Source organism: Streptomyces sp. NPDC033180 (assembly GCF_055577645.1).
Window position 1 is genome coordinate 57,131 of record NZ_JBVIPU010000002.1, and the last position, 111,618, is coordinate 168,748.

The 111,618-nt window shown below is 68.9% G+C and carries 106 protein-coding genes and 9 pseudogenes (1 of these 115 running past the window's edge); 56 read left to right on the forward strand and 59 right to left on the reverse strand.

The annotated features are described in order from the left end of the window. Positions 1-326 precede the first annotated feature (326 nt). Both ACZ5WE_RS06835 and ACZ5WE_RS06840 read right to left on the reverse strand, forming a co-directional pair. Positions 327-2,744 carry an ABC transporter permease gene (locus ACZ5WE_RS06835; RefSeq protein ID WP_467685050.1) on the reverse strand — a complete coding sequence of 806 codons (2,418 nt, stop codon included), beginning with the start codon at positions 2,742-2,744 and terminating at the stop codon, positions 327-329. Beyond that, positions 2,741-3,433: an ABC transporter ATP-binding protein gene (locus ACZ5WE_RS06840; protein WP_467685048.1), complete on the reverse strand. Its 693-nt coding sequence runs from the start codon at positions 3,431-3,433 to the stop codon at positions 2,741-2,743. Before ACZ5WE_RS06840 ends, ACZ5WE_RS06835 begins: the two co-directional genes overlap by 4 nt. A 220-nt stretch (positions 3,434-3,653) precedes the next feature. Between ACZ5WE_RS06840 and ACZ5WE_RS06845 the strand changes: the two genes are divergently transcribed. The 5 genes and pseudogenes from ACZ5WE_RS06845 (at position 3,654) to ACZ5WE_RS06865 (ending at position 8,645) form a co-directional block, all read left to right on the forward strand. Beyond that, entirely contained in the window at positions 3,654-4,949 is a 1,296-nt protein-coding gene (locus ACZ5WE_RS06845) for a sensor histidine kinase (protein ID WP_467685046.1), read from the forward strand. Continuing rightward, entirely contained in the window at positions 4,946-5,647 is a 702-nt protein-coding gene (locus ACZ5WE_RS06850; protein ID WP_467685044.1) for a response regulator, read from the forward strand. The genes ACZ5WE_RS06845 and ACZ5WE_RS06850 overlap by 4 nt, the downstream gene beginning before the upstream one ends. 71 nt (positions 5,648-5,718) lie before the next feature. Next, positions 5,719-5,888, forward strand: a pseudogene (locus ACZ5WE_RS06855) (transposase family protein); the annotation flags it as partial. Between the two features lie 858 nt (positions 5,889-6,746). Continuing rightward, positions 6,747-7,655 (forward strand): zinc-binding dehydrogenase, encoded by a 909-nt coding sequence (locus ACZ5WE_RS06860; protein ID WP_467685043.1) that lies wholly within the window; start codon positions 6,747-6,749, stop codon positions 7,653-7,655. Positions 7,656-7,727: 72 nt separating this feature from the next. Continuing rightward, positions 7,728-8,645 carry an AraC family transcriptional regulator gene (locus ACZ5WE_RS06865; RefSeq protein WP_467685042.1) on the forward strand — a complete coding sequence of 306 codons (918 nt, stop codon included), beginning with the start codon at positions 7,728-7,730 and terminating at the stop codon, positions 8,643-8,645. Positions 8,646-9,192: 547 nt separating this feature from the next. Here the strand turns inward: ACZ5WE_RS06865 and ACZ5WE_RS06870 are convergent. Continuing rightward, positions 9,193-9,810, reverse strand: coding sequence for a TetR/AcrR family transcriptional regulator (locus ACZ5WE_RS06870; protein WP_467685040.1), 618 nt, complete (start codon positions 9,808-9,810; stop codon positions 9,193-9,195). Between the two features lie 84 nt (positions 9,811-9,894). Here ACZ5WE_RS06870 and ACZ5WE_RS06875 point away from each other — a divergent pair, with 84 nt between their 5' ends. Beyond that, complete coding sequence (locus ACZ5WE_RS06875; protein WP_467685038.1) at positions 9,895-10,626, forward strand: SDR family oxidoreductase; 732 nt, start codon at positions 9,895-9,897, stop codon at positions 10,624-10,626. Positions 10,627-10,731: 105 nt separating this feature from the next. On the opposite strand, the pseudogene ACZ5WE_RS06880 reads toward ACZ5WE_RS06875, so the two are convergent. The 4 genes and pseudogenes from ACZ5WE_RS06880 to ACZ5WE_RS06895 all read right to left on the reverse strand — a co-directional run. Continuing rightward, positions 10,732-11,061 (reverse strand): annotated as a pseudogene (locus ACZ5WE_RS06880) (transposase family protein); the annotation flags it as partial. Positions 11,062-11,246: 185 nt separating this feature from the next. Continuing rightward, positions 11,247-11,756: a DUF5956 family protein gene (locus tag ACZ5WE_RS06885; protein WP_467685036.1), complete on the reverse strand. Its 510-nt coding sequence runs from the start codon at positions 11,754-11,756 to the stop codon at positions 11,247-11,249. Positions 11,757-11,840: 84 nt separating this feature from the next. Beyond that, positions 11,841-12,590: a hypothetical protein gene (locus ACZ5WE_RS06890; protein ID WP_467685034.1), complete on the reverse strand. Its 750-nt coding sequence runs from the start codon at positions 12,588-12,590 to the stop codon at positions 11,841-11,843. A gap of 1,170 nt (positions 12,591-13,760) precedes the next feature. After that, entirely contained in the window at positions 13,761-14,567 is an 807-nt protein-coding gene (locus ACZ5WE_RS06895; RefSeq protein ID WP_467685032.1) for an alpha/beta fold hydrolase, read from the reverse strand. A gap of 99 nt (positions 14,568-14,666) precedes the next feature. On the opposite strand from ACZ5WE_RS06895, the gene ACZ5WE_RS06900 reads away from it, so the two are divergent. The 4 genes and pseudogenes from ACZ5WE_RS06900 (at position 14,667) to ACZ5WE_RS06915 (ending at position 18,329) form a co-directional block, all read left to right on the forward strand. Next, positions 14,667-15,617 carry a LysR family transcriptional regulator gene (locus ACZ5WE_RS06900; protein ID WP_467685030.1) on the forward strand — a complete coding sequence of 317 codons (951 nt, stop codon included), beginning with the start codon at positions 14,667-14,669 and terminating at the stop codon, positions 15,615-15,617. A gap of 825 nt (positions 15,618-16,442) precedes the next feature. Continuing rightward, a complete protein-coding gene (locus ACZ5WE_RS06905) occupies positions 16,443-16,634 on the forward strand; it encodes a hypothetical protein (RefSeq protein ID WP_467685028.1) in 192 nt (63 codons plus the stop codon). Positions 16,635-16,665: 31 nt separating this feature from the next. Then, a pseudogene (locus tag ACZ5WE_RS06910) lies at positions 16,666-17,181 on the forward strand (IS5 family transposase); the annotation flags it as partial. Between the two features lie 161 nt (positions 17,182-17,342). Next, positions 17,343-18,329: a hypothetical protein gene (locus tag ACZ5WE_RS06915; RefSeq protein WP_469157281.1), complete on the forward strand. Its 987-nt coding sequence runs from the start codon at positions 17,343-17,345 to the stop codon at positions 18,327-18,329. A 162-nt stretch (positions 18,330-18,491) separates the two neighbouring features. Here ACZ5WE_RS06915 and ACZ5WE_RS06920 read toward each other — a convergent pair whose 3' ends face one another. After that, positions 18,492-19,514, reverse strand: coding sequence for a GNAT family N-acetyltransferase (locus tag ACZ5WE_RS06920; protein WP_467685204.1), 1,023 nt, complete (start codon positions 19,512-19,514; stop codon positions 18,492-18,494). A 319-nt stretch (positions 19,515-19,833) separates the two neighbouring features. Between ACZ5WE_RS06920 and ACZ5WE_RS06925 the strand changes: the two genes are divergently transcribed. Next, the gene (locus tag ACZ5WE_RS06925; protein ID WP_467685026.1) at positions 19,834-20,859 is read left to right on the forward strand and encodes a GntR family transcriptional regulator; all 1,026 of its coding nucleotides are present in this window, start codon (positions 19,834-19,836) and stop codon (positions 20,857-20,859) included. A 1,057-nt stretch (positions 20,860-21,916) separates the two neighbouring features. After that, the gene (locus ACZ5WE_RS06930; RefSeq protein ID WP_467685024.1) at positions 21,917-22,321 is read left to right on the forward strand and encodes a YunG family protein; all 405 of its coding nucleotides are present in this window, start codon (positions 21,917-21,919) and stop codon (positions 22,319-22,321) included. 168 nt (positions 22,322-22,489) lie between these two features. On the opposite strand, the gene ACZ5WE_RS06935 is transcribed toward ACZ5WE_RS06930, so the two are convergent. From ACZ5WE_RS06935 to ACZ5WE_RS06945, 3 genes are all read right to left on the reverse strand, one after another. Beyond that, positions 22,490-23,569 (reverse strand): helix-turn-helix transcriptional regulator, encoded by a 1,080-nt coding sequence (locus tag ACZ5WE_RS06935; protein WP_467685022.1) that lies wholly within the window; start codon positions 23,567-23,569, stop codon positions 22,490-22,492. Further along, positions 23,527-23,877 (reverse strand): hypothetical protein, encoded by a 351-nt coding sequence (locus ACZ5WE_RS06940; protein WP_467685210.1) that lies wholly within the window; start codon positions 23,875-23,877, stop codon positions 23,527-23,529. Before ACZ5WE_RS06940 ends, ACZ5WE_RS06935 begins: the two co-directional genes overlap by 43 nt. A 67-nt stretch (positions 23,878-23,944) precedes the next feature. After that, positions 23,945-24,394, reverse strand: coding sequence for a MarR family winged helix-turn-helix transcriptional regulator (locus ACZ5WE_RS06945; protein ID WP_467685020.1), 450 nt, complete (start codon positions 24,392-24,394; stop codon positions 23,945-23,947). 374 nt (positions 24,395-24,768) lie between these two features. Between ACZ5WE_RS06945 and ACZ5WE_RS06950 the strand changes: the two genes are divergently transcribed. Both ACZ5WE_RS06950 and ACZ5WE_RS06955 read left to right on the forward strand, forming a co-directional pair. Next, positions 24,769-26,298: a CoA transferase gene (locus tag ACZ5WE_RS06950; RefSeq protein WP_467685018.1), complete on the forward strand. Its 1,530-nt coding sequence runs from the start codon at positions 24,769-24,771 to the stop codon at positions 26,296-26,298. Positions 26,299-26,549: 251 nt separating this feature from the next. After that, entirely contained in the window at positions 26,550-27,479 is a 930-nt protein-coding gene (locus ACZ5WE_RS06955) for an ADP-ribosylglycohydrolase family protein (protein WP_467685017.1), read from the forward strand. Positions 27,480-27,536: 57 nt separating this feature from the next. Here the strand turns inward: ACZ5WE_RS06955 and ACZ5WE_RS06960 are convergent. Continuing rightward, positions 27,537-28,015 (reverse strand): annotated as a pseudogene (locus tag ACZ5WE_RS06960) (hypothetical protein). An 849-nt stretch (positions 28,016-28,864) separates the two neighbouring features. Between ACZ5WE_RS06960 and ACZ5WE_RS06965 the strand changes: the two are divergent. The 3 genes from ACZ5WE_RS06965 (at position 28,865) to ACZ5WE_RS06975 (ending at position 31,702) form a co-directional block, all read left to right on the forward strand. Further along, entirely contained in the window at positions 28,865-29,500 is a 636-nt protein-coding gene (locus ACZ5WE_RS06965) for a TetR/AcrR family transcriptional regulator (RefSeq protein ID WP_467685015.1), read from the forward strand. Beyond that, a complete protein-coding gene (locus tag ACZ5WE_RS06970; RefSeq protein WP_467685013.1) occupies positions 29,497-30,408 on the forward strand; it encodes an SDR family oxidoreductase in 912 nt (303 codons plus the stop codon). The genes ACZ5WE_RS06965 and ACZ5WE_RS06970 overlap by 4 nt, the downstream gene beginning before the upstream one ends. A gap of 397 nt (positions 30,409-30,805) precedes the next feature. Continuing rightward, positions 30,806-31,702 carry an aminoglycoside phosphotransferase family protein gene (locus ACZ5WE_RS06975; protein WP_467685011.1) on the forward strand — a complete coding sequence of 299 codons (897 nt, stop codon included), beginning with the start codon at positions 30,806-30,808 and terminating at the stop codon, positions 31,700-31,702. Positions 31,703-32,913: 1,211 nt separating this feature from the next. On the opposite strand, the gene ACZ5WE_RS06980 is transcribed toward ACZ5WE_RS06975, so the two are convergent. Together ACZ5WE_RS06980 and ACZ5WE_RS06985 are read right to left on the reverse strand one after the other, a co-directional pair. Next, positions 32,914-33,813 carry an aminoglycoside phosphotransferase family protein gene (locus tag ACZ5WE_RS06980; protein WP_467685010.1) on the reverse strand — a complete coding sequence of 300 codons (900 nt, stop codon included), beginning with the start codon at positions 33,811-33,813 and terminating at the stop codon, positions 32,914-32,916. Positions 33,814-33,946: 133 nt separating this feature from the next. Beyond that, positions 33,947-34,166: pseudogene (locus ACZ5WE_RS06985) on the reverse strand (hypothetical protein); the annotation flags it as partial. Positions 34,167-34,692: 526 nt separating this feature from the next. On the opposite strand from ACZ5WE_RS06985, the gene ACZ5WE_RS06990 reads away from it, so the two are divergent. After that, entirely contained in the window at positions 34,693-35,688 is a 996-nt protein-coding gene (locus ACZ5WE_RS06990) for a phosphotransferase family protein (RefSeq protein WP_467685008.1), read from the forward strand. Between the two features lie 171 nt (positions 35,689-35,859). Then, positions 35,860-36,678: a phosphotransferase family protein gene (locus ACZ5WE_RS06995; protein WP_467685006.1), complete on the forward strand. Its 819-nt coding sequence runs from the start codon at positions 35,860-35,862 to the stop codon at positions 36,676-36,678. 10 nt (positions 36,679-36,688) lie between these two features. Here ACZ5WE_RS06995 and ACZ5WE_RS07000 read toward each other — a convergent pair. The 4 genes and pseudogenes from ACZ5WE_RS07000 to ACZ5WE_RS07015 form a co-directional block, all read right to left on the reverse strand. Further along, positions 36,689-36,937 (reverse strand): annotated as a pseudogene (locus tag ACZ5WE_RS07000) (transposase); the annotation flags it as partial. A gap of 98 nt (positions 36,938-37,035) precedes the next feature. Further along, entirely contained in the window at positions 37,036-37,902 is an 867-nt protein-coding gene (locus ACZ5WE_RS07005) for a GNAT family N-acetyltransferase (protein ID WP_467685004.1), read from the reverse strand. A gap of 77 nt (positions 37,903-37,979) precedes the next feature. Continuing rightward, positions 37,980-38,411, reverse strand: coding sequence for a hypothetical protein (locus ACZ5WE_RS07010; RefSeq protein ID WP_467685002.1), 432 nt, complete (start codon positions 38,409-38,411; stop codon positions 37,980-37,982). Between the two features lie 574 nt (positions 38,412-38,985). Next, positions 38,986-39,282, reverse strand: coding sequence for a hypothetical protein (locus tag ACZ5WE_RS07015; RefSeq protein ID WP_467685000.1), 297 nt, complete (start codon positions 39,280-39,282; stop codon positions 38,986-38,988). 246 nt (positions 39,283-39,528) lie between these two features. Here ACZ5WE_RS07015 and ACZ5WE_RS07020 point away from each other — a divergent pair, with 246 nt between their 5' ends. Beyond that, positions 39,529-40,113 (forward strand): DinB family protein, encoded by a 585-nt coding sequence (locus ACZ5WE_RS07020; RefSeq protein ID WP_467684998.1) that lies wholly within the window; start codon positions 39,529-39,531, stop codon positions 40,111-40,113. Between the two features lie 626 nt (positions 40,114-40,739). On the opposite strand, the gene ACZ5WE_RS07025 is transcribed toward ACZ5WE_RS07020, so the two are convergent. Then, complete coding sequence (locus ACZ5WE_RS07025) at positions 40,740-41,678, reverse strand: alpha/beta fold hydrolase (protein WP_467684996.1); 939 nt, start codon at positions 41,676-41,678, stop codon at positions 40,740-40,742. Between the two features lie 241 nt (positions 41,679-41,919). Here ACZ5WE_RS07025 and ACZ5WE_RS07030 point away from each other — a divergent pair, with 241 nt between their 5' ends. Beyond that, positions 41,920-42,513 carry a TetR/AcrR family transcriptional regulator gene (locus ACZ5WE_RS07030; protein WP_467684994.1) on the forward strand — a complete coding sequence of 198 codons (594 nt, stop codon included), beginning with the start codon at positions 41,920-41,922 and terminating at the stop codon, positions 42,511-42,513. Positions 42,514-43,066: 553 nt separating this feature from the next. Here the strand turns inward: ACZ5WE_RS07030 and ACZ5WE_RS07035 are convergent. The 4 genes from ACZ5WE_RS07035 to ACZ5WE_RS07050 form a co-directional block, all read right to left on the reverse strand. Beyond that, positions 43,067-43,633 carry a hypothetical protein gene (locus ACZ5WE_RS07035; protein ID WP_467684992.1) on the reverse strand — a complete coding sequence of 189 codons (567 nt, stop codon included), beginning with the start codon at positions 43,631-43,633 and terminating at the stop codon, positions 43,067-43,069. A gap of 216 nt (positions 43,634-43,849) precedes the next feature. Beyond that, complete coding sequence (gene tpg / locus ACZ5WE_RS07040) at positions 43,850-44,407, reverse strand: telomere-protecting terminal protein Tpg (RefSeq protein WP_467684990.1); 558 nt, start codon at positions 44,405-44,407, stop codon at positions 43,850-43,852. Positions 44,408-44,413: 6 nt separating this feature from the next. After that, positions 44,414-46,645, reverse strand: a complete 2,232-nt coding sequence (gene tap / locus ACZ5WE_RS07045) for a telomere-associated protein Tap (protein ID WP_467684989.1) — start codon at positions 46,643-46,645, stop codon at positions 44,414-44,416. Positions 46,646-47,051: 406 nt separating this feature from the next. Beyond that, positions 47,052-47,345: a hypothetical protein gene (locus ACZ5WE_RS07050; RefSeq protein ID WP_467684987.1), complete on the reverse strand. Its 294-nt coding sequence runs from the start codon at positions 47,343-47,345 to the stop codon at positions 47,052-47,054. Here ACZ5WE_RS07050 and ACZ5WE_RS07055 point away from each other — a divergent pair. Next, positions 47,338-47,505, forward strand: coding sequence for a hypothetical protein (locus tag ACZ5WE_RS07055; protein WP_467684986.1), 168 nt, complete (start codon positions 47,338-47,340; stop codon positions 47,503-47,505). The genes ACZ5WE_RS07050 and ACZ5WE_RS07055 overlap by 8 nt on opposite strands. Continuing rightward, positions 47,506-47,835 (forward strand): hypothetical protein, encoded by a 330-nt coding sequence (locus ACZ5WE_RS07060; protein ID WP_467684984.1) that lies wholly within the window; start codon positions 47,506-47,508, stop codon positions 47,833-47,835. It begins immediately after the preceding gene. A gap of 24 nt (positions 47,836-47,859) precedes the next feature. Here the strand turns inward: ACZ5WE_RS07060 and ACZ5WE_RS07065 are convergent, their stop codons facing one another. From ACZ5WE_RS07065 to ACZ5WE_RS07080, 4 genes are all read right to left on the reverse strand, one after another. After that, positions 47,860-48,927 (reverse strand): LLM class flavin-dependent oxidoreductase, encoded by a 1,068-nt coding sequence (locus ACZ5WE_RS07065; protein WP_467684982.1) that lies wholly within the window; start codon positions 48,925-48,927, stop codon positions 47,860-47,862. 54 nt (positions 48,928-48,981) lie between these two features. Next, a complete protein-coding gene (locus tag ACZ5WE_RS07070) occupies positions 48,982-49,587 on the reverse strand; it encodes a hypothetical protein (protein ID WP_467684980.1) in 606 nt (201 codons plus the stop codon). 230 nt (positions 49,588-49,817) lie between these two features. Then, on the reverse strand, positions 49,818-50,198 hold the full coding sequence (locus tag ACZ5WE_RS07075; protein ID WP_467684979.1) for a VOC family protein: 381 nt from the start codon (positions 50,196-50,198) through the stop codon (positions 49,818-49,820). Between the two features lie 201 nt (positions 50,199-50,399). Further along, complete coding sequence (locus ACZ5WE_RS07080; protein WP_467684977.1) at positions 50,400-50,939, reverse strand: GNAT family N-acetyltransferase; 540 nt, start codon at positions 50,937-50,939, stop codon at positions 50,400-50,402. Positions 50,940-51,156: 217 nt separating this feature from the next. Between ACZ5WE_RS07080 and ACZ5WE_RS07085 the strand changes: the two genes are divergently transcribed. After that, on the forward strand, positions 51,157-52,197 hold the full coding sequence (locus tag ACZ5WE_RS07085; RefSeq protein WP_469157286.1) for an NAD(P)/FAD-dependent oxidoreductase: 1,041 nt from the start codon (positions 51,157-51,159) through the stop codon (positions 52,195-52,197). A gap of 177 nt (positions 52,198-52,374) precedes the next feature. On the opposite strand, the gene ACZ5WE_RS07090 is transcribed toward ACZ5WE_RS07085, so the two are convergent. Next, the gene (locus ACZ5WE_RS07090) at positions 52,375-53,178 is read right to left on the reverse strand and encodes an SDR family oxidoreductase (protein ID WP_467684973.1); all 804 of its coding nucleotides are present in this window, start codon (positions 53,176-53,178) and stop codon (positions 52,375-52,377) included. Positions 53,179-53,862: 684 nt separating this feature from the next. On the opposite strand from ACZ5WE_RS07090, the gene ACZ5WE_RS07095 reads away from it, so the two are divergent. Continuing rightward, a complete protein-coding gene (locus ACZ5WE_RS07095) occupies positions 53,863-53,991 on the forward strand; it encodes a hypothetical protein (RefSeq protein ID WP_467684972.1) in 129 nt (42 codons plus the stop codon). Positions 53,992-54,455: 464 nt separating this feature from the next. On the opposite strand, the gene ACZ5WE_RS07100 is transcribed toward ACZ5WE_RS07095, so the two are convergent. Together ACZ5WE_RS07100 and ACZ5WE_RS07105 are read right to left on the reverse strand one after the other, a co-directional pair. Then, complete coding sequence (locus ACZ5WE_RS07100; RefSeq protein WP_467684970.1) at positions 54,456-54,857, reverse strand: hypothetical protein; 402 nt, start codon at positions 54,855-54,857, stop codon at positions 54,456-54,458. Between the two features lie 209 nt (positions 54,858-55,066). Next, positions 55,067-56,179, reverse strand: coding sequence for an ArsR/SmtB family transcription factor (locus tag ACZ5WE_RS07105; RefSeq protein ID WP_467684968.1), 1,113 nt, complete (start codon positions 56,177-56,179; stop codon positions 55,067-55,069). A gap of 34 nt (positions 56,180-56,213) precedes the next feature. Between ACZ5WE_RS07105 and ACZ5WE_RS07110 the strand changes: the two genes are divergently transcribed. Continuing rightward, positions 56,214-56,315 carry a hypothetical protein gene (locus ACZ5WE_RS07110; protein WP_469157287.1) on the forward strand — a complete coding sequence of 34 codons (102 nt, stop codon included), beginning with the start codon at positions 56,214-56,216 and terminating at the stop codon, positions 56,313-56,315. Between the two features lie 157 nt (positions 56,316-56,472). Next, positions 56,473-56,648, forward strand: a pseudogene (locus ACZ5WE_RS07115) (proteasome subunit beta); the annotation flags it as partial. Positions 56,649-56,674: 26 nt separating this feature from the next. Here ACZ5WE_RS07115 and ACZ5WE_RS07120 read toward each other — a convergent pair. Further along, positions 56,675-57,109: pseudogene (locus ACZ5WE_RS07120) on the reverse strand (TetR/AcrR family transcriptional regulator C-terminal domain-containing protein); the annotation flags it as partial. A 359-nt stretch (positions 57,110-57,468) separates the two neighbouring features. Between ACZ5WE_RS07120 and ACZ5WE_RS07125 the strand changes: the two are divergent. The 3 genes and pseudogenes from ACZ5WE_RS07125 to ACZ5WE_RS07135 all read left to right on the forward strand — a co-directional run bounded on the left by ACZ5WE_RS07125 (position 57,469) and on the right by ACZ5WE_RS07135 (position 59,178). Then, positions 57,469-58,506, forward strand: a complete 1,038-nt coding sequence (locus ACZ5WE_RS07125; RefSeq protein ID WP_467684965.1) for a ketoacyl-ACP synthase III family protein — start codon at positions 57,469-57,471, stop codon at positions 58,504-58,506. A gap of 120 nt (positions 58,507-58,626) precedes the next feature. Beyond that, positions 58,627-58,811: pseudogene (locus tag ACZ5WE_RS07130) on the forward strand (IS5/IS1182 family transposase); the annotation flags it as partial. Between the two features lie 73 nt (positions 58,812-58,884). Beyond that, a complete protein-coding gene (locus ACZ5WE_RS07135) occupies positions 58,885-59,178 on the forward strand; it encodes a hypothetical protein (RefSeq protein ID WP_467684963.1) in 294 nt (97 codons plus the stop codon). Between the two features lie 545 nt (positions 59,179-59,723). Here the strand turns inward: ACZ5WE_RS07135 and ACZ5WE_RS07140 are convergent. Both ACZ5WE_RS07140 and ACZ5WE_RS07145 read right to left on the reverse strand, forming a co-directional pair. After that, a complete protein-coding gene (locus ACZ5WE_RS07140) occupies positions 59,724-60,257 on the reverse strand; it encodes a flavin reductase family protein (RefSeq protein WP_467684961.1) in 534 nt (177 codons plus the stop codon). 101 nt (positions 60,258-60,358) lie between these two features. Then, positions 60,359-60,559, reverse strand: coding sequence for an acyl-CoA carboxylase subunit epsilon (locus tag ACZ5WE_RS07145; protein WP_467684960.1), 201 nt, complete (start codon positions 60,557-60,559; stop codon positions 60,359-60,361). Between the two features lie 961 nt (positions 60,560-61,520). Between ACZ5WE_RS07145 and ACZ5WE_RS07150 the strand changes: the two genes are divergently transcribed. The 3 genes from ACZ5WE_RS07150 (at position 61,521) to ACZ5WE_RS07160 (ending at position 65,136) form a co-directional block, all read left to right on the forward strand. After that, a complete protein-coding gene (locus tag ACZ5WE_RS07150) occupies positions 61,521-63,707 on the forward strand; it encodes a BTAD domain-containing putative transcriptional regulator (RefSeq protein ID WP_467684958.1) in 2,187 nt (728 codons plus the stop codon). A gap of 290 nt (positions 63,708-63,997) precedes the next feature. Further along, complete coding sequence (locus ACZ5WE_RS07155; protein ID WP_467684956.1) at positions 63,998-64,171, forward strand: hypothetical protein; 174 nt, start codon at positions 63,998-64,000, stop codon at positions 64,169-64,171. Between the two features lie 62 nt (positions 64,172-64,233). Beyond that, entirely contained in the window at positions 64,234-65,136 is a 903-nt protein-coding gene (locus ACZ5WE_RS07160; RefSeq protein WP_467684954.1) for an AfsR/SARP family transcriptional regulator, read from the forward strand. A 61-nt stretch (positions 65,137-65,197) separates the two neighbouring features. Here ACZ5WE_RS07160 and ACZ5WE_RS07165 read toward each other — a convergent pair whose 3' ends face one another. From ACZ5WE_RS07165 to ACZ5WE_RS07175, 3 genes are all read right to left on the reverse strand, one after another. Continuing rightward, a complete protein-coding gene (locus ACZ5WE_RS07165; protein ID WP_467684952.1) occupies positions 65,198-65,845 on the reverse strand; it encodes a TetR/AcrR family transcriptional regulator in 648 nt (215 codons plus the stop codon). Between the two features lie 104 nt (positions 65,846-65,949). Then, the gene (locus tag ACZ5WE_RS07170; RefSeq protein WP_467684950.1) at positions 65,950-66,819 is read right to left on the reverse strand and encodes an SDR family oxidoreductase; all 870 of its coding nucleotides are present in this window, start codon (positions 66,817-66,819) and stop codon (positions 65,950-65,952) included. 97 nt (positions 66,820-66,916) lie between these two features. Beyond that, on the reverse strand, positions 66,917-68,539 hold the full coding sequence (locus tag ACZ5WE_RS07175) for an FAD-dependent monooxygenase (protein WP_467684948.1): 1,623 nt from the start codon (positions 68,537-68,539) through the stop codon (positions 66,917-66,919). Positions 68,540-68,766: 227 nt separating this feature from the next. Here ACZ5WE_RS07175 and ACZ5WE_RS07180 point away from each other — a divergent pair, with 227 nt between their 5' ends. From ACZ5WE_RS07180 to ACZ5WE_RS07200, 5 genes are all read left to right on the forward strand, one after another. After that, positions 68,767-69,063 (forward strand): antibiotic biosynthesis monooxygenase family protein, encoded by a 297-nt coding sequence (locus tag ACZ5WE_RS07180; RefSeq protein WP_229871743.1) that lies wholly within the window; start codon positions 68,767-68,769, stop codon positions 69,061-69,063. Between the two features lie 3 nt (positions 69,064-69,066). Further along, positions 69,067-69,507 carry a nuclear transport factor 2 family protein gene (locus tag ACZ5WE_RS07185; RefSeq protein ID WP_467684946.1) on the forward strand — a complete coding sequence of 147 codons (441 nt, stop codon included), beginning with the start codon at positions 69,067-69,069 and terminating at the stop codon, positions 69,505-69,507. Between the two features lie 38 nt (positions 69,508-69,545). Further along, the gene (locus ACZ5WE_RS07190; protein ID WP_467684944.1) at positions 69,546-70,007 is read left to right on the forward strand and encodes a nuclear transport factor 2 family protein; all 462 of its coding nucleotides are present in this window, start codon (positions 69,546-69,548) and stop codon (positions 70,005-70,007) included. A 70-nt stretch (positions 70,008-70,077) separates the two neighbouring features. Further along, positions 70,078-70,845 (forward strand): SDR family NAD(P)-dependent oxidoreductase, encoded by a 768-nt coding sequence (locus tag ACZ5WE_RS07195; protein WP_467684942.1) that lies wholly within the window; start codon positions 70,078-70,080, stop codon positions 70,843-70,845. A gap of 38 nt (positions 70,846-70,883) precedes the next feature. Beyond that, complete coding sequence (locus tag ACZ5WE_RS07200; RefSeq protein WP_467684940.1) at positions 70,884-71,957, forward strand: LLM class flavin-dependent oxidoreductase; 1,074 nt, start codon at positions 70,884-70,886, stop codon at positions 71,955-71,957. Positions 71,958-72,031: 74 nt separating this feature from the next. Here the strand turns inward: ACZ5WE_RS07200 and ACZ5WE_RS07205 are convergent, their stop codons facing one another. Next, a complete protein-coding gene (locus ACZ5WE_RS07205) occupies positions 72,032-73,507 on the reverse strand; it encodes a GMC oxidoreductase (RefSeq protein WP_467684938.1) in 1,476 nt (491 codons plus the stop codon). 409 nt (positions 73,508-73,916) lie between these two features. On the opposite strand from ACZ5WE_RS07205, the gene ACZ5WE_RS07210 reads away from it, so the two are divergent. From ACZ5WE_RS07210 to ACZ5WE_RS07225, 4 genes are all read left to right on the forward strand, one after another. Continuing rightward, positions 73,917-74,960, forward strand: coding sequence for an acyltransferase domain-containing protein (locus ACZ5WE_RS07210; RefSeq protein ID WP_467684936.1), 1,044 nt, complete (start codon positions 73,917-73,919; stop codon positions 74,958-74,960). Between the two features lie 116 nt (positions 74,961-75,076). Continuing rightward, positions 75,077-76,345, forward strand: coding sequence for a beta-ketoacyl-[acyl-carrier-protein] synthase family protein (locus tag ACZ5WE_RS07215; protein WP_467684934.1), 1,269 nt, complete (start codon positions 75,077-75,079; stop codon positions 76,343-76,345). Continuing rightward, complete coding sequence (locus tag ACZ5WE_RS07220; protein WP_467684932.1) at positions 76,342-77,577, forward strand: ketosynthase chain-length factor; 1,236 nt, start codon at positions 76,342-76,344, stop codon at positions 77,575-77,577. The genes ACZ5WE_RS07215 and ACZ5WE_RS07220 overlap by 4 nt, the downstream gene beginning before the upstream one ends. 73 nt (positions 77,578-77,650) lie before the next feature. Continuing rightward, positions 77,651-77,926 (forward strand): acyl carrier protein, encoded by a 276-nt coding sequence (locus ACZ5WE_RS07225; protein ID WP_467684930.1) that lies wholly within the window; start codon positions 77,651-77,653, stop codon positions 77,924-77,926. An 89-nt stretch (positions 77,927-78,015) separates the two neighbouring features. Here ACZ5WE_RS07225 and ACZ5WE_RS07230 read toward each other — a convergent pair whose 3' ends face one another. Beyond that, entirely contained in the window at positions 78,016-79,116 is a 1,101-nt protein-coding gene (locus ACZ5WE_RS07230; protein ID WP_467684928.1) for a phosphotransferase family protein, read from the reverse strand. Positions 79,117-79,465: 349 nt separating this feature from the next. Between ACZ5WE_RS07230 and ACZ5WE_RS07235 the strand changes: the two genes are divergently transcribed. Further along, on the forward strand, positions 79,466-80,194 hold the full coding sequence (locus tag ACZ5WE_RS07235) for an SDR family NAD(P)-dependent oxidoreductase (protein ID WP_467684926.1): 729 nt from the start codon (positions 79,466-79,468) through the stop codon (positions 80,192-80,194). Between the two features lie 106 nt (positions 80,195-80,300). Then, positions 80,301-81,227: a zinc-binding dehydrogenase gene (locus tag ACZ5WE_RS07240; protein ID WP_467684924.1), complete on the forward strand. Its 927-nt coding sequence runs from the start codon at positions 80,301-80,303 to the stop codon at positions 81,225-81,227. Between the two features lie 895 nt (positions 81,228-82,122). Here ACZ5WE_RS07240 and ACZ5WE_RS07245 read toward each other — a convergent pair. Together ACZ5WE_RS07245 and ACZ5WE_RS07250 are read right to left on the reverse strand one after the other, a co-directional pair. Then, positions 82,123-82,770, reverse strand: coding sequence for a hemerythrin domain-containing protein (locus ACZ5WE_RS07245; protein ID WP_467684922.1), 648 nt, complete (start codon positions 82,768-82,770; stop codon positions 82,123-82,125). A gap of 61 nt (positions 82,771-82,831) precedes the next feature. Then, positions 82,832-84,403, reverse strand: coding sequence for a DHA2 family efflux MFS transporter permease subunit (locus ACZ5WE_RS07250; protein ID WP_467684920.1), 1,572 nt, complete (start codon positions 84,401-84,403; stop codon positions 82,832-82,834). A gap of 350 nt (positions 84,404-84,753) precedes the next feature. Here ACZ5WE_RS07250 and ACZ5WE_RS07255 point away from each other — a divergent pair, with 350 nt between their 5' ends. After that, complete coding sequence (locus tag ACZ5WE_RS07255) at positions 84,754-85,704, forward strand: MBL fold metallo-hydrolase (protein ID WP_467684918.1); 951 nt, start codon at positions 84,754-84,756, stop codon at positions 85,702-85,704. Positions 85,705-85,824: 120 nt separating this feature from the next. Here the strand turns inward: ACZ5WE_RS07255 and ACZ5WE_RS07260 are convergent, their stop codons facing one another. After that, complete coding sequence (locus ACZ5WE_RS07260; protein ID WP_467684916.1) at positions 85,825-86,766, reverse strand: aromatase/cyclase; 942 nt, start codon at positions 86,764-86,766, stop codon at positions 85,825-85,827. A gap of 184 nt (positions 86,767-86,950) precedes the next feature. Continuing rightward, the gene (locus ACZ5WE_RS07265) at positions 86,951-87,736 is read right to left on the reverse strand and encodes an SDR family NAD(P)-dependent oxidoreductase (protein ID WP_467685203.1); all 786 of its coding nucleotides are present in this window, start codon (positions 87,734-87,736) and stop codon (positions 86,951-86,953) included. 230 nt (positions 87,737-87,966) lie between these two features. Here ACZ5WE_RS07265 and ACZ5WE_RS07270 point away from each other — a divergent pair, with 230 nt between their 5' ends. Next, positions 87,967-88,671, forward strand: coding sequence for a L,D-transpeptidase family protein (locus tag ACZ5WE_RS07270; protein ID WP_467684914.1), 705 nt, complete (start codon positions 87,967-87,969; stop codon positions 88,669-88,671). A 78-nt stretch (positions 88,672-88,749) separates the two neighbouring features. Continuing rightward, entirely contained in the window at positions 88,750-89,214 is a 465-nt protein-coding gene (locus ACZ5WE_RS07275; RefSeq protein ID WP_467685201.1) for an SRPBCC family protein, read from the forward strand. A gap of 124 nt (positions 89,215-89,338) precedes the next feature. Here the strand turns inward: ACZ5WE_RS07275 and ACZ5WE_RS07280 are convergent, their stop codons facing one another. The 10 genes from ACZ5WE_RS07280 to gvpO are packed head-to-tail and all read right to left on the reverse strand — an operon-like array spanning position 89,339 to position 95,275. Further along, on the reverse strand, positions 89,339-89,620 hold the full coding sequence (locus ACZ5WE_RS07280) for a gas vesicle protein K (RefSeq protein ID WP_467684912.1): 282 nt from the start codon (positions 89,618-89,620) through the stop codon (positions 89,339-89,341). After that, positions 89,617-89,853: a gas vesicle protein gene (locus ACZ5WE_RS07285; protein ID WP_160502560.1), complete on the reverse strand. Its 237-nt coding sequence runs from the start codon at positions 89,851-89,853 to the stop codon at positions 89,617-89,619. Before ACZ5WE_RS07285 ends, ACZ5WE_RS07280 begins: the two co-directional genes overlap by 4 nt. Then, complete coding sequence (locus tag ACZ5WE_RS07290; protein WP_467684910.1) at positions 89,850-90,761, reverse strand: GvpL/GvpF family gas vesicle protein; 912 nt, start codon at positions 90,759-90,761, stop codon at positions 89,850-89,852. The genes ACZ5WE_RS07285 and ACZ5WE_RS07290 overlap by 4 nt, the downstream gene beginning before the upstream one ends. Positions 90,762-90,819: 58 nt before the next feature. Beyond that, entirely contained in the window at positions 90,820-91,182 is a 363-nt protein-coding gene (locus tag ACZ5WE_RS07295; RefSeq protein ID WP_467684908.1) for a gas vesicle protein, read from the reverse strand. Positions 91,183-91,190: 8 nt separating this feature from the next. Further along, the gene (locus tag ACZ5WE_RS07300) at positions 91,191-92,225 is read right to left on the reverse strand and encodes an SRPBCC family protein (RefSeq protein ID WP_467684906.1); all 1,035 of its coding nucleotides are present in this window, start codon (positions 92,223-92,225) and stop codon (positions 91,191-91,193) included. Positions 92,226-92,231: 6 nt separating this feature from the next. Then, a complete protein-coding gene (locus tag ACZ5WE_RS07305; protein ID WP_467684904.1) occupies positions 92,232-93,311 on the reverse strand; it encodes a histone protein in 1,080 nt (359 codons plus the stop codon). Between the two features lie 44 nt (positions 93,312-93,355). After that, a complete protein-coding gene (locus ACZ5WE_RS07310) occupies positions 93,356-93,598 on the reverse strand; it encodes a gas vesicle protein GvpG (RefSeq protein ID WP_365829089.1) in 243 nt (80 codons plus the stop codon). A gap of 1 nt (position 93,599) precedes the next feature. Next, on the reverse strand, positions 93,600-94,400 hold the full coding sequence (locus ACZ5WE_RS07315; RefSeq protein ID WP_467684902.1) for a GvpL/GvpF family gas vesicle protein: 801 nt from the start codon (positions 94,398-94,400) through the stop codon (positions 93,600-93,602). A 2-nt stretch (positions 94,401-94,402) separates the two neighbouring features. Next, entirely contained in the window at positions 94,403-94,906 is a 504-nt protein-coding gene (gvpJ, locus tag ACZ5WE_RS07320; RefSeq protein ID WP_467684900.1) for a gas vesicle protein GvpJ, read from the reverse strand. A 39-nt stretch (positions 94,907-94,945) separates the two neighbouring features. Then, positions 94,946-95,275, reverse strand: a complete 330-nt coding sequence (gvpO, locus tag ACZ5WE_RS07325; RefSeq protein ID WP_467684898.1) for a gas vesicle protein GvpO — start codon at positions 95,273-95,275, stop codon at positions 94,946-94,948. A gap of 477 nt (positions 95,276-95,752) precedes the next feature. Here gvpO and ACZ5WE_RS07330 point away from each other — a divergent pair, with 477 nt between their 5' ends. After that, complete coding sequence (locus ACZ5WE_RS07330; RefSeq protein WP_467684896.1) at positions 95,753-96,256, forward strand: transglycosylase SLT domain-containing protein; 504 nt, start codon at positions 95,753-95,755, stop codon at positions 96,254-96,256. 516 nt (positions 96,257-96,772) lie between these two features. Further along, positions 96,773-97,813 carry a sulfotransferase gene (locus ACZ5WE_RS07335; RefSeq protein WP_467684895.1) on the forward strand — a complete coding sequence of 347 codons (1,041 nt, stop codon included), beginning with the start codon at positions 96,773-96,775 and terminating at the stop codon, positions 97,811-97,813. Between the two features lie 98 nt (positions 97,814-97,911). On the opposite strand, the gene ACZ5WE_RS07340 is transcribed toward ACZ5WE_RS07335, so the two are convergent. Together ACZ5WE_RS07340 and ACZ5WE_RS07345 are read right to left on the reverse strand one after the other, a co-directional pair. Next, entirely contained in the window at positions 97,912-100,845 is a 2,934-nt protein-coding gene (locus tag ACZ5WE_RS07340) for a CARDB domain-containing protein (protein WP_467685199.1), read from the reverse strand. A 390-nt stretch (positions 100,846-101,235) separates the two neighbouring features. After that, the gene (locus ACZ5WE_RS07345) at positions 101,236-101,916 is read right to left on the reverse strand and encodes a type III effector protein (protein ID WP_467684893.1); all 681 of its coding nucleotides are present in this window, start codon (positions 101,914-101,916) and stop codon (positions 101,236-101,238) included. Positions 101,917-102,046: 130 nt separating this feature from the next. On the opposite strand from ACZ5WE_RS07345, the gene ACZ5WE_RS07350 reads away from it, so the two are divergent. Beyond that, entirely contained in the window at positions 102,047-102,478 is a 432-nt protein-coding gene (locus ACZ5WE_RS07350; protein WP_467684891.1) for an Hsp20/alpha crystallin family protein, read from the forward strand. 298 nt (positions 102,479-102,776) lie between these two features. Then, the gene (locus ACZ5WE_RS07355) at positions 102,777-103,211 is read left to right on the forward strand and encodes a DUF2267 domain-containing protein (protein ID WP_467684889.1); all 435 of its coding nucleotides are present in this window, start codon (positions 102,777-102,779) and stop codon (positions 103,209-103,211) included. A gap of 15 nt (positions 103,212-103,226) precedes the next feature. Here ACZ5WE_RS07355 and ACZ5WE_RS07360 read toward each other — a convergent pair whose 3' ends face one another. Beyond that, positions 103,227-104,543, reverse strand: a complete 1,317-nt coding sequence (locus tag ACZ5WE_RS07360; RefSeq protein WP_467684888.1) for an APC family permease — start codon at positions 104,541-104,543, stop codon at positions 103,227-103,229. Between the two features lie 151 nt (positions 104,544-104,694). On the opposite strand from ACZ5WE_RS07360, the gene ACZ5WE_RS07365 reads away from it, so the two are divergent. After that, on the forward strand, positions 104,695-105,150 hold the full coding sequence (locus ACZ5WE_RS07365; RefSeq protein WP_467684886.1) for an SRPBCC family protein: 456 nt from the start codon (positions 104,695-104,697) through the stop codon (positions 105,148-105,150). A 44-nt stretch (positions 105,151-105,194) separates the two neighbouring features. Then, complete coding sequence (locus tag ACZ5WE_RS07370) at positions 105,195-106,772, forward strand: phytoene desaturase family protein (protein ID WP_467684884.1); 1,578 nt, start codon at positions 105,195-105,197, stop codon at positions 106,770-106,772. 2 nt (positions 106,773-106,774) lie between these two features. Here ACZ5WE_RS07370 and ACZ5WE_RS07375 read toward each other — a convergent pair whose 3' ends face one another. Beyond that, positions 106,775-107,647 (reverse strand): SDR family oxidoreductase, encoded by an 873-nt coding sequence (locus ACZ5WE_RS07375; RefSeq protein WP_467684882.1) that lies wholly within the window; start codon positions 107,645-107,647, stop codon positions 106,775-106,777. Positions 107,648-108,156: 509 nt separating this feature from the next. Between ACZ5WE_RS07375 and ACZ5WE_RS07380 the strand changes: the two genes are divergently transcribed. Next, the gene (locus ACZ5WE_RS07380; RefSeq protein ID WP_467684880.1) at positions 108,157-108,384 is read left to right on the forward strand and encodes a DUF5133 domain-containing protein; all 228 of its coding nucleotides are present in this window, start codon (positions 108,157-108,159) and stop codon (positions 108,382-108,384) included. A 77-nt stretch (positions 108,385-108,461) separates the two neighbouring features. On the opposite strand, the gene ACZ5WE_RS07385 is transcribed toward ACZ5WE_RS07380, so the two are convergent. From ACZ5WE_RS07385 to ACZ5WE_RS07395, 3 genes are all read right to left on the reverse strand, one after another. Continuing rightward, positions 108,462-108,875 (reverse strand): SsgA family sporulation/cell division regulator, encoded by a 414-nt coding sequence (locus ACZ5WE_RS07385; RefSeq protein ID WP_467684878.1) that lies wholly within the window; start codon positions 108,873-108,875, stop codon positions 108,462-108,464. Between the two features lie 153 nt (positions 108,876-109,028). After that, entirely contained in the window at positions 109,029-109,355 is a 327-nt protein-coding gene (locus ACZ5WE_RS07390; RefSeq protein WP_467684876.1) for a plasmid stabilization protein, read from the reverse strand. 147 nt (positions 109,356-109,502) lie between these two features. After that, positions 109,503-109,730 (reverse strand): DUF5133 domain-containing protein, encoded by a 228-nt coding sequence (locus ACZ5WE_RS07395; RefSeq protein ID WP_367038630.1) that lies wholly within the window; start codon positions 109,728-109,730, stop codon positions 109,503-109,505. Positions 109,731-110,230: 500 nt separating this feature from the next. On the opposite strand from ACZ5WE_RS07395, the gene ACZ5WE_RS07400 reads away from it, so the two are divergent. Together ACZ5WE_RS07400 and ACZ5WE_RS07405 are read left to right on the forward strand one after the other, a co-directional pair. After that, positions 110,231-111,505 carry a cytochrome P450 gene (locus tag ACZ5WE_RS07400; RefSeq protein ID WP_467684874.1) on the forward strand — a complete coding sequence of 425 codons (1,275 nt, stop codon included), beginning with the start codon at positions 110,231-110,233 and terminating at the stop codon, positions 111,503-111,505. Positions 111,506-111,557: 52 nt separating this feature from the next. Further along, positions 111,558-111,618: the 5' portion of a hypothetical protein gene (locus ACZ5WE_RS07405; protein ID WP_467684872.1), read on the forward strand. The gene runs 179 nt beyond the window's last position; only the first 61 of its 240 coding nucleotides appear in the window; it begins with the start codon at positions 111,558-111,560; its stop codon lies beyond the right edge, outside the window.

Below are 111,618 nucleotides of genomic sequence, written 5' to 3' on the forward strand. Positions count from 1 at the left end.
CCGTGAGCATCGCAGGGCGGAGCGAGGAACGGATCGCGGACGGTTCGTTCACTTGCAGAGAGGTACCGCGCCGTTGGCCTTCACGTAGCGAGCGGTGACCCACCCCTGGGGCGTCTGGACGCGGTACACGTGCGGTTGCCGGCGACGGACTGACCTGCCTTGCGGCAGATCAGGTCGATGGTCTGTCCGCTCCGACAAGCCGTTCCTCCACGTCACTGACCATGCGGCATGACGCCGCGTGAGGGTCAAGCACTGCGCTCCCCGTACTGTGCCTGGCGCCCCTGCTATGGCGACCAGCTGCTTCGTGCTGCCGAGCGGTCATGGCGCTACTCGGTGCGTAGTGCGGTGGCCGTACGGGCCCTGGCCGCCCAGCCCGCCGGGACCAGCGCACCCAGCACGGCGAGCACCACCGCGCCAAGTCCCAGCAGGAGCAGCCGAGCCGGCCCGTACACATCGAGCACTGACGACGGCATGGTGGTGCCCACAGCGCGTGCCATGACCGGCATGACGAGGCCGTGCAGCACGTACCCCACCGGTACGCCCAGCAGCCCGCCGATCACACCGATCGCGGCCACCGAGGCGAGCACGAGGCTCACGGTCTGCCGCGGTGTCATGCCGATCGCCTTGCAGACGCCAAGGTCGTGGACGCGCTCCCGGGTGTCGAGGACGACGGAGTTGAGGACGCCGAGGCCGGCTACGGCGACCAGCATGAGGGTGAGCAGCCCGGCCATCGCCTGCATGATGAGGATGACCCCCTTCTGCTCCGCCGGGGGGATGGTCGTGGCGTCGCCGCCCAGCGGCCGCACCACCGACGCGAGCTTCTGGGCGTAGTCGTCCACCGAGACCCCGGCTTGCACCTTGACGAGGAACGTACTGGGCTCGGCCGACGGGAAATCGGCCATGTCCGCGTGGATCTCCAGCTGGTCGCCCGACGTGTCGAAGGACTCGCCCACGATCTTCAGGTCGGCGCTCTCCTTCTCGTAGGTCACCCGCACGGTGTCGCCGACCTTGGTGCTGGTCCGCTCCAGGAAGCGGGTGGGTACCACGACCTGCCCCTTACCAGCGAGCCAGTGCCCGGCGAGCATCTCGTAGCTGCCGTCGTGTGAATCGCCTTCGTAGAGGCTGGCCTGAACCGAACCGGAAGCGCCGGCCACGACGACCTCGGTCTGGAGCTTGCCGTAGTACGAGTCCAGGCCGGCCTGGGACTTGATGGCGGAACGCACCTTCGCCGGGTCGGCGACCTTGGCCTTGCTCGGGTCCGGCATGCTGCGGGCCACGGGAGACCGGCTCGCCTCAGCGCCCACGTCGGGAGGCGGCGGCGGGGGTGCGATGTCGTTCAGTCTGACCGTCGTCACGGTGACCGAGGCACGGCTCTCCGGGTCCTGTGACGTGCTGATCGCGCCCAGGGACGAAGTCAGCCCCACCGCGAAGGTCACGGCGATCGTGCCGAACGCCACCGCGAGCAGCATCGCAAGGGCGCGGACCGGATGCGTGAAGGGGGTCGCGAGACCGTAGGTCACCGGTCGCGGCAGCGGCAGCCGCCCCAGCACCCGGTGCGCCCGCTGCCCGCGCCCCGTGAGCGGCGCCCGGCCGACCGCGATGGCCTCGACCGTGTGCAGCCTTCCGGCCCGCCGTGCGGGAATCAGCGCCGCGAGCCCCACGACGAGCAGGGCTGCGGCCGGTACTGCCACATCCACCCACCAGGCGACCGAAAGCGAGACGGTGCCGTACACCGACTCCGTGTCCGCCAGCATCGGCACGGCCAGGAGGTTGCCCAGCAGGACCCCCAGGATGATGCCGGCGACGGCCGGGACCATCGCCTGGGCCACGTAGGCGCGCACGACCTCGCGCGGAGTGAAGCCGATGGCCTTGAGGATGCCGATCCTGCGCAGACCGGTGCCGACCGCACCGCTGATCACGCTGCTGACGATGATCACCGACATCACGATGCCGAGCACACCGAAAGCCATCACGAACGGGACGGTCGCTGACGCACCCTGATCCGCGGCGCGCTTGGTGTCCAGCCAGGACTGCGTACCCAGCAGTGCTCCGGAGCCCGTGGCGGAGTCGAGCTTCATCCGGACGGCGAGGATCTGCTGCTTCGTGGCCGCGGAGTCGAAGCGGTAGAGCATCTGATGCGTGACGGGGTGGCCCTGCGACGCCACCGCTTCGACCTGCGCCGGGGTGGCCCAGGCGTCGGCGCTCTTGCTGGTGGACAGGGCGAAGCCGACGACCTTGAGGGCTGGGGCGTTCGAGGTGCCCGACGTCCTGAGGGTGGAGCCGATCTCGGTGCCTGGCCCCTCGAACGACGTGCTGAGCACGATCTCGCCCGGCTTCTGCACCCAGCGGCCGGACTTGAGCTCCACCCGGTCCACGGCACCGTCCGCGCCGGAACGCCCGACCAGGGTCAGCGTCGGAAGCCGGAATCCTGTCTGATCCACCGGGCGGAACGCCGTGGAGGTGTACGGTCCCGCACTCGCGGTGACGCCGTCCAGATTTCCGGTCGCCGCCAGTTTCGCCCTGCTCACCTCGGCAGGATCGAACTGTGCGGTGATGTGCGCGCCCCGCTGCTTCGTGAAGGCATGGTCGAAGGGTGCGGCCGCGGCGACCATCAGCGACCCGGCAACCACGGCCGAAGCCACGGCCATCATCGTGGCGATGGCGATCACCACGGTCTGCACCCGTCGTCGGCTCACCCCGGAGCGCACGACCCGGCTCAGTGCGCTGGCGTTGAACAGGCTCATCGGACGGCCTGCGCGTACGTATCGCGGGCGAGGTGACCGTCGACCAGGTGGATCGTGCGGCTCGCGACGGTCTCGGCCAGTGATAGGTCATGCGTCACCAGCACGATGGTCTGGCCGCCGCGGTGCAGATCCATCAGCAGGTTGCGGACGTCGTGGCCCGAGGCGGTGTCGAGCGCACCGGTGGGTTCGTCGGCGAGCAGCAGCTCGGGCCGGTTGATCAACGCCCTGGCGACGCCGACTCGCTGGCGTTCACCTCCGGACAGTCGGCCCGGGTAGGCGCGGGCGTGCTTCTGGATGCCCAGCATCTCCATGAGTTCGCCCGCGCGGGACGTGGCTTCGCGTCGGCTGGTCCCGGTCAGCTGGGCCGGGAGCTGGATGTTGTCGGTGACGTTGAGGTCGTCGAGGAGGTTGAAGAACTGAAAGGCCATGCCGATGTGCGCGCGACGGAACTTGGCGAGGGCGTGCTCGCTCAGCTGGTCGATCCGCCGCCCGGCCACGATCACAGCACCGTCCGTCGGCTTGTCCAGGCCGGCGACGAGGTTCAGCAGTGTGGACTTGCCACTGCCGGAAGGACCTGTCACGGCGAGGGCCTCGCCCCTGGCGACGCTGAGTGTGAGCGGTCCGAGCGCGGGCGCGTCGGCGCTGTCGTAGCGCTTCAACACGCGCTCCAGTTCGATCACTTGATGCATACGAGAGGCCCGTCCTTACGGTCGCGAGAGGCGCATGCCGTCGCCGGCCCTGTGAACCTAGGCGCCGCTACCGGCGGGGCGCGTCGGCCGTGGAACCAATATCGACCCGTTCTCTCGGACGAACCGGCCGCAGACTCCTACCTGAGGACGAGGACCCAAGGACGGTGCCCTGGTCAGTCAGGCGGACGTGGGCCGGTGCAGAAGCCAGCACAATGTGCGGATGGATACGGAAGACTGGCGCGCAAGGCAGCGACAGCTCCTCGACGCCCTGTGCCCCGAGGCGAAAGCTGCCCGCCTGTCCAGACGAGCGGTACGCGCCGATGTGGCGCTGGCGATCGTCCTGACCCTCGCCGCTCTGTACGTCGCGATGCGCTACCCCGGCGACGGGCCGGTGACCATCAACCCACCCAAGATCGACGTCGGCACCGGGATCCCGGCCCCGCCGCCCCCCGGCCCTGATCAGGCACCCGTGGAGGAAGACCTTCCCCCTGTGCCCTGGGCCCTGGTCCTCGTGTCGACGCTGCCGCTCGTACTCCGGCGCCGCTACCCGCTGGCCGTCTTCGCAACAGTGCTGGGCGCGAGCCTGGCCATCGGCGGCTCCGCCTCCTGGATCACCGTCCTTTCCTGCGTCGTCGCCGCGTACAGCGCCGTCGTGCACAGCCGCTACCGGATCATGGCGATCGCCGGCCTGGTGACCGCCGCCGTACTGTCCGGTTTCGCCTTCCGCCACGCGGATCCTGTGGTCCCAGGATGGTCCAGCCCGGGTTTCGTGCTGCTGGTGGCCGGGATGCTGGCCAGCTTCGTCCGTTTCCTGCAACTACGCCTTGCGTCCAGCAGGGACCGAGTCACCGAACTGCAAGAGGCTCAGGAGCAGGCCACGCGGCGGGCCGTTGAGGAGGAGCGTGCCCGCATCGCCGCCGAACTGCATGACGTCGTCACGCACAATGTGAGCGTGATGGTGATCCAGGCGGGCGCGGCACGCAAAGTGATGGACGTGATGCCGGAGCAATCCAAGGAAGCTTTGCTGGCCGTCGAGGCAGGCGGCCGGGCTGCTATGGCAGAACTGCGCCATGTGATGGGCCTGTTGGCAGCCACGGACCAGGAGAAGCCCGACGGCCTGGAGCCTCAGCCCGGGCTGGCGCAGCTCGACGCGCTGGTCGCGCGAGTCCGCGCTGCCGGGACGCCCCTGAGTGTCGAGCTGTCGCTGCCGTCGCAACCACTGCCACCAGGCGTGGACCTCGCGGCGTACCGCGTCGTGCAGGAAGCGCTGACCAACACCATCAAACACGCACGCGGCGCGGAGGCGACCCTCTCCATCGGCCACACCGACACCGATCTGCAGATCGAGGTCACGGACACCGGCGGTGCGAAGGGCTCCCCTCCGGTGGAGAGCAACGGCCGTGGCCACCTGGGACTGCGTGAGCGACTAGCCGTCTATGAAGGCGAGCTGACGGCCGGGCCGACACCCGCCGGCGGCTACCGGGTCACGGCCCGTATCCCGCGGAGCGCGGCATGACGGCGGACAGGTCGCCGCTGCGCGTGGTCATCGCGGACGACCAGGCCCTCGTGCGCACCGGCTTCAAGATGATTCTGGCCGCGGACGGCATCGAGGTGAACGCTGAGGCGGCTGACGGGGCCAAGGCTGTCGCGGCGGTCCGTCGCACACGGCCTGACGTCGTCCTCATGGACATCCGGATGCCGGAGATGGACGGTATCGAGGCCACCCGGCGCATCCTCGGCAGTGACGATCTGCAGGAGACCCGGGTCATCATCCTCACCACATACGACCTCGATCACTACGTCTACGCCGCACTCACGGCCGGCGCCAGCGGCTTCCTGCTCAAGGACGTCTCCCCGGAACACCTGGTAGCCGCCCTACACCTGGTGCAGTCCGGCGATGCCCTCCTCGCACCCACGATCACCCGCCGACTGATAGAACGCTTCGCCAAGCACGACGAACCACAGACCATCGCCCCGCACCGTGACCTGGCCACCCTGACCCCGCGTGAACTCGAGGTACTGCGCCTGCTCGCGACGGGCCTCAGCAACGCCGAACTCGCCTCCCGGCTCCATCTCAGTCCGACCACGATCAAGAGCCACGTCGGCCGCATCCTGTCCAAGCTGGACCTGCGCGACCGTGTCCAGGCCGTCGTCTTCGCCTACGAGACGGGACTGATCGCCCCGGGAGGGGGCGCCCCGAACGTGGACGGGTGATCATGTACGAAGCCGGATGACCAGGACTCCCGACCTGACTGTGCTGATCGTCCCCTTGCCAGTGGAATGCGATCGATCTGTCCACCGCACATCTGCGCCACCTGAGCCGCGAACTCGTCTCCCGGCGACGAGAGATCGGTAGCCGGCGGCAGCGCGCCTGACTGCAGGACAGCAGGCCCTGCTCGCTCTCGCCCACCTACGAAGCAGTGATACCAACGACCAGCTTGCGGCCAGGTTCGGATAAGGATCGCGACCGGTTCGTGGCCAGTTGGCCGTCGGGTGGACAGTCGACGTGAGCTTTGGCCGCGGCTCTGAGATCTCACAGATGACAAGGGAGACAGTCGTCCTTTGACGGCGAAGTCAGTCGTGTGCAGCCACCTGACCCGGGTCGACTGGGTCGGATGTCGACGAGTCTGCTCGTGCTGACACCGCCAACGAATCTCCGCCACCCCGCGAGGGTGTTCAGCTGCTGATTGGCCTCGACGTCGTCCTCCCGCAATTCGCTGTGCCGGGCCGTCGGTTCGGAGATGGTCACGGGCGCCTCCAGGGGCCGGCCGGCGGGTGGAGCAGGCACAGCGGGATTACCTCTGCCAACGAGGCGTCCGTGTCCTCATCCATCGGTTCGCTGTCGGCCGGCGGATCGGGGATCTCGCGGCCTGGCGCGGTCGCCCGGGTGCGGGCGGCAATCCGGCGATCCCGCCGGAACCGTTTGGCCGGGGGCCTTCTCGTCCAGGGGGCCGTCGTGGGTGCTTTTGAGCAGGGCGGCTGCCGCATCCGCGATCTGTGCCACGCTCCCGTTCTTCGGGACCTGTTGACGGGCGTGTCCCAGGCGCCATTTCGCCGAACGGGACGCCGACGCGGTGCAGGTGTCTCCAGAACACGGTGATCCACCGGGCGTCATCCACCGGACGGATGCGGGGCTCGACGCGCAGCGAGTCGCACTGACACAGATCGTCAACTCAACGATTCTCACGGGTCTGGTCGCTGTCCCGGTCCTGCGAAAGGGTTCCAAGAAGACGGCAGTGCGGCATTTGCGCACTCGATCTGCTGCAGCGCCGAGTGTTCAGGCGCACCTACGAGAGAAGGAAACACACCCCTTATGCGCGCCCTTGTGGTCGATCACAGTGAGGCCGGACCCATCCGGTTCGCCGATGTCGATGAGCCCGTACCGTCCACCGGTGAGGCGCTGGTGGAAATACGGCACATCGGTCTCAACTTCGGAGAGCTGAACTACGTGCACCAGTGGCCAGCCGGCGCTGTGCACGGTCACGATGCGGCCGGCGTCGTGGTGCGCGCCGCATCCGACGGCTCGGGGCCGCCCGAAGGTACGCGCGTCGCAGTGGGCATGGTTCCGCACGCGTGGGCGGAGCGGATGGCAGTCAGCCCCGCTTCGCTCGGCACCGTCCCCGAGGGCGTGGATCTGGCCGACGCCGCCGCGCTGGGGATCGCCGGAGTCACCGCACTCCGGGTGCTGCGCAAGCGTTCCCTGCTGGCGCGCAACGTTCTGATCACCGGCGCCAGCGGGGGCGTGGGGCATTTCGCCGTCCAACTGGCGGCGCTGGCGGGCGCTCGGGTGACGGCACTCGTCGGTTCGCCGGAGCGGGCGGCCGGACTCCGTGAACTCGGGGCCGACAAGATCCTGACCGACCTGGCCGAGACCGGGGACCGGTTCGACCTCGTCCTGGACACGGTCGGCGGGCCGCTGGTGGCCCAGGCGTGGAGTTCCCTCGCCGAGGGCGGCACCCTCCACCTGGTCGGTTACTCCTCGGGGCAGGAAACCACGTTCCCGTCAGGGGCTTTGTTCGGCTTCGGTGAGCCCCGCAGCATCGCCACCTACGGCAATATGACGCCGACCGCCGGGGAGCTGACGGACCTGCTGGGCCTCATAGCCGCCGGGAGGCTCTCGGCGCCGGTCGGACTACGAGGCGACTGGCAGGGCGTGGACGACGCCGTCCAGGCGCTGTTCGCGCGAAAGGTGCACGGAAAGGTCGTTCTTGACGTGGCCTGACGCTGTGGACGAGGACACATGTGCCGTCGGCCGTCGGCGGGCGGTGCGCGGCGGTGGACGAGAATGGAACCCATGGATGTGCTGGCGGAGGTCTTGCGTGTTTCGGGTGCTCGTGGGGCGCTCGGGGTCATGCTGAAGGCCGGAGGAACTTGGGGCCTGTGGCTGGACTCCTCTCCAGGAGCGGCACTGCACGTAGTGTCCCGCGGCACCATGTGGCTCCACGTCCCGGGCGAGAAACCTCTTCCGGTACAGGCCGGAGACGCCGTCCTGGTGTCGCCGGGCACCGCACACGGGATAGCCGGCGGCGCCGGCGTGACGATGGGTTCCTGCGACCGTGAGGCGGCGGCCCGGGCTTTCGGCGATGGACGGGCCATGCGGCTGGGCTCGGCGCCGGCGCAGACGGAAGTGATCGTCCTGCACTACGAGCAGGACCCGGAGGTGCGCACCCCGGTGCTTACCTCCCTCGCGCGACCGATGCACGTCACAGCACAGGAGAACGCGCAGCTCAGAAGGACCGTCGAACTTCTCGCTGCTGAACTCGCACAGCCGCAGCTCGGCACCACCGCCGCCATCAACAGCATCGTCGACCTTCTGCTCGTCCAGTTCGTACGCGCCTGGCTGGCCCGCCACCCGCAGGAGCAGTCCGGCTCATGGCTGGGAGCGATGCGGGATCCGGTCGTGCGCGACGCGCTGGCATGCGTCCACGCCCAACCGGGACACCCCTGGACCACGGAGACCCTGGCCGCCGCGACGAGCGTCTCCCGGGCGACGCTGTCCAGGCGTTTCCGGTCCGCCCTCGGACAGACGCCGGGCGCGTACGTGACGCAGTGGCGTCTCGACCTGGCGTCTGTCCGACTCCGCGATACCGACGAGCCCGTCGAGTCGATCTCCGGCGCGGTCGGATACGGCTCTCCGCACGCTTTCAGCCGTGCCTTCAGACGTGCCCGAGGCACGGCCCCGGGCGAGTACCGTTCTCGACTTCGCAAGTGATCCGGCCTCGGGACTGATGGGCTCGCATGTCGAGGTGTGGCGACTACGGGAATCGCACGGCGAGTTGGGTCGTCTACTTCCAGGACGTGGGCGGGTGGGCGGGCTGCGAGCGGACGGCATCGTAGGGCCCCAGACCTGACCTGGTCTTCCCTACGAGCGGTCCGGCGAAGATGGCCGACTACCCCGGCAGGTAGGGCAACTACGCTGCCTGCCGACGCGGACGGCTCTCTGCCAGTACCTGCGCCTCGACTCGGCACCACAGCCACATCGCTGACGACACCGGACGCCCTGGGGTCTGGGGCGATGGCCAGCAGCACGCGGGCATGGTTTCTCAGGCAGGACGACCAGGGCCTCGTAGCAAGCCGAAGTAGCAAGCCGAAGTAGCAAGCAGCGAACAGCGGTCGGGGCGGCATTCATCGCGCCGAGCGACTTCAGGCGCCCGACCGCCAGGTTCCGCAGCGGCGCCGATTTGCCCGCCTGCCTGGAACGCGGCGAACCGTCAGAAGGCGCTCGGCGAATGGTGGTCACCGCAGCTTCCGGCCGGTACTCACGTCGCGTTGCCGCGCAGCAGCGCCGTGGCCGCTTGCGTGGCGCGGGTGGCGACATCCTCGGGGGAAAGGCGGGAGCGGGTCAGGAAGTCCTCCGCGTCCAGGGTGATGTAGCCGTGGGCCAGGCAGAAGAGCTGTTCGAGCAGGAGCAGCGCCCGAGAAGGATCGGTGTGGCCCGCCCGCCGTGCGAGGTCGAGCAGCAGCGTCATCAGGCCGCGGCCGGCCCCGGCCAGGTCGGCGTCGCGCAGCGGCCTCAGCTCCCGGGCGAAGATCACGTCAAGGCCGGCGCCGCGGTCGGACACATGGCGCACGTATGCCCCCGCGGTGGCCGCGAGCCGGTTGATCGGGTCGGGGCCGGCCGTCTGCGCGGCGGTCTCCATGGCGCGGGTGAGCTCGTCGGCGGCCTGTGCCGCGACGACGGCGAGCAGCGCCTCCCGGTTGCGGAAGTGGCGGTACGGGGCGGCGGTGCTCACCTTGAGCCTGCGGGCGAGTTCGGCGACGGAGAAGCCGGCCATCCCCTTCTCGGAGAGCAGCGCGAAGCTCTCGGCGATCAGCGCCGAGCGGAGCTGTCCCCGGGCGGGACGCTCAATGCCCGCCCCGACTGCGGCCTCGACCACTCGACCCACCTGCCTTGACCAGAAGTAAGAGACCTCTTACTTTAGAAGTGATAGCCCTCTTACTTCTAGTGCTGGAGGCCGCACGTGACAGGGATCGACGGCAAAGTGATAGCCATCACAGGCGCGGGCAGCGGGATCGGCGAGGCGAGCGCACTGCTGCTGGCCTCGCGCGGTGCGAAGCTCGTCCTCGGAGCGCGTCGCAGCGACCGGCTGGAAGCGCTCGCCGCCCGCATCGAGGCCAAGGGCGGCACCGTCGCCTGGACGGCGACGGACGTGCGTCGCCGCGGCGACCTCGCGGACCTGGTGGCGTGCGCCCGCGAGCGCTACGGCGCGCTCGACGTCCTCGTCAACAACGCCGGGGTCGGCCCCATCTCCCCGTTCGACGAGCTACGCGTCGAGGACTGGGACCAGATGATCGACGTCAACTTCCGCGGCGTGCTGTACGGGATCGCCGCAGCACTCCCCGTCTTCCGCGAGCAACGCAAGGGGCAGTTCGTCAACGTCGTCTCGACCGCCGGGCTGCGCATCGTGCCGAACCAGGCTGTCTACGCGGCGACGAAGAACGCAGTCCGCACCCTTACGGAGGGACTGCGCCAGGAAGCCGGGCCCGACCTGCGGATCACCATGGTCTCGCCCGGCTACGTCGGGACGGAGTTCGCCGACTCGATCACCAGCCCCACCGTCAAGTCGCAGGCCCCGACGGTCGACTTCTCCCTCGCCCCCGACGACATCGCCCGCGCTATCGCCTTCGCGATCGAGCAGCCCTCGAACGTCGACGTCGGCGACATCGTCGTCCGCCCCACGGCCCAGGGCTGACGCCTCACGGAGTTCCTGGGACAACCCGCCGCTCCGCATCGCCGTCGAGGCGGGACAGGATGCGGTCAAGGGTGGCGTGCGAGGGGCGGCACGCCGGCCGGGCAGATGGCGGCGGATACCGAACCGGTCCAGCAGCCCGTGCGAGGCGCGCTGGCCCCACTCGGCGATCTCGGTGATGGTGCGGGCGCCGGAGACGACCGCGCACGCGCAGATCAGCAGGACGCTGACCAGCGGGTACCAGCCTCCTCGTCGTGAGCGCGGGTCGGGGATGCGCTGCAGGTGGCGGAGGTGGTCGATGTCGGGATCGTCGAGGGCCGAGTTAGGCCAGGACGGCGGGGACCGGGGAGGATGACCGGGAGGTGACGCTGCGGGCTCGGGACCTCTTGGTGATCCGCTGGCTTGGAAACCCACGGTGATCACTGACGCCCGTGCCATGCCCGTTCTGTCGCACCGTCAACTTCCGGTGTGCTGAGGATGGTCTACGCGATCCCGGAACTTGCAACCGCCCTGCCGACGGCAGACTTCGAATGCCGACGCTCGGCCGCCGGCGAACCCGCCGCAAGGAGCGGGGGCGATGGGCAGTGAAGGGGCGGGAAGAACACAGCCTCGACTGAGAGCCTCTACAGCCCGCGAGGGAGATTGTAGAAATGGCGCACGGCCGTCCCGATGACTGCAGCGGTTTCGTGGGCGCGCGGGGCGTGGGAAGCCAGCTCCCGCTCCCCCTCGGTGATGGCACGCCACAGTTCATCCAGTGGGCAACGTGCGGGCACTTCGAGGAACCAGGCGAACCCCTGGGGGCGGGCCGGGAGGCCTGCTTCGGCGAGGAAGCTGTTCGCTGCGTCTTCGATGATGTCCTGGTCCGCTTCGGTGCGCGACACTTCGCGGCTGCTTTCCGGACCGGCACCTGTGACGCGGGTGTGGACGGTGTGCCAGCCCGGCTCGTCGCGCACCCGTAGTGCATGACGGGGGCCCGCATACCAGCAGGCGGTCATGTGCCAGCCGGAGTCGCCGACTTGCTGGAACTCGCGGCCCTCGTGGAGGAGGGTGGCGAGGCCGGGGCCGGCGAGCAGGGAACGGGGATCGGGGACCGCGAGAGCGGGGAAATCTGTCCAGGTGTAAGCGGCTGGCATCACGGTTGTGCTTCCTCGAGAACGGTAATGCCCCTCCCCCGGGTTTTGCTGACGGAGAAGGGGCTTTGGGACCTTACAAGAAGGTCACTCCTCTACGTAGCAGGGGTCGTCGCCCCAGCAGTAGAAGTAGGGGGTCTCGAACAGGATGCCGCCTTGCGGCGGGTATCCGGTGGGCCGGAACGTGGCGCCGAGGCTGTGGTAGTACTCGTTGGAGTTGTCCAGCCGGTTTCCTCCGGTCGGGCCGTCACTCCAGGACGAGAACTCGTCGGGCAGGAAAGCGCCGCCCATGTTCTTGGTGCCACAGGCGGTGTCGGGCCACCAGGCGATCTCTTCCCAGCACTGGGTGGTGATGCTGGGGAAGTACAGCGACGGACCCCCGTCGAGCTGCAGGCTGGTGGTCAGGCGAGCCTGGCGACCGTTGAGGTTGTTCCTCAGCGTCGCGTCGAAAGTTCCGACGTTCTCATCGCCGTAGCCGTACCAGATGTTCGCCTTGGTTTCGCTGGTGTAGTCGTTGATGATGCGCGTGCACACGCCGTACGGCTCGCACCACTCATCGGTCGGGGCCGCCTGGTCAGTGGAGACCACCGGCCGCATCTGCTTGTTGTCCTTGGCGAGGTGTTCGACCTTGCCGTTGACGATCAGGTCCGAGCCCATGCAGGCCCAGGATGCGAGATTGCGTTCGTGCGCGGTGTCCACGCAGGTCTTCGTCGGTCCCTTGGGTGCCTCGGTGACTCCGAAGTCCCCGCCCGAGCCGGCGGGTGCCGCGCTCACTGTGGCGGCCGTGAGCAGGACCGCGGCCAGCGCGGAGAGGATGATCGTGAAAGCCCTTCTCAAGATTCCCCCTTTTCCGTTCCACGGCATACGAGGTGCCGTGGTCTGATGCTTCGGTGCAGGCATGTTTCTTTGGGTGTCGCATCTGACGAACGCCGATATTAGTGGCCGCAGATGCCGCCAAACAGGACGAATTTGCGTCAACAGGCCTTGCCCCACGGACTGTTCGGGGCAGGTGGTGCCGAAAAGGCGTCGCTGAGCACGGGGCTCTTGCCGGCAAGACCTGGGCGGCTCCCTGGTCGCCGCGCCGGCTGCGGCGACCACCTCAGCCCGGCCTTCGAGCCGACACAACCGCTTGTGCTCCCAGCGGGTCCGAGCAGGCCCCCTGGGCGCCTGACCTGGGCGAGGGGCGCAAAAGCGAAACTCACAGCAGCCCTTGCCGAAGCTGCACCGTCTGCCCCAGACGCAGCTGGAGCTGGAGCAGACGGGTTTGGGGCCCTGAGCGTTGATGCGGGCGAGCCAAGCCGTCCCGGACTCAACATCCGATGCCCATCGTGGAACCTGTCGGCGTTCCAGGCCATCTTCCCGGCCGTTAGCGCCCGCCCGATGCGGGCTGCCTGGAAGAGCACGCCTTTCCCGGGTGGCTGTCCGACTCGCCGCACCCTGCAAGGCCGGTGGGGCTCGGGTCGGTTCGGATGCGCAGGAACCGTAGCGGGCGCCGGTATCTGCCCCGGTCCACGGCGGTGCCGGCCCGGAACTCAGCGACGGCATCGGGCTGCACTATCTGAAAGACCAAGTCCCCACGGGTCCCCCAACCCGTGCTGGACCGGATTCCACTCCACGGATGCTCCAAGCCCCCCGGCATGAGCCGGCCCGCGAGCTCGCGGCGAGCGGCGGCCGACATGGGCGTCGTACGGGCGATGAGCCGAAGACGGTGCTCTCGGATGTAGCGTCCGAGCAGGAGCGAGGTGGGCGCGTCCAACACCAGCATCCACAGCGGACCGAGCACCCTGGAGGCGAACAGAGAACGCAGAGCTTCCAGCCGCTCACGGTAGGAACGCGTGAGCAGGGGCTCCCCCTTCAGGGCGGCTGGGGTCACCTGGGCAGGTAGTGCGGGAACCGGCAACCCTTCCCGGGTTTCCTTATGCGACCGATGGTCGCGCGACTCGGTGAACGTTGCCGGTCACAGCACTAGAGTTGCCGGTCACAGCACTAGAAACGAGGCAGTAGCCGTCAAGACTGTTCTGTGAGGAAGGCCACCACGGCACCCAGGAACTCCGCCTCCCCTTCGACGTTCGCCATGTGCACTGTGGGCAGGACGGTGAACCGCGCGCCAGGGACGGTCGCGGCGAGCTCCTTCCCGTGGTCGGCGGACGTGACGGTGTCGTGCTCGCCCGCGATGACCAGTGTCGGGTTGGGGATGAGTGTGGCCGTGCGGCGCAGGTCGTAGTCGCGCACCGCAGCCCAGCTCCCGGCCACGCCCTCGCGTTGCGTGGCGAGCAGGGTGCGGCGGAAGCCCTCGACCACCTCGTCGTCGCCTCCCAGCATTCGGGCCGGGAACCAGTTGTGCAGGAACCTCTCCGCAGTGACCTGCATGTCGGGGGCTTCCAGCAGTTCGGCGATCGGTCGATCCCACTGATTCGCCGGGCCGAGGTAGGCGGCGGTGTTGGAGAGCACCAGGCGGTCGACGCGCTCCGGAACGTGGATCCCCAACCACTGCGCGACGATTCCGCCCAGAGACAGGCCCAGCACGTGCACCCGCTGCAGGCCCAGGGCATCCAGCAGCTCCACCACGTCGCGCCCCAGCCGGTCCAGGGAGTACGGGCCCGTCGGGACATCAGAGGCGCCGTGGCCGCGCGCGTCGTAGCGCAGCAGCCGGAAGTGATCCGTCAGAGCCGACACCTGGCCATCCCACATGTGGAGGTCGGTACCGATGGAGTTCGAGAGCAGCAGCACCGGCTTGTTCTCGTCACCGTCGAAGCGGTAGGCGATGCGGACGCCATCGCCGGTGGTGATCGCAGTACGGGTCTGAGAAGGCATGTCAGCTCCAGTGATCTAGCGGCTATGCGCTCAGCCTACGAACACCATCTGCAGACTTCTATTACAAAGATTGGAAGAGCACTGTAGGTTTTCTGGATAATGTCGAACTTCACGCTCCACGAGTTGCAGTGCTTCAACGCCGTTGTGCTCGACGGCGGCTTCCAGGCCGCCGCCGAGCGGCTGCACCGCTCGCACCCTTCGGTATTCGCAGCAGTCGCCAAGTTGGAACGCCAGCTGGGCCTGGACCTGCTGGATCGCTCGGGCTATCGGGTTCAGCTCACCGAGGCGGGGCACGCCTTCCACCGCAAAGTGCGCTTCCTGCTGCACGAGGCCGAGGAGCTGCAGACCTACGCCGCGCAGTTGGCGATGGGCGAAGAAGCCGAACTGCGCGTGGTGCTCGGGGATTTGTGCCCACTTCCACCGGTGTTGGAAATGCTCAGCCGCTTCTTCGCGCAGTGCCCACAGACACGACTGCACCTGCAGTTCGAGACGGTCACCGGCCCCTGGGAGCGGCTGCTGGAGGACGAAGCCGACCTCATCGTGCACCGCGTCCCCAAGAGCGACGTGCGCATGGAGTGGATCGATCTCGGCCGCGTCGCGCTGGTGCCCGTCGTGGCACCCGGTTTTCTGCCCTTCCCTCCGGACGCCGACATCACACCGCAGCGGATGCAGGCCTTCACCCAATGCGTGGTCCGTGACTCGGCGCGGCATCCGTCGGAACAAGGCCATTTCCTGGTCGAAGGCGCGGCGCCCCGGAGCTCTGTTCCGGACCACCTCATGAAGAAGGAGCTGATCTTGCACGGCATGGCGTGGGGACACGTGCCGCGATTCATGATCGAGACCGAGTTGCGTGACGGAAGCCTTCTTTCCATCGCCGGACGGCACTTTCCCGGTGTGGTCGAAGAACTCTCGGCAGCTCGTCGGCGCGACCACCCACACGGACCGGTCGCCGACCAGCTGTGGGACTTCTTGGCCCGCCATGCACCGGTCCTACGGCCGACGCTGGGCCGTGTACCCAAGGCGAATGGAGCACCGGGACACCACAGGTGACATCGCCCGTTCTTCTCTGTGTGCCTCGCCGGGTGATCACCCGGACGATGGAACTGGAGTTCGCCCGAGGCGCATCATGAACGGGTGAACAACAAGCACTGAGATCTGCTCGTCCATGACGTGTCGGACGGGGGCCATTCCCGTCGGCGCAGGGGCGGCCCCCGTCCGGCACCTCTTCACGGACGATGCCAGGAGGCCGCTCCCTCCCGCGTAGCGCGCGGACCGGGTATCTCCGGAACTCAGGAACGCCCGTCGCTCTCAGGCCCGACGAAGCCTGCCAACACGGCAGCCAGCCGCATGGGGGCATCCAGTCTCGCCAGGACTGAGAAACTGCCACTCAAGCGCTCATGACCGATCTCATGGCCCGCCGCCTCACCGGCGAGAACACTGTTCCCTGGCATGACGCGACATCTCCGGGTCAAAACCGCATCACAGTATGAAACATCCGGGGAGAACGACCTCTCACTGACTGTTCGGCACTGTTTCACGCCGATGCGTTGCGATCTGATGGCCCCGGCGTGGTGGGGTGGGAGGGGCCGGTGAGTAGCTCGATTGCAGTGTGCCGGAAGAGGGGAGTTTCGATCCGGCACCTCCTGTGCCTCATCCCAACTCGACTATGCTCCACGGCCTTTGCCCCCTGGCCGGGCCGTTCGCCGCACGGCACATCGAAAAACACGACCCCCTCCCCCCGGCCGCCCGACGGGAACTGCCGGTGCACGACTGTCGGCGCATCCACGTCTCCAGGCTGCGGTGGAGGCATCCGGCCGCCGCCTGACCGGCGTCGCCCGGGTCGCGAGAGCGCGCGCGACCCCTTAGACCGGATGTATGAACAACATCGACGAACAGGGCGAGCAGATCTTCAAGCCCGGTGAGATCGTCCCCGAGTCAGGGATCTACGAGTGCGAGTGCGAGAACCACGACCGGTACAGCACCGACGTACGCGGCCACCGCTTCCCTCCCCCGCACCAGGGGTGCACCGGCACCGGCTGGAAGCTCGTCACCACCGCACACGACTAGGCCGCCTCTTGTGGATCAGACGGTCGTTTTGATGTGGTGTGGGTGCTCGCGGGGCCTGAGCGATGGCCATTGGAGACTGATCGAGCCGCTACTACCGGACCGGACGCCTCGTCGGGACGGGCGGTGGACGGATCACCGGCGGGTGATCGACGCGGTGGGCGTACAAGTACCGCAACAACCTCGCCTGGCGTGACTTGCCGGACGAGTGCCCTCCCCGGCAGACGGTGTCTGACCGGTTCACCCGTTGGGCCCGCGATGCCACCTGGCGCCGCGTCCTCGTCGCTTTGCAGGCCCGCGCGGACGCGGACGGCGATCTGGACTGGCTGGTCAGCGTCGATTCCACGGCCGTCCGCGCCCGCCAACACGCCGCCGGTGCAGCGAAAAGGGGGCTCCGGCCGGTGAGCCGGACGACCACGCTCTCGGCCGATCCCGCGGCGGGCTGAGCACGAAAGTCCACCTGGCCGCCGACGGCCGATGCCGCCCGATCGCCTTCGTAGTCACCGCCGGACAAGCAGGTGACGCACCGCAATTCGAGCGTGTCATGTCGATCCTCGACTGCTGCCGGAGCCGACCCAGCGGGCCGCTGCCCTGCTGGACGCTTTCCGCACCCAGCACACCGGCCAGGGAATCCGGCTGCTGTCCACTTCGGAATTGCGGGCGCGGGAGATGCTCGGCTGCCTGCTGAGCTGGTTGGGCGCGGAGGTTCCCGTGCGGGAGAGCGACATTCATGCCGTGGCCGCGGCCCGCGGCCACGGGCCGTACACGGTGGCCAAGCCGACCAGTTTCCTCGACGGCCACGGACTCCTGACCGGTGACCTGGAGGCGCTGCCGGCCGGACCTCTGGGGCTGCCCCGGCCTGCCGTGGTGGCACCGCCGGAAGGGCGCCGGTCCCCTGCGGCCCGGGAGGCCGTGCAGGAAGCCGCCGTGCGGGCACGCATCGCCCGCCTTTCCGAGCCTCTGGCCTCCGAGATGGCCGCCTGGGTGCGGGTCATGCGTGGAGAGGCCTGCTACCGGCACCCAGCGGTGGGCTGGCGCCGCATCCGGCGCTACCTCTACATCACCTGGCCTGTCGTGCACACCTGGTCCGCCACCAGTGGAAGCCTGCGCGAGGTCACCGCCGACCAGGTGCGCGTCGAACTCGGCCGTCATTACGGCACCAAGGCCCGCGGCATCCATCACGTCATGCTCAGCATCTTCAGGGCTCTGAAACAGGAGCGGCTCATATTCCGCAATCCGATGGCGGGCCTGTCCCTGACCACGCCCGTCCGGCCCCCGGCCAACGTGCCCAGCGATCAGCTCAGCGGCCTACTGGACCGCATCCCGACCGCCGTGGGCCGCTTGGCTGTTGCCCTGGTCTGCATTCACGCCACGAAAGGCGCAGAAATTCGCCGTCTTCTCCTGAGCGACTATGCCGCCCCGCGCGGCACTCTCACCAACCGCAGAGGCGAGCACGCCCACACCCTCTACCTCGATCGCCTCACCCTCAGCTTGTTGACCGACTGGCTCAGCGAACGGACTCGCCGCTGGCCCGTCTCTCCCAACCCGCGGCGGTTGTGGACCGACCGCGTTTTGGACGAGGCCCGTACCAGCGCCGACCCTGTTCATCTGATCCGCCTGTTCGGCATCCACCCCAGTACCGCCATTCGCTACGTCCAGGCAGCCCACCCCGACAAAGCCCTGCCCCGGATCCGCTGACCAGACCGGGAGCAACACCTGCTGATCAGGGCTGTGTTCCTCGAGAAACTCGTTACGCTTTGCCACCGCCGACCCTGATCCTTGCGTCCTGCGCGGGTACACGCTCCCTTTCTCGCCTTCCGGCCGGGCCGCAATGGTGGCACCTCCGCCGTGGCAAGCACATCAGAAGGGCAGGCCCCGCAGGTCCACGCTGATGGTTGGATGAGGCAGACTGGCCAGGTCGTAGATCATGGTGATCAGTGGCGAGGTCCGTGCGCCGTCGGGCTGCTGGATGGTGACGGGCACGGAGAGCTGGCTCCATCCCAACTGCGTGTAGAGCGGGACCAGGTCCGGGCGGCAGAGCAGAATCATCGTCTCGGCGCCGGCCGCTCGCGCGTGTTCGACCACCACGCTGATCACCGTCCGGGCGATGCCCTGGCCTCGATAGGCGGGGTGCACCAGCACACCGCCCAACCCCGCAACGCGGCGCGGCAATCCGTCGAAAGCCACGTCTCGCAGCAGCCATCCCGCGGAAGCCACCGGCCGGCCTTCGGCGACAGCGGTGAGGGTGTGCTGCTTGTCAGCCCACACCAGACCGGGCCCATTCAGCCCGAAGGGGTCGGGCGGACCATCGCGGAGTACGCCAGTGTCATCCGGAGAACCGGGCCCCAGCGCATGGATCAGCTGGAGGTCCGCGCAACCGTCATCCACGACATGCTCCGCAGCGGCCGTGACGGCGGGCTCGAACCGGTAGCGCAAACAGTGCAGGCCACTGGACTGGACAGTCCCGTCAGGGTGGGCACCCAGGCGACGCAGTACCGCGATCGACGCCATATTGCCGGGCAGGACGAACGCGGAAACGGCAGGGAGCGACAGGCGGCGAAACGCCAGGTCCAGGCACGCACGTCCTGCCTCGCCAGCGATTCCACGGCCTTGGGCCCGTGGGTGGAGGGCGAAACCGAGGTCAACTCCGTGCTGGGCCCGATTACGCAATCCCACCCGGCCGAGGAACGCGTGCGTTTCGGCATCCCTGACCGCGAAGTCGCCGTAGCCGTGTCTGGCCCAGTGGGCGACGTGGTCGTCGCACATGGCCTTGGCCGCGGATCGGCTGTCCGCCCGGCCGGTCGCCAGCCATTGCATGACGCTGTCCTGACTGACTACGGCCTCAAAGAGATCGTCGCTGTCCCTGCGGCGGATCGGCTCCATCACAAGCCTCTGGGTGCGCAGAACGGGTCCACTTATCCGGGCCACTCAGCAACTCCTCTCGATCACGGACTGAAGGAGCGTACCCGGCGACTCTTCCGTTCCGGAGGCTGCGGTGGCCCGTTGGCGGCGGCCGTGGGCGCAACTGCGACCACCCGATCCTGTCGATGTACGCACTGCCAGGCCGCGTCTGCGTGGATGTGGTCGGGCTCGATCGGCGACTCCTGCACTACCTGGAAGGCTGGGGCTGACGACCACCCAGTGACGGGTGGGAGTGCTTCGCCCACTGTCCCGGTGATCACACGTCATCCAGAATGCGTCCATGGCGACCGGCGATCAGATCAAGTGCCTCCAGTTCGCTGCTGAGTTGCGCCGCGGGATCCGGGGCGGCACCTGGCCTCCCGGCAGTAAACTGCCGACCGAGGTGCAGTTGGCTGCGACCCACGGCCTGTCGGTCAACACCGTGCGGCGTGCTTTGGAGGTACTCGCTGCCGAGGGGAGCGTTGAGCGGCGCCAGGGTGTGGGCACGTTTGCGCGCCCAGTGCCTCGTCCACCAGGTGCGCGGCGGCGCATTGCGGTTGTGCTGCCTGAACGCGACTGGTACTTCCCGCCTTTGATCGCAGGCATCGAGGCGGCCGCAGCCCGTACCCGAACGACGATCGACGTGCACACCACCGGCTACGCCGACCGCGGCTGGGACCGGCTCGCCCGTCTTGCCGACCACCTGGCAGAGGCGGAGGGATTGCTCATCACGCACCCGGGCCCCGCCGACGCCGCCATTGCCACACGCACCCGCCTGTTGCGTGAACTTCCGCGGCCGTACGTCCTTTTGGAACGAGCGCCGTCTGGCATCGGTGACCCCAGCGAATACGTGTCCACCGACCACGCCGGCGGTGTCTACATCGCCCTCGCGCACCTGGCCGCACTGGGCCACCGCGACGTGGCGCTCGCCTGCAGGCCGAACTGTGCACCCAGCCGGGGCATATCAACGGGTTTCACAGAGGGAGCCGCCACACTCGGGCTGCGCGTGACTACCCAGCTGGACTGGCCACCGGTCACCGACTGGCCTCAGTCGCACCGGAGAAGTTCCGCCTCGGCTCGCTGGGCCTGCATCCTGCAAACGGACGGGCACGAGTTGCTCACCACTCCGTACAGCGAGCGTTGCCAGCTGCTGGCGGGCCTTTTCGCCGAGCGTCAGCTGGCTGCGCCCTGGACGCTCCGCCTCCGAGACGACCGACACGGTGACCGCACGTGTGTGGTTTCACGACGTGGACTGAAGTGCCTGGCGTGGAAGGCCTGGTGGTGCGTGGCAGTCGCCAGCGCTACCTGCATGGGGCCCGAGCGCTGATCAAGGTGCGCCGCCGGGATACGACGGAGGCCATCATCGGCGCCATTACCGGAACGCCAGAACGCCCCCCGGAGCCTGGTGCTGGGGCGCCTCGACCAGGGCGGTACGCTGCGGGTGGTCGGCGCCGCAGTACGCCGAACCCGGCCGTCTCTGGCAGCGCCCACACGTGGGCGGGCGTCCGATTCACCGCCTCGTGGTGATCGTGTACGCCGCTCGACGTCGTCCTGATGGAACCCGAGTTGGTCGCATAGATCGAGGACGACACCGCCCGGGAGCGGGGAGAGTGGCGACACCGGGTGCGGTTCGCCAGGCTGCGCACAGACCGGAGGTCGGCAGCGGTGCCGCCCCTCGAAGCACCAGGCTGACGCACGCTGCGGGCCAGCCTGACGTCAGCCGGTGCCCTTGGGCCAGGGGTCTTCGCCGAAGAGGGTGGCGCTTTTGCCCCGGGGGTGTTCGCCGCCGTCCTCGGCCACCGCATGACTGGTCTCATCTGCCGGGGCGATCCCGCTGCCTCGGGGCCACGGTTCGTCGCCTAGAGCGCCGACGTTCTCGTTGATCGGTAGTCCGGCAGCCAGCCTGCACTGTCCTGGTAGCCGTCGGTGCCGGCAGTGGCGGCGACCCACGGGGATTGCCCTGGTAGGAGGCGCCGACGACGCCGTCCTGACCGGAGGCGGGCGCCACCCCACCACCCCGGGGCCAGGGCTCCTCGCCGGCCGGAGCGACGACGCTGCCCCTGGGCCAGGGATCGTCCCCGGCGGTGGCGGTTCCGGCTGCGATGGCGATCTCACCCGCGAGGACGGCGACGACGGCGGCGACGGCGACGGCATACCGGATCGTGCTGCGCATGACTCCCCCGTGATGCTCGACAGCAGTTCCGTCACCGTGCCCGAGCACACCGACTTCGGGCAACTGTCCACGGACAGCGGGCCGTCCGGGTGAGCGGACTTTCCGGGTCTCTTGGGGGGAGACAGTTGATCTCCCTGCCCTCTACTTTTCGTCCCCCGGGTGGGGGTTCGTGCGGGGCCTCGGTGTCAGTGGCGGCTGTGATGCTGTCGGCATGATTCCTTGGAACCTGCTCGACCTTGACCGCTCCTTGCGTGCCAGCTGGGCGGCTGACACCTGTTCACCGGACGACCTTGCTCGTGCCGGCTGGCAGTCGGAGAACCCGGCCTGGGGCCACTGCGACATCACGGCCTTGATCGTCAACGACATCTTCGGTGGCGACCTCATGGCTGGCGAGGTGCACCTGGACGGGGTCCAGCACGGCTTCCACATGTGGAACCGACTGCCCGGCGGCATCGAAATGGACCTGACGCGCGAGCAGTTCCAGAGGGGCCAGAGCGTCACCAAGGGCCGTGTCGTCGAACGCCCACCGGGCCCTCTGCGCCGCTGGGACGAGTACCTTCTCCTGCGCAAGCGGGTCATCGAGCACCTCGGTTATCTGCCGGAGCCCGCCGCGTGAGCTGCCCGATGATCACCCCGGCTGGTTCAGTGGCCCCTCGAGCCGGCCCTCCCACCGGGTGGATTCACCAAAGCCCAGCGGGGGCTGGCGCCTCATTGCGACGATCAAAGCGGCAGGCGTCCGCCTGCCGCTCACCGACGCGAGGACGACAGCCGACGTTTCCTGACTTCATCCGGTCTCTGATCGCCCATTACGGGACTCACTCCCTGCATGCTTACCGGCAAGGCCGCCGAAGCCGCCCCCCCACCCCCACCCTGGAATAGCAGGAGATCCCGAACTCCTCACCAACACAGGCACGTTGAGGGGCCATACCCCCGGATACCCCGCCAGTCCTTGAGCGGCGGATGCTCGACCTGATGGCTTGGATTGCCAGTTCAAACGGCTGCCCGGGCTCATCTGCGCAACAACAGTGTTGCTTCGGAGCAGTCCCCACGTGGGTGGCACGTGCGCCAGTGCGTCTCGCAGTGCGGCACGGGAGGTCACACTCAGCTTGGAGAAGACCTGGTGCAGGTGGGTGGAGACGGTGCGTGGGGAGAGGAAGAGGCGTTCGCCGATCTGTTTGTTGGTGAGGTCGGCTGCCGCGAGCAGGGCGATCTCCCGTTGCTGTGGCGTCAATGACGCCGGTCCGGTGTTTCCGCCATGGCCGATGGACAGCCCGGTTGCCCGCAGTTCGCCCGCGGCCCGGTCCGCCCAGGGGCGGGCGCCGAGCCTTGCGAAGGTGTCGTGCGTGGCACCGAGGCGTACGCGTGCTTCCGTCGTGGCTTTCGCCCGTCGGAGGCATTCGCCGTAGGCGAGTTGGACCCGTGCGGACTCGAACGGCCAGCGGTCGGCGCCGGGTGCGGTGAGCGCATCTTCAAACAGCTTGGCCATGTCATCGTCGGCAGCGGTGACGGCCTCCGCCGCTTTCACGATCATGGCGAGCCGTGGCGAGAACTCGGCGATGCCGGCCTTCTTTGCCGCCCTCACATGGGCTGCCGCCTCTGAGGTCCGGCCCGTTCTGACCGCGGCCTCGACGAGATCCATGATGACGAACAGGGCCATAGGGACGTGAGAGGCGAGCTCTCCCGCTCGGGTGACGGCGGACGCGTGCCGGTAGGCGTCCTCGAACCGGCCTTGCCCGAGCGCGGACAGCGCCTTCGCGTGTGCGACGCACGACAGGAAGAATCCGACCCAGCGGGGTGTCGCCCACAGGGGCATCTCGTCGGTCAGCGTCCTTGTGGTGGCTTCGTCGCCGCGTGCGGCGGCCACCAGCTGGTCGGCGCGTCGGGACGCAGCCACGCCGAGACATCGACGGCCAGGACCAGGGCCCCTCCGCGGCCCTCGGCTACGGCAACATCGCCAGCGCCTCCCGCAGCCCGGCCACGTCGGTACGGCCACCTCGGTACGGCCACCTCGGTACGGCCACCTCGGTACGGCCACGTCGGTACGGCCACGTCGGTACGGCCACGGTTCAGGGCGTCGTACGACAGGTCCGCGATACTCACCCCGGAGCGGATGGAGCCGTTGACCGCGATCGGCATGCGATGGGGCCACACAAGTGCCGCGGGGTCTCTCACGCGGCGACCGTGAGTGCTTTACCCCTGAACAACCGCGTGCCACTCGAGTCCCGCGACGGCGCTGGCGTCAGGTGCGGCCGTCCTCGGTGACGGCGGAGGCAGCGGCGTTGTAGCGGGCGAGCAAGCCGCGCAGGGCCTTGACCTCGTCCGGGGGCCAGGCTTCGGTACGGGTGGCCACCTCGCGGTGCATCAGGGCGTCGGCGTGGGCGAGGAGTTCGCGGCCCCGGTCGCTGGGGTGCAGCAGCTGCATGCGGGCGTTGTCCGGGTCGGCCTCACGTACCACCAGGCCCGCGTGCTGCAGAGCGGTGACCTGGCGGCTGATCGTGGACTTGTTGATGCCGTACAGGCCGACCAGGTCGCGCGCTCGGGCTCCGTTCCGTTCGGCCATCTCCGACAGCAGGGAGTACTCGACGAAGCTCAGGTCCGGGTGGAGCCGCTCGGCGTTGGTCCGGAAACGCCGGGAGAGGGTCACCAGCTCGCGGACGAGTGCCGGCAGTTCTCGGTCGTTATCGGCCACGTGAATGTCCTTTTCTCGTGCGCGCCCGCATCGCGAGTTGCATTTTGCATCATCGGGAGTCCGGCATTACGCTTGTGTTGCAGAATACAACTCAATCTGGGTTACGCCTCGCCGCCCGACGCCCGAGAGCAGCAACCCAGTGGGCCGTATGGCGCATTCCATCTCTTTTCGGGGCCTTGGGGATAGCATCGGCGAACCCCCGGCCGAGCGCGAACCCCCCGCCGACCGCGAGCCCACGCACATCGCCCTGACACGCGACTACGGCGAGACCTCCGACGCCCGAGTCGCCCTCCGGGGCGCGGCGTGTGCCCGCTACCCGCAGCGAGCCCGTCCCGACATCCTCACCCTGCACAGATGCAAAGGCGGCAGTATCCATGAGCGCCGAAGAACTCACCGACCGCATCCAGAAGGCCGTCGCCCACCCGCTCACCGGTGACGACGGCTTCGACATCCACCAGGCCCTGCGCGAGGTCCTCGCCTCGGCCGACCTCCACCCCGAGGACAGCGGCGGCAGGATCAGTTTCCTCGGCAGCGACCCGGTCGTCCCGAGCATCATGCGTCTTGGCGCCGTGCCCGCCCTGGGCATGACCGCCAAGTCCGTTGCCCTGGCGGCTCTTTGGCGCCAACGCGGCGGCGAAGGTCAGGACATCACCATGGACCTGCGCAAGGCCCCGCACCGGCTCTGCCCCTTCTACGACAAGAAGTGGGAGCTGCTCAACGGCTACCCGGGCGGCGCACCCTCGGACCCGGCCAACCCGCTCGGCTTCGACTTCTACCAGGCACGCGACGGCCGCTGGGTCATGCCGCTCAATCCCTACCCGAAGATCAAGAACGCCGTCTACAAGCTCCTGCGCACCTGGCCCGAGAAGGAGGCCGTCGCGGACGCCGTCGCCACGTGGAACGCCTCCGACCTGGAGCAGGCCGGCGAAGAGATCGGCGTGGTGATGCCCGTGCTGCGAACCACCGAGGAGTTCCTCAGGGAGCCGGCCTACGAGCACATTGCCCGGGAACCGCTCATCAAGATCGAAAAGATCGGCGACAGCGAACCCGAACCCCTTGCGCCCGCCGCTGACCAGCCGCTCTCGGGCGTACGCGCCCTGGGTATGGGGCACATCATCGCGGGCGCCGGTGTCGGCCGCGACCTAGCCCAGCACGGTGCGGACGTACTGAACGTCTGGCGGCCCAACGAGCTGGAGCACGACTCCACGTACAACAGTGCCAACGTCGGCGTCCGCTCCACCACCATCGATCCCTACGGCCCCGCGGGGCAGGCGCAGATCCGCCAACTGCTGGGTGACGCCGACATCTTCTACGCCAACCGCCGCCCCGGCTACCTGGAGAAGATCGGCCTGAGCGCCGAACAGGCCGCGGCGATCCGCCCCGGCATCATCCACGTCAGCCTCTCGCTCGCCGGGGAGACCGGCCCCTGGGCCCACCGCGTCGGCTTCGACCAGACCGCCGGTGCGCTCAGCGGCATCATGCTGATGGAGGGCCAGGACGGTGTCGCGGCCGGGCCGACCAGCACGCCCGGCCTGCCCTACATCAGCGTCGTCAACGACTACGTCCTGTCCTGGCTGGCCACCACCGGCGCGCTCGCCGCCCTGATGCGCCGCGCCACCGACGGCGGCAGCTACCGCGTCACCCTCAACCTCACCCGCATCGCCGCCTGGATCCTCAGCCTCGGCGTCTTCGACCGTACCTACGCACGGGCAACCGCCCTCAATCCCGACCCCGACTCCCCCCACGCCTACCTCGACCCGGACACCTTCACCGCCGACACCCCCTGCGGCCACTACCAGGGCGTCACCGACCAGGTGCTCATGTCCCGGACGCCGGGCCGCTTCCGCGACATCCTGGTCCCCCGCGGCAGCAGCGCCCCCGTCTGGCTCCCCCGCCACAGCTGACCGTTCACACGGGCGGCCTCGCGACCGAGGTCGGCGGGCACCTGGTGGACAAATCACGGCGGTGATCGGCGCTTTTCCACCGCCATCGGACGGCTCTCGACGCCGCCGTCGCCCACCTACGGGTGCTGCCCGGACACGAGGCACCAACGCGGTGTCGTCTGCTCGACGGCCCCCGGCCGGCTGACTACGGTTGCGGAGCCGCAGGAGGAGTAGGGCCACGGCCGTCTGCGCGGCACAGATAGCCTGCGCGAATGAAGCGGATTGAGCGGGCCGTTGGCGTGATCGTCGGCTCAGCGGTGGGTGACGCGCTGGGTGGCCCCTTCGAGTTCGGACCCCCGGGAGCGTTCTCCGCGCGGTTTCCCGCGCCTGGTGCCGGTGACGAGATGTGCGGAGGTGGTGGCTGGGACCCCGGCGAGGCGACCGACGACACGCAAATGGCCGTCCTGGTCGCGGAGTCGCTGCTGGAGCGGGGCGGACTGGAACTGCCGGACATCTTCGCCCGATTCCAGCGGTGGGCAGCATCAGAACCGAAGGACATCGGCCTGCAGACCGAAGACGTCCTGACCAACGGCATGCCCTGGAATCTCGCCGCCGCGATTCATTTCCAGGTCAACCAACGAGCAGCGGGAAACGGCTCCTTGATGCGGGCATCGACCTCCGCAGTCCACTTCGCAGCCGCAGGCCAGGCAGCCACCATGGACGCGGCCCGCCGCATCGCTGCCCTGACCCACGGCGACCGCGCGGCCTGGGAAGGCACCGCGATCTTCCACGAACTCATCCGCGTGATCTTCGAGGACACCGACCCCCTCACACTGCTCCCGGACATCCTGGCTCTTGTCCACCCCGACCACCGCGGCCGCTACGCCACCGTCCTCGCACCCGGCTGGCACCCCGATCAGGCGACCGAGTTCAACGGCGCCGTCTGGCCCTGCCTGGGCTCCGCCGTCTGGGCCCTGCGCACCACCACCAGTTTCGAAGAAGCGATACGCGCGGCGATCGACCTCGGCGGTGACACGGACACCGTCGCCGCGGTGACCGGAGGCCTCGCCGGGGCGTACTACGGCCTGGAGGCAATCCCCGCCCACTGGACCCAGCCGCTCCATGTCCCCCTCCCAGGATTCGACGGACGCGTGCTGCACCTGGCAGATCTGCTCCACCTTGCACACCGCCTCGGAGGCTGAACCGGGTACTACTCCGCGCTGGCACACTCCACGGACTCCAGCCCTCGGCTGCGGCAGTCACCTGACCAGTGACTCCGCAAGGAGGACGACTCGATCAGTTTCGACATCGAATCCGAGCACCGGAGAACCATGGGAACCCTCCGGATGCATCACCGGCTTACCCGACCGCCGCCCGATCTCCCGCAGGAAGCCACAGAACACATCGAGGCGCTCCTGCCCCTGCAACTCCCGCAGGCCAACGTCGAATCGATCCCCTCGTCCGAGTAGAAGCGGAAGATCGCCAGTGCATCAGCGCTCAGCCGGACACGCAGGCTCGGGCACTCAGCATCCGCAGGTCGAGACAGCGCGGCCTCCGCCCGCGGCAGGGGAAGTACTCTCCCCTTCGGAGTACTGCCACTTCCAGCCCCTCTCCACGACGAGATCCAGTACGTCCGGCCAGTTGTGCCCCGAGGCATCAGGGACACTCACGTCCGGTAGCGAACCATCAGGTCCGGATCGAAGAAACACTTCACGTCATCCCACAGCAGATCAGTCAAACCGCCATACTGCCCGGCACCCGAGCTCAAGCCAGCCTTGTTTTCCCTGATCAAGGGCATAGAGGCCTGCAGGAGCAGAGGCGCGGCAGTCCTTACGGCAGCAGCATTTCAGGGCGTCACAGGGAGGGAGGCCACGGTGCCGCCGTGGCGGAGGGTTTCGCGCAGGGTGGCATTCTCCGCTTCGAGTTCGGCGTTTCGCAGGCTCAGCGCCTGGATGTGGTTGGCGTAGGACGCTTCTTCCGGACCTTGGTTCGGGCGGACTTCGCACGCTGCTGCCCGCACGTAGTGAAGAGATCGACGAAGCCGAGGCGAGTGGTCAGGTGTGGCGGGACGAGGTCCGAGCGCGTCCGACAGCTCAGCAGGATCGGGAGGCCTGGCCCGCTTGTCGAGGTGAACGCGGACTCCTTCGAGGTTGAGCTGTACGAGCGCGCATCCGATCCCCGGGTGCTTTCAATCGATCGCGCTCAGAGGTCACAGGCTGGGCAGTATGCCAGGCATGTGCGGCGACTTCGAGTGCGTCAGCAGCGTCAAGGAAGTTGAGCAGTAGCCTTCAGATCATCTGATCGTTGATCGGGTGTGTCGTTGACTGACGCCCCGTGGGCGACGATCGAGCCGTTGCTGCCGGATGCCGCCCTCCCCCGGCATCACGGTCCTGGATCCGGACCTGCCCGTTCGCTGCGTGAAGCCCCGGCGGGGCTATGGCATTGCGGCCGGGCCGCTCGCTGCGGATCCGGCGTCCTCTTCGACTGACAGCGCCCTGCGCCCTGCGCCCGGAACCGGAGTTCGTCATGGATGGTCTCCGCGTGGTTTAATAAATGAACAGGCATTTATTAATGAAAGGTGGCGGTGGTGGCACGTCCCCGAGGGGTTGCGGATGCGGTGATCCTGGATGCGGCGGTGCAGGTCATGGGGCGGGTGGGTCCCGCAGGGCTCACATTGGCTGCCGTGGCGCGCGAGGTCGGGTTGGTGCCAGGAACCGTGGTGCAGCGATTCGGTTCCAAGCACGGCCTGCTTCTGGCGCTCGCGGATCGGTCTGAGAAGCACGCGAGCGAGATGGCCGGACAAGCGCGCCAGTCGCACGGCACGGCGCTCGGGGCCCTGGCGTCGCTGACGGTGGAGTCGGCGGCTGCGATGGCCACGCCGGAGAGCTTCGCCAATCATCTGGCGTTCCTGTGCATGGATCTTGGCGATCCGCAGCTCTACGAGCGTGCCCTGGCCGTTCATCTCGCTCACAAACGGGCGATCGAGGAACTGCTGACGGAGGCGGTCGGTACGGGCGAGCTCCGCTCCAAAACCGATGCCGCAGCGTTGGCCCGCACCGTACAGGCGATCATCGCTGGTGCGGGCCTGACCTGGGCACTCGAACGCGAAGGCTCCCTCGAACAGCGACTCCGGGAAGAGCTCGACATCGTGCTGTCCCCTCACCTTCCGCCCCGACATAGTCACCTTCCGCCCCGGCACAGCCCCAATCTGGAGGAATCGTGACGACTGAAGCACGCCCCCTGACCGGAAAGGTGGCCCTGGTCGCCGGCGGTACCCGGGGCGGCGGACGGGGCATCGCCGTCGAACTCGGCGCCGCTGGCGCGACGGTGTACGTCACCGGCCGCAGTAGCACTGGTGGGCGCTCCGACCTGGACCGCCCGGAAACCATCGAGCAGACCGCCGAGAAGGTCACTGCCGCAGGCGGCCTGGGCATTCCCGCCAAGACCGACCACAGCCGTCCCGGCGACGTCCAAGCCCTCGTGAACAAGATCGCCGCCGAGCAGGACGGACAGCTCGACATCCTGGTCAACTCCGTATGGGGCGGAGACCCGCTGACTGACTGGGAACACCCTTTGTGGGAGCAGGATCTGGACACCGGTCTGCGGATGCTGCGACAGGCGGTGGAGACCCACATCATCACCAGCCGGTTCGCGCTTCCCCTCATGGTCGCCCGCAAGAGCGGTCTGGTCGTGGAGGTCACCGACGGCAACACGGACCGCTACCGGGGCACGTTCTTCTACGACCTGGCGAAGTCCGCGGTCATTCGCCTCGCCGTCGCCCAAGCCGCCGAGCTCAAGCCTCATGGCATCGCCGCCGTGGCCATTACGCCTGGCTTCCTGCGCTCGGAGGCCATGCTGGAACACTTCGGTGTCACCGAGGCCAACTGGCACGAAGGCGCGGCCCAGGACCCGAACTTCGCCCACTCCGAGACCCCGGCCTACCTGGGCCGGGCAGTCGCCGCCCTGGCCGCCGACCCCGACATCATCACCAAGACCGGACAGGCGCTGGCCACCTGGGGCCTGTACAAGGAGTACGGCTTCACCGACGCCGACGGCACGCAACCGGACTTCGCCGCTCACTGGGCCAAGAACCTGGAAGAGCAGTACGGGCCCCTCGGGGAACCGCTGTAACCCTGGCCGGCAGCGGAGGCCGCGGCGTTCATCGCCCGGCTCACCCAGAACCCTCCGCGCTGACGCCCTTCCCAGCAGCGGCTCGGCTCCTGCGCGCGCAGGATGATACGAGACCGTTGCGATCGCCATCCGGTCTCGCCCGAAGAACAACAGCGACCGAACAGTCCGACCAACATGCCTACTTCAGCGTCCCGACCCAAGTGATCTGTTCCGAAGCCGCGGCTGTGACCTGGGGCTGCCAGGATGGTTGAGGCACCTGGGTGGTCGAAAAACTCACTTGATCCGGGCCCTGGCGTATGAATACTGGCTGTCGTCTCAGTTGATCTGGTCTGTTTCCGGTGTTTCGAGTTGGACTGGCGGAAGAGCGTGCGAGAGGCGTGCGAGAAATGTGTGAGAGATGACCATGCACGATGACCAAGTGGACGTGACCACTGAAACGGTTGCGACTTTGATCCAGGACCAGTTCCCTCAGTGGAGCGGCAAGCCGATCCGACTCCTGCCGTCGACCGGGACGGTCAACGCCATCTTCCGCATCGGTAACGACCTCTCGGCGCGTTTCCCCCTGCGTCTGGCCGATGCCGCCGAGGCGCTGGCAGTTCTGGAACAGGAAGCCCAGGCGAGCGCGGAGCTGGCACAGGTGTCTCAGTTCCCGGCCCCGGAACCCGTCGCCTTGGGAAAGCCCGGAGCGGGTTACCCCATGCCGTGGTCGGTCCAGACATGGCTGCCGGGAACGGTCGCCTCGGAAGCCGACCCGAGTGGGTCGGACGCTTTTGCCGAGGACCTCGCGGCCTTCATCTCAGCCCTCCGGGAGGCCGAGACGCGGGGGCGGCTTTTCAGCGGCGACGGTCGTGGCGGCGTTCTCGCTCACCACGACGATTGGATGGCGAAGTGCTTCGAGGAGAGTCAGGGCCTGCTCGACGTGCCCCGGCTGCGCCAGGTGTGGAGCCGCCTTCGGGAGTTGCCACGCACGGGCGCCGACGTGATGAGCCATCGTGACTTGATCCCGGGCAATGTTCTGGTCACGGGAGACCGGCTCAGCGGCGTACTCGACACCGGCGGCTTCGGCCCGGCCGACCCCGCTCTGGATCTGGTCAGCGCATGGCACCTGTTGCAGCCAGGCCCACGGGAAGTGCTCCAGCGGACACTGGGCTGTGACGATCTGGAGTGGGAGCGCGGCAAGGCATGGGCGTTCCAACAGGCGATGGGTGTTGTCTGGTACTACGTCGAGAGCAATCCGACGATGAGCCGGCTGGGGCGCCGGACACTCGACCGCATTCTGGAGTCGATGGAGTGATGCTGTCCCGGTTATAGGCCGTGATAGAGACGATCGCTTTGCTGTCCCACCGACGGCTGCCGCCAACGGAAATGATCACCTGAGGCGCCGAGCGAACCGTGCCAGATCATTTGAGACAGGGATCAGATCGGCTGAGCGGAACCGTCAGGCTGAACTCGCCGATACAGCGAACAGTCTGGCTGCGTGGGTAAGTTCGGGCTGCGTCGGTAAGTTCGGGGTTCTGGCACATGCCTTGGGGAGCCGTCGCGGAGCGTTACCCCGTTGTTCGTCTGCGAGGAGACGGGTTCGCGTGAGACCGCGTACGCCTTGTCGTCCAGCTATCAGAATTGACGCCCCCTCAGGTCGCTTTCGCCCGCTGCTGCGGTCGGTTGTGGCCGGTGATGGTGCTGGTGCTGATCAGGCACACCGATGCACTGGTCTGGGACTCGCTGGTGCTGGAGGGGATCGAAGATGTGGATACGGGTGGGGCGCGTGCGCCGATAGGGCCCGCGGCGGTGTCCCCGACGCGCTGCAGGTCGCCGACCGGTTGGGCGGCCGTACCCCGGACAGGGATCTGCAGCCGGAACGGAGCGCGGTAAGGCGCTCCCTTTCCCTCTCTACTGGGCCGGGCAGGGGCAGGGCGGCCTCTACTGGGCCGGGTAGCGGCAGGGCGGCGCAAGTGGAGCCGGGAACATCGCCTTTTGCGGGCCACGGCGCGCACGAACGCGCGAAAAGCCCATGACAGCCAGAACTGCCGTTGTCGTAACGGCGCTCGGTCACTCGCCGCCCGGTGTCTGGTGATGACCGCGCCGGAACAGACCGCTGCCGCGGTCCTCACACTCATCCCCTTCTACCGCTCCGGGCATCCAGCAGATCCTGCGGGCCTACACCCAGCACGCCGAGTTCCGTCGCGCCGCCGCGGGCCTGCGCGATGTTGAGGAGCGCCAGCGGTGACCGTACCGACGTCGCCGACCGCGGTCCGGGCTTCAAACTGGGCCCGATCGACGCTTGGGCTGAGTCTCGCTCAAAGATCCGTGAACTGTTGTTGCCCGCAGTGGGCCGCCACCCGTGCTGGGAATGCCTTGCGAGGCACGCGGGCCGGCGCGGCGGCCTGGACCTCGCGTTGCATCGGGACCGAGCCGGACTCGGCCCCGGACGGTTTTGGCGGCCGGTAGTGCTCCGCCCCTGTCAGCGAGTGCACGGCAGCCAGAAAGGATCGATCGATGCCGGCGTCACAGGCCCTTCAGGACACGCTCGAGCGCCGACCGGCCTGCAGGCCCCCAGTTCGACTTGCCGCCGGGCAGGGCACGGTCCCCGTTCTGGCCCATCAGCAGCAGGAACAGACTCTTCACCGCGGCCAGCCCCCGCGCCCGTCGGATCGCCGCCCCATCCGCCTGTGCGTAGCTGTCGAAGAACCGAGAGGCGCCGCCCGCGGGGAGCAGCACCCAGGCGGCCGCAAGGTCCCACGCCGGATCGCCGGCAAAGACGTCGCCGAAGTCGACGACGCCCGCCAGTGTGCCGTCCGCGACGACGACGTTCGCGGGATGCAGGTCGCCGTGCACCCACACCCGTGGACCGTCCCACTCGGGAGCCGCGACCGCGTCGTCCCACACCGCCCGGATGTCGCCCTCGGCGAAGCGGCCGAGGTCCACGGCCTGCAGGAAGTTCTCGAAGCCGTCGGTGCAGTCCTTGAGGTTATCGCCGCGGTCCGAGGAGTCCGGCGCGTCGGCGGGTGCCTCCATATGCAGCGCTTTGAGGAAGGCCGCCAGCATGTCGGCCGCGTGGTCGCTGCGGGTGATGGAGCCGTTGTCCAGTGGCGTGCCTTGCACCCATGTCATGACGGTCCAGATCTTGGGGAACCGCTCAGACGGTGCACCGCTCCGCACCGGAGTCGGGATCGGAAGCGGCAGTCGCGAGGCCAGGGTTGGCAGCCAGCGGCGCTCCTTGAGCTGCGGATCGGGGTGCTTGTCCATCCGCTGCATCCGGACGGCCAAGTCGTCCCCGAGGCGCCACATCTGGTTGCCCCAGCCACCCGCCACCTCGCGGATGGGCAGCTCGGCAAGGTCCGGATGCTGTTCCCGCAGCAGGTCGCGGACCAGATCCTCGCTGATCTCAAGCTCCGACTCGATCATGCGGAGTCACAGTACTTGAGGCGGGCGGAGCCGATCCTGCCCTTCGGGGATCCAGATCCCCGGCTGCATCCTCCAAGCTCTCTCAACCTGCAGGGAAGCACCGAAGGGCAGGCGGCCCTCGCATGGACCATCGGCGGAAGATCGCCAACTCATCGGCCGTCAGCCAGACCCGCAGGTCCAGGCACTCGGCATCCACCGGGCGGGACAGCACGGCGTCTCGCCAGGGGCGCCGGAAGCACCGTCTCCCCTTCGGTATACCGGTAACTTCCAGCCCTTCTCCGGGACAAGATCAAGGACCGTCTGCCAGTCCACCACCGCCGCATTCGGCACCGCACGTCCGACAACGACCCCATCAAGTCCCGGACGAAGAAGCACTTCACGTCATCCCTCTGCAGATCGGCGCTCCGTTCGCCTGCGGCATCACGCAGCCGTCGGCAATGTCGCGGCGTTCGGCAGCACAGGCCTGTCGACGTGTGGGGGCGTGGGCCATGAGCGTGATCGCGGCCCCCTGGCCGCAATCGGCTGCTCCCGGCGCGTGAGGCAGGCCAAGCAGGCAGCGAAGAGAGGTCTTGCCGGTATTGGCAGTATTGACGGTATTGACGGACGCAGTGAAGTGCTTGGTTCCGCTGTTTGATAACGGCAAAATGCCTGGTGAAGGAGTCTGTTCCCCCGCACACGCGGGCGTGGTCCCAGCTCAGGCCGGACCGCGACTTCGCCCTCCACTTGCTCCCCGCACGCTCGGGGATGGTCCCGGTGCCCCCATCAGCGTGAGTGCCTGTTCTCGCATCACGCATGAAATCTTCGGAACAGTTCGTTCGGCGTTGAACGACGACCCGCGTAAAGTGCCCCAGTCATCGAGGCGGGAGGCGGGTTGTCGGCATGGCACCGAAACACGTGACGCGGGATCAGTTGGCGGGTGCGGCGCGGGCCGCGCTGGGCGGCGTGCGGCGGCTGGAGGCGGTCGAGCGACTCACGGGTGGTACTACGAAGGGCGTCTACCGGCTGACGATGGACGACGCCGTGACGGCGATCGCCTATGTGTGGGGAGACTTTGAGAGCTACTGGCCCGTCACCGAGCGGGACGGCGATCTCGCCGACCCGTTCTCGCCCGCCATCGGGCTCGACCTGTTCGAGGCCGCGCACGCGCGGTTGGAGGCGCTGGGACTTCGGGTGCCGGAGATTCACCTGGTCGACCGTGACCGCACCCACTACCCGGCTGACCTCGCGATCGTCGAGGATGTGCCCGGCGAGAGTCTGATGGACCTGTCCAACCGCGACCCGCACGCTGCGGAGCCGACCATGATGCGCCTGGCTGAGAGCCTGGCGATGATGCGTGGTCACCGGGCGCCGTCGTTCGGCAAAGTGGCGCTTATCGACGCGGGCGGCACGTCACGTTCGACCTCCTGCGAGCAGGCAGCGCTCGACTTCGCGCTGCGCTGCCTTGACGAGGCGAGCGCCCGCGACCACAGGATCGCTGCGGCCCGGGATCAGTTGGAGGAGCGGCTACGTCGACTGACCGCTGCGGTGCGGCCACGCGCCGAGTACTCGCTCGTCCACGGCGAGCTGGGCCTGGACCACGTCATGGTCGATCAAGACGGCCGTCCCGTTGTCATCGACATCGAGAACCTTTCGTACTTCGACGTCGAGTGGGAGCACGTATTCCTACGTCTTCGCCATACGGAGCGCCAGTATCAGCAGCTGGCGGTGGACGGCCTCGACGAGGACCGCCTTGCGCTCTACAAACTGACACAGCATCTGTCGCTGACAGCCGGCCCGCTGCGCCTGCTCGAAGGAGGCTTCCCCGACCGGGAGTTCATGCGAGGGATCGCCGAGCATCATCTCAACGAGGCGCTGGCGATGGCCCCGGCGGGTTGACAACGCGACCCGCGTGTTCGAGGCGGGCCAGGGGGATCTCCGAGATCGTCGGCCGCAGGAAGCCAGAAGCGACTTCGAAATGACATCGGCGCTCGGACGGCGCGCAGCCCGTGAGATCCGGTGTCTCGACTCCGGCTCAGGAGCGTGGAGTGCCTGGCATGATCCCTTCCTATGGGTTCTGGTGGATGGAGCACTCACACGGTGGAGGTGGCTGCCGACCAGGTGGTCAAACGGTTCCCCGGCGGAGACGGCGGGCGTGCTCAGCGCGAATGGCACGCCTTGCAACTCCTGTCCGCGCATGCACCAGGGCTGGTCCCTGAGCCCCGCGAGGCGGACCTCAGTACGGCAGGGTCAACCGTGGTGATGTCCCGGCTTGTTGGTGTGCCCTTGCGTGGCTGCGCCTTGAGAGACGAGCAGGTCACGGCACTGGCTGAGGCAGCGCGCACGATGTATGCCGCGGTGCCCACCGAGACGCTCCGCGGAATGCCGATCAGACCCGGACAGCAGAGCGATCTCATCGCCCACCTCAGGGCGTGGGCAGTGACGGCCCGCCCCAGGGCCGCAGATGGCCCGGTGGCCCTGGCCATGGACCGCGGGCTGGACTGGCTCGCCGGCTCAGGCCTGGATGCGGATGGTTCTGTCGATGTTCCCCCGGTTTTCGGCCCGGGAGATGGCAACCTCGCCAACTATCTCTGGGATGGCTCCAGTGTCCGGGTGGTCGATTTCGAGGACTCAGGTCGCAGCGACCGCGCCTTCGAGCTTGCGGAAATCACCGAGCACGTGGGGAGCTGGGTGGAGCACCCGCTCGATGTCCCCTCGTTCCTACGGCACTTCGACCTGACCGCATCCGAATCCGCACGGCTCGATCACTGCCGTCGGCTCCTCGCCCTGGTCTGGCTGTTCCTCCTGAACTTCGACCACCACAACGCGAAGAACCCGGTTGGCACGGTGGAGCGGCAGGCTGACCGTCTGATGGGCCTGCTTACCTGACCGGGGCGTGGACCTGCGTGAGGATTCGATCCCAGGCCCCGTACTCCGTCCACCGGCGCAGCCGCTCATGGCAGGTCCTCCACGGCCCGTACCGCTCCGGCAGATCCCGCCACGGTGCACCCGTGCGGACCTTCCACAAGATTCCGTCGATGACTTGGCGATGATCCCGTCACCGGCCACGACGCCCGTCGTTGGAGCGCGGCAACAGCGGCATGATCCGCGCCCAGGCCGCATCGGTCAATCCACCACGACGAATCACCCAACCATCATCGAACCCCTACCCACCCCATGTCCTCAACGGGCGTCGGCCCCAGCCAGGTCAGCGACGCGGCCCTGGCCGGCGCCGCTGCCTGATTCTCAGGCGGCTCGGACGACGTCCAGCCGTTCGGGCGACGGCTCGTATCCAGCCGCCTTGTACGTGGCGACGGCGCCGGTGTTCGAGCTCTCAGCGGCGACGAGCGCGCTGGAAGCACCCATCTCGCGCAGTGCCGCCGCAGCGGCGACGCTGATCGCCGTCCCGTGTCCGCGGCCACGGTGGTCGGCGTGGACTCCCATCGGCTCCAGCAGACCGGGCTTGCCGGGCCCGGCCGACCAGACCGTCGTCGCGGCCACCGCGTTGTCCTGGTCGTCGTAGCCGATCAGACAGCGGGCGTCGGCGTACACCGGCCCGGCCGCCAGCACGTGCCAGACCTCCTCGGTGAACACCGGACTTGCGAACGCCGAGCGGTGCACCGCGGTCCGCGCCCCCGCCGTCTGCGGACCGGCCACCTCGATCCGCAGCCCGGAGTCCTCCACCGGCTCGGAAAGGTCGCGGCGCAACGGCGTCCACGGCTCGTCCAGATTCCAGCCCGCCTCAAGAAGGATCTCGCGGAGCAGGGCGCCGTTGGGGACCTCGAGGCCGACCTTCCCGGGCGGCAGGACCCCGCGCTCCGGATCGTCGAGGTCCGCCAGCAGCTGCCGCGCCAGAGCCTCGTCCTGCCGCAGGTCCGGCGCGGTCGTAAGCCGCAGCACATCGGGACCGTCCAGGTAACCGACGGCAATGATCCGCCCGTCCGCGCTCCAGGTACGGACAGCGGCAGCCAGCCTCTCCGCGCCCAGCGCCCAGGCCCAGCCGAGGTCCCCCGGATGGAGCTGCAGCGGCGTCCGGTCGTCCTGCCATGCGCGGAGCGCGTCCACGACCCCGGTCAGCCCGTCGACGACGGGCTCGTTCAAAACGATCGCCATATGCCCGTACACAACACCACCGCGGCAACCGGCCGCACCCGATTTTTACTCAGTCAGACAGATCGACAGGACAGGCCCTAGTTGGGGAGGGTGGCGGTCTGCAGCCAGATGGTCTTGTGGCCCTTCTTCGACTCGTAGCCGCGCAGCTTGATCTGGCGGTTCTCCTTCAGGTCGAAGTAGCAGGTCTTGGAGTACCTGCTGTCACCATTGCTGTCCTTGCAGTAGCGGTACTTGCCGCTGCCGTCGGAGATCCGGACACCCATCGAACGGCCGTCGACGTCAATGTCGTTGACGATGACCTTGTCCTTCGTGTCGCAAAGGGTCACCTTGCCGACGATGTACGTCTGGCCGTTCTCCTTCTGCGTGTACTGCACCCCGTGGCAGTCGGCCTTCTTCGCCTGGACGGCCTGGGCGCCAGAGGCGGCCGTGGCGGGCGATGCGGCTGCCGTGCCGAAGGCCACGCCGGTGGCGGCGAGGGCGACGGCGGCCATGCGGATCTTGCGCTTCATGTTGTGCGGCATCCTTCTGTTGTCATTGATGCGGACAGTGCGCGGACAGTGCGCGGACAGTGAGTCAGGATCGCGCTTGGAGCTGCGCGCTATCCGCGACCTGAGGGACGCTAGAGGTGCCTGCCAACAGATCCCCAACACGGTCAGGGCATCCGATGCAGGGACGTGGCGACGCCTCCTGATCAGTTCGCTGTAGCCGCCGTGGTGACACAGGGAGCGTGGAAGGCAAGGCACCGTGGCCGTTCATCAGGCAAGTTCAAAGCCATCAACGGCTGCCTCACGAAACGGAGAGCCGTGCAGTGCCGGGCGGTTACATGAGCGACGAAGTTCCCCAGCCAGGACGGTGGATCGCCGATCCGATCGCAGAGATGTTGCCCGCGGACGAAGAGACGGCCAGGATGCTCTTCCCAGCGGGTCGGGCACAGCCCCCATCCGATCCGGCGTGCCGCCGTCGGCGGGCCGCCACGCTGAACCGCAGGCTGAGCATCGGCCTCCGTCGGCCTCTCCACGATCCCCTGCCCCCGGCCGGTGTTGCCTGGTCGTCGGCTGTTGCGCACCCTTCGCTGGGGCATGCTCAGCGTGAACGGCGCTCCCACAACAATGCCAACCATTCGTTGGCTCCTGGCGCGGGCGCAGCTTGCAACAGGGCAACCGGAGCGGTTTCGATGAGATGGAGCAGTGCCCAAGCCAGACCGAAACAGTCGTCCTCCCCGAACACAGACAACAGGAGCTGAGCCTCGTCGCCTGACACGGGCGCGCTGATTCCTCCCAGCAGACGCTGCCGCTGTTCTACGTCGCCCTCCAACGCTTCACTCTCTGACGGCAAGGGCCCCATCTCCAGGAAGTCCCGCACCTCTTCCCGTACCGCCATGCCTACCTCTCAACCTTCCATTCGTGGCAGGAACTCTAGGGCAGTTCAGGGCATGTGAGCGGGCGTCAGGTCGTCGCCCACGCGTCCACGCGTCCACGCTTAGAGGTTGTCTCACGCGGCAAGTTTCGCGAGCTTCTCGTAGCAGGTCAGGGCGGCGGCCCCTGGCCAGGCCTCGGCTCTGCCAGTCGTTGCGGACCACGTACGGGATCTTGAGACCACGAGCAGCTCATGGCAGGCTCATGCCGCATGATCGATGAATTCGCGAAAGACAACCTGCACGGGAGACTGCGGCGGGACCGCAAGGCGTTGCTCTGGAAACTCGACGGCTTGTCCGAATACGACGCCCGCCGCCCTTTGACAGCGACCGGCACCAACCTCCTCGGCCTGGTCAAACACGTGGCCATCGTCGAGGCCAGGTACTTCGGTGAGGTCTTCGCTCGCCCTTCCCCGGAACCGCTGCCCCGGTGGCAGGACTCCGACGGCAGCGATTTCTGGGCGGCCGAGGACGAGACCCGCGATCAGATCGTCGGGTTCTACCGGCGCACGTGGGAACACTCGGACGCGACGATCAACGAGCTTCCCCTCGACGCACCCGGCCACGTGCCGTGGTGGCCGGAGCCTTATCCCAACACCAACCTGTTCGCCATCATGGTCCATGTCCTCGGCGAGTCCATCCGGCATGCGGGGCACGCCGATATCCTGCGCGAGGGCCTCGACGGCCGGACCGGGGTGCGTGCCGAAAACGAGAAGCAGATCGACGAGGAAGCCCGTGCAGCCTACTGCGCGAAGATCGAGCAGGCCGCCAGGTCGGCTGCGCCGATCAGGGCTTAGAGGTTGTCTGACGTGACTTGATGTTCGTGCTGCATGATGTCGGTCGTGAGTGCTGATCTAGCGAAGCGTCTGGTTCCTGATGAACTCTGGGAGCTGACCGCATCGTTGCTGACGTCGGGAGCTGGCAGCATCGTTGCTGACGTCGGGAGCTGGCAGCATCGTTGCTGACGTCGTTCGCTGCTCGTCCGCAAAGTGGTGGCCCAGGGCATCCCGCTCGCCGTCGCCGTGTCCGGCGCGAACACGCACGACAGCCTCGCCCTCAAACCGCTCATCCGCGGCCTACTCGCCGCCCGGTGGGCTCTTTGGCTACCGCCGCCTCACCGTCCGAGACGAACGAGAACGAGAGGGACTTGGCCCGATCAGACTGCCGGCTGCGCCGCCGACAGCGCCAAGCAGAAGGCCGAGCAGGAGGTCCGTCGGGCTCGTGGGCTGGAGATGGATTCGGTTCTTGATCTTCTTGGACTCGGGCTCACTTCCACTCCAGGCGCCACCGAGTTGCACTCAGCCCGCGCACACAGCTCAGGCGCATGGCAGCACTTTCGATACACGCTCCAGTCCGGCATTCGGACTTCGTGGTCTGAGTTTCGCGCGGCCTTGGGCGGCGCGTCGGGCAGGTTCGACGGGTGTCAGTCAACCTCGCCGATGAAGTCTGTGATCGCGGCAACGATTGCTTCGGGCTGCTCGTCGGGGATGAAGTGTCCAGCGTCGGGCACGACGATTCGTGTGGTGTTGTCGGCCCATGGGCTGATGGAGGCGGCCATGTCCGGAACGGAGCCGTGGCTGCTGGAGATTCCGAGGATCGGCACAGTCAGGTGCCGCCCCTTGAGCGTCTCGCGGTTCTTGCGCGCTGACTCCGCGGCGTCTCGGTAGTACGCGAGGGAGGCGCGCAGGCCGCCGTCGACGGCGACGGCCGCCGCGTAGTGGTCGATCTCGGCGTCGTCGAACGTGCCGGGAGACAGGGCCTTCACCTTCAGGAACCAGCCGACGTACTCGCGTTCGCGGCCGGCAAGCAGCGTCTCGGGCAGGTCGGGCACGAGGTGGAACGCGAAATGCCAGGTTTTCCACGCTCGATCCGGGTCGGTGGGAATCGCCTCCGGGAGAGTGATACCGGGGATTCCGGCGTCGAGCAGAGCGACCCCGCGCAGGTGGCTCTCGAAGTTGAGGGCGAGGGAGAAAGCGACCCAGGCGCCGATGTCATGGGCGACCAGGGAGTAAGTCGACACCCCGAGAGCCTTCACGGCGGCGTGGACGTGCGCGGCGACCGCGTGCGTGTCATAGCCGCGCTCCGGACGCTCGGAGTGGCCCTGCCCCGGCAGGTCGATCGCGATGACGTGAAACCGGTGAGCGAGGTCGGGCATCACCTTTCGCCAGGCCCACCAGGTTTGCGGGAATCCGGCGAGCAGGACGACGGCCGGACCGCTCGACTGTCCGCCTTCGACGGCATGAAGGCGGACGCCGTCCGCGTCGACCCAGCGGTGAGTGAATCCGGCCAGATGCTGCAGGGGCAGGTCGCGGATGGGGTTGCTTTCGGAGACATGCGGAGTGCTGGCTGCTGGGCTGGTCACGGGAAGCCTCCATCGGTGTCAGGTGTGCAGTCGGTTGGTTGGGACGATGTCGCTGAGGGCGGTGGCTGGGACCACGTGGTGTGTTACTCGCGCGGTCGCGAAGTGCGCGGTATGCCTGGCAGCCATGACCACGCTTGAAGGCTACACATCTTGAACTGGACAGTTCAAGATAGAATGGTGCGCAGCACAGTCCGAACCTCCGAGCCTCCGAACCATCGACGCATCTGCAAGGAAGTGCCGCGTGGCAGGCAAGAAGCAGTTCGACATGGACGCGGTGCTCGACGCCGCGATGATCCAGTTCTGGCGCGACGGCTACGCCGACACCTCTTTGGACGATCTGTCTCGGGCCACCGGCCTGAACCGCAGTTCCATCTACTCCTCCCTCGGCGACAAGGACACGCTCTTCCTGCGCTGCCTGAATCTCTACGCCGCGCGCTATGGCGAGAAGTACGACACCGCCCTATCGGGTGCAGCCTCGGAACCCGTTGCCGCTGTTCGTGCGTTCTTCGACGTCACCCTCGAGCGCATCGCCGATCCCGAACTACCTGATGGATGCCTGATTGCCCAGTCAGCCATGGCAATCCCCGTGCTCAGTCCGAGCGTCGCAGCGCACGCCGAGCAGGCGCTCGGCTTGCAGCGCCTGCGCCTGCGAACCGCGCTGAAGGCCGGCGGACTGACCGACCAGGACGCCGAAGCCTTCGCTGTACACGCGGCGGCTGTGAACCAGTCGCTCGCCGTCATGAGCAGAGCCGGGGCGAGCCCGGCGCAACTCCTGGCCATCGTGGGCGTGACCGTGAACGCGCTGTCGCAGGCGTTGCGCGCCCAACGAATCTGATACGGCCATCGGACTGGCAGCCTGGTACGCACAGTCATTTCATGAGTTCGAGGCGGGGCGGTAGTGGTGTCAACGGGCTCGGGCCTGGTGGCTTCATCGCCGATCGGACCGAGCCAGGTGGAACGCGAGGTCCGGGGCCCGTTGGATTCGCCGTGTGATCACGGTGCGAAGGTGGCGACGGCGGCGTGATCTGGAAGTCGCGGCCGGTGGCGTAGACGTAGCCGACAGCGAAGGCGTAGCCGATTCCGCGGTGCTCGAACACCGCGCGCAGCTCGCTGCTTCGCCCGTAGACCTCGTCGCCGGTGGCCCAGGCGGGTTCCAGCCCGGCGCCCAGGCGCGTAGGGCCTGGTCTGGGGCCATCTGGCCGTCGGTCGCGAACACGTGGTCGCCCTGGAGCGCCCTCGAGCGTCGAGGCGCAGCTGCCCGAGTTTCTCGGTCTTGATCGGCGGGCGGCCAGGCGAGGTTCCGAGCTCGTTCATGCCGTTCAGCTGACCAGCAGGCTCGGCAGCGATCGCAGAAGCAGCCACCGGCGCCCGGGATGCCCCAGGCATGCTCAATCGAACGAGTCAACATCGTCGACTTCCCACATATAGAAGTGGCTGTCGTCGTTGTGCTTCCACTCAGGCCAGAGATTGCGTGTGTCCTCAACCCTGGCGCTTCGTAAGGGCAGTTCCTCGCCTCGGAGGAAGGCGCCGAGGCAGGCGATGGCGTCGGCGCACAGTTCGATGATGGCGACCCGCTGTTCGCTTCCTGTCCGCCTGTCGTCGGGCGGGGAGAGAGGCATGTAGAACGTGTCTTCCCTTACACGGGTGCGCAGCTTGGTGTCCGGGATGCTGTGGAGGAGGACTTGCACTTTCGCAATGCGGTCGTGCAGGGAGCGAAGGCGTTGTTGCCACTCATCTCCGTCGGACGTCCTGGCCTTCCGGAAATCGCGATGGATCTCAAGGAGTTCAGCCAGTGCGACCTCCGCGGCCGCGGCCGCGCGAGCCCGCTGCTGTTCGACGCGCGCGGAGCGTTCCTGTGCCCTGTGAGTCCAGCGCCCTGACCAGATGGTCAGGGCGCCGCCGGTGGCTGTTCCGACAATTCCTGCGACCGCACCGATCCACGCCGAGTCACTCATGGAAGCAGTCTTCGCGACTCGGTGGCCGACCGAGCCGTGTTCACGCAAGTCGCGCAGCCGACCCCCAACGCCCGGCTCCCGTACGCGATCCGAGCCGGCCCCCCAACCGCTTGGTCTGTGCACTGTATTGGTGGCGCCTACCGCCCGGCTTCGATCCCGGGCCCCGCACATCCGCAGCCCCCGCCTCACCGCCGCACACGAAACCGGCTGTCTCTTCTACAGGTCGAACTCGAGGTGCTCGATGTCGGTGAAGCGCACCTCTTCGAGCTGGCCGGCGCGGCGGCCGCTGTCCTGGAAGTACACCTCCCTGAGCGCTTCGGCGGCGATCTCCTGGAGTTGTTGGCCGGTGGCGCCCTGCTCCTGGGCGTCGAAGAGGCGGGCCGCGTACTGCGGTGGCAGGGCGACGGTCAGGTGCCGGATGCGGTCCTGGTCCGTCGTCCCGATCGGCGCGGTGTAGCCGAGGCGGGCGCGTGTGTCGATGACGATGCCACCGGTGGTCGCCGCTTTCTGCCGGGCCTTGGCCCGGATCTGTGGCTGCCACCGGGCTTTCACCTCGCGCTCCAGGCGCGCGGCGAGGTCGGGGCGAGGCTTCTTGATCTGGTCCTTCACGTACCGCTCGACGGTGCGCTGGGAGATCCGCAGCATCTGGGCAACCGCCTTGGTGCCCTTGAGCTGCTTGACCAGGTACCGCATCTGCGCGCCCGCACTTTTGGGCGCCGGGCGGGTGAACGCCTTCTGCACCGCGGCGTCCAGGCCGTCCCCGAACACACTCATGCCTGCCTACTCCCCATTGTCGACGTCGGTGACGGTGCCGTCCTTGATGTACCGGGCGAGGTTGAGCTCCGGGGCGTTGAACCGCTCGCGGACCTCTTCACCCCACAGGACGCTCTGGGTGCCCTCATGCTTGACCAGGCCCGGGTTGATGCCGAGCTTGAAGCCGCCCGGCAGCGGCTTGCCGTCCCGGTAGGGCAGGAAGTCCAGCGGGCTGGTGCCTCCGGCCGCGTAGACGACGCAGTCGGACAGGACCGCGACCGGGTACTGCCCAGTGAACGCGGCATGCTTCACGATCTTGCGGTGCAGGTTGATCCGGGTCCGGGAGATGACCGCCGCGCGGATGTCCGGCCGCCACGTCGGGCGGGACAGTGCCCGCCACGGCTCGCCGGGCCGCCAGCCTTCCCCGCGCGGGCGCTCACGCAGCTTGCCCAGGCCGCCCTTCACCGTCGCCTTGACCGCCGAGACGACGATCGCCAGCTGCGGGTCGCGCTCTTTGTAGCCGTCCATCGCCGCCAGGAAGTCGGCGGGCGCCATGTCCGCGTCCACGCCCAGGTCGGCCATCGTGGCCAGGAAGGCGTCACGCAACCGGTTGTACCAGCCGTCCAGGTAGCGGCCGTTCTCGTAGCGCACGTACGCCTCGATCGGCACGACGTCGTAGCCGAGCTCCACCGCGTACGCCACGGTCGGCGTCGCGTACCAGGCCGGGCCCTCGGGGTGCTCCCCCTTCGGCGTGAACGGGCTGGGCAGCAGACTCGCGTCCAGATCCGCCCACTTGTCCCTGCCGACCTTCACCCTCGACAGGTCCACATGGCCGAGGTCCACCAGCCACGAGCCGGGCAGCTTCGCATCGAACACCGGCGCCTTCACGTGCGTCGGCGCACCTAGGCCGACGACCAGGCCGTTCGCGCCGGCGGCGAAGGCCATGTTCACGTCGATGCCCACCAGGTGCCGCAGGGTGCACTCGGCATCCGTCATCGGCCGCGCCCAGTCGTGCGCCTCCTCGAACAGCTTCTCCGCAGGACCGCGCACGTGGAAACGCGGCAGATCCTTGAGCAACGGGTGCCCGTCCGGGGCCTCGCACGGCGCGCAGTCCACCGGATCCTTGCCCAGGCTGCCAGGGTTGCGCTCGGAGTGCCGCTTGCCGCCGGCGTCCGGCTCGGAGGCACGAGTCGGCGGGTGCAGCGCGGTCATCAGCTCCAGGCCGGTCACGGCGGTCGAACCGCGCGGCGTCATCACCCGGGTGGCGTACACACCCAGGAGCCGGGCGAGGTCCGCGGGCGCCAACTGCCCGGCGGCGCCCCAGTGGCGGGTGTCGAGCGCGTTCCACGACGGGATGCACAGCTGCACGCAGGCCCGCTCCGAACCGGTGGCCGGACGGTAGATCCGCGCCCACGGCCCGAACCCGCGCTTGGTCAACTTCCAGTCCGCGCGGACCAGCTGCTTGATGACCTTGTGGCCCTCCGGGATACGCCCGGCCAGCCTCTCCTCCTCCGTCAGCGCGACGGGCAAGCCGTAGCGCTCCAGTGCGGCCTCGGTGAACACGAGCAGCGGATCGGCATCCTTGCCAGGCCCGGCCAACTTCGGCTGACCGAGCTTCGCCTCGCGCAGCGTCCAATCGACCAGGGCCGGGATCGACTTGGCGGGCACGTCCAGGACCAGGCCGCCGGTGCAGTACGCCAGCACCTGCCCGTCCTCGACGTCGACAACCGCAAGCGGGCCGTTCTCGAACCGCGCATCGGTGCTTTGGGCCGGGGCCGGGGTGCGGGCGGGGACAGCCTCCCGCGCGGACGGGCGGCGCGATGTCGGCCTGGTCGTGGCCGCCGGATGCGGTACAGCGGCGGGACGCAGGGCGGCGCTCTCGGAAGCAGGCTCCAGGATCGGGCCCGCGGGTTCGGTGCGGGCTTTGGGCGGTTCCGCTGCCGTTGACGCAGGAGCGGCTGGGACGGCAGGCGCCTTGGGAGCCGCCGTGTCCGTCGCGGGCGCCGCGGCGTTGGGGTCGGCGGGGTAGAGCTGGGCGAGTTGCTTGAGCAGGCGGGCGTAGGCGTCACGCTCGGGCAGCCGCGGCTCGGTCTTGCCGGTCTCCCAGCCACTGACCGTCGCCCGCCGCACCTGCAGTGCGGCGGCCACCTCGTCCAGCGTCAGGCCATGTGCGTGGCGCAACCGCCTGCGCTCCGCCGGGGGCGGCAGCGGGGAGCGGGACGCGATGAGCGCGTCGACCGCGTCGAACAGCTCGGACATACAGAACCTCCTGCCCCGACCCTAGCGTGAAGCGCACATGTCGCGTACCAAGCGCGTACGGAAGGCGTTCGCTTCATGATCTCGCGTAAATGGGCAGCGACCAGGGCAAACAACAGCTCCTACGCCGTCGAAGGTTGGAGCATGTGGTCCCGTGCACGCGACGGGCCCACGCTTGTCCCGTGCACGCGACGGGCCCACGATCAGCCTTTGGACGGCCCCTCGGCCAGTCTTCAGCGGCCGTCGCACGGGTCGTCATCCACAGGCACCGTGTCGGCCGCCAGACACGAGGAATACACCCGCGGCGGTGCGGGCCGCGGCTCCGGTTCCGACCCGGCGCACACAACAGTGATCAGCCCGGCACCGACCAGGGTCAGCCCAGCCATCACGGTGAGCCAGACACCGCGACTCACCGATTGCCACGCAAGTGGTCACGGATCACGTCGTCGCAGTCGTCCCCAGCGCCGTTCTGAATACGCGAGAACGCCACCACCCCGTCTCCCTTGCCTTCCTGCTCTGCCTTGTCCAGTTGCATCTCGATGCCTGCGATGTACTCGGCACACTCGGTGCTGACGGGCTCAGCGGGAGGCGGGCCCGGCGCCGACGAGGCGTTCAGTTCGGCGGCGGCGGCCAGGCCAGCCGCGCACAACCCCACCCACGCGGCAACCCACGTACGGCGGCTCCCCCGTATCAGTTTGGACATCCACGCATCCTACGAGCTCCACAGCCAGCTGTCGCCGAACCACGGCCCGCTCATCAACCAGACCAACGACGCCTACAGCAGTGCGGCCTGCGGCTTGCACGTGGCGCTGAAGCCGTTCGGTAGGTTCTTCGTGGTCACCTTCACCAGCAGCACGCTCTAGATGGTGTACGACGCTGGCCTGCTCCTGAGCGAGGTGACGACTGCGGCCGACGGCAGACCGGCCGACAGTCCGTCCCAGAGTCATCTGGACGACGCGGTCGCCCAGATCCGGCGTCTCCTCGTCGAGGTCATCGCCTTCGGTATGGAGGCGGAAACGCTCTCCGCGGCCCTCTGGGTGGCTGAGTCCGTTCCCGGGCCGCCTGCTCAGCCCATGCTCGCGCCCGCCAGGGCGAGACCGAAGCGCGGACACGGTGTGCTCGAAACAGGTCCTCCGAGTGGACCGCCACGGTCTTGTCGTCCGGACATCGCCTGGCCGGTGGCGACCAGGTGAGTGCGTGCGGCCGGCGGGTTCCGCTCAGGTGAGGAGCCTCGCGAGCTGGGCCATCTCGGTCGACGGGTCGATCACCGGCTGGATGAGGAGTTCGTCGACACCCGCCTGTTCCAGGGTGGTGATGCGGGCGACGAGGTCGTCGCTTGTGCCGACCAAGGCCAGGGTGTTCATCAGCGAGGGCAGAACCAGGTCCCGGTCCTGCGCTGCGATACGTCCGAGGTAGTTGGGGTAGAGCTTGGTGTGTCGGTCAGGTGCGGTGGCGGTAGTGCCGCGTCGATCCAGGAGCCGACGCACTGCCTCGCCTACCTCGGGGCCGAGTTGCTCGGCGACGGCAGGTGTCTCGGAGGCCGTGTCGGCGGCGAAGGCCAACAGCGACAGGACGAGGTGGCCCGTCGCGTCCCGGGCCGCGTCGCCATGCGGGTCCTCGTCCTCGTCGAGCATGTGCAGCGCGGTCACCAGGTAGGAGTCCGCGTGAGAGGCAGCATCGCCGGGCGTGCCCGGGGCGGCGTGGTAGCGGGCGTCGTGCAGGGCGTGCCAGGCGGTGGAGTCCAACAGGCCGAAGGAGATGAGGCCGGTGCTGCGGCGGCCGGCGACGGCGGCTGCCTTCGGTCCGAGCAGCGCCGCCACGACGAACTCGATCGGGTCGGTGGTGTTCACGTGCGCGCCTGCGTGCAGGAACCGAATGTCACGGACCCGGTCGCCTTCGCGGTGCTCGGTCGAACGTCCGGCGCAAAGGTCCTGCAACGCGGCGGTGAAGTGCTCCAGCGTGGCCGCCGTGGTCGGCCGCATGCCCAGGGTGCGCCGGGCGGTGTTTCCGGTACCGACCGCGCAGATGATCCGTCCCGGTGCCAGGGCGTTGAGGCTCGCGAGAGCACTCGCGGCTGCTGGGGCCGAGCGCAGCGCCGGTGAGGTCACGCCGATCCCGAGCCGGATGCGACGGGTGGCCTTCGCGCACAGGGCCAAGGCGATGAAGGGGTCGCCGTGGACCATCGGGCTGTCGTTGACCCAGAAGCTGTGCAGGCCCAACTCCTCGGCTCGCACCGCGAGATCCTCCACCCCGGGTTGCGCGGCGACCACGACGCCTGCGCGCATCGAAACCCCCCTAGATATGAGGTCGACAAGATAAGAGGACCGTATCGAACTTGCTCAGCATGACAGGTTCCGATGGTCACCACGGGCCAGTCCGAGGGTGCGCATCGACATGCCGCCGGCGATGGTCCTGACTGGGTGCCGATGGGGAAGGCGGGTCAGGCGTACGTGTTCAGGGGCGGACACGAACCCTCGGGCATCGTCGTTGCCTACAAGCGGCGCCGACACCAGGCCCGGCTGACAGTGCGGATTGACGTGCCCACCGTCGCGAAGAGCACCGGTCAGAGCCGCGGGCCCCTCGTGGACTCCAATGCCTTGCGGGCAGCGAGATAGCCCGCGATTTTTGAACGCCAGTTCGTGAGAGCCGAACGTATCGGCGCGGGCACCCCGCAGCACCACCCGAGTGGCGATCAGGACTCCATGCTCGGGCAAGCTCAGTTGCTCCTCGATACCCTCGGCGGCAGCCGCGAAGAAGCGCGGCAGGTCTTCGGCAGGTTCGTACTCCAAGGTCATCTCTTGGGCTACCTCGAAGGCGAAGCCCTCGACCGCGGGCTCGAAATCCACCTCTATCTCCGCGAAGTGCGGTGCGCAGTTCTGCTTCTGGTGCAGCATGCGCACGCCACGGATTGGATGCGGCGGAAACTGGGGCAGCGCTGACGTCATGCCGGAACGCTACTCCGTGGCCTGTGGCCTGTGGCTTGTGGCTTGTGGCTTTTTGCCTTGTCTCCGCCGTCGACCTCAGTGACAGGAAACTCCGCGCCGAGACCATCGGCACCTGCACCTGCACCTGCACCTGCAGCTGACGGCAGGCAACAGCAGCCTTAACAAAGTGAGTTCAGAACGCACGGCGAGCACAGAGCTGGCTGGCTGGCTAGCAGGCCGAGTACACGCCGTCAGCGTCTGACCAGGCAGAAGGGATGCCCAGCCGGATCAGTGAAGACCCGTGCCCTGGCCTCATCATGGGGCTGGTGGTCAGGCTTGCCCGCACCCAGCTCCAGCAGTTGGGCCTCGGCCTCGTCCAGGTCGTCCTCGACCTCGATGTTGAAGCAGATGTGAAGCTGCTGGGGAACGGTTTGGTCGGGCCAGCTCGGAGCTCTGTAGTCGTCGACCCGCTGAAAGCCGATGAAGAGTCCGTCCTCACGGTTGAGACCGGCGAAGTCGGCGTTCGACTTCGGGTGAGGTCCGAGGCCAGTGGCCTGCTGATAGAACGCCGCCAGAACCAACGGATCAGGGCAGTCGAGTGTTATCGCACCCAACTTCATCTGCAGGGGCATGGCATCTCCGGGCCGATCGGTGGACCTTCTCGATGCACACCCTAGGGGTGCTTTCCGCTTGCCGACCTGCAGGCCGCGGGAACCGCAAAAGCATGGATCTCAGCCCGACCCAGGGCACGGGGAGCCCACGCCCACCGTAGGCGCCCGGGCGCCGGATCCGGGAGGCTATGTCCGAAGTGGACCAGAGCTCTGCAAACGAGATCAGATCTTCGTGCAGGCGAACACGATCACCGTGTGCTGACCCTCTGCGCTTTCCTCAACTCGGCTGTTGATCCTCAGGAACTGACACTTCTCGGCGACCCTGACCGAGGCCGTGTTCTCCGCGGCGGCCTCAAGCAGGATCTGGGTCAACTCGAGCTCCCTCAAGGCCCAACCCACGACCAGTTGAACGGCCCGTGGGGCGATGCCCAGGCCACGATGGGCAGGGAACACGCTGTAAGCGACGGTTGCCACGTCATCGGCCCGGAACTGCAGGTTGATGATCCCGATGGGCTCTTCCGTGACGGCGTCGGCGATCACCAGGGGCGCCGCTTGTCCGGTTCGCCAGGCTTCTTCAACACGGCCCATGCTCGTGCTGCGAGCGGCCTCATCCATGGGTGTGTCGTTCAGCCAGCGACGCGTACCGGGGTCATGGCTCGCCGCCGCGATCGCACGCAGATCTGACTCACGCCGGAACCTCACAGCGACCACCCCATCCGAGAGTGGGACCGCTAACGGTTCGATCGGCTCCAAGCGCCCCATGCGATGCTCCTATCCATCTCGCAAGACGCAAATGAAGCCTGCGCAACACCTACGGGTCAAGGGTTTGTTCATCGATACTGAAGCGCCAGATTTTCGGTCGTACGGGATTCGAGCCCATCGACAAACGCTGTCGCTCAAAGTGAACGAAGCCAAGAGGCTGTTTCTCTACGCCTCCAGCGACGGCCTGAACGGTTGTTGCCCCATCGGAAGGGACCCCATGTCATCCGTTGTAGTTGTCGGTGCGGGAATCGTCGGCTCCTCAGTGGCCTACCATCTCGCCCGTCGGGGCGTCCCGGTCACCCTCCTCGAGCAAGGACCTGCCCCGGCCACCGGGGTCACCGCTGACTCCTTCGCCTGGATCGGAGGCCCCGGGGGCCATTGGCCCGGTGGTGCGCAAGACCTTCGTGAGTACGTCCAGGCGGACTACCGACGCCTGGAGAACGAACTGCCCCATGTCACCGTCCGACGAACCGGCTCGCTGTCCTGGGCCGGCACACCGGCTGAGAACTCACGGCCAAAGCCAGGTCAGTTCCGCATCGGACGCAGCGACATCGCAGCCCTGGAGCCCAACCTCCGACACCCGCCCGACCAGGCCATCCACACCCCGAGCGATGCAGGCGTCGACCCAACGGCCTTGGTCCACGCACTCGTGGCAGACGCCGGTGCCCACGGAGCAACTGTGCTCCACGACACCGCGGTTACCTCCTTGCAGGTGACCGACGGAAGCGTCGCGGGAGTTCTGACTTCGACCGGGCTGCACGCCGCCGCCACCGTCGTGCTCACGGCCGGAACCAACATCCCCAAGCTCTGCGAGCGGTTACCGGCCGACCTGGACATCGCCGCCTCCCCGGCTACCCTCGCGCGAGTCACAGCGGCGCCGGGCTTGGTCAAGACCATCGTGGCCCGCCCTGATTTCGAGGTGCGAGAGGTACGAGACGGCACCCTCTTGCTGGTCGTGCCGCGAGCTGAAGGCACATCGCCAGAGCTTGAACAGGCCGCTCAAGACGCCTTCCAGCACGTGAAGACGGCCTTCCAGGGAAGCGATCAATGCCGTCTGCTGGGCCATCGCACTGGCAGGCGCCCAATGCCCGCGCACGGACCCGTCATTGGATATGCAACACGTGATCGATCCGTCTACGTGGCCGTCATGCACTCCGCCATCAGCCTGGCCCCCACCGTCGGACGACTCGTCGCAGACGAACTCGTGACCGGCAGGCCGGCTCCCGAGCTGCGGCGGTGCCGACCACGTATCCACTGACGCCCCGTCTCGACAACACCGATCAATCTGATCAGCCGTGGCCAACCTTCAACCCCCAGTACACACAGCATCACCACCAAGGTGCCCAGCCTCCGCCACATTGCTCCCCTATTGGGGTAACCGCTTGGCGTGACCGCGCGCGGAGCGCTTGAGAATCGGGCTTCGGACTGTGGGTGCCTACGCGAGGCCACCGTTGCTCATCAGCAGCTGACCGTTGATCCACTCGCCCTCCCTGGAGCACAGGAAGTCCACCAGGTGCGCGGTGTCCTGCGGAGTGCCCAGCCGGCCAAGTGGGGTGCTGCGCACGCAGTGTTCCCGGACTTCTTCGGGCATCCAGCCGGTGTCGATCGGCCCGGGGTTGATCGCGTTGGCCGTCACACCGAGGTGGGCGAGTTCGTGAGCGGCGGCCAGGGTGATGCGGTCCAGGGCCCCCTTGCTCGCCCCGTAGGGCAAGTTGCCAACGGTGTGATCGCTGGTGAGGCTGACGATCCGGCCGGTTCCCCTTTCCGCGGCGAAGCGGCGGCCGAACTCGCGAATGAGCAGCCAAGTGGCGCGCGCGTTGACAGCGAAGTGCCGGTCGAAACTCTCGACGGTGGTGTCGAGCAGCCCGGAGTCGACAGACTCGCAGTGACTCATCACCAGCGCGGTGACATGGCCCATCTGCCGTTCGACCTTGTCGAAGACGCGTGCCGGGGTGTCCGGGTCGGTGAGATCCGCCTCGATGGCGGTGGTGGAGGCACCGTGTTCGGCCAGAGACCGGCTGATCACTTCGGTCGCGCCGGGCTCGCTGCCCCAGCTCATACGGTCGTCGTAGGGGGTCCAGTAGGTGAAAGCGCTGTCCCACCCCGACGCGGCCAGCCGACGGGCGATCCCCGCGCCGATACCGGCGGTGCGGCCCACCCCGGTAATCAGGGCGAGCGGACGGTCGGCCGTCGTGTCTTGCCCGTGGGCAGGCTGGTCGTGATCGGTGTTCGTCGTCACGGGCCAAAATGGTTCACGAACGACACCCGCGGCGTCAATCGCTTTCCTGCTACGTCACGGCAGATGAGCAGGGGTACGCGGTACACGTTTCTCGCTCTGGGGGGGCAGCCCACGGAGGCGTCGTGTCCTCAGGGGCGACGGAGCACTAGCGGGGTAGAGCTATGGCGAGTTGCTTGAGCAGGAGGGTGTATGCGTCGCGATCCGGCGTCGCGGCTCGGTCTTGCCGGCATCCCATCCGCTGACCGTCGCGTGCCGCACCGCGGTACGGCGACCACTTCGTCCAACGTCAGGCTGTGCGCCTGAAGAAGCCAGCCGCCTGCGTTCCTTCGGGGGCGGCAACAGGGAGCGTGTCTATGGCGATTTCTTCCGGAGGCGTTTCACGACGATCTCTGCCTTTGACCATCAACTTGGTCCTCCGCAATCGCCTGACCTGGGCGGACTTACTTCGGTGTCAAAGGATGGTGGCGGAGGTCCGTGGCAAACGGGAGCGAGGGGCGTGCCCGGCCCCACTACGGAGGCGCATGGCGGCGGCATCGTCGTAGCTGTACCAGGCTCGGGCCAAACCGTCCCTACTGATCTCTTCGGAGTGTTGTCGCGGGTGACATGTGGTGATCCCTGCGGTAGGTCGGGGGTTTGCGGTACGCGCGGGGGCGGACTGACTGGCGCGGAGTCAAGGAACTGTGGATGGCCGGCGAGCCGACTCACGACGATTTCCAGGACCACTTCATCGATGTCGTCGTCCTGGCCGACATAGGCGAAGGCACCGACGGCTGGAAGTTGGACGGAAGCGCGTACTCAATCGATCTCAAGTGATCCCCATGTCGACCCCGCATGGCCAGGAGTGGCCTGATACCGGTCCCCGTATCCGACCGGCGTCCGCGGTGCTGGTGAGCTCAGTGCTCTCGCAACTTGCCTTCCGAGAGGCCGGGGTACACCGGTGCCCTGGCAGGCCGTCACATGGCTTGCCAGGGCACATTGATGGACAGCGGCTTGGCTCCTGCGCCCCCGTCAGTTCTGCGCTGCCGTATGCGGCAACGGCTGGCGCATCGGCTCATGACCGGACCGGTAGCGGTCAGCCACCTGACGGTTTGCTGCGTCCGGCTCGCCCCGAGTGTGCGACTTGGCGAAGCGAAACTCCGTGCCGTGCTGCGGGGGTTCCTGGCCGTCGATGGCAGGAATCGCTGACTCGTGGGGCGGCGAGATGAGCTTCCGGGGCGTCGCGTATTGCTCCGCCCCCGGCTGGTGCGGCAACGTCACTTTCCCACCGGTCAGATGGGTCAGGGCCGGTTGTACGACTCGCACTCGAGTGGGTTCGCGTTTTCATCGTCAAGGCAGACGATGACATACGCGGCCCCACCGGGCTTATTCGCAGAGAGATCGGCCTTGAGGGGATACGTCGTGTTGCACTTGGTGCCGGTGCTCGCTTCGTCGAGCTTGTTGCCGGAGGCATCGTACGCGCCGAACCACGCCCTGCGGCAGCCGACGGCCCGGAGCGTCCCTTTGACCCCGACCCACCGGTTGGACCAGGTCAGGGTGCCACGGGCGTAGCTGGCCCCGTAGGTAACGTCGAATTCGCTGACCGAGGCGGGCGTTTGCGCGACGGCGGGGGCGGGAGCGACCAGCAAAGTGCCCGCGGTCAGCACGACGGAACCGAGGGCGGCGGCGAAATGAGTCTTCATGCGAACTCCAGGATGGGGTCGGTTGAAGTGAGCCGGTTGCGGCTTCACATCCTGGGCTGGCCGACCACCTGGGGCCTACCTCTTAAGCCACGGCTTAAAGGGGGGGGACGGCAGGCGCGGCGCCTCGCGCACCTGGGCGCGCGTGTCCGGTGGCACCCGAGCAGGGCGGCGCCGCGCTCACCGGTCTGACGCCGCGGTGTCCTCGGGCCTCACGGTTGCGTCAGGGCACCGGTGCGCAGCAGGGCCAGCCCGAGGGGGGTGATGAGGTGCAGCACGGACCCGCCTCGGCGGCTGGTGGTGATGAGGTCCGTATTCCGCAGCACTGTCGCGTGCTGACTGGCCGCTGCGGCCGTGACGTTGAGGCGGCGGGCCAGTTCGCTCGTCGTGCAGCCTTCTGCTGTCACACGCAGGGCGGCAGCTCGCGTGCGGCCGAGCAGAGACTCCAGGTTCCGCACTTCGGAGCCGTCCGTCTCCTCCGGCCCGGTACCGGTGAGCGGCCGACGGAGAGCCGGCACGGTCAGTCGGGGTGGCTGGGCGGTATCGAGCGGGTCCCAAAGAAAGCTCACCGGGTGCTTCGAGAAGACCGTGGGCGTGATGATCAGTCCCCTTCCCTGGAGACGCACCTCGACTCGGCGCGGGTAGGGAGCTTCGAGCACCGGCGGACGCCAGCGGACCAGTGGTGCGCAGATCGAACGCAGCAGGAGATCGATGCCTCCCTCCAGCACCAGGTTCGCGCAACGGGTGGACAGCGCGACCAGTTCGGACCGCCCTCGATGCCAGTAGGGCTCCACGGTCAGCCGATGACAGGCGCGCACGGCCTCGGCGAGCTCCCGCCGCGCATCACGGTCGCCCTCCGACACTTGTCTGGCCCACGACAGGTGCCCGGGGTGGAAGTCGAGGCCCTCGAACTCGCGTCGCAGCCGGGACGCCGGGGCGTGCAGCAAGTTGTCCACTGCGTGGTCCAGAGAGGGCACATCGCCCATCAGGGCCAGCAGATCAAGCCCGGGACCGCGCACCGGAACCAGGGACGTCAGAGGGCGCGTGTCGGCTCCCATCCGGCCCCTGACCACTGACCGCCACGAGCGGAAGTAAGGAAGCCCCCGGTTCTCCCTCAGCAGCTCCAGGCTGTAGTAGACCTCCGCTGCAACACCGATTGTTGCGGCCACCCGTGTCCGGGCAAGGTCTTCCGCCGTGAAGTGAATGCGTAACACCGACCGGCCCCCTGCCTCCGAAGTGAAGCGCGTGAGCGCACCCCCAGCATGCCCCAACCCGCCGCGCCCGATCCGGCATTCAGGCGTAGGCCGCGCTTCCTGACCGCGCATGCGCCGGATGCTCACGCTCCTGTGGCCCGCGCCGATGTCCGCTGCCGAACTTGCCCGTGAACTGGGCATCTCCCATGCGCTGGCGAGCCAGCACCCGCGGCGCCTGGCTGCCGACACCAGCCAGCAGGCCCCGTAAGCAGCACCACAGCCGCCACGCGGCATGCTCCGGCGGCCCGAGAAGCTCTGGCGCCTGTGCCGACTGTCCGAACCCCGCGCAACGCAACAGGACCTGATCGCCGGCGACCGCCGGGTGACCTTGGCAATCTCATCGCCCACCGCGAGTACGAAAAGGTGAGCACTACGGGAAGATCGAGGGCACACCGCTGTCCCTCGACGGCAAGGCGAACCGGCTCACCACCATGATCCACGGCACTCGGTAGGGCCATGCAGGGCATAGCCATGGTGCCCCCTGTTCGCCGGTTACGACCTCGACCAGGACAGAGGCCGCATCTGCTCCCACGACATCACCGCTGAACCGGTACTCCTGGTTCTGGCTCAGCGAGCGGAGTGCTCCGATGCTGCACCTCCTGGGTGGGACGAGGCACGGAGGTGGACCGCGATCCCGTCGAGGACGGTCTCCAGACCGAGCTGGAACGTGCCGTCGACGTCGCCGTTGCCGAGCTCGGCGTGCCGAGCCAGCGTGGGGTAGAGCTCTTCCCGGTGGTCGAGGTACTCCTGGGCCTGGCGGCGCAGTTCGCCCTCCGCGGCGGAGTCGCGCTGCCGGGTACGCCACACGTTCTCCGCGCTGGCGTATCCCTGTACGAAGTAGGTCAGGGCACCGACGGCGGTGGTCAGCCGGGGGCCCTCCAGTCCGGTGTGGTGGAGCAGGGCGTAGACCCGTTCGGAGCGTGCGAGGGCGTGCGGGCCGAGCAGCGGGCGGGTGGCCATCAGTGCGGGCAGCCAGGGATGGCGCCGCATGACGCGCCGCCGCCGACGACCGCGATGCCCGAGTCCGCCGCCTGCTCACCGAGCAACTGCTTCCGCAGGACTTGTTGCCGGCGGACCGACCGGCTGGGCGCCGGGCGGTCGCCGTCACGCAGTGAAGCAAGTTGACGTCATTCGTCCCTCGCTGGGAGCCCTTGTGAAATTCCGCACCGATTACCGCGCAATTACCGGAGGGAGGGTTACGTACTCCATTCATCCTCCATCTCGATCCCACCTCATTTTGCCACGATGAATTCGACGGCTGACACGACGTGTTCAGCCTCGCCGGCCCAGCGCGCGAATCCCTCGGCGTTGGCGGACGGGCGGGGCCCAGGGCGTGCGGGAGCTGAGAGGAGACACGGCTGATGAGGTTTGAAGACCTGTACATCACCGGCGTCGGCGTCCACATACCCGGGCGCGTGACGGTCGCAGACGCCGTGGAACGCGGCGACTTCGACGAGAAGCTCGCACGCCACACCGACCTCGCCTCCATCGCTGTCTCGGACGGTACGTCAGCGCCGGACATGGCGGCCGCGGCCGCACGCACGGCGCTGCGGCGCTCCGGGACCGCTCCCCTGGACGTCGACCTGATCCTGCACGCCGATGTCTACTACCAAGGGCACGACCTCTGGGCCCCTGTCTCCTACATTCAGCGCGAAGCCGTGGGCAACCGCTGCCCCGCCATCGAGGTACGCCAGCTCTCCAACGGCGGCATGGCGGCCTTGGAACTGGCCGCCGGGATGCTCAACGGCGGTCTGCGCACCAGCTCGGCCCTGCTCACCACGGGCGACCGGTTCTGCGAGCCCGGCTTCGACCGCTGGCACGGCGACCCGGGCACCGTGTACGGCGACGCGGGCACGGCACTCGTCCTGTCCCGCCAACCCGGCTTCGCGCAGCTGCGCAGCCTGTGCACCGTCTCCGAGCCGGAGCTGGAGGAGATGCATCGAGGCGACGACCCGTTCGGGGCAGGGCCGTTCGAGGTCCGACAGCCCATGGACCTGGAGGCGACCAAGCGGGCCTTCATCAACAGGGTGGGCGTCTCCTACAGCGTGGCGCGCGTGAGGGCAGGCCAGTCGGAGGTACTCAAGCGAGCACTCAACGAGGCTGGATGCGAACTGTCCGACATCGATTGGTTCGTGCTGCCGCACTTCGGACGCCGCCGCCTCACGCAGACGTTCCTGCGGCCGTGGAGCCTTGACCCGTCCGCGACCACCTGGTCCTGGGGAAGGACCGTGGGGCACCTCGGCGCCGGCGACCAGTTCGCGGGCCTTGCCCACCTCGCGGAGTCAGGCAGCGCCAAGCCGGGGCAACGGTGCCTCCTGGCGGGCATCGGAGCCGGGTTCACCTGGTCGTGCGCCGTGGTGGAGATCCGGCGAGTCCCCTCGTGGGACACCCCTTACTAGGCACTGTCCGGTTACTAGGCACTGTCCGGCGGATCATGTGACTGTCAGATTGCTGGCTCGTCGTCCCCGGCATGGGCAGGGTGATCAACGGGATCTTGTTCCGGGCGCGAACGGGTATGACGCGGAAGCAAGGGCGGTCGGCCCATCGGCTTCGACAGCGAGATCTACAAACGCCGCAACGAGGTCGAGCGGACGATCAACCGGCTCAAGAACTCCCGGGCAGTCGCCACCCGCTACGTCAAGAGGGCCCACGTCTTCCACGGCACCGTCACCGTCGCCGTAAACCGGTCTGGCTCCGCTCGTAAGATGCGCCCTGCGTCTGGTTACGCCCAGAACTTCTTAGCCGCCAACAGCGTCGTCCCGTACAGTGCCGATGGCATGACTGCACTTGCATCCTTCACCTTCGTGCGCCACATCGACGGGCTCCGCTATCGCTTTGAACGCGACGGTGAGCACAACGGCCGCCCTGCCTACCGCAGAACGGACGGGAACGTGTGGTGTGTCTGGTCGCCGACCGACGGCTGGCACTGCGAGATCGCTGACGGCCTCGTCACGGCCCATCCACTCAGTAGTCACGCTGACGAACCCGAACCCCCGGCCACCGTCTGGCGCAGCTTCAAGAACGACCGCTCCTACCTTTACGATCTCCGGACCCTCGACCCTGAAGCGTGATCCGCCAGGCAGTGCCTAGACAGCCCGGTGGCGGGCTCCACGGCCGGCCGTAACGCGGTCGATCCCGTTGAGCCGCCAGCCGACGTCCGGCAGTTGTGGAGATCGCCCACGCCGGCCGCGAACAGCTCATTTGCGTCGAGCCCACACGTCGACCGCCGGGCCACCGCGCACAATCGCCTGTTGCAGCCCGCCGATCCGGGGTGGCCGCCGCTCCAGGCCCAACTCGTCGCGGCGGATGATGCCTCGGGGTGAATGCGGCCACGCTCCACCGACTCGACCCCGGCCACAGCTGGCGCGGGCGGCTGCGGCAGGCAGGCAGGCAGGCAGGCAGCTCCTTACAGCACGTGGATGCGGGTGGGGTCTTTTCATCAAGGCGCCATTGCGGCAGGGCGTCAGCACCGCCGCTTCGTGCCGCGACCTCATCAGGGCCGCCGCGGGCCGCCGCCCGGAGTGGTTCGAGGACTCCATGCGGGAGGGAAGCTGACGAGGCAGGCCACAGATCCGGCATGGATCGTGCCTCGGGCCGACAGGGCAGCCCACGTCTCTCACGGGAGCGTGCGCAGGGCCCCTCGGTGGAAGACGATCGACGTGGTTGCCGCCGCCGTGCCCAGACCGGCCACTCGCGCCAGGGCGAAGTAGTGGTCCCCCAGCTTGCGTACGTCCTCGACCCGGCAGTCGAGCCACGCGGCGATGCCGGGCAACAAGGGGTTCCCCAGAGGGGACTTCTGCAACGGCAATCCGGAGAACTTGTCCCCTCCGCTGGCCGCGAACCGTGCGCACAGCTCCTGTTGGTCGCCGGAGAGGACGTTGACGGTGAAGCTGGCCGACTTTCTCATCTGCGGCCAGCTGGAGGACTTCTCATCGACGAAGATCCCGATCAGCGGCGGATCCAGGGACACCGACACGAACGACCCCACGGTCAACCCCGCCGGCCGGTCCCCTGCTGTCGCCGTGACCACAGTGACGGCTGTCGGAACCTCACGCAGCACACTGCGGAGCGTGGCCGAACTGACAGGCACCTCTATGTCTATGCCTACGTCTGCGTCTACGTGGCGGCGGGCGGGCGAAGTCGTGCCCATACTGACCTCCCGGTCGAGTCATCCTCTGACAGACCTTGGCATCCGGCCCTGGAGAGCCAGTCATCGTCAAATGGTGCGCAACGGCTCGGCGGCAGCAGTGTTCAGCGCCAGCTGTGCGGGGCGCGGAACCCGGGCTCGCGTTCCAGCCGGCGCCAGCCTGCCCGGGACCGCGGGCGGTGGGCCGGAGTTGGGGCGGGCGCGGCCGCGCGGGCCATCAGGACCACGGTGACGGCCGCGAGTTCCTCGGGCCCGGCGTGCCCCCTCTCGACACGCAGTATTTTGTGGGCAGCGGGAAGGGTCATGGAAGAGGTCCTCCATCGTGGGCGGGATGCAGGTGCCACCTCGCGGGTGGCGGCGGGGGCGATGACATCGTCGATTAGGCCGCGCCTTCGTGCTGGGCCGCGCCGCGCCGAGTGGTCTTCGACGCTAGGCGGGCGCGCTCACACGGCGGTAACTCGGCTCCCCCAACCGCCCGCTCAGTCGGTGTCGATCAGCGTTGAGTGCGACCCCGTCGCCCGCGGCACTGCCCCTCGGCTATGACCCGCGGCATCTCGATGGTGCAGGGACCTTGACCTCCGGGGCGGGCCTCGCCTTCAAGCCGATCACCCGGAACCGGAAAAAGCCACCGAACCTTCATCGATGACCCACCGAAGGCGCGGCACGGAGAGCGATGCCAAAAGCAGCTTTGACCGGCCAGAACGGTTCCCTCGGAAGCCTGTCCGACGGGGTTGCCGGGCCGTGCCGGATACACAGACCGGCATGGATAGTCACACTTGTTCTAGGGCATCACGATGGTTAGCGTAATCGTACCGGCCCGATGCGGATTGACCTCCGGAGGGCTTGTGTATGTCGCACTCGGGGTTCCGCTCCTGCCTCCGGGCATCAGCGGGCGACACATATGGGGGATGTCGCACGTGCAACACGCCTGTGCACCAACCGTTCCGGCGCCCTTCGCCGACCTGCAGCCCGCATCGGCCCGTCACCGGCGCCGGCGCCGAGAGCCTGCGGCGAGTGCCCTGCGGAATTAGTTCCGCCCACTAGACCTCCTCCGCTCCGCCCATCGCGAGGGCGGACCATCCCGCGGTCCGGCAAGAGCCCCGGCCCGGACATCCTGGACGCCCGCCTTCGGTCTGCCGCGGCGCGAAACCTGATGGCGGGGCCGTTCACGGGCCGGCTCCGGCTTTCTCCACCGGACCACGAAAATCGCATGCTCAACAGAGACACCGATCTGCTAATCCGGATTCAGTCAATTGAGGAGCAGTCATGTGGTTTCGAATACTCGGGCCATTGGAAGTCCTCGACGGCAGCCAACCCATCGCCCTGGGCGGGACCAAACAGCGCGCCACGCTCGGGTACCTGCTTCTGAACGCCAACCGGGTGGTGCCCACCCGAGAACTCCTCAGCGCGCTGTGGGCGGACGGCGCACTGCCGACAACGGCCCGCAAGATCCTCCAGAACGCCGTGTGGGGTCTTCGCGGAGCCCTCGCGGCCTGCGGCACCGACCGCCGGAGCGGGTTCCTGCTCACGAAGGCTCCCGGATACGTCATGCAGCTCGACCCCGACCAGATCGACCTGCACCTCTTCCGCCGCCGGGTACAGGAGGGGCGCACCGCCCTCGAGTCCGGTTCCCCCGCGCAGGCCGCGGACGTCCTCCGCGAGGCCCTGTCCCTGTGGCAGGGCCAGGCCCTTTCCGACCTCGTCGAGAGCGGGATCAACTGGCCCGAGCTGGCCGCGGCCGAAAGTGCCCGACTCGACGCGATGGAGGACTACTTCGAGGCCGAGCTCCGCTGCGGACGGCATCAGTCCACACTCGGGGCACTGGAGTCGATGGTCGAGGCGGATCCCCTGCGCGAGCGCCTGTGCGGACAGTTGATGCTGGCCCTGTACCGGTGCGGCCGGCAGGCCAACGCACTGGACGTCTACAGCCGGGTCCGGGCGTCCCTGATCGAGAACCTCGGCCTGGAGCCGCGGCGCGAGCTGCAGTCCCTCCAGCAGGCGATCCTGACCCAGGACTCCGCGCTGTCACAGCCCGAGGCTGCGTCACCGGCGCTTGTGCGCACGGGTGCCGGCCCGTCGCAGGAGCACGCACCGGCGCGGTCCGAGCACCCCTGGGCGGCCCCGGCCGGGGCCCGGCTGCCGAGGGTGCACGATCGCGTGGTCCCCGAGAGCACGGAGCACGGCAAGGGCTTCTCCGGCGAGGCGCACGCCCTCAGGACGCGTGTGCGCATTCTGTCCCAGCGCGCCGCCGCTTCGGCGGGCCAACACCGCCCGGTGAGCGTGCTGCTGCTCACGACCGGGATCAGGCCGCCCGCGGGCGGCGGGCGACCGCAGGGCACCGACGAACTGCGCGATCGCCTGACCGGCCGCATCCGGGACCTCGTGGGTCACATGGGCGGATCGGTGATCAGCTCCATAGGGTCCACGCAACTGGCCGTGTTCTCCCCCGGGCGCGAGGGCCACGACCATGCCGAACGAGCCGTGCGCGCCGCCCTGGCCATCCGGGCGGAGTTCCACACCGCGCCCACGGTTGTCCCGCTCGACCGCTCCGCCCGGCGGACCGGGGAGGTCACGCTCCGCGCCGCAGTGTCCACGGGAGAGGCACTGCTGCGTCACGCGGCCGATGGCTCCGGCGCCGTCCAGTCGGCGGACGGAGCGCTGCTCGACGAGTGCCAGTCCCTGCTGTCCCAGGCCTCCGTGGGGGAGATCTGGGTCTGCGGGAACACACGGCAGCTCACCGCCTCGGTGCTCTCCTTCGTCTGCGTCAGCGATTCGCCGCAGGCCTGGAAGGTGAACCAGTCGCGTTCGCGCACCGAGCGGCCGCTGCCGGCGGGCGCGGTGGACAGGGAGATCGAACTCGACGTCCTGCGGGGCATGTTGGAGCACGTCCGGCACCGCGAAACGCCTCATGTGGTCACCATCATCGGAGAACCCGGTATCGGAAAGAGCAGGCTGCTCAAGGAATTCGAGCGCCGTGCCATGGGGCAGCCGATCGCCACCTGGTTCCTGGAGCCCTCAAGTCCGGCCCGGCAATGGCGGCCGTCTCGCGGTACTCACCTTTTCCACTTGCGGAAGAGTCCGCTTTTTGATCCGTCCGGAAACGAGACACTGGAAATCGATCTGACGCAGTCGCTGAAGTCCGGTCGGAATCCGCTGGAGAACATCGCGCAGGAGTGCCCGCTGGTCATGGTCGTCGACGATCTGCACGAGGCGGACAGCGCCCTGCTGGACTTTGTCGGCAGGGCGAGCAGTGAGCTGGTCCGGGGCCCTTTGTTCATCGTGGCCACGGCGCGTCGCCAGCTCTTCGACCGGCGTCCGGGCTGGGGTGGCGGGACACCGCACTTCACCACCCTCTCCATCGATCTTCCGGGTACGTCCTGCCGGGTGCCGGCGAATCCTCCGGTTGAACCCGCGAACCGGCCGGTCTCCGGCCTCGCCGACTGCACACCCTGACGGTCTCTTCTCTGTGTGAGCGCGAAGCCTGGACGTGGATTGGTCACGACCCGGTAATTGCTGCCGCCGGCGGGTCGGCGGAGCGGGTTGTTACCGGGGAGTTCCTCTCTCGCGGAAAGCAGACGACCGCAGTTCAGGACCTGTACCAGAGGCGCGGTTCGGATGGGGTGAGCCGCCGGTTGACGGCAGGTGTGCACGCCCGATTAATGTTCATTTCAGTTCGGCGATTTCGCACCGCACAACACAGGGGGTATTCGGATCATGAATATGCAGTATGCGGGGAAGAGTCCGTGGTGAGTGGGGGGCGGCGGCTGCCGCGGGGTGGGGGCTTCGATGCCTCGTCGAAGGAGTTGGCTGATGAGTTGGGGGCGCGGGGGACGCGGATGCACACGTTCTCGCCGGCCGCCTCAAACATCACGGGTGCGGACTGTCTGATCGACGGCGGCATGGAGAACGTCCGCTGACCACCCCGCCGAGCGCGGCGACACAACTCTTGTCACTCTCCGGGAAGGTGTGCGAGACCGACGTGGAATTCTCCGTACTGGGACCCCTGCGCATGAACGAGCGCGGCGAGTCCTACACACCGACGGCACCCAAGCAGCGACAGCTGCTCGCACTGCTGCTCCTCAACGCGAACCAGGTCGTATCCACCACCACGTGTATCGAAGAGCTGTGGGAGGACTCTCCTCCCACCAGCGCGCTCTCCACCCTCCAGTCGTACATACTCCAACTGCGGCGCAGCCTGCGGCGGGTGCCGCGGATCGGCAGTCTCCAGGCCGCCCGCCTCATCCTGGAGACCCGTGACGGCGGCTATCTGCTGGCCGTGCGCAGCGACGAACTGGACACCAACCGCTTCTGGTCCCTGGTGCGCGAGGGCCGCTCGGCCCTCCACCACGACGACGTGCGGGCCTCGGCCTGTCTCTTCGAAGCCCTGCGGCTGTGGCAGGGGGCCGCGCTCTCCGACGTGCAGCGAGGTCCCGTTCTGCGGGCGCATCTCGTGGGTCTGGAGGAGGAGCGCACCAGCGTGCAGGAGCAGCGCATCGCCGCCGATCTCCGGCTGGGCCGGCACCAGGAGCTGCTGGGCGAGCTGAGCCGGCTCACGACCAAGTACCCGATGCACGAGAGCCTGCACGCCCAGTTCATGCTCGCGCTGCACCGCACCGGCCGCCGCACCCAGGCCCTTGAGGTGCTGCGGCAACTGAGCACGGTGCTGCGCGAGGAGCTCGGCCTCGACCCCTCGCCGCGGGTACGCCGCCTGCACCAGGCGATCCTGGCGGGCGATCCCGCCATCGACATCCTGGCGCACACCGACTCCGTGCTGGCCGCCGAGCCCGGCGTGCCGAACGGACGGCTGGTGGCCGCGAGCGGCGATCTGGTGAGCGCGGGAGCAGCACCCGCGAGGCGCCGGGAGCAGTTGGTGCGGCGCTGAGCGCACCGCACGGCACGGTGAGGAGGGCTGAGATGCCGCCCCGGACAGGGGTTGCGGCGCCTCAGCCCTTCTCGCTGCCGCCTGCGGCCCCGCGCCGGGGCGGCGGGTTGGCCGCGAGGAAGGCGTCGGCGACGGTGTCCACGTACTCCGCGCCGAAGGTGCGCTCCGCCAGCAGCCTGCGGAACATCAGCGGCCCCGCGAGCTGGTCGATGGCCAGCTCGGTGTCCAGGTCGCCGGGCAGTTCACCGGCCTCCTTCGCCTCGTCGATGATCGCGCGGAACCCTCCGGAGCCCGCCCGGTACAGGGACTCCTTGAGCTCGGCGAACGTCGGGTCCACACCGGCGCGTTCGATGACCACCCGCATCCCCCGCTCCCCCACCGGATCGTGCAGCAGGGTACGCAGACCGTTGAGCTGACCGACCAGGTCGTCCCGCAGAACGCCCGTGCGCGTGGGGCGGGCGTTCGCGATGCGCTGGGCGATGGCCTCGTAGATGAGGGAGGGCGAGTCGGGCCAGTGGCGGTAGAGGGTGGTGCGGCCCACCCCGCTGCGGGCGGCGACGGCGACATGGGTGACCGCCGACCACCCCTGTTCGACGAGCAGGGCCTGGGCCGCAGCGAGGGCGGCGGCCCGGCTGCGGGCCGCCCGCGGGTCCATGCCGCGCCCCGGCGCCCGCGCGCTGCGTCCTGCGGCGTCGGCCTGCGTGGCCATGGCGGCTCCCGGTGGTTCGTTGATCTGTGGTCCGGAACAAAGTGTGCCAGTACTTTCCCCGCCCGGGCGGGGGGCAGGCCCTCCCGGGCGGGGCAAGGAGTGGCTCAGGACCGGTAGAAGTCCAGGTGGTCGTTGGCCCAGACGGCGAAGGAGCGCGGCTCCCGGCCCAGGACGCGGCGGACGTCGGGCGAAAGACGGCCGTGCAGTTCGCTGCCGTGCTCGATCGCCTCCCGCAGTGTCGTGATCACGCCGTTGACGGTCTCCTCTGAGAAGTGGCGCAGCATCATCTCCCGGTGCGCGGCGAGCGGCACCGTCTCGAAGCGCAGGTTGCGCCCGAGCAGCGAACCGAGCGCGGCGAGTTGCTCACGGCCGGTCAGCGCCTGCGGCCCGGTCAGCTCGTACACCTGGCCCTCGTGGCCGTCCTCGGTGAGTGCCCGCACCGCGACCTCGGCGATGTCGCGCGGGTCGACGATGGCCTCGGGCACGTCCGCGAGCGGCCCGCGGGCGACCCCTTCGGCCTTGACCGACGCGGCCCAGCCGAGGTTCATGCTCATGAAGCCGTTGGGCCGCAGGATCGTCCACGGCACTCCCGAGTCCCGCAGGGCGTCCTCGGCGACGCGGTGCCAGTGGCCCAGCGGGTTGGCCTTGGGGTCCTCCGCCATCTCCACCCCGAGAGTGGACAGTTGAACGATGTGCTCGACGCCCGCCTCGCGCGCGGCGGCCACCAGATGCGCGTCGTGGGTCGCCTTGTTGGCGCCGAGCGACATCAGGAAGACCTTCTGTACGCCGTCCAGCGCGGCGGGCAGGGTCTCCGGGCGCCCCAGGTCGGCGGCGACCACCTCCAGGTCCGCTCCCGCGGCGAGCGCCGCCTTGCCCGGGTCGCGGGTGAGCGCCCGCACCTTGTGCCCCTCGGCACGCAGCAACGACAGCACTTTCCCGCCCACGTTTCCCGTGGCTCCGGTCACCAGAATCATCGTCATCTCCTTGTTCGTCCGTACACGCGTGTGGGGTGGGTGGGTCGAAGGTGGGCCAGTTGGTCAGTGGGTCAGTTGGTCAGTTGGTCAAAGGTGCCTAGCGGGTTGCCGGTTCGGGGCGGTCCAGGACAGTGCGCAAGGCGCTCTCCAGGGCGCTGCGTGCGGCGTCGGTGTCCGCGGCGGGCCCGCTGGAGCGCCAGGCGACGAAGCGGTCGGGCCGCACAAGGACCGCGCCCGCCGCGCTGACGCCGTAGCTCTTCTCCCACTCGGTGCCGGAAAGCCGGTGCACCGGCAGGGTGATGCCGAGCCGATCGGCCGCACCGGCGGCGGCGGCCGTCCACGCATCGCCCGTGCCGTCCCCGGTGAGCAGGACGAAGGAGCGACCGAACAGGGCCGTGGTGGAAGCGGCGGGCGAGCCCTCGGGCAGCGCCACGTAGGGCGCCCTGGAGCCGGGGCGGCCGGTCGGAGCGGCCGGGTCCTCCAGAAGTTCTCCGGCGTCGTCGGCCTCGCGCACCACGGCGCCGTCGACGCACCGGTAACCGAAGGCCTGGACGACGGGCGGCAGCGGCGCGGCGAGCGCCCCGTCGTCGAGGTAACCCGCAAGGCGCTCCACGGTGTTGCGCAGCTGCTGCTCCCCGATCATCTCCGAGACCGGACGGCGTTCCGCGTCGTGGCTGTCGAGCAGTCCGGGCCCTGCCTCGCCCTTGACGACCATGGCCAGCTTCCACGCCAGGTAGAAGCCGTCCGTGATCGCGGTGTTGCCGCCGAGACCTCCTGGCGCGGGCACCAGCCTGGCCGCGTCGCCCACCAGGTGGACGCGGCCCTCGCTGAACCGGTCGGCGATCTCGCTGATGATGTCGGTGCGTCCCGTCTCGACGACCTTCAGCGGCAGGTCGGGCAGGCCGATGCCGGTGCGGACCAGTTCGGCGCACCGCTCCTCGGTGAAGGTGCCGAAGTCCGGCGGGTTCTGGGACATGCCGAGCACATAGCCGTAACGGCCAGGCACGTCCGTGGTGTAGAAGACGCCGGGTGCTGGCTGCTGCAGCCAGAGAAGCGCGAACTTGCGGCCCTCCGCGACGCCGGGCAGCTGACGCAGCGGTTCGCTCAGGTCGGCGTCGAAGAAGACCCGGAAGATCTCGCCGAGGTTCCCCCGGCCGTGCATGCCGATCCCCAACTCCCGCCGTACGGGGCTGTGCGCGCCGTCGGCGCCCACCACGTAGTCGGCGGTCACCGTCCGCTCGGCGCCGGTGGGCACGTCCCTCAGTACGGCGGTGGCCACGTCCGCGGACTGGGTCAGGGAGACCAGTTCGGTTTCGAAGAGCAGCTCGGCACCGAGCTCCCTGGCCCGGTCGGCCAGGATCACCTCGGTCCGCTCCTGCCCCGCCATCGCCCAGTTCTCGGGTGAGACATGACGCATGGCCATCTCGCCCTCGGTCATGATCCGCTTGAGGACCGGTCCGGCCAGGCTGTCGGCCACCACCATGTAGAACTCGCCGGTGCCCTCGTCCGGCCCGGCGGCGGCGATCCGGTCGGCGATACCGCCGATCCGCAGTGCCTCCATGGTGTGGGGGTACTGCCCGCGCGCCTTCATGATGACCGAGGTGCCGGGGTGCTTCTCCGCCACCAGCGGCCTGACACCGTGGAGTCCCAGGAACAGCGCGGTGGTGAGGCCCGCGAGGCCGCCACCCACGATGAGAACGGGTACGTGCTCGTCCGACACGGCCACTCCTTGGTCGCTTGGGTCGTCTTGGGTCGCCCGGCGGCCGCCGCCACGGGGCCGGCCGACCGGGCGCCCAGTCTGCGGACGGCCGTTGGAGCTCCGGTGGGGTCCCGATGGGCGGCGCTTCCCTCCACCCACGCCCCAACAACCCATCAGCGGGCGGGGCAAGGGTGGGAGGGGCGGTCCGCGCGAGCGCCGCCGTCATCCGTCGAGACACAGGAGTCGTCGTGGTCGTCTTCGTCAACAAGCTGACACTCACTGGAGCGGCCGAGGACCTGGAACGCATCTACGCCCATGTCGCCGAGTTCATGCGCACCCGTCCCGGTCTCATCCGCTACCAGCTCGTCCGCTCGCAGAGCGACCCTTCCGTGTACTTCAACGTCGCGGAGTGGGAGGACCAGACGTCGTTCGAACAGGCCTTGAAGGAACCGGAGTTCCGCAACCGCCTCAAGGCCCTGGGCACGGTCATCAAGGGGGAACCCCACCTGTCCGACCTGGTCGAGTCCGGCGTCGGAGAGGCCTGAGCCGTGTCCGGACCCCTCAAGATCAGCAATCCGGTCGACGGTGAGACCTACTCCCGGATCGTGCAGTTCTACGCCCATCAGATGCAGCTCCTCGACGAGCGGGCTGCCGAGGAGTGGGCCGACGGATTCACCGAGGACGGGGTCTTCGCGCAGAACGTGAAGCCGGAGCCGTGGACAGGCCGCACCGTCATCGCCGAGCGGATGCGCGCCGGGATGGACCGCCTTGCCACGAAGGACGTACAGCGGCGGCACTGGTTCGGCATGGTCGCCACGGAGCGGCAGGACGCCGAGACCGTACTGACCCGCTACTACGCCATGGTCTACGAGACCCCGCGGGGCGGCCGGGCCGCCACCTATCTCAGCACCACCGGCGAGGACGTCCTGGTCCTCCAGAACGGCCAGTGGCGGGTCAGGCACCGCCTCATCACCCACGACGGCACCTGATCCGGCCGGCACCCAGCGAAGGAAAGAAGGTTGTGAGCATGACCGAGCTGACACGCGAACGGGTGGCCGCGGCGTACGCGTCGCTGGTGACCGGGGACCGGGAGCAGATTCTCCAGTACTGGTCGCAGGACGTCCGCTTCCAGATGCCGGGCAACCACCAGTACGCAGGATGGTTCGTCGGTCTGGACGACTATCTGGCGAAGATGGGCAAGCTGATGGCCGCCACCGGCGGCCGCATCTCCTCCGAGACGCTCGACGTCCTGGTCGACCAGGAGGCCGGTGTGTCGATCGACGTGTACCGCCTCGACGGCTACCGCGAGCACGCCAAGGAGGGCGCGACCTCTCCGTACGAACGGCTGCAGGTCGAGGGCGTGCACATGCTGCGCTGGGAGGACGGCCGGATCGTCGAGGGCCGCAGCGCCCTGTTCGCCGACGGAGTCACCCAGGGCAACCTGTGGTGGTCACCGGTCGGCGCCGACGGCGAGCGCTACGAGTACTGACACCTCGCGAGGCCGTGCCGGGGGCGCACTCCCGGCACGGCCTCGCGCATCCCAGCGAGGAAACGCAACCATGACTGAGTCAGCACAGGGCCTGCTCCAGGACCGGGCGGTGGTGATCACCGGGGGTGGTACGGGAATCGGCCGGGCGGCCGCGCACGCCTTCGCCGCCGAAGGCGCCCGGGTAATGGTGGTCGGCCGCAGGACCGCCGTACTGGCCGAGACCGCCCGCGGCCACGCGGGCATCCATCCGTTCGGCGCCGACCTCGCGGACCCGCGGACACCGCGGGCCGTGGTGGCGGCGGCCGAACGTGAACTCGGCGGCATCGATGTCCTGGTCAACAACGCCGTCACGATGGGGTCCGCGCCCCTGGGCCGCATCGACCCGGACAACACCCGCGACCAGGTGGCCACGAACCTGCTCGCGCCGCTGTTCCTCACCCAGGAGGCGCTGCCTCCGCTGGAGGCCGCCAAGGGCCTCGTCATCAATGTCACCACGGCCGGCAACCAGCGGGGCTGGCCCGGTCATTCGGTCTACGGCGCCACGAAGGCCGCCCTGGACTTCCTCACCCGCACCTGGGCACTGGAACTCGCCCCCAAGGGGGTCAGGGTCGCGGGCATCGCCCCCGGCCCGGTCGACACGCCGATCGCGGAGCACGCCGGCCTCGACCCCGAGGGCATCGCGCAGCTGCGCGCACGGCAGCGCGGCCGGGTGCCGCTGGGTCGTGTGGGCCAGCCGGAGGAGGTGGCCTGGTGGATGGTCGCCCTGGCCCGCCCCGAGGCGTCGTTCACCACCGGCCTCGTCCTGCCCGTGGACGGCGGCGCGAGCGTCGCCTTTTGACCGCACTCCCGGGCCGACCAACAACTTACGGAGCCAGTATGGAATTCGGCATCAACTTCTTCCCCACCGTCGGGCCGGACGACAAGGACGCGGCGGACTACTTCGAGGAGAGCCTGAACCTGGTCGCGCTCGCCGAAGAGCTCGGCTTCGACCACGTCAAGACGGTGGAGCACTACTTCTTCAAGTACGGCGGCTACAGCCCGGACCCTGTCACGTTCCTGGCCGCCGCCGCGGCCCGCACCAGCCGCATCAAGCTGGTGACCGGCGCCGTCATCCCCGCCTTCACGCACCCGCTGAAGCTGGCGGGCAAGCTGGCCATGCTCGACAACATCTCCCGCGGCCGACTGCAGGTCGGCTTCGGACGCGCCTTCCTGCCCGACGAGTTCGACGCCTTCGGCATCGACATGGACGAGAGCAGGGCGCGCTTCGACGAGGGCCTGCGGGCCTGCCAGAAGCTGTGGAGCGAGGAGAACGTCGTCTGGAACGGCAGCTTCCACTCCTTCGGCCCTGTCACTCTGCTGCCGCGCCCCTACCAGCGCCCGCATCCGCCGATCCTGGTGGCCACGGCGAAGACCCCGTCCTCCTGCGAGCAGGCAGGGCGTGACGGCCACGGCCTGATGATGGTCCCCTCGATCTCCAAGCGCGAGGTCGTGCAGGACATGCTCGGCCTCTACCGCAAGGCATGGGCGGACGCGGGCCACCCCGGTGAGGGCGAGGTCCACATGAGCTACAACTGCTACCTCAGCGAGGACCCCGCCGAGGCCAGGGCCAAGGGCAAGGAGTACTCGCAGCGCAGCAACCTGGTCATGCGGGACGCGGTGGCCGCCTGGGGAGAGCGGCGCAGCGAGGTGTACGCGGGCTACGAGAAGGTCGTGCAGAACATCGCCCGGGCCGACTTCGACCGGTCCCTGGCCGAGAACAAGGTCCTGGTCGGCACCCCGGACGAGGTCACCGACCGGCTCCGGACGATCCGTGAGTGGTACGGGGACATCGCCATCAGCCTGCAGGTGATCTCCGGCAACCCCAGCCACGAGGAGTCGGCGCGCAGCATGCGGCTCTTCGCCGAGCAGGTCATTCCGCACTTCCGCGACACGTCGGCCACCGTCGCCTGACAGGGTCCGCGGCACGAAGAAGGGGCTCTCCCGGACGATGTCCGGGAGAGCCCCTTCTCTTCTTCCGGCCCCGGTCAGCCGACGAGGTCACCGATGAGCAGCGACGTCACGCGCGCCGCGACGGCGGCCACGGTCAGCGCAGGCGGGACACCGGTGCCGGGCAGCAGCGAACCGTCCACCACGTACAGGCCGCGGTAGCCGTTGACCCGCCCCGCGTCGTCGGTCACCGTGCCCAGCGTGACGCCGCCGACCACGTTGCCGCCGGTAGTGCCGATGCGGCTGAACGCCGTACGGCTGCCGGGGTTGGCCTCGTTGAGCCGGTCCAGGGTGTGCGTGATGGCGGACTGCGCTTTGGCCAGGGCCGGGTCGTCGGCCGGCCAGTGCAGGACGACGTCGTCCTTGTCCGCGTCGTAGCGGAAGGCGCCGAGCGCCGGTGCCGGCACCGCTCCGATGGTGGTGGTCCAGCCCTCCCCCTCCGGGGCGTCCGGCCAGGGGAAGTTGAGCAGGGAGACCGGGCCGAGCGGGTTGTCCTGCCAGTCCTGCGCGAAGATCGCCGCGGGTCCGCCCTGCCGGGGGTTGTTCTCCTCCATGCCGGTACGGGCCGTGATGACCTCGCTGTTGCCGACGCGGGTGCCCAGTGCGTCGTGCAGGGCGGGCAGTGCCCCGCTCTGCCTGGCGCGCAGCAGCAGCCGGTTGGTGCCCAGGGTGCCGGCGGAGAGGATCAGCCGCCTGGCGGTGATCCGGTGGCGGGACAGTACCTCTCCCCGCTCGTCGATCGACTCGTACTCGACGTGGTACCCGGAGCCTGCGTCACCACCGTCGACCGGGTGCACGGCGGTCACCACGCTGAGCGGCCGCACCTCTATGTGCCCCGACGCCTCGGCTCGGGCCAGTAGCGTGCGGTCGAGGCTGCGCTGGGCGCCGCTGTTGACGCCGAAGACGTTCAGGCCGTCGATCTGGGAGCGCACCCGGGTGCCGGCCATCTCCTCGCGGACCACGTCCCAGTCCACGGCCAGATCGACCTTGTCCCACGGGATCCCGGCCTTGTCCAGCTGATCGGCGAACGAGCGGGCCGACCGGTAGAAGTCGGACTGGTAGACGTCGTCCGGAATCGGCGCGCAGCCGATCAGTTCGCGTGCCTGCGGATACCACCGCTCGGTCATCTCGCGGTGGTCGAGGACATCCCCCAGGGTCCGCCGGAACAGTTCGGCCGACGGCTCGCACATCGTGCCGTTGGTCGCCAGTGAGGCCCCGCCCACCCCGGTACCGGCGAGGACGTTCATGCCGCTGCCCTCGACGAACTCCAGGACGCCCGTGTAGACGTCGAGCTTCGCCTCCGTGAGCGGTGATGTCTCGCTGAGCCATGCGGCACGCCCGTCGGGCGCGGTCTGCGTCGCGAAGGTGTCGCCCGCCTCGTCGACGGGCCAGCGGCGCCCCCGCTCCAGCACAACGGCGTCGATGCCCGCCTCCGCCAGCCTCAGGGCGGCGATCGAACCTCCATAACCGCTGCCGACGATCACCACGTCGGCGCGGTGCTGCTGCCTCTCCACTGAGCGGCCTCCCTCTTGCGTCCCGGACTGTCAAACACCTCGAACATCCCGTACGACGGTGGAGGCTGACTGTGAAACCGCTGCAGAGCCGCCCGGCCCACGCCAACGGCCGCCGGACGACGGCTTGGTGACCGTCGTCCGGCGGCCGTGTGCGGTGGGCGCGCGCTGAGCCGAAGGGGACGGATCACGTTTCCGTCGGCCGTGCTGCCCAGTGTGGGAAACCGGCCCGGGGAGCAGATGGGGGCCCGCTGGAGAGTCGCCGGGCGCCGGCGGGTCACGGTCGGCACTTCCCGGATCGAGATCGAGCCTCCAGGGCCGGGTGCGAGGGTGCGGCTGTTGCGCCGTACCACCCCGCTCTCGCCCCATACCGCCCCGCTCCCCCGGCCCAACCCGCCCTCTGGAGGCTGCCGTGCGCCCGACCACTCCGCCGTCCCCGGCTCCCGCGCCACGCGGTGCGGCCCTGTTGTTCCCCGGCCAGGGAGCTCAACAGCCCTTCATGGCCGTGGGGTTGTACCGCGGGCATCCGCCGTTCCGCCGTCTCATGGACGAGGCGTTCGAGGTGTGGGGCGCCGAGGGCGCCGCGCTGCGCGCCGACTGGCTTTCGGACTCCCCGGCCGTGGACCTGGACGGAGTGCGCAGGGCCCAGCCCCTGCTGTTCGCCGTCGACTGGGCGCTCGGCCGCATGGTGCTCGAATGGGGAGTGCGGCCCTCGGCCCTGCTCGGCCACAGCGTCGGCGAGGTCGCGGCGGCCACCCTGGCCGGTGTCTTCACGCTGGAGGAAGCGGCCGGGCTCATGGCCGAGCGTGTGGCGCACATCGAGTCCGCGCCGGCCGGCGGCATGCTCGCCGTGCACGCGGCCGCCGCCGACATGGCGCCCTTCCTGCACGCCGACGTGGTGGTGGGCGCCGTGAACGCACCGCGTCAGGTGATCCTTGCCGGTTCCGAGGCACCACTCGCCGCGTCGGAGGCCCGGCTGCGCGCGGCGGGGTTCACCTGCCGCAGAACCCGCGCGCTCAGCCCGTTCCACAGCCCGGCGCTCGCCCCGGCGGGGCAGGCGGCGCTGCCCGCGCTGTCCCGCCTGCCGCTGCGGGCGCCCCGGCTTCCGCTGATCTCGGCGTACACGGCAGGCCCGCTGACCCCGGCCGAGGCGACCGACCCGCGGTTCTGGGCCGGGCAGCCCGCCGCCCCCGTACTCTTCGCCCCCGCCCTCGATGCGCTGCTCGGTGCCGGTGAGCTGCTGCTGCTCGAGGCCGGGCCCGGGCAGGGGCTCACCGCCCTGGCCAAGCGGCATCCGGCGGTCGGCACCGGACGCTCGTCCGCCCTGGGACTGCTGCCCGCGCGCTCCAGGGGCGACGCGTCGGATCTGCACAGCCTCCGTACGGCGGTCGAACGGCTGTTGTCCGAGGGGTGGTTGGCAGATGACCCGCTGCCGGCACCGGTGAGCGCGCCCTGAGGCAAGGACCGGACCAGCACGCAACCAGAGGCCCACCATCCCGCCTCCAGGCAGGACTGCGAGCGTGACAGCTCGGGGCCGGTCACCGGACCCCGCCGACTGTGAGTGAGGATGTCATGGAGCGTCGCATCGTCATTACGGGGATCGGTGCAGTGGCCCCCGGCAAGCCGGGCGCCAAGGAGTACTGGGAGCTGATCTCGAACGGCCGCACGGCCACGCGTACGATCTCGTCCTTCGATCCTGCGCCTTACCGGTCCCGGGTCGCCGCCGAATGCGACTTCGACCCCTTCGCCGCCGGCCTCGGCAGGCAGGAGGTCCGGCGCATGGACCGGGCCACCCAGCTCGCCGTCGCCGCCGCCCGCGAGGCCGTCGCCGACAGCGGCCTCGACCTGCCCGCGGACGACCCCACCACCGTCGGCGTGTCCCTCGGCAATGCCGTGGGCTGCACGACGAGCATGGAGAGGGAGTACACCGTCCTCAGCAACGAGGGCGCCGACTGGCTGGTCGACCACCGCTACGCCGTACCCCACCTCTACGACCACTTCGTGCCGAGCTCCATCGCGGTCGAACTGGCGCGGCTCGTGGGGGCGCAGGGCCCGGTGGCGCTCGTCTCGGACGGCTGCACGTCGGGCCTCGACGCGATCGGCCACGCCACGGACCTGATTCGCGAGGGCAGCGCGGATGTCGTGATCAGCGGCGGCACCGACGCCCCGATCTCGCCGATCACCCTGGCCTGCTTCGACGCCATCAAGGCGACCACTCCCCGCAACGACGACCCGGAGCACGCCTCCCGCCCGTTCGACGCGACGCGCAACGGGCTCGTCCTGGGCGAAGGGGCCGCCGTGCTCGTGCTCGAGGAGCTCGAGCACGCAAGGCGCCGCGGGGCCCGGATCTACGCGGAGGTCGCCGGGGTCGGCACGCGCTGCAACGCGTACCACATGACCGGACTGCGGTCCGACGGGACGGAGATGGCCGATGCCATCACGCACGCCCTCGCGGAGGCCCGCCTCACGCCGGAGTCGATCGACTACGTCAACGCCCACGGTTCGAGCACCAAGCAGAACGACCGCCACGAGACCGCCGCTTTCAAGACGGCACTTGGGCGGCACGCCTACGACGTCCCCGTCAGCTCGGTGAAGTCGATGATCGGGCACTCCCTCGGCGCGATCGGCGCACTGGAACTGGTCGCGTGCGTGCTCGCCATGCGTGACGGCCTCATCCCACCGACCGCCAACCTGCACGAACCGGACCCGGTCTGCGACCTGGACTACGTACCGCTACGGGCCAGGGAGGCCGAGGTCGACAACGTACTGAGCGTCGGCAGCGGTTTCGGCGGCTTCCAGACCGCCGTGGTGCTGGCCCGGCCCGATCGGGCGGCGGCATGAGCGGCGACGGCGCGACGCGCACCGTGGTCACCGGCGTCGGCGTGGCCGCGCCCAACGGAATCGGTACGGAGGCGTACTGGGCGGCGACGCTGGCGGGACGCAGCGGCATCGCCCCGACGACGCGCTACGACGCTGCCGGATATCCTCTGCAACTCGCGGGAGAGGTAACGGGCTTCGAGCCCGAGCAGCACATCCCGAGCCGGCTCATCCCGCAGACCGACCACGGCACCCGGCTCTCCCTGTACGCGGCCGACGAGGCGCTGCGCGACAGCACGCTCGACCCCGAGCAGCTTCCCCCGTACGGCATGGGGGTGGCCACGGCCTCGTCGATGGGCGGCTTCGAGTTCGGGCAGCGGGAGTTGCAGAACCTGTGGAGCAAGGGCGGGCGGTTCGTCAGCGCGTACCAGTCCTTCGCCTGGTTCTACGCCGTGAACACCGGCCAGATCTCCATTCGGCACGGTCTGCGGGGCTCCAGCAACACCGTGGTCACCGACGCGGCCGGCGGCCTCGACGCGGTGGGCAACGCCCGGCGGCAGATCCGCAAGGGAACCACCGCGATGCTCACCGGCGGCGTCGACGGCGCCCTGTGCCCGCTCGGCTTCGCCGGGCAGCTCAGCTCCGGTGCGTTGAGCTCCGGAAGCGACGCGGACCACGCGTTCCTGCCCTTCGCCGACGACGCTCACGGCCAAGTGCCGGGCGAGGGCGGTGCGTTCCTGGTCCTGGAGGACGCCGCGAGCGCGCGGCGGCGCGGCGCCAGGAGCTATGGCGAGGTCGCGGGCTACGCGGCGACGTTCGACCCCGGTCCGTCGGCGTCCGACCAGGCGCCCACGGGGTTGGTTCGTGCGATCCGGCGGGCGCTGCAGGACGCCGGGACGGCCGCGGAGGACGTGGACGTGGTGTTCGCCGACGCTGCCGGTGTGCCCGACCTCGACCGGGCGGAGTCCCGCGCGCTCGGTGAGGTGTTCGGTCCTGGCGGTGTCCCGGTGACCGCGCCCAAGAGCATGACGGGCAGGCTCTTCGCGGGCGGCGCCTCCCTCGACCTGGCGACCGCGCTGCTCGCCCTGCGGGACGGCACGATCCCGCACACCGCGAACGTGTCGGGCCCCGGCTCCGGGCATCCCATCGACCTCGTCACCGGGGAGCCGCGCGCGGCGGACCTGCGCTGCGCGCTGGTCGTGGCGCGCGGGCGGGGCGGGTTCAACGCCGCCGCCGTCGTACGACGGGACGCCTGACGCAAAACGCGGCGCGTTCCCTTGTACAGGGCGTGCCCCCTCTCACCCCTTCCGCTCACCGAAAGGACATCTCATGAGCGACACCCATGCGACCGTGACCGAACTGACCGTGGAGGACCTCACCCGCATCATGCGGGAGTCCGCGGGTGAGGACGAGTCGGTCGACCTCAGCGGCGACATCCTCGACTCCGACTTCACGGAACTCGGTTACGACTCCCTCGCCCTGCTGGAGACCGCCGGGCGGATATCCCGCGACTACGGCATCGAGCTGAGCGACGACGACCTCGACGGCATCGCGACGCCGCGGGAGTTCCTGGCCGCCGTCAACCGGACACTGGCCGCCGCGTAGTTCCGGCGGCCGGTCGCGGAGACGGGCGGGCGGGGCACACCTGGTGCGGTGTGCCCCGCCCGCCCGTCTCGCGCGTCTCCGGCTGGCCGTCAGTGGGCGACCGTAGCGCCGGACCGGGCTCCCGCCTCCTCCAGGACACGGGCCAGCAGCCGCGTCGCGTTGCGGTGCAGCGGGAAGTCGGTGCCGGGCGGCATGATGCCGCTCTCCTCGAGCAGCCGGGTCACCCGTGCGGTGAGCACGCAGAACCGGAACGCGGCGAAGACCTCGTAGTACTCCAGGTGTTGCACGACGCGCCCGGTGAGCCGCTCGTAATGGCGCACCGTCTCGGCACGGTCGGGAAGCCCGGTGAGCCGGACCGCGCCGATGCCCTCGCTCAGGTGCCGGTCCAGGTGCAGGAACCAGGCCAGGTCCGACTCGGGCCTGCCCAGCGCGGCCATCTCCCAGTCCAGTACGGCCGCCGGTGTCTCCCCGGCGTAGATGATGTTGCCGAGCCTGGCGTCGCCCCACAACAGGCCGGGCCGGCCCGTCTCCTCGGGTTGGTTGTCGTGCAGCCACGTCAGGGCCGTCGTCGCGGCCCGGTTGTCGTCCGCGCCGTAGAACGGCAGGAGGTGGGTGTACTCGGCGAGTTGCTGCGTGAGGTGGCCGGTGCCGTACTGCGGCCGGTCGAGGAAGCCGAGGCCGAGCGCGACCGGGTCGAGCCGGTGGATCGCGGCGAGCATCTCGACACCGCCGAGCCAGACGGCGCGACGGCTGTGCGGCGACAGCTCGGCCAGCCATCCCTCACGGTGGTACGAGGGGAAGTCCGCGGGCACCTCGCCCTCGATCCGGCGCATCACCAGGAACGGCGCACCGAGCACGGAAGAGCCGGGCTCGTGCCCGAGGAGGGGGGCCACGGGGACGTCCGTGCCGTTGAGGGCCTCAAGGAGCCTGACCTGCTCCGTCCAGCGGTCGTCGGGGTGAACGCGGTGCCCGGTGGGAGCCACCCGGACGGCCAGGGGTTCGCGGCGGGCCGTGCCCCCCTCGGTCCACTCGGCGTCGCACAGCAGGATCTCTCCCGAGAATCCGGCGGCGCCGGGCACCCGGACCGGGCCGACCTTCAGCTGGCCCGTTCGGGGCTGCCAACGGGCCGTGAGCCAGTCGGCCAGCGCCAGTCGGGTCTGTTCGGGGTCGCGCTGCACGGGAACGGGCACGGACTTTCTCCTTCAGCGGTCGGCGGCCGGCGGTCAGTAGTCGGCAGGGAGCCCGCCCCGGCTACGGCGTTCGGAACACGGCATTGGGGCCACCGCATTCGCACCACGGCGTTCGGTCCGGGCGGAGCCCGAGTCTCGCCGGGGCCCCTGGCACCTGAATCCAGCGGCGCTGGGGAGCGGGCCGTCACCGGGACCGGTCGCGCGCGTCTCCAGCCGGTCTCCCTCGCCTCGCCAGCGCGGCGGAGCAGCATCGTGCTCCCGTACTCCGCGGGCGCGTCTTCGCGGACTCTTCTTCTTCGCGGGCGCGTCTGCGCGGACTCTGCTTCCCGACCGGAACACAGGAGGAGCAATGCAGTTGCAGGGCAGGACCGCCGTGGTCACCGGCGGAACACGCGGTCTGGGCAGGGCCGTCGCTCAGGCGCTGGCCGACGAGGGTGCCATCGTGGTCGCCGCGGCCAGGGACGTACAGCCCGACGCCCCCGACCGGGGTGGCCGGATCGTCCACGTCAAGGCCGACGTCACGGTGCCCCAGTCGATCGCCGACCTGATGCGTACGGCCCACGAACGGTACGGCGGTCCGCACATCGTGGTCGCCAACGCCGGGGTGAGCAGGCCGGGTCCGGTGTCGGCGCTTTCCGACGAGCACTGGGACACAGTGATCGGCACCAACCTGACGGGTGTGTTCCACACGGTCAGGGCGGCTGTGCCCTACCTCCGGGACGCCGAGGCGGGCCGGATCATCACCATGTCCTCGCTGCTCGGGCGGCGTGCCATGCCCGGCGCCGCCGCGTACTGCGCCTCCAAGGCAGCCGTCGAGCGGTTGACGGAGGTCTGCGCGCTGGAGCTGGCGCCGCAGGGGATCACGGTGAACTGCCTCTCCCCCGGCTTCACCGACGAGGGCCAGGGCCGGGAGCTGATCGCCAACGAGACGATCTGGCCTCGGCTGCAGGGCACCTTGGCCACCGGCCGGGCGGGCACGGGAGCCGAAGTCGCCCGCGCCGCCGTGTTCCTGGCCTCCCCGGAGAGCAGTTACGTGAACGGCGCGGTGCTGCCGGTCGACGGCGGCGTGCGCTGGTGATCGTGCTCTCCCCGGACTCCTCTCCGCCCGATAGCCCCCTGCTTCTCCCTTCTTCCTCTCTTCTTCCTCGTATCTCTCACGACGACAGCCCGGAGGCGACAGCCACGTGCAAGCACTCACCACTCCCGCAGACGGCGGCACCGGGGTGCGCCCGGTAGCCGTTGCCGAGCCCGAACCACGCCCCGACCAGGCCCTCGTGGAGGTCAGGGCGGTCTCTGTGAACCGCGGCGACCTGTCACTGCTCGGCATGCTGCCACCGGGCTCGCGGCTGGGCTTCGACGTGGCCGGCACCGTGGTCCGCGCGGCGGCCGACGGCAGCGGGCCACCGCCCGGCACCCGGGTGGCGGGTGTGGCCGAGCGGGACGGCTGGAGCGAGCGCGTCGCCCTGTCCACCACACGGCTCGCCCCGCTCCCCGACGGCGTCCAGTGGACCGACGCGGCGGCCATCCCCGTGGCCGGTCTCACCGCCCTGTACGCCCTGCGGCACGCCGGATCCCTGCTGGGCCGCCGGGTTCTGGTCACCGGCGCCAGCGGCGGTGTGGGCCGCTTCGTCGTTCAACTGGCCCGGGCCGCCGGGGCCGAGGTGGCCGCCTGGGCCGGTTCGACGGAGCGGATGAAGGGCCTGAGCGAACTGGGCGCCGCCGACGTGTCCACCTACGAGGCGGGGCCCGGGGCGACCCAGCCGGTGCACGTCCTTGTGGACAGCGTCGGCGGCGAGGTGTTGCGCGGCGCCTACCAAATGGTCCAGTCGCGCGGCGTCGTCGTCTGTTACGGCAACACCACGCGCTGCGAGCTGTCCCTGCCCTTCGACTGGGGGCATGCCCGCCCCGGTGTCCGGATCCGCTATCTCCACCTGTTCGACGAGATGCCGCGCAGGCCTGTCGGCAACGATCTCGCCGTACTGCTGCAACTCGTCGCCAAGGGCGCCTTGGACCCGCAGGTCGCGCTCGTGGGCGACTGGGCGGACCCGGAGCCCGCCCTGCGCCGCGTCGGCGAACGTCAGGTCAACGGCAAAGCGGTGCTGGTGCTCTGAGCCGGCCCCGCGCACGAGGCAGCGCCCCGGGCCGGGCCACGCGAAACGCCTCCCGGGGCGCTCCCCTGCGGCGGTCGGCGACCCCAGAACACCGTCATGCCCAGGAGCGAGCGCCTGCAACGGCTCGCCCTCACCTGGCAGACCCGTGCTCACCGTGCCGCCGCCTGCCCGACGCCCGCGCACCCTCACCCCACCGCGCCTGCGCCCGTCAGGTGAGGGCCGGTTCGTTGCACGAGCCTGCGGCGAGCGCCGCCGGGCCCCTTGGACGGCCGGGTCCCGGTGGCCCCACGAAGCCGGCGTGCGCCGCCTGCGGCGGGTCGGCCTCTGCTCGCCCGATCCGCTGGGCCTGCTCACGCCGGGCCCGTTGCCGGGCCGCCAACCGGCCGCCCTCGGGGTATCTCAAGCCACCGCCCCGCTTGCCCAGGCTCGTCCAGGCAGCCCACGACGCGACAGGTCCAGGCAGTCCCAGACCGGCCAACTCCAGTTCCCCGGGCTGCGCTTGACGAGGTGCCCGGCCGACCCCGCCCCCGGTCTGGGCATCGAGTACGTTCCGGGCCGGGGTGGGGCAGGCTCTGCCACTCCCGCCCGGGCCGAGCTGGACCGGGCGGTGGTCGCCACGCCCTGGCCAGGAGACGAGACGGCGGCGCCATAACGCGCGACCTGCTGAAGGCCCGCGGCCTGGCGGCGCCCCGCACGGCGGCGAAACACGGTGTGACGCTGCCGCTCACGCTCGAGGCGGGCGGTCCTTGCCCGCCTGTCGCGGGGGCGCTGTCCCAACGGCGGTCGGCACGCCCAGGGCCGGCAGCTTCCTGCCGGGCAAAGAAGGCCGCCGGACCGGTGCCGGACGCACCGGGGGATTGCACGTCCGGCACCGGAGTCTTGGCATGGCGCCCCCTCAGGAGAGGGCCATGCCCTTCCAGGGCGAGTTGCGCTCGTACCTGGGCCGCCACACCGCGCGGTAGACCAGGCGCAGCGGCGGCGGGACGCGCTCGAGCACGGTGCGCCGTTCGGTCTCCGGCACCCCCTCGAGCAGCCAGGGAAAGAACGTCGCCGCGCCCTTGATACCGACCTGGCTGCGCTGCTCGGCCACGAAGGCCCCCCACTCGGCCGCCGTCAGCTCGCTCTCCAGCAGCGGCAGGGCCCGGGCCTCCTCATGGTCGAGGTGGTCGCTCAGACAGGCGGTGACATCCTCCATGAGTTCAGGCAGCGCCCGTTCACCGCCCTCCTCCTGCAGCGCCACGTCGATCTTCCCCACGACCCCGTCGAGCTGGGCGTGCTCGACCTCCATGGCCTGCAGCATCCCCAACGCCTCGTCCCGCCCGGCCAGTTTGGCGCGCAGGACGGGCCACAGCGCCTGGTCCTCGGCGACATGGTGGATCGTCAGGTAGGTCCTGAAGAGCCGCCATCCCCGGCGGAAGGCGGCGGCGTCATCGTGCTGGACCGCCGCCAGCAGCCGCAGATCCCGCCGGAAGGCACGGTGGATCGCGTACATCATCGTCAGGTCGACGGGGGGTGCACTGCCGCTCTGGGCTCGGGCGTTCACTGCGGGCTCCTCTGGTCGGGTACGGCATGCGGTGCTAGGGCTCGGCGAGTATCCGGACGGCTCAGATCACCACGCCCCTCCCGGCGTTCTCCGCGTCCTCGGAGGAGACCCGGATCACCCAGAGGGCCAGGACGAACGCGCCGAGCAGGATGAAGCCGGCCACCAGGAACGCAGTGCCGTAGCCCTGCGCGAGCGCGTCGAACACCGCTTTGCGGACCTGGGGCGGCATGTGCGCCGCGTCCGCGGGCCCATATCCCTCGGCCGACTCGGCGGCGGCGCGGCCCATCAGCTCCGTGAGCCGGTCCTTGGTGACGGTGACCGCGACCGTCCCCAGGGCCGCGAGACCCAGCGCCGCACCGACCTGCTGTCCGGCGTTGAGCAGGGCGGAGGAGACACCGGCCCGGGCCGTGCTCACCCCCGCCACCGCCGCCAGGGTCAGCGGCACGAAGCACAGGCCCACACTGCAGCCGGACAATACCAACGGGCCCAGCAGATCGCCGCCGTAGCTGCCCTCCGGGCTGAGCCGCGAGAACCAGAAGAAGGCGACGGCCGCCAGCAGCGTCCCCGCGCCGAGCAGGACCCGCGGCCCCACCCGCCCCACCACCTGGCTGCTGATCGTCGCGAAGACGGCCGCGCCCACCGCGAACGGCAGGAAGGCGAAGCCGGTCCTGAGCGGGCTGAAGCCGAGCACGATCTGCATGAACAGGGTGAGGAAGTAGAAGAGAACGATCATGCCGGCGCCCAGTGTCAGCATGATCGCGTACGCGCCGGACCGGTTGCGGTTGCCAAAGATGCTCAGTGGCATGAGCGGAGAGGCACTGCGGACTTCGATGACGACGAAAAGGGCCAGCAGTGCGGCGCCGACGGCGAGCGGGGTGAGCGTGCCCGCGCTGCCCCAGTCGTCGGTGGCCGCGTGGATCAGCCCGTACACCACGAGGGACATGCCGATCGTCGAGGTGACCGCGCCCGGCAGATCCAGCCGCCGGCCGCCTGCGCTGACATGCTCGGCGGGAAAGGCCCTGAACGCGGCCAGCAACAGCAGGATGCCGATGGGCACGTTGACAAACAGCACCCAGCGCCAGCTGAGCGCGTCGGTAAAGACACCGCCCAGTACGTTGCCCAGCGCGCCGCCCGCACCGCCCATGGCCGCATAGATGCCCATGGCCCTGTTGCGTTCGCCGCCCTCCGAGAACGTGCCGGCGATCAGCGCCAGCGCGGCGGGAGCAACCAGAGCTCCGGCCATGCCCTGCACCGCCCGGGCGGCAATCAGCCAGCCCTGGTTGGTCGCCACCCCGCCGAGCAGCGAGGCCACCGTCAGCAGGGCGATACCCCACAGGAACGTACGGCGCTGGCCGAACAGATCCGCGATCCGCCCGCCCAGCAACAACAGCCCACCAAAGGCGAGCGCATAGGCGTTGACCACCCACTCCAGGTTCGTCGCGGAGAAGTCCAACGCCCCCTGGATGGAGGGCAACGCCACGTTCACGATCGAGACATCGAGGACCACCATCAGCTGGGCGACCGCGATGGCAGCCAGCGCCAGCCCCTTGCGGGAACCAGAACCCGCCGCCGTGCCGGCTTGCGGTGCAGCGGGCCCGGCCTCGTGGGCCTGCCCCAGGGATCGTTCGGACACCAGAGCTCTCCAGTTGATGAGCGGGAAGGGAAGAAGAACGTACGCAGATGGACATGAATGCCAGGGAATGCGCAGGGATTGCGATGTACCGGGTCGGGGGGCGGGCGTACAGGGGTGTGCGGGTATGTGGGGTGGGCCGCCCCGCCAAGTTACGGAACAGACTGCCCCACAACTACGGAACAGTATGTCCCGCAGTGATCTGCGGTGCAAGGTGTTCCACCCAGTGGGCCTGTGGCCCGCGCCGCTCCTCCTCCGCGCGGCCACCGCCCCACCTGCGCCCCTCCAGCGGGACGGCAGATCGTGAGGACCGCGCGCAGCGCACCCGCCTTCGTCCCGGGAAGGAAACCCCGATGACTCATCCGCCGGCCCCGCCCCACCCCGACGCCCCGCTCGCGCCGGCCCCCGCTCGTCTGGAAGAGCTCGCCCCGGGCGTCCACGCCTACATCCAGCCGGACGGCGGCTGGTGCCTGAACAACGCCGGCGTACTGATCGGCGACGACGCGGTGGCCGTGGTGGACAGCGCCGCCACCGAACGGCGGGCCCGTGCCCTGCGCGCGGCCATCGCCTCGCGCACCCCGCTGGAGGTGCGCACCCTCATCACCACCCACCACCACGGCGACCACCACTTCGGCAACTCGGTGCTCGCCCCGCACGCCACCGTGGTGTCCCACCAGAGCACCCGGGCAGAAATGGCCCGGCGCGGCCTGGCGATGCGGGAGGTCTGGCCGGCCACCCAGTGGGGCGACATCCGCCTCGCACTGCCCACTCTCACCTTCCGCGAGCAGGCCACGCTCCACGTCGGCGCCCTGACCGCCGAGTTGATACACGTCGGCCCCGCACACACCACCAGCGACATCGTGGTCTGGCTCCCCCAGCAGCGCATCCTGTTCGCCGGAGACGTCCTGCTCCCCGGCTGCACCCCCTTCGTCCTCATGGGCTCGCTGAGCGGCACCCTCAAGGCGATCACACGGCTGCGCGACCTCGACCCCGCCATCATCGTGGGCGGGCACGGGCCCGTCGCCGGCCCCGAAGTGCTCGATGCCACCCGCGAGTACCTGCTGTGGGTGCGCCAGATCGCCCGGGCCGGCCTGGCCGCCGAACTCACCCCCCTGCAGACGGCGCTGGGCACCGACCTCGGCGCCCACGCCCAACTCCGCGACACCGAACGCCTGGTGGCCAACCTCCACCGCGCCTACGCCGAGGAGTCACCCCTGACACACGGCACCGAGATCCGCTCGGCCCCCATCTTCGAGGAGATGGCACAGTTCAACGGCGGCCGCCCCTTGACCTGCCACGCTTGAACAGCAAGCACCTCTCGAGCGCACCCCGGCCGGGCAGGCCAGGGTGCGCTGAGGTGTGCCGGGCAGCTGGCTCCTTGCTCCTCGCTCCTGGCTCCTGGCTCCTGGCTCCTGGCACCGTGATCAGCGCACGGAACTGCGCTCGGTGAATTCCTTGGCATGACGCAGCGTCGCCAGGCTGTTGGTGCCCAGCGCGTCCCGGACGAACGCCCGCGCACCGGCCACCGTGGTCTCTGGCCCCAGGACCGCGAGCGAGGACGGATCGATGACCACGGTGTGGCGTGCCACCGCCGTCGTCACACCCTCCGACTCCTCCAGCAGCCAGGCCCCCACATGCGCCGTGAGCAACGGCGGCACACGCAACTGCTTGTAGACGATCCGGGAATCACCGAGGTTCACGCGCACCGACTCGGTGGTGTGCCGGGAGCCGTCCTTGGCCAGCGTGTCCATCTCCAGGACCTGGATATCCGCCTCAGGCTCCGTCAACTTCACCCGGGCCACGTGCGGAAGCCTCTCCTGCCACTGCTCACCACGCCACAAGAACGCATGCACCTCGGCCCTCGGTGCCTCGATGGGCACCCGGTCCTCAAAGCTGCACAACAACTCCCCCAACCGCCCCGCCGACTCCGCGGTCGCCTTCAACCGGCCCAGCTCGGCCTCGCTGTTGCCATCCAGCGCCCGGTTGATCCACTCCACGTTCTCCGCAGCGTCATCCACCGCCGTGAACTCGTGAACCAGCACCACCTCGCACCGACTCTCCGACAACGGGCGAACCTGCCACCGGCCCCCCATCGACGTCGCCGGAGCCGTCGTCCTCTCCTGCCGGAAACCCACCGTCAGCCCCAGTGGATCCAATCGGCGCCGGGACTGCCAGGACTTGACCTCACCATTGGCCACGGCCCAGACCCGCAACACCTCCTCACCACCATCCAGTGGCGTCTGCTCCACATGAACCGACGGAGGAAAAACACGCGGCCAGTCAGCGGCCTCCGCGATCATCGCGTACACCGTGCGCGCCGGAGCATCAACGATGATCGAGTGCCGAGCATGATGCGTCACTGCCATAACAAATCCCGCTCTCCTCCGGTCGAACTCAACAGACTCAACGAACTGAACGGGCCGGGCGGGCGCGCAAGTCCCTCACACACCCACCGGTACGCACCGCACCGGCCCGGCCCCGGGGCCTGGCCCGGCCTGGCCATCCGGGCTCCGTGCAGAGCCCCGCGCGGGAACACACCGCGCGGACGCATCAGTAATTGCCCAGACCGCCACAGACGTTGATGGCCTGAGCGGTGATCGGTGCGGCAGCCGGGCTGGCGAGATAGCCGACCAGAGCCGCCACCTCCTCCGGAGCGGTGTAACGGCCCAGCGGGATCTTCGCCTCGAACCGCCTGAGCACTTCCTCCTCCGCGATCCCCCAGTGGCCCGCGTACCCCTCCCGCACCGACTGGGCCATGGGAGTCTCCACATAACCGGGACACACGGCATTGACCGTGATCCCGCTCTTCGCCAGCTCCAGCCCCAGCGACTTCGTGAAACCCACCACCGCATGCTTCGAAGCGCTGTACGGCGCTCCCAACACCACCCCCTGCTTCCCTCCCGTCGAAGCAATATTGATAATCCGCCCCGTCGACCTCTCCTCCATCCCCCCCGCGGTAAGCACCTCACGCGTCACCCGGAAAACACTCGTCAAATTCGTTTCCATCACGTCATTCCACAACTCATCCGACACCTGCGCCGTCACCCCCCCGCCACTCCGACCCGCGTTGTTGACCAGAATGTCAATCGGCCCGAACCGCTCCACCGCCGACGCCACACACCCCGCCACATCGACACCCGACCGCACGTCAGCAGCCATTCCATCCGCCACCACTCCCGCCTCCGACAACTCCTTCACCACCGCCGCGACATCCCCGTCACTCCGCGCGGTGAGAAACACCCGAACACCCGCCTGACCCAACACATCGACCACCGCACGACCGATGCCCCGCGTCCCACCCGTCACCAACGCCACCCGAGACTCTTCACCCTCCACAACCGTCACCACGACACTCCCTCCCAAGTAACCGACACCGACCACCCCACCCTGGCCCACACCCCTGGAGAACCACTCAAGAGCCAAAAGAGCCACCAGCAACAGACCGCCGTAAAGCCAGCTTCACCTCGACACGCTCTCGGCTTCCGTGCAAAGTAATAGAATTGAAAGATAATGCGGGAGTGCTCAGAACTACGCTGCCCCGACTGATCGTCCCCTTGCTCCTCTGCATGGTTTCCCTCAGCGGATGCGGCGACGAGAAAGCTCCAGCCGACAGCCGGTCGGGCAACAATGCGCCGCCGCACCATGCTGAGAGCAAAATCCCGCCGCCGAACCGGGCCATCTCCATCCCCCAACTCGGTCCGCGGATGCAGAAGGACGTGGACCGTCTGGGCGCCAAGCAGGTAGTCCTGGTGACGGGAGACGCCCCGGACTCCAGCTACGCGACGGTCCACTTGTTCGAGCGCGAGGCCATGACCGGATGGCGCAGAGTCTTCGAGCCGTGGCCGGCTCGCAACGGTCAACGCGGCTGGACCGCTCACCACACTGCAAGCGATCGGGCCACTCCGGTAGGAGTGTTCGGCCTCACCGACGCCGGCGGCCTTCTGCCCGACCCAGGTTCCAAGCTGCCTTACGACCAGTCCCCCGTCTACGACGAGGATGGCGTCGGCTTCCTGGGGCAGTCTCTCGAAGGTGCCTTTGACCATGTAGTGGCCATCAACTACAACCGACAGCCCGGCTCCCCGCCCAGAGACCTCGCGCGGCCACTGGGGCCCGAAGCCGGTGGAGGCATCTTCGTCCACATGGATCACGGTGGCCCGACACAGGCATGTGTGGCACTACCGCGTAAGAAGATGACCGAACTCCTGAAATGGCTCGACCCCAAGATGACCCCGGTGATCGCCATGGGTGACGTCGAATCAGTCGCCCGGTGAATCCGCGTCGTCCAGGGACCGACCGCTTCGACCGCTTCCGCTGGTCCTCGGTTACGTGATCGTGCGAGGGTGGCCCGCATGACGACAGAACGCTTTGAAGTGCAGCGTCAGATAGCCGCGCCCCCGGAGAAGATCTTCGCGTTGTTGTGTGACCCTGCCGGGCACGTGATGATCGACAGCTCAGGCATGCTGCAGTCCGCGGAGGGCGAGGCCGTGCGCGGGGCCGGCGACGAGTTTGTCGTCCACATGGACCGTGAGGCGTTGAACGACTACCCGTTGGGCAAGTACGACGTCACGGTGATCATCACTCGGTTCGAGCAGGATTCCCTGATCGAATGGACCATCTCCGGCCAGATCCAGCCTCCCATCCGGCACCTCTACGGCTATCGGCTCAAGGCCGACGAGGGCGGCACGCTGGTTACGTCGTACTACGACTGGAGCGAGATCGAGGAACGGTACCGCGAGGCCGGCATCTTCCCGGTCATCCCTGAGGCAGGACTGCGCGCGACCCTCGGGATTCTGGCGCGGAACGTGGAGCAGTGATCGAGCGACCCGCTTGGCCGTCGGTTGCCGCGTCGAATGCCAGAGTAAGTCGAATGCCTGAGTAATACGCGGCTCCAGCGCCCCGCCCCAGCACGGCAGTCGTCCAAGGGCCAGGGGCGGGGTGTCAGTCATGCGGAAGCAGGGATCCGAGCGGGCCCAGGTCGAGATTGAGGTCTTCGCGACGCAGCCCGTGACGCTCGCAAAGGTCGGTCATGCGTTCATCGAGAAGCATGAGCGCGGTCCCGACTCTCTCCTCTTGTTCGTCGGTGAGGTCGCCGGCGTCGAACCGGCGTACGGCTTGACGCTCCATCAGCTGACGGAGCAATTCGACCACGGTGAGGACGAGCGAAGCCAGGTCGCGGCCGACCGCGTCGGGATCGAGGTCCAGTCGGGCGGTCGTGCTCACAGCGGCCCTCCGTCCGCCCACGGCGCCGGCACACGCTCGCTCACGGACGCCAGCAGTGCGTGCAACGAGATCCGTACCAGAGGCACCTCCGCGATGGCGATGACGAGGTCGCCGCTGACCACGACTCCGGTGGCCAGCACCCGGTCGAGGAGGTCCACGAGTGGCACACCGATAGGGGCGCCACTGTCCGGGCCCTGCCAAGCGACGGGCTGCGCGGCCGTGTGCGGGCTCATGCGTGGCTCCCTACGGCATCGGGGCGGCCATCGCCGCCGGGGCGGCCATCGCCTTGCGGCTGGGCGTGCGATGTGTCGACCGCTTCCGTGGGGGAGGCCGCATCCACGAACGAGTAGGGCACCCACGGGCCGGTGACTTCCACCTCGCAGCCCTCGAATTCGGGCGCGGCACGCAGCCGGTCGAGGAGCGCGAGGAATTCCGCCCGGCTCCGCTCAGGGACCAGACAGGCGGCGTTCATGATCTGGGTACGGCCACGGCCGACGATCTCGGCGCTGTGTGGTCTGCGGCGCACTGTCGCATCCGCGACCGAGAGGACGGCACGGTCGAGCAACTCGGCAGCATCCAGCGCGCGTTGTCGGCGATCGTCCCGTTCCTGGCCGCGCTCGCGCAATCGGGCCAGGTAGGTCCGACCGCTGGGTGCGGGCGGTGCGTCGTTGCGCGCCGAGGGTTCCTGCTCGGGCTGCGCAGAGTGCGGGGCCTGCGCGCGGGGAGCGAGCAGGTTGACCTTCACCGCCCACTCGTCCCGGCCCGTGATCCGTTCCAGAGTGCGCTCGAAGCACGGCCCGCCGGCCGCCAAGGCGGCCCGGCTCCGCTCCTCGGAGTGATACAGCGTGGCCAGCGGCAGCGGGATCGCCCCACCCCGCGCGGCGAAGGCGGTCACCACTGCGTGGTGGTCCCGTACGCAGCGCTCCAGCATCGCGGGGTCGGACAGCCGCTCGCGCAGCGCCTCTTCGGAGTAGTCGTGGGCCGGAACGTCCTGGACCACGGCCCACAGAGCACCGGCCGGAACCAGACGCAGGGGCCCGCCGCCTTCGTGGCCCGCCAGGTCCGGGGGCAGCTCCGGGCCTCGGCCTCGTCGGACGGCGAACACACACACGGCATACGCGGGGGTGGACGCTGTTGCCATCAGTGGGACTTCTCCTTCATCCGATCCGGCTCTTCCGATCCGGCTCTTCCGATCCGGTTCATCCGTTCCGGTCCATCCGATTCGGTCGCTGCGGTCTGTCGTCAGCCGGAGTGAGCTCTTCGAGCTGTGCGCGCAGCCGACGGTTCTCCTCCCGAAGGTCATCGCGGGCGGCGCTCGATGACAGGGCCGGATCCGTCTCCCACCAGTCGATGCCGGCCTTGCGCGCGGTGTCCACGGAGGCGATGAACAGCCGGAGCCTGATGGTGAGCAACTCGATGTCGAGCAGGTCGATCTTGATGTCTCCGGCGATGACGACGCCTTTGTCCAGCACCCGTTCGAGGATGTCGGCGAGGCTTCCGTCAGGGGGACGGGAAAGGTCCGATGCCTGAGGTGAGGAGCGCCAGGTGTCGAGATCGTCCATGGACCCGGTCACCGCCTTCGGGCAGATCGGGCGCGGGGTCGCCTGTCGTCCTGATCCTCCTCGCCTTCCTCGTCCTCCTGATCGTCCTCGTCGTCCTCGTCGGCCTCCTCGTCCTGGTCCTCCGGGCCGACCTCCTCGTCCTGGTCGTACTCCTCGTCCTCGGCGTCATCCTCGTACTCGGAATCGGCGCCGTTGTCCTCGCCCTCGTCGTCGTAGTCGTCGTCCTCCAGCCCCTCCTCATGCGAGCGGACGACCTCGCCGTCCCGGATCTCACCGCGCCAGCCCTCCACCTCTTCGTCCGCATTGAGCGTCACGTAGCGGGCGAAGTGCTTGAGGTCGAGCCGCAGGCGACGGCCCTGGGCACGCCAGAGGTTGCCGGTCTTCTCGAAGAAGCCGGCGGGGTAGTACTCGACGACCATGACGACACGGGTCAGTGTCGGGGCGAGCTCGTGGAAACTGACGGCCCCGCGGGTGCTGCCCTTGCTTCCCTCCGACGTCCAGACGATCCGGTCGTCGGGCACCTGCTCCTGAACCGTCGCCTTCCAACTCCGGCTGGACGGGCCGACCTTCACCTTCCAGTCCGAACTCACGTCGTCGTCGGACATCGAGACGCTGCGGACGCCCTTGGTGAAACTGCTGAACTCCTCGTACTGGGTCCACTGGTCGTACACCGTTCGCAGCGGGACACCCACGTCGATCATCTCGACGATATTGGTGACCTTGGTGTCGCCGGCTCCCCCGCCACCGCCCGAGGAGAACAGGTCCTTCGCCTTGCCGACGACGTTGTCCTTGAGGTCCTTGGCCTTCTCCGCCACAACGGCCTTCACGGGCGAGTCGCCGCCCAGCATCCGGGCGCCCGCCCGTGGTAGGGACCCACCGTTGTCCGCCACGTCCTGCAGTTTGTCGGTGAGACCACCCAGCGCGTCACCCAGCCGGTCCGTCAGGTGTTGTGCCTGAGCATCGAGAAAGTCGGTGAGCCCATCGCGCAGCCGGTCCATGCCCGACTCTCCGCCGCTGCCGGCGCTCTTCTTCCGTTCGGCCATGGCCGGTCAGCTCCTCTGCCTCGAACGCGCCGTCGCTTTGCCACTCGACCTCTTGGCGGCACCGGTCTTCTTCGTCGTTGTCTTTTTTGTCGTTGTCTTTTTCGCTGCAGTCTTTTTCGCCGTCTTCTTCGCTGCGGTCTTCTTCGCTGCGGTCTTCTTCGTCGCCGTCTTCTTCGCCGCCGACTTCTTCGCAGGAGTTGTCTTTGTTGTCTTCTTCGCAGCTGCCTTCTTCGCGGAGGTCGACTTCTTCGCAGGAGAAGCCTTCTTCGCGGCGGCGGCCTTCTTCGCCGGGGCTTTCGTTGCCGCCGTCTTCTTGCTGGGAGAGGCCTTCTTCGCTGCGCCACTCTTCTTGGCTGGGGCAGCCTTCTTTCCTGCAGAGGACCTCTTGCCAGCAGAAGACTTCTTGGCCGCCGGAGTATCCGACCCTTCGCCCCTGCCCCTGGGTCCTTCGCGCTCAGTACGCGCTATCGCACTCTTCTTGCCCTGCGACTTCTTCGCGGCCGACCTAGGGGCCGAGCGCTCGCGACCCCCGCTCCGACGCGGCGTCGATCGACGTTCCGCGTCGCCACGAGGGCGTCTGCGGGCGCGGTCGTCACGGCTGCCGGCGCTGTCGCGCCGACGTGAGGTCCGGCCTCGAGACGGGGCCGGCGGCTCCTCGTCGCCGTCCTCGCCGTCCTCGTCGCCCTCCTCGTCGTCATCCCGCGCGTCCCGCTCATCCCAGTCCTCGTCCTGCTCGTCGTCCTGCTCATCGTCATAGGCGTCCTGATCCCGCGATGAGCGCAAGGCCTGTGTGCGGTCCGCGAGCCGGTCCGTGAGAGAGGACAGTTGACGGCCGGTCGCGGCGGACATCGCGGCCCGCCCCGCATCCATCAGCTCACCCCTCACCTGCTCGCTGAGATCGGCGAATTGCGGTGTCTCACGCAACCGTTGGGCACCCTGCCTGAGCAGTTCCTGCGGCGAGAGGCCGAACTTGCGACCCGCGAGATACGAGCCCACGGCGAAGGCGAGCTTGGCCTTCTTGGTACGTCCTAGGAGGTACCCCCCGGCTACTGCCGCGCCGAGAGCGATTCGGTTGCTTTCATTCATCAGGAACTTCCCGTGAGTCGAGACCGACGCCGCCGCGCACGGCGTCAGGAGGCCGGTCGGTAAGGACGACGTTCCAACAAGTCGAGCAAGTGCTCCTCTTCGCGTTCGAATTGGTCGAGATCGATGTCGCCCTGGTCCAGGGCTTCGTTGAGGGCAGCGAGTCGAGCCCTCACGGCGTCCGGGGAGTACAACTCGGTTTCCGCCGCTTCGATCAGCCGGTCCGCGACCCAGCCGACCCCGCGGATCGGAGCCAGCGGGAGCAGCAGGATGCCGCTGATCAGCCCCATGTCACGCGCCTACAGGTACGGCGTCGGGGCGCACGAAGCTGTAACAGGGCAAGGGGCCGGTGAGCGTCAACGTGATCCGTCCACGGCATCGCGTGGCGAGCAGATCAACAGCCCTGCGGAATGCGGTCTCGGCGGTCCGCGGCACCAGGAAGGAGACGTTCATTGCCCCTCCCGCGCTTTCGCGGCCTTCGCGCGTCTCAGCTGCCAGGGGGTGCAGCTCGGCCAGCACGTCGACGGCGGCCTGCTCCGCTCGGCGTTGCAGTGCGCCGGCGACGGCTTCGCCCAGGCGCACGTTCGCCTCGTAGCCCGGGCGCCGCCGTGTCGTCTCGCGCAGCGCGCGCAGGCCGGCGTCCTCGCGCAGCAGGTCGGGCAGGGCCTCGGGCACGGACTCGCCCTTGAGGTTCCACTCGGCCTTGCCCTCCAGCCTTGTCAGTGCGGCGAGATGCGCCTCCCGGGCGGAGTCGAGACCGGCCAGAACGGTCTCCTCGTCGGAGGCGATCACGCCGAAGCGCATGGGCAGGACGGGACCGTGCTCGGCGAGCGTGCCGAGCACGTCCTGGTGGGCGCTCAAGTCGCGCCGCCGCGCACGCGGACGCCCTGCCACCCGGCTCACGACGGCGGCCAGGCCGTCCTGGCTCAGTACGGACACCACGGCGTTCTCGTTGCCCACAGCCCGGCAGCGGCGTGCGTGTCCGGCTGTCTCGGGGGCGGTGATGGCGTACACGTACACGCCGGGCGGGCCAGGTGTGCCGGGCGGGCCAGGTGTGCCGGGCGGGCCGGGCGGGCCGGGGGAAATGGGCACGGTCAGTCCTCTTCGTCTTCGTCACGGCGCCGTGCGCGAGGGCGCTGACCGGCACGGGATGTGGAGCGGGAGCGGGAGGACGAGCGGGAGGGTGCGCTGCGGCGCGGGCGGCTCGCCTCGCGCTCCTCTTCTTCGTCGTCGTCCTCGTCAGAGCCTGTGTCCAGGCCCAGGGTGTCCTTGACTTTGTCGCCGACGGAACGGACAGCCTTCTTGGCACCGGCCTTGCCCACCGTGGCCGCGCCGCCACCGAAGAGTTCCGGGACGGTCTTGGTACGGGAATCGTGTTCGAGGTCGAGGCGATTGCATGCCTCGGCGAAGCGGAGGTAGGTGTCGACGGACGCGATGACGATTCTCGCGTCGATCTTCAGGATCTCGATGCCGACCAGTGAGACCCGGACGAAGACGTCGATGACCATGCCGCGGTCGAGTATGAGTTCCAGGACGTCGTAGAGCGTGCCCGCACGGGGCGCGCAGGGGACGACGTCCTCACTGTAGGTAGTGGTCATGAAAGGGCCTGCTCCTCTCGACGGCGCAGAAGGTGCGCCTCAGCTGTCCGCCCAGCCGCGTCGGTAGCGTCGGACTCTGCGGTACTGCGTCAGGCGTCCCTGCGCGTCCAGATCCACCTCGTAGGTGGCCAGGAGACTGGTGGTGTCGGGGATTCGAGCCACCTCCAGCACATCCACGCTGACCCGCCAGCCATCGCTCTCGTTCGGGCAGACGGCCGACACGCCTTCAGCGCGGTGACCGATGAGTTCGGTCAGCGTCCGGCATGCCTCGCCGACCAGTTCCCGCAGGTCCACGGCGCCGTGCTCGTCGGCGCGCTTCGCCGACCGGCGGGGGGCGGCGGCCTGGGTGCCTCGTGAGCGCTCGGTCATGCGACCACTCTTGAACGCCAGGTCCTGGACGGCACGGGCTGATAGACCGAACAGGTGCCGCGGGGCAATGCGCCTGGGCCGGTGCCCGGCTCTCGAACGCCTCTGGGGGGAGCCCCCGACGACCGCCTCCCAGCGAATACCCGCTGACCAAATTCAGGAGCGGAGCGGGAATAGGAGAGGGATTTCCGGGGATACTCGGCCCCGCACTTGTGAGCCCTCCCATAGGGGACACGTCACACGCTAACGACGGTAGTAGACGCTTCAGGCGCTCATGGGGCCTGGAATCAACGTGAAGGTACCCACCGGCAAATCTTCTGCGTAGCCGGGTAGTACGTCACATCCTTGCGTCCCTTTCACGTGGTCGCTAACCATGGTCGACATCGCAGGGCCAGAACAACGCGGACAGTGCGAATACACCGCCATTTCGACCGCATCGGCCCCGCGCCACGTCCCCCCATGGAAAAGGTTCACTTCCGTATGCCCACGCGTATCAGCACCACCCGCATCGCCCGTATCCGCTCGTTCTCCATCGCGGGTCTTGCCACGGCCGGAGCCACGGCCGCTCTGCTCACGGTGGCCCCCTCCCCCGCCCAGGCCGCCGAGCCGCACTCCGCGGCTGCCAAGGCGCCTGCCGCCGCCGCGAAGGCCGAGAAGAACTACCCGAACAACCTCGACGGCTGGATCAAGCAGTCCCTGGACATCATGAAGTCCAAGGGCATCCCCGGCTCCTACGAGGGCCTGCACCGCAACATCATGCGCGAGTCCGCGGGCGACCCCAACGCCCAGAACGGCTGGGACGTCAACGCCCAGAACGGCACCCCCTCCAAGGGCCTGCTCCAGGTGATTCAGCCGACCTTCGACGCCTACCACGTCAAGGGCACGCCGAATAACCTCACGGACCCGGTCGCCAACATCACCGCGGCCGCCAACTACGCCGCCGACAAGTACGGCTCGATCGACAACGTCGACTCCGCGTACTGAGCTGTCACTCCCGGCACAGCCACACTGATGTGACCTTTGGGCCACCAAGGAAGTGGCCCAGGTCCTTGGAGTCAGTGCCGAAGGTCCCGTATGCGCCCACCCTCCGCGGACACCGCGGGAGCGACCGTACGCATCAGGGTGAGGAGACGGCGCTGTGGCAACGAACATCGGCGTGGGCAACGAGCCGGAGCAGCGCGTACAGCGAGCGGCGCTCGCTGTACGCGCAAGGATCGGGGGCCGGGAGGTTCGGCCCGCGTGGGTCGACGACAGGCCGTTCCGGAATGTGGGAGGGCTGCGCCTGTCCCCGCAAGGCGATCCGCATTCGGCCGTGCGCTCGGCCGCACCCCCGGCCACGCGCCCGGAGACCTCGTCGCCGGACGCCTAGGGAGATCCGTTGGTACGCGCGGAAGACCGCCGTGCGCCACGGCGCCTCGTGAGCCGCTGCCATCTGGTGCCCTCGGCGTGGATGTGCTGAGGTGCACAAGGCCCTGGAGTATCGCCTTGTGACCTCGGAGAGTGACATTGCGCAGCCTGACGTTCGTCATCGGTACGGGCCGCAGCGGCTCCACCGCGCTGTCCCGCATCCTCAACACCCACCCCGACGTGCTCAGTCTCAACGAGTACATGGCCTCCGTCGGTGACGCGGCATTCCCTGAAGGCCAGGTGTCCGGCGCGGAGTTCTGGGAAGCGCTCTTCCGGCCCACCCCGTACTTCGCGAGCATGATCCGCAGTGGGCTCTTGATGCCCGAGTTCCTCTACACGCGCCGTCCGGGAAAGTACACGGCGCGGAGCACCGGTATCCCCGCGCTCTCCCTCATGGTGTTGCCCCATCTCACCGACGACCCCGACGGCCTGCTCGACGAGATCCGCGCCGCGGTCATCGGCTGGCCCGACCGTCCCGCCGCCGAACACCACGAAGCTCTGTTCGAGTTGTTCGGGGCACGGCTGGGGCGCACCGCCGTCGTGGAGCGCTCCGGTTACTCGACGGGCTGGGCTCAAGGGCTGCGAACTGCCTTCCCCTACGCGAAGTTCGTGCACCTTTTCCGCGACGGGCCCGACTGTGCCCTGTCCATGAGCCGCCACCCCGGGTTCCGCATGATCACGCTGATACGCGAGATCAGGGAACGGACGGGTGTCGAGAGCTTCGGCGATCTGACGGGCGACCATGTGCGCTCCCTGCCTCCCGATCTGGCGCCCCTGCTGGACGAACAATTCGACCCGGCCCTCGTACGAGACCGGGTCTTTGCTCTGCGCCGGTTCGGTGCCCTGTGGTCCGAACTCGTCATCCAGGGCACACGATTCCTCGACGGCCTGCCCGCCGATCAACGGATGACACTCGCCTACGAGGACCTCCTCGACACTCCCCGAGACGAGCTCGGCCGCCTGGCAGCGTTTGTCGGGATCGAGCCTTCCCGCCGATGGCTGGACAGCGCGTGCGCCCAACTCGACGGCAGCCGCCGCGGCTCCGCCGGGAGGCAGCTGACGGCTGCGGAACTCGACGACCTGAGAGTCAGCTGCGCTCCGGGCATCCGCGCGCTGGAGGAGAAGCCGAGCTGACGACGATCTTCCCGGACGGCAGACCGCCCGGACCTGGGACACAGGTCCGGGCGGCCCGATGAAACGCCGGCGGCTGACTCAGCCTGCCGACAGGGCCGTTACAACCCCTGCCTCGTCCCCGGTATCGCGGGGTCGAGACCCGCGCTCCCTGCGTTGATCACGAACTGCGAGCCGGGTTCGATCAGGATGTCCCCGTCTCGCGAGTCGCTGATCCTCACGTTGCTGAGCGTCGCGCTGCCACGCGCCCCGCCCATGGCGAGGATGCCGGAGCCGTTGTTGGACTTGGAGATCGTCACGTCGCTGATCTTCACGTCCGGCATGGCGCCGCCACCCGTCTTGAACTGGATGCCGTCGTACGTCGAGTCATGGATGTCGGTGTCGCGGATCGTGACCCCCGGGATGCTGGGGCCCTGCGCGAACAGCGTGATCGCGCCGAACTCCTGGTCCTCGTTCCAGAACGCCCCGCCCGTGCGGTAGAGCCCGTTGTTCGCGATCAGCGTCTGCCCCGTGAAGGGGATGGGGTCGTGGTCGGTCGCGAGCATGATCCCGGGGTAGTTCATGGTGTCGTACACGAGGTTGTTCTCGATCTTGTTGCCGTAACCTCCGTACACCGCGATGCCGTTGGCACGCCACGGCAGTTGCACCGTGTTGTTGCGGAACACGTTGTCGTGGCCGACGTCGACCGACGTGTCCTTGACGTACTTGCTGGCCCACACGGCGAGGGCGTCGTCACCGGTGTTGCGGAACGAGGAGTTGAAGACAGAGGAGTTGCGGGTGCCGTTGGTGAAGTTGATTCCGTCCGCGTAGGTGTTGCGGATGCGCATCCCGCTGAACTCGAGGCCGTCTCCGGGTCCCCACAGCTCGGGGATGTTGCTGTAGTCGCGGCCGACCCACGTGCCGACGTTGGCGTGTTCGATCCACACGTTCGCGATCTTCGTGTTCTTGCCGAAGCGGCCGTTGAGACCGACGCCGCCCTCGGCGTTGCCGTCGCCGCCCCGGATGGTGCCCGAGCCGAAGATGGCGATGTCGGAGATCTTGGTGTTGTCATCGATGTCGAAGCCGAAGTTGCCTTCGTGCGGGTGGTTGATGCCGCCCGCGTCCTGCGGCGGGATCAGCGAGTACAGCTGCGCGTGCCACATGCCGGCGCCTCGGATCGTCACGTCCTTGATGCCCACCTGGTTGTACTGGCCCCGGTTCAGCGGGTCGTCGGTGAGGATCTTCTTCTCCTGGCGCCACTGGCCTGCCGGGATCCACACGCAGTCGATCTCGCCGTTCTGGTCGGCGGTCACTGCCTTCTGGATCGCGTTCGCGTCATCGATGCCGTCGTTGGGGACAGCCCCGTACTCGGTGATCGACTTGCACGCGGCGGGCTTGCTCGCCGCGGGTGCCACCTGTTCCAGGTCGATCAGGTCGATCGTGTAGTACGCGGCGTCGTCACCCGCGTCGCGTTGCAGACGGAATGCGGTGCCTTCGGGGTAGGTCTGGGCGAGCAGGGCGTGTGACTCGTCGAAGAGCCTGCGCGCGTCGCCGCCCGGGGTGTTGGTCAGGCCCTCGGGCTGATCCGTGTTGCCGTACAGCCAGCTGTGCTTGGACGAGAGGGTCAGCTTCTGCACGAACTTGCCGTTGGCGTAGAGGCTCAGCGTCTCCTCCTGGCCGCCGCCTCCCGGCGCGTCGGGGATGGAGTTGCGTACGACGATGGAGTTGGTGGCGCTGGTCGAGGTGAACTCCACGTACTGGCCGGTCGAGTTGAGGCGCACCGCCTTGCGGCCCGAGGACTCGGTGGCGAAGTTGGTGTGCCCGAAGGTGCGCTCGGCGTCCGCCTCGAGGAGCGTGCCGTTGTGTCTGCCGTCCTCCGCCTCGTACTCGACGTACGGCGCCGCCGCGCCGCGCCCGACCACGATGGAGCGCGCGAAGACGTTGTTGTCCTCGTTCGTCTCGTCCACGGCGTCGGTGGCATCCGCGGTCGCGGTGAGCGTGGCTCCGCCGCTGGTGGCGGTCCACTTGCCCGAGAGGTCGACCGTGGCACTCTCGCCCGCGGCGATCGCGGGTGCGGTGCCGTTCAGCGTCCTGTCGCCCACGGTCAGGCGGGTCACCGATCCGGCGCTCACCGGGCTGGTCCCGCGGTTGCGCACCTTCACCGCGAAGGTGACGTCGGCGCCGACCGCGGGGTTGGCCGGGTTCGACGTGATGCCGGTAACCTCCAGGTCGGGGCCGGGGCTCTGGCCGACGGTCAGCTTCGCGTCGGCGGTGCGGCTGTTGTTGTCGTTGTCGTGTTCGGGGACCGTGTCGCGGGGATCCACCACCGCGGACACGGTGTAACTGCCTTGCGCCCGCTTGCCGATGTCGACCGGGACGGTGGCCGACTCACCGGCGTCGAGCGCGCCCACCTCGGCGTTCCCGGCGACCGTCCCGCCCAGACTGACGTCGACCGTGGTGGCGGGCGAGGCCGCCGAACCGGTGTTCCGCACGGTGGCGTCGACCTTGATCGGATCGCTCTCGCTGGGCTGCGCGGGCCGCCAGCTCACGTCGGTGACGGTCAGGTCGGGGTTGGGTGCCGGCGTGCCGTTGACCTCGAACTCCGCGACCTGGGCCCCGTATCCGGAACTGTTGGAGTAGATCTTCAGCCGGACATCGGCGTAGCGCCCGGAGACCGGGATCGTCACGCTGTTTCGGTTGCCGGTGGGGTCGAAGGTGTAGTCGGCCCGGGCCTTGACCGTACTGAAGCCGTCGGCGGACTGGGCGCGTCCGAGCACCTCGATGCTCTGCTCACGGGTGGACCAGGCGGCGTCCGGGTTGAGTTTGAGCCCGATCGAGTCGAGCTCCGCGTCGGCGCCGAGCTGAACGGTCAGCGTCGACGGATGTCCGCTGGATTCCCAATAGCTGTTCGTGCTGCCGTCGTTGGCGTTGGGCGCGTAGTAGTTCTGGGTGGACGTCGACGCCTCGATCGGCTTCTTCAGTGCCAGATTCGCGGCCGCCTTGGGCGCCGTGGGCGCCGCGTGGGCGGCGGCGGGCAGGATCCCGGCGGCTAACAGGGCGCCGCCGAGCCAGACGCCGATCGTGTGCCGGCTCCGCTGTCTCCATCTCACGGTGTTCCTCTCGGTCTGCGGGGTGATACGAGGTCCGGGACGCCCCGACCGGTTCTTGAGCACAGCCTGACGCGTTCATGACACATCGATCCTCGGTGGCACGCCTTCCGGGGCGGGGCATGGTGGCGACGGCAGCACTCAATCGCTACCACCACAAGAACGCAAGATGCGTGGCAAAGATTGAAAATAGTCGACAGACCTACGAGATTCTCGTCCTCTGCATGGGATGGATTGGACTTCGGAGTACCGCGTGCGCCTCGATATGGGCATCAACGGGTGCATCACAGACGCCCATTGGTGGCACTCTTGCAGTAGTCGCTGAACCCACGTCACAGGTTAGTCAGCTTTTTGCGGCTCTTCGTCGGTAAATTGCAGTTGACCGGTGAGCGCATCGAGCTGGGCGGCGAGATCGGGATGAGTGCGCGCCATATACGGCCGGACCGTGTTCAGTGGAGCGATGAGGGCCGCGGGGTCGTCGTCGGCCAGGGACGCGTCGAGCAGGCCCACGGGGACCCGGGCTTGCGGCGGGAGGCCGGTGAGCGACGTGACCTGGCCGGCGATGCGGCGCAGGGCGGCGGCGTTGGCCCGGGCCCAGGCCGTACGACTGCGGTCGGCGGCACGGCGCTGGCGGGTGGCCTGCACGCGCTGCTCGCCGGTGCTTCCGGTCGGGCCGGGGCGCTGGCGCAGGTAGCGGCGTTCGGCGGCCTGGCGGCTGGCGACCCCCAGGGGATGAGCCAGGTCGGCCCAGCTGGCTCCCGCGTGTCGGGCGGTTTCAATCAGGCCGGCTTCCCACGCCGCGAGTTGTTCACGGACCTCGCGCAGCAGCAGCAGGGAGGCCAGGGCCTGCTCCAGGTCACTGCCGCGGGACGCGCCACGGGCGGGTGCGCCATCCCCGCCCTGCTGCTGGGCGATCTCCATGGCGTCATTGATGGCTTCCAGAGCGGAGGCCGCGGCCGTAAAGGACGCCGGATTCCGGGCTGCTGCCTGGGGTGGTTCCGGCTGGCTGGTTGCCGCCATGAGGGCCTCCCTCGTCAGTGTCGTCCATTGGACGACATCCACCTTGTCATCCAATGGACGACATGCTACAACCGAATGCAGGTGAAGCGCATTGGCAGGTACTGCCCGGACCTTCTGGAGGTGTTTCGCGATGTTGATGCGCACCGATCCCTTCCGCGAGCTCGACCGCATCGCCCAGCAACTGACAGGCCCCGGCACATGGTCACGGCCGTCCGCGATGGCCATGGACGCCTACCGCGACGGCGACGAGTACGTGGTGGCCTTCGATCTGCCCGGCGTGACCGCCGAGGCGATCGACATCGACGTGGAACGGAACATGCTGACCGTCAAGGCCGAGCGCCGACCGGTCACCAGGTCCGAGACCCTTCAGATGGAACTGTCCGAGCGGCCACTGGGCGTGTTCTCCCGTCAGATCGTGCTGGCCGACACGCTGGACACCGAGCGCATCATGGCGGACTACGACGCGGGTGTGCTGACGCTGCGCATCCCGATCGCCGAGCGTGCCAAGCCCCGCAAGATCTCGATCGGCAACGAAGCGTCCCGCAGGGAGATCAGCGGCTGAGCCCCACCGCGGACGAGTGGCGCGGAGGACGGGCAGCTCTCCCCCGACTCCCTCCTCCGCACCCGACTCCCTCCTCCGCGCCCGGCTTCCGACTCTGTGCCCGACTACCGCCTCTGCCTCCCGGGACTCCTTCCTCCGGACCCGACGTACGAGAAGGGACCCGGGCCGAGGTGGCTCCCGCACGACCTTCCCTCGGCCGTCCCCGCCCCCGATGCCCTACCCCCGGGTGCTGTCAAGCTGCCCGCACCCGCGACACCAACTCCGTGACGAGAAAGGCGCCCACCCAGCGATGTCCGCGATGTCCGAACGACCTGAACTCACCCGGCCCCTCCCCGCGATGACCTTCCAGCAGATGCTGGAAAAGGTCCGCTACGAAGGCGCGTACCCCACCCGGGAGCGTGCCGAGGAAGCCGTCCGGCTGGTGCTCGGCGGTCTTGGCAGGCAGCTGACCGGGGATGAACGCGTCGAGCTTGCCGCCCGTCTGCCCGTCGAGGCCGCGCTCGTCCTCACCGCCCAGATCCCCGCCACCGAGCCCGTGACCGGCTGGGGCTTCGTCAAGGATCTCGCCACGCGCGCGGGGGCCAGTCCCGCCACCACGCGCTGGGACACCGGCGCCGTCCTGGCCGCCGTCGCCGACCTGGCAGGCCCCGGTCTACTGACCCGCATGCTGACCCAACTCCCTTCCGGCTACGCGCTCCTGTTCGGCCGAGCCGAACTGATCCAGGCCGCGTAAGGCGCCGCGCGGGGTTCAGCGTCGGCGGCGTACAGCGGTGACGGCTCCCAAGGCCGCGCCCACCAGCAGGACGATCCCGCCCCGCAGCCACACCTCGCCCTCGATCTGCGTCGCGAGCACCACGCAGGACGCCGCTCCGAGCATCGGCACCACCGTCGGGGCCCGGAAGTGGTCCCGCGTCGTGGCGTCGCGACGCAGCACCAGAGCCGCTGTGTTGACCAGGAAGAAGACCACCAGCAGGAGGAGGACCAGAGTCGAGGCGAGCGTCGACACGTCGCCGGTCAGCGCCAGCAGAAGCGAGAGCACGGTGGTCGCGGCGATCGCGGCCCACGGCGTACGCCTGCCGGGCAGCACCTTCGTGAGGAAGCTCGGCAGCAGCCGGTCGCGTGCCATGCCGTAGGCCAGGCGCGACGACATGATGCCGGTGAGCAGGGCGCCGTTGGCGACGGCGACGAGGGCGATGGCGCTGAACAGTTCCGTGGGAACGCCGCCCGCCGCCCGGACGACTTCGAGGAGCGGCCCGCTGGACTCGACAAGTGTCTTAGTCGGTACGGCCGCCGCGGCGGCGGCCCCGACCAGGGCATACACCGCGCCCGCGGTGATCAGCGCGCCGAAGAGCGCCCGCGGATAGGAGCGGCGCGGGTCACGGGTCTCCTCCGCCACGTTGACGGAGGTCTCGAAACCGACGAAGGAGTAGTAGGCCAGGACCGCCCCGCTCAGCACGGCTGCCGCAGGCCCGTGCTCCGGTGTTCCCAGGTCCGTCAGTCGCCCGACGTCACCGTCGCCGCGCAGCACGATCCAGACACCGAGCCCGATCACGAGCAGGAGCCCGCTCACCTCGATGACGGTGGCGACGACGTTGGCGCGCGTCGACTCACTGATCCCCCGTGCGTTCAGCAGAGCCAGCGCGGCAAGGAACACGACCGCGACGAGGGCCACCGGAAGCGTGATGAACTCCGCCAGATAGTCGCCGCCGAAGCCACGGGCCAGGGCGCCGACCGACACGATGCCGGCGGCCAGCATGCAGAAACCGGTGAGAAACCCGGCGAAGGGCCCATAGGCCAGGGTCGCGTAGTGGGAGGCGCCGCCGGCCCGGGGGTATTTCGTGGCGAGTTCGGCGTACGAGGCTGCCGTCAGGAGCGCCAGGCACAGGGCGACGACGAGGGGCACCCAGACGGCGCCGCCCGTGTCGGCAGCGACCTGTCCCACCAGGACGTATACACCCGCGCCCAGGACGTCTCCAAGGATGAAGAAGTAGAGCAGCGGGGTGGTCAGCGCCTTCTTCAGCGCGGTCGCCTCGGACGGTTCGGGAGTGATGCGGGGAGGTTTCACGCGCACACACGTACCCGGTTCGGCGTCCGGCAGGCGGCGGGCCCCCCGAACGCCTGCGAGGGTGAAGAGGCGTGGATACGGACGGGCCGGGTACCGGAGAGCGGCCGCATCCGACGCGGGCTGCCGTATCCGACAAGGACTGGAGAGTCGAATGGCCGTACGACACCGATTGATCAGGCGGTCCGTGGCCGACGTCTGGGCGGTACTCGCGGACGGTTCGCTTTACGGCGACTGGGTCGTCGGCACGGCCCGTTCGGAGCCCAGGGAAGGCCGCTGGCCCGAGGTCGGCTCCAGCATCACGTACACGGTGCGGGTGGGATGGCGGACGTTGTCGGGCTGCACGACCGTCCGGCGGTGTGAGGAGCCCGGCATCCTGGAGCTCGAGGCCGACAGTGGGTGGCTCGGTGCCGCGCGGATCGCCGTCGACGTACGGCCCTGGGGTGAGTACGCCCTGGTCATCGTCGACGAGCACCCGCTGACGGGGCCCGGCGGGATGCTCCACAACGCGGCCGTGGACGCACTGATCCAACTGCGGCACCGCGCCATGCTCGCCCGACTGGCGGACGTCGTCGAGAAATCTCCCCGGCGCACGTACGAATCGGCCTGAGGGCCGGACCAACAGGTCGGCGGAGCGAACGTCAGGAGTCAGGGATGCCGGACGCGGTGGTCATCGGCGCGGGGCCCAACGGTCTCGTCGCGGCGAATCTCCTCGCCGACGCCGGTTGGAGTGTGGAGGTTCTCGAGGAGCAGGAGGAGCCGGGCGGCGCGGTCCGCAGCGATCGCGGTGTGCACCCGGACTACGTGAACGACCTGTTCAGCGCCTTCTATCCGCTGGCCGCGGCCTCCCCGGTCCTCGCGGACCTGCAGCTCCAACAGGAGGGCCTCAGCTGGAGCCACGCTCCCCGCGTCCTCGCACATCCCCTGCCGGACGGCAGGTGCGCGGTCCTCGCACGCGGGGCGGCGGAGACCGCAGCAGGTCTCGACACGTTCGCGGCGGGTGACGGGGCCGCCTGGCTCAACCTCTGCTCCACCTGGAACCGGGTGGGTCCCGACATCCTCGGGGCTCTCTTCACCCCGTTCCCGCCCGTACGGTCCGGGATCCGCCTCGCCGCCAAGCTCCGGGGCGCCGGCGGTCTGCGGATGGCCCGGACGATGGCGTTGCCGGTCCGGCGCCTGGGTGAGGAGGAGTTCCGCGGCGAGGGCGGCCGGCTGCTGCTCGCGGGCAACGCGCTGCACGCCGACCTCGGCCCGGAAGCGGCCGGCAGCGGAGGCTTCGGCTGGCTGATGTCGATGCTCGGCCAGACGTACGGCTTCCCCGTTCCGGTCGGCGGGGCGGGCGCCCTCACGGCGGCCCTGGTGCAACGGCTCGAGCGGTATGGGGGCGTGGTCCGGTGCGGGGAACGCGTGAAGGAGGTTGTCGTACGGTCCGGGCGCGCTGTCGGCGTGCGCACCGACGGAGGTGAGAGTGTGCCGGCGTCGCGCGCGGTGCTCGCCGACGTGTCCGCACCGGCGTTGTTCGGCGGGCTGGTCGACGCACGGCACCTGCCGGGCCGGCTCCTCGGGGACCTGCGCCGGTTCCAGTGGGACTTCGCGACCTTCAAGGTCGACTGGGCCCTTGACGGCCCGGTGCCCTGGACGGCGCGAGAGGCGGCCACCGCGGGGACGGTCCATCTGGCCGACGGCGTCGACGGCCTGACCCGGTTCGCGGCACAGATCGCGATGGGGCAGGTGCCCGACCGCCCCTTTCTCCTCTTCGGGCAGATGACCACCGCCGACGCCTCGCGCTCACCTGCCGGCACCGAATCGGCCTGGGCCTACACGCATGTCCCGCAGCGGATCAAGGGCGACGCGGGTGACGACAGCCTGACCGGATCCTGGGACCAGCGGGAGGGGGAAGTCATGGCGGACCGCATGGAGAACGAAGTGGAACGCTGGGCGCCGGGGTTCCGCTCCCGCATCAGGTCCCGGCGACTCCTCGCCCCGAACACCCTCCAGGCCATGGACGCCAATCTGCACGGGGGCGCCATCAACGGCGGCACGGCGTCCGCCCACCAGCAGCTGGTGTTCCGCCCCACGCCGGGTACGGGCCGCCCCGAAACCCCGGTCAAGGGCCTCTATCTCGCGTCGGCCGCCGCTCACCCGGGTGGCGGCGTCCACGGAGCTCCCGGAGCCAACGCCGCCCGCGCCGCGCTGCGGGGCCGGATCGACCGGCGCTTTCGACGGGGCTGATCTCAGCGGGGTTCGTCCGGGGTCCCCGCCGCACGCCCGCCGGGCCCGAGCAGGCCCGTGGCCGAGAACTCCGAGCGCATCAACTCCTGGCGTGCGTACCTGCTGACGACAGGCGGCAGGCCGGCCCGCACCAGCTGCAGGGCCCGCAGCCAGCCCGGCACGTACACAGTGGCCGCCCGGCGTTCGATGGCGTCCACCAGACGCCGGGCCACGTGATCCGCGGGGTAGACCTTCCGGGCCGGCGGCGGCATGTGAGCTCGGAGTTCACGCAGCACGGCGTGCTGGTCGGCGTCGCGGATCATGGCCGTGTCGGTCCAGTTCAGATAGGCGGTGCCCACTGTGACGCCCCGCGGCGCGAGCTCGGCGCGCAACGAGTGACTGAAGGACTCCACGCCCGCTTTGGAGGCGCAGTAGGCGCTCATCAGCGGCGCGGCGCCGATGGAGGCAAGTGAGGCGACCTGCAGGAAGTAGCCGCGTGTGCCGAGCAGTTGGGGCAGAAAGACCCGCGCGGTGTTCGCGCTGCCCACGACGTTGACGTCGATGACGCGTCGCCAGCTGGCGGGATCCGAGTCGACGAACGGCCCGCCCTCGGCGATCCCCGCATTGGCGACGACGACCGACGCGGGGCCCTGACGATCGCGTACCTCGTCGGCCACGCGCGCCATCGCCTCGGCGTCGGTGACATCCACGTGCCAGTGCCGGGACGGCGTAGGAAGCTCATGGGCCACACGGGCGAGCGACTGCTCCTCCAGGCCCAGCAGGGCCACTGCGGCTCCTCGAGCGGCGAGCTCTCTGGCGACGGCCTCGCCCACACCGCGCGCGGCGCCGGTCACGACAGCTGTTCGACCGCGCAATACGTGCTTCCGGTCAGTCACGAGAACTCCTCCGGGCGGGACGGCAGCGACGGGTGTTCCACCCGCCACAACGCACAGGGTCATGGTGGCAGGAGGCGTCGGAGGCCGCATACCAGGCGGCAGCGGCCCCAAACCCTGGGTGCGTGCGGCTCACGTCACAGCGCCGGGTGGCGTCCGGCGGCCTCTCGTGGGCACACTTAACTTGAGGTCAGGAAGCGGCCGCGCCCAAAAGCCCTGCTTCCACGGAGCGAATGTTGTTCTTCCTCAACCGCCATCCACACGAAGCCCGCCTCGGCGGGCATCTCGTCGACCTCGGCGATGAACTCGAGATCGGGCAGGAAATCCGGCGTCCGCCGGCCTGTCCCGGCTCGCGCACCGCGGCTGTGGACAGGTACGCGCCGGCAGTCACCTCGCCCACTCCCCGCCCTTCGTGGTGCGCGCCCGGGCGTGCCGGATGGAGCCAAGCACTCCTGCACCACTGCTTGTTGAGGACGCGCACCACTGCCCGTAGAGAGCGAAGGAGACCTGCCGTGCTGATGGCCGACCCGAGGATACTGCGCAACCTGGTGGAGCAGTACGAGACCCTGAGTGCGCCGCATACGCGGAACGGCGCCTCTGAGGCCCGCCAGAGGCTCGAGGACATCGCGTACACCCTCTGCGTCTCCACCGGCACCCGTGAGGTGCAGTCGGCGCTCGCCGCCGCCCGGGCTCACATGGCCCTGGCCGACGGCGAATCGGACGCCCCGCAGCCAGTGTGAGAGCGGAGGGCGGGAGGCTGCGGGCCCCCGCTCTCGTTCAGGGTGCTCCGAGCACGTTCAAGGTGCTGCGAGCACGTTCAAGGTGCTGCGAGGAGAGCTGTGACCAGCTCGTCCAGGCCCAGTGCCGCGCTCTCCTCGAGGGCGGGCAGCAGAGCGTACGTCTCATGGATGAACGCCTCGACCGGCGCGCGCTCCAGTTCTCCTTGGACGCGTCCGTTTGGGGAGGTAAGAGTCACCAGCACTGTGTGGCGCCCGTTCGGCCGGATCACGACATCGCCTTCGCCCGCCCGCGCTTGGAGCCCTGAGGCCAACAAATCCCTGGAGAACGCCCACGTCGTCGGGGCCCGCTCCGCCGCGGGCGGCGGAAAGGTGAGGGTGACGGCCAGCGGGTCCTTGGTGCTGTACGTGAGGGTCAACTCTGCTTCGAGTACGAGGTCGAGGGCGTCCACGCGCAGGTGGGACATGATGGGGCAGGTGAGGCTGGAATCCATGGAAGACGGGGTTCCCGGCATCCGCTCATGCATGCCCAGCGTTAGCTGCGCGGGTGACGGAGCGTCGCAGGCTGACGCGTGACGGCGGGGTCGGGCCAGCCGGCGACAAGACGACGCCCACGGCGGTGAACACCGCCGTGGGCGCATGGTCTCTCAGCGTCCGAGCGCCTTCTTCAGCTGCTGCTTGTTCATCGACGAACGGCCGTCGACGTTCTTCTTCTTGGCCTCTTCGTAGAGCTGGTCCTTGGTAGGCCCCTGGGACCCGCTGTGTGAACGCTCCCCGCCGCGCTGCGACGCGGACTTCGGGTCCTTCGTCGATGTCCTGCTCGCAGACTTCGACTCACCGGAACGGGCGCGCTCCTTGTTGACCGTGCGCGCCGCCATCTCCTTGGCCCTGCCCTTGGAGGCACCGCGTTCCTCGGCGCTCTCCTTGATGTGTTCGTACTGACGCTCGCGCTTGTTGCTGGATCCAGCCGGCATGCTGACCTCGCTTTTCTTGATCGCCCCGGTCACGGCGCGTGCTCGCAGTGGCCGCCTTTCGGGCATTTCCAAGTTTCACACCGGTACCCACGCTGCGCCCGGTCAGGCATTCCGCACTCCCCGGTCGGCGCTGACCGCCGTGGCGATTCAGGCGGACAGCCGGGCGTCATCCTGTGAGTGCACTCCGGCAAGTTGAGCGCGGGCAGACGCCAGGGCCGACTCAGGAGTCCGTTTGCCGGTGGAAACGCACAGGGTGTACAGGACGTCGTCCATCCGCCGCCGGACCTCAGCCGAGTCCTCCCGGGCCTGCATGTGTCGCAGCGAGGCGTAGGTTTCGAGCAGGGTATGCAGGAACGTGGGGTGAGGCCTGAGCACGGGGTGCTCCTTTCACTGGGTGGGATGAAGCGCCATCGGCCGACACATAGTGCCCGCCCGGGCGATCGCTATTCAGGGAACTTCGGGACGGCTTTCCACGGGCGCACCGGCTCAGGGTGGACGGCGCCGCTCCCCTCCGGGCAAACACAGAGCCCCGTAAAGCACGCGCCTCACGCGCCTGATCGTTCGCATGAGTTGTCTCCCTCCTCCGGTCCGTCCGACCTCCCTGGTCGAGCTCTGCTCCCGTGCCCGGACGTGCGCTCTCCCATCGGGACCAAAGTCCCCTCGTGAGGTGTCTTACGGCACCGAAGCGGGCCACGGGCCGTCGAGGCGCGTAGTCGCGCACCCGGCCTCCGGGAATGAATGATCGCGATCCACCAGGGCACCCGCCCCGGTGATCGCGAAGGATTCAGCGCCGCTCCAGTGGTGTCCGCGCCGTGCCCGGCGGAGGCTGGACGGGGCGCACCCCGCCGAGTGGAAAGACATGCAGGAGGAAACTGATGCCGGACAGCACCCTGCCACTCCTCTCGCAGGGGTATGCGTGGCTTCCCGACCTGAGCCGTCGCAAGGGCCCCGGGCCTGTCCGGACACGCCTGTTGGGCAAACCTGCCATCGCGCTGAGGGGACCGGCCGCCGTGGCGTTCTTCTATGACGAGAACCATGTACGCCGGCGTTCCGCCCTGCCCGAACCTGTACTGAGCACGCTGTTCGGCGAAGGCGCGGTGCACACCCTTGACGGGGCGGAGCACCGCGGACGTAAGGCGCTCTTCGTCTCGCTCCTCAAGGCCCCGTCCGACGTCGCCCGTCTGGCGGAACAAGTGGCCGCGGAGTGGGAGCGGTCGAGCAAGGAGTGGACCACTCATCCGCGGGTGACGTTGTTCGACGAGGTGAGTCTCCTGATCACGCGTGCCGTGTGCCGGTGGGCGGGAGTGCCGCTCACGGAGCATCCGGCCGACGAGGCACAACGCACCGCGCGGGATCTCGTGGCCATGGTCGACGGGTTCGCGACCGCCGGGCCCCGGCACTGGCAGGCCCGGCGTGCCCGACGCCGCCAGGAGAAGCGGCTGGCGGAGCTGGTCGAGGAGATGCGGGCGGACGACCTGCGGGTGGACGGCAGCACGTCGGCGGACGGCGCCACGTCGGCGGACGGCACGCGGCAGCCGGAGTCCGTGGTGCGGGCCGTAGCCGCGCACCGCGACGCCGACGGCGAACTCCTCGATCCGCGGACAGCCGCCGTCGAGATCCTCAACGTCATCCGCCCCACCGTCGCCGTCACTTGGTACACCGTGTTCGGCGCTCACGCGCTGCACCGGAATCCAGCGCTGCGGCAGCGACTGGCCCAGGACCGCGACGACTATGCCCGGGCGTTCGCCCACGAGGTCCGACGCTTCTACCCGTTCGCGCCGTTCGTCGCGGGCCTTGCCCCCGACGACGTGCAGTGGCGTGGTGAAGCGATCCCGGAAGGCTCTCTGGTCCTGCTCGACCTCTACGGGCAGAATCACGATCCGGAGCTGTGGGATGCCCCTTACATGTTCGACCCCGAACGTTTTGTGGGCCGCGAACCCGGTCGCGACGAGTTGGTCCCGCAGGGCGGCGGGGATGCTTCAGAGGGCCACCGGTGCCCCGGCGAGGACGTCACACTGGCGGTGCTGAGCACCCTGCTTCCTCGGCTCGCGCAACTTGAGTACGAGGTCCCCGACCAGGACCTGCGCATCCCGTTGAACCGGATGCCGACGAGGCCCCGCAGCGGCTTCGTCATCACCGCGACGCACTGACGAGTGGGTCCTACTCCGCATCAGAGCCCGAACCAATGGATGGAGGCCCGGCATGAGCCACAAGCACGGCAATGAACACGAGAAGGAGCAGGCGCAGGAGCCGAAGCACGCGG

Coding starts and splice junctions, on each gene's coding strand:
- ACZ5WE_RS07310 (WP_365829089.1), bottom strand. CDS start 93,598: ATGGGGCTGATCAGCGGCATCCTGCTGCTCCCGCTGGCTCCGATCCGC.
- ACZ5WE_RS07295 (WP_467684908.1), bottom strand. CDS start 91,182: ATGGACGATCTCGACACCTGGCGCTCCTCACCTCAGGCATCGGACCTT.
- ACZ5WE_RS07125 (WP_467684965.1), top strand. CDS start 57,469: ATGAGGTTTGAAGACCTGTACATCACCGGCGTCGGCGTCCACATACCC.
- ACZ5WE_RS07225 (WP_467684930.1), top strand. CDS start 77,651: ATGAGCGACACCCATGCGACCGTGACCGAACTGACCGTGGAGGACCTC.
- ACZ5WE_RS07100 (WP_467684970.1), bottom strand. CDS start 54,857: ATGAAGACTCATTTCGCCGCCGCCCTCGGTTCCGTCGTGCTGACCGCG.
- ACZ5WE_RS06930 (WP_467685024.1), top strand. CDS start 21,917: ATGATTCCTTGGAACCTGCTCGACCTTGACCGCTCCTTGCGTGCCAGC.
- gvpO (WP_467684898.1), bottom strand. CDS start 95,275: ATGACCGAGCGCTCACGAGGCACCCAGGCCGCCGCCCCCCGCCGGTCG.
- ACZ5WE_RS07060 (WP_467684984.1), top strand. CDS start 47,506: ATGGTGTACGACGCTGGCCTGCTCCTGAGCGAGGTGACGACTGCGGCC.
- ACZ5WE_RS06840 (WP_467685048.1), bottom strand. CDS start 3,433: ATGCATCAAGTGATCGAACTGGAGCGCGTGTTGAAGCGCTACGACAGC.
- ACZ5WE_RS07070 (WP_467684980.1), bottom strand. CDS start 49,587: ATGACGTCAGCGCTGCCCCAGTTTCCGCCGCATCCAATCCGTGGCGTG.
- ACZ5WE_RS07105 (WP_467684968.1), bottom strand. CDS start 56,179: ATGCGCGGTCAGGAAGCGCGGCCTACGCCTGAATGCCGGATCGGGCGC.
- ACZ5WE_RS07075 (WP_467684979.1), bottom strand. CDS start 50,198: ATGCCCCTGCAGATGAAGTTGGGTGCGATAACACTCGACTGCCCTGAT.
- ACZ5WE_RS07005 (WP_467685004.1), bottom strand. CDS start 37,902: ATGGCGATCGTTTTGAACGAGCCCGTCGTCGACGGGCTGACCGGGGTC.
- ACZ5WE_RS07220 (WP_467684932.1), top strand. CDS start 76,342: ATGAGCGGCGACGGCGCGACGCGCACCGTGGTCACCGGCGTCGGCGTG.
- ACZ5WE_RS07110 (WP_469157287.1), top strand. CDS start 56,214: ATGTCCGCTGCCGAACTTGCCCGTGAACTGGGCATCTCCCATGCGCTG.
- ACZ5WE_RS07170 (WP_467684950.1), bottom strand. CDS start 66,819: ATGATTCTGGTGACCGGAGCCACGGGAAACGTGGGCGGGAAAGTGCTG.
- ACZ5WE_RS07095 (WP_467684972.1), top strand. CDS start 53,863: ATGGCCGGCGAGCCGACTCACGACGATTTCCAGGACCACTTCATCGAT.
- ACZ5WE_RS06900 (WP_467685030.1), top strand. CDS start 14,667: ATGTCGAACTTCACGCTCCACGAGTTGCAGTGCTTCAACGCCGTTGTG.
- ACZ5WE_RS07370 (WP_467684884.1), top strand. CDS start 105,195: ATGCCGGACGCGGTGGTCATCGGCGCGGGGCCCAACGGTCTCGTCGCG.
- ACZ5WE_RS07165 (WP_467684952.1), bottom strand. CDS start 65,845: ATGGCCACGCAGGCCGACGCCGCAGGACGCAGCGCGCGGGCGCCGGGG.
- ACZ5WE_RS06885 (WP_467685036.1), bottom strand. CDS start 11,756: ATGCCAGCCGCTTACACCTGGACAGATTTCCCCGCTCTCGCGGTCCCC.
- ACZ5WE_RS07275 (WP_467685201.1), top strand. CDS start 88,750: ATGACGACAGAACGCTTTGAAGTGCAGCGTCAGATAGCCGCGCCCCCG.
- ACZ5WE_RS07365 (WP_467684886.1), top strand. CDS start 104,695: ATGGCCGTACGACACCGATTGATCAGGCGGTCCGTGGCCGACGTCTGG.
- ACZ5WE_RS07270 (WP_467684914.1), top strand. CDS start 87,967: ATGGTTTCCCTCAGCGGATGCGGCGACGAGAAAGCTCCAGCCGACAGC.
- ACZ5WE_RS07215 (WP_467684934.1), top strand. CDS start 75,077: ATGGAGCGTCGCATCGTCATTACGGGGATCGGTGCAGTGGCCCCCGGC.
- ACZ5WE_RS07290 (WP_467684910.1), bottom strand. CDS start 90,761: ATGGCAACAGCGTCCACCCCCGCGTATGCCGTGTGTGTGTTCGCCGTC.
- ACZ5WE_RS06975 (WP_467685011.1), top strand. CDS start 30,806: ATGACCATGCACGATGACCAAGTGGACGTGACCACTGAAACGGTTGCG.
- ACZ5WE_RS07300 (WP_467684906.1), bottom strand. CDS start 92,225: ATGGCCGAACGGAAGAAGAGCGCCGGCAGCGGCGGAGAGTCGGGCATG.
- ACZ5WE_RS07190 (WP_467684944.1), top strand. CDS start 69,546: ATGACCGAGCTGACACGCGAACGGGTGGCCGCGGCGTACGCGTCGCTG.
- ACZ5WE_RS06835 (WP_467685050.1), bottom strand. CDS start 2,744: ATGAGCCTGTTCAACGCCAGCGCACTGAGCCGGGTCGTGCGCTCCGGG.
- ACZ5WE_RS06895 (WP_467685032.1), bottom strand. CDS start 14,567: ATGCCTTCTCAGACCCGTACTGCGATCACCACCGGCGATGGCGTCCGC.
- ACZ5WE_RS07200 (WP_467684940.1), top strand. CDS start 70,884: ATGGAATTCGGCATCAACTTCTTCCCCACCGTCGGGCCGGACGACAAG.
- ACZ5WE_RS06950 (WP_467685018.1), top strand. CDS start 24,769: ATGAGCGCCGAAGAACTCACCGACCGCATCCAGAAGGCCGTCGCCCAC.
- ACZ5WE_RS07330 (WP_467684896.1), top strand. CDS start 95,753: ATGCCCACGCGTATCAGCACCACCCGCATCGCCCGTATCCGCTCGTTC.
- ACZ5WE_RS07035 (WP_467684992.1), bottom strand. CDS start 43,633: ATGAGTGACTCGGCGTGGATCGGTGCGGTCGCAGGAATTGTCGGAACA.
- ACZ5WE_RS06925 (WP_467685026.1), top strand. CDS start 19,834: ATGGCGACCGGCGATCAGATCAAGTGCCTCCAGTTCGCTGCTGAGTTG.
- ACZ5WE_RS06865 (WP_467685042.1), top strand. CDS start 7,728: ATGGATGTGCTGGCGGAGGTCTTGCGTGTTTCGGGTGCTCGTGGGGCG.
- ACZ5WE_RS07235 (WP_467684926.1), top strand. CDS start 79,466: ATGCAGTTGCAGGGCAGGACCGCCGTGGTCACCGGCGGAACACGCGGT.
- ACZ5WE_RS06990 (WP_467685008.1), top strand. CDS start 34,693: ATGGCACCGAAACACGTGACGCGGGATCAGTTGGCGGGTGCGGCGCGG.
- ACZ5WE_RS07260 (WP_467684916.1), bottom strand. CDS start 86,766: ATGGCAGTGACGCATCATGCTCGGCACTCGATCATCGTTGATGCTCCG.
- ACZ5WE_RS07010 (WP_467685002.1), bottom strand. CDS start 38,411: ATGAAGCGCAAGATCCGCATGGCCGCCGTCGCCCTCGCCGCCACCGGC.
- ACZ5WE_RS07345 (WP_467684893.1), bottom strand. CDS start 101,916: ATGGCGGCAACCAGCCAGCCGGAACCACCCCAGGCAGCAGCCCGGAAT.
- ACZ5WE_RS07080 (WP_467684977.1), bottom strand. CDS start 50,939: ATGGGGCGCTTGGAGCCGATCGAACCGTTAGCGGTCCCACTCTCGGAT.
- ACZ5WE_RS07385 (WP_467684878.1), bottom strand. CDS start 108,875: ATGGATTCCAGCCTCACCTGCCCCATCATGTCCCACCTGCGCGTGGAC.
- ACZ5WE_RS07305 (WP_467684904.1), bottom strand. CDS start 93,311: ATGAATGAAAGCAACCGAATCGCTCTCGGCGCGGCAGTAGCCGGGGGG.
- ACZ5WE_RS06955 (WP_467685017.1), top strand. CDS start 26,550: ATGAAGCGGATTGAGCGGGCCGTTGGCGTGATCGTCGGCTCAGCGGTG.
- ACZ5WE_RS07135 (WP_467684963.1), top strand. CDS start 58,885: ATGACTGCACTTGCATCCTTCACCTTCGTGCGCCACATCGACGGGCTC.
- tpg (WP_467684990.1), bottom strand. CDS start 44,407: ATGAGTGTGTTCGGGGACGGCCTGGACGCCGCGGTGCAGAAGGCGTTC.
- ACZ5WE_RS07050 (WP_467684987.1), bottom strand. CDS start 47,345: ATGTCCAAACTGATACGGGGGAGCCGCCGTACGTGGGTTGCCGCGTGG.
- ACZ5WE_RS06995 (WP_467685006.1), top strand. CDS start 35,860: ATGGGTTCTGGTGGATGGAGCACTCACACGGTGGAGGTGGCTGCCGAC.
- ACZ5WE_RS06980 (WP_467685010.1), bottom strand. CDS start 33,813: ATGATCGAGTCGGAGCTTGAGATCAGCGAGGATCTGGTCCGCGACCTG.
- ACZ5WE_RS07355 (WP_467684889.1), top strand. CDS start 102,777: ATGTCCGAACGACCTGAACTCACCCGGCCCCTCCCCGCGATGACCTTC.
- ACZ5WE_RS07085 (WP_469157286.1), top strand. CDS start 51,157: ATGTCATCCGTTGTAGTTGTCGGTGCGGGAATCGTCGGCTCCTCAGTG.
- tap (WP_467684989.1), bottom strand. CDS start 46,645: ATGTCCGAGCTGTTCGACGCGGTCGACGCGCTCATCGCGTCCCGCTCC.
- ACZ5WE_RS06920 (WP_467685204.1), bottom strand. CDS start 19,514: ATGGAGCCGATCCGCCGCAGGGACAGCGACGATCTCTTTGAGGCCGTA.
- ACZ5WE_RS06845 (WP_467685046.1), top strand. CDS start 3,654: ATGGATACGGAAGACTGGCGCGCAAGGCAGCGACAGCTCCTCGACGCC.
- ACZ5WE_RS07390 (WP_467684876.1), bottom strand. CDS start 109,355: ATGCCGGCTGGATCCAGCAACAAGCGCGAGCGTCAGTACGAACACATC.
- ACZ5WE_RS06850 (WP_467685044.1), top strand. CDS start 4,946: ATGACGGCGGACAGGTCGCCGCTGCGCGTGGTCATCGCGGACGACCAG.
- ACZ5WE_RS07195 (WP_467684942.1), top strand. CDS start 70,078: ATGACTGAGTCAGCACAGGGCCTGCTCCAGGACCGGGCGGTGGTGATC.
- ACZ5WE_RS07145 (WP_467684960.1), bottom strand. CDS start 60,559: ATGACCCTTCCCGCTGCCCACAAAATACTGCGTGTCGAGAGGGGGCAC.
- ACZ5WE_RS06860 (WP_467685043.1), top strand. CDS start 6,747: ATGCGCGCCCTTGTGGTCGATCACAGTGAGGCCGGACCCATCCGGTTC.
- ACZ5WE_RS06905 (WP_467685028.1), top strand. CDS start 16,443: ATGAACAACATCGACGAACAGGGCGAGCAGATCTTCAAGCCCGGTGAG.
- ACZ5WE_RS07065 (WP_467684982.1), bottom strand. CDS start 48,927: ATGCGCGCAGGCGTCGTGGTCGCCGCGCAACCCGGGGTGGAGGATCTC.
- ACZ5WE_RS07015 (WP_467685000.1), bottom strand. CDS start 39,282: ATGGCGGTACGGGAAGAGGTGCGGGACTTCCTGGAGATGGGGCCCTTG.
- ACZ5WE_RS07285 (WP_160502560.1), bottom strand. CDS start 89,853: ATGAGCCCGCACACGGCCGCGCAGCCCGTCGCTTGGCAGGGCCCGGAC.
- ACZ5WE_RS07400 (WP_467684874.1), top strand. CDS start 110,231: ATGCCGGACAGCACCCTGCCACTCCTCTCGCAGGGGTATGCGTGGCTT.
- ACZ5WE_RS07140 (WP_467684961.1), bottom strand. CDS start 60,257: ATGGGCACGACTTCGCCCGCCCGCCGCCACGTAGACGCAGACGTAGGC.
- ACZ5WE_RS07350 (WP_467684891.1), top strand. CDS start 102,047: ATGTTGATGCGCACCGATCCCTTCCGCGAGCTCGACCGCATCGCCCAG.
- ACZ5WE_RS07150 (WP_467684958.1), top strand. CDS start 61,521: ATGTGGTTTCGAATACTCGGGCCATTGGAAGTCCTCGACGGCAGCCAA.
- ACZ5WE_RS07255 (WP_467684918.1), top strand. CDS start 84,754: ATGACTCATCCGCCGGCCCCGCCCCACCCCGACGCCCCGCTCGCGCCG.
- ACZ5WE_RS07020 (WP_467684998.1), top strand. CDS start 39,529: ATGATCGATGAATTCGCGAAAGACAACCTGCACGGGAGACTGCGGCGG.
- gvpJ (WP_467684900.1), bottom strand. CDS start 94,906: ATGACCACTACCTACAGTGAGGACGTCGTCCCCTGCGCGCCCCGTGCG.